This window comes from Tabrizicola sp. (assembly GCF_041919135.1).
Classification (GTDB): Bacteria; Pseudomonadota; Alphaproteobacteria; order Rhodobacterales; family Rhodobacteraceae; genus Tabrizicola.
Genome location: NZ_JAYRUJ010000002.1, coordinates 1 through 109,595, shown reverse-complemented (window position 1 = coordinate 109,595; position 109,595 = coordinate 1). Strand labels below are relative to the sequence as shown.

Genomic DNA, 109,595 nt, shown 5'->3' with positions numbered 1-109,595 from the left:
CGGCCTTGGGTCAGCCCGCGCGGCAATTTCCATGGCACCCTCGTCCTGAAACCGTCCGGGCCGCCCGAGCAGGTGGCGCTGCGCTCCTTCGCCGCCGCGCTGGCGCTGCGGGATGCGCTGGTCCGGCTGACCGGCCTGCCCGGCAGTTTCGCGCTGAAATGGCCGAACGACGTGCTGTGCAATGGCGGCAAGCTGGCCGGGATCCTGCTGGAGAGCCAGGGGCTCGGCGGTCCCGACCCGGTCCTCTGCATCGGCATCGGCGTCAACCTGATCGCCGCCCCCGATGCGGCCCAGGTCGAACCCGGAGCCGTCCCGCCCGTCTCGCTGTTGCAGGAAACCGGCCTGCGCATCACGCCCGAGGCCTTTCTCGCCGCCCTCGCCCCCGCCTATGCAAGCCGGGAGGCCACCTTCACGACCGAGGGGTTTGCCCCCCTGCGCAGCGAATGGCTCGCCCATGCCGCCCGCCTGGGCGAAGCGATCCGCGCCCGCACCGGCTCCGTGACCCGCGAAGGCGTGTTCGAGACCATCGACGCCAATGGCAACCTGATCCTGCGCATGTCGCAAGGCCCGGTTGCCATTCCCGCCGCCGAGGTGTTCTTTTGACCCGACCCGCGCCGGTGTCTAAAATTTTTCCAGAAAAATTTTAGACACCTTTGTCCCGAGAAAGACCCCGCCCATGCTTCTCGCCATCGACTGCGGCAATACCAACACCGTCTTCTCGATCTGGGACGGCAGCCGTTTCCTTGCCACCTGGCGCATCGCCACCGACCACCGGCGCACGGCGGATGAATATTTCGTCTGGCTCTCCAGCCTGATGGCGATCCGCAAGGTCGAGGCCGAGATCACCGAGGCGATCATCTCCTCGACCGTGCCGCGGGTGGTGTTCAACCTGCGCGTCCTCTGCGACCGCTATTTCAACTGCCGCCCGCTGGTGGTGGGCAAGCCCGACTGCCGCCTGCCGGTGGCGCCGAGGGTGGACCAGGGCACGACGGTCGGTCCCGACCGGCTGGTCAACACGGTCGCCGGCTTCGCGCGGCATGGCGGCGACCTGATCGTCGTCGACTTCGGCACCGCCACCACCTTCGACGTGGTGGACAGCGACGGCGCCTATGTCGGCGGGGTGATCGCGCCGGGGGTGAACCTCAGCCTCGAGGCGCTGCACATGGCCGCCGCCGCCCTGCCGCATATCGACGTGGCCAGGCCCGCGCGCGCCATCGGCACGAATACGGTGGCCTGCATGCAGTCCGGTGTGTATTGGGGCTATGTCGGCCTGGTCGAGGGCATCGTGCGCGAAATCCGGCGGGAGCGCGAGCGGCCGACGAAAGTTATCGCGACCGGAGGGCTTGCCAGCCTTTTCGCCCAAGGAACCGAGCTATTTCATCAGATCGAGGACGACCTGACCATGCATGGCCTCGTCCTGATCAACGCCTACAACAAGGAAAACCCATGAGCGCGAACCGACTGATCTACCTTCCCCTCGGTGGCGCCGGCGAGATCGGCATGAACTCCTATGTCTACGGCTACGGGCCGCGGGGGAAGGAACGGCTGATCCTGGTCGATACGGGCGTAGCCTTCCCGGACATGGACAGCTCGCCCGGGGTCGATCTGATCATGGCGGATGTCTCCTGGCTGCATGACAAGCTGGACCGCCTGGAAGCGATCTTCATCACCCATGCGCACGAGGACCATATCGGCGCGCTGCCGCATCTCTGGCCCGAACTGGGCAAGACGGTCTATTGCCGCCGTTTCACCGCCACGATCGGCCGGCTGAAGTTCGAGGAGGCGGGCCTGCCCGTCGACCAGATCGTCACGGTCGAGCCGCGCCCCGCCACGGTCGAGGCCGGCCTCTTCAAGGTGCAGTTCGTCCCGGTCAGCCATTCGATCCCCGAATCCTCGGCGCTGGTGATCGACACGCCGGCGGGCCGCATCTTCCATTCCGCCGATTTCAAGATCGACCACAGCCCGGTGGTGGGCGAGGCCTGGGATGACGCCCGCATCGCCGAGATCGTGGCCGAGCGCCCCGTGAAGGCGATGACCTGCGATTCCACCAACGTCTTCTCCACCCACGCGGGCCGGTCCGAGGCCACCCTGGCCGAACCGTTGACCGAGCTGATCCGCGGCTGCACCGGCATGGTGGTGGCGACGACCTTCGGCTCGAACGTCGCCCGGCTGAAGACCCTGGCCGAGGCCGGACGCGCGGCCGACCGCACGATCTGCGTCCTGGGCCGCTCGATGAAGCGGATGCTTGCGGCATCGGAAGAGGCGGCGGTGCTGTCGGGCTTTCCCCGGACCGTCACGCCCGAGGAGGCGCTGGAAGTGCCGCGCCGCAACCTGATGCTGCTGGTCACCGGCAGCCAGGGCGAGCGCCGCGCCGCCAGTGCGCAGCTGTCGCGCGGCAAGTATCTCGGGCTGGAGATGAAGGAGGGGGACACGTTCCTGTTCTCCTCGAAGACCATCCCCGGCAACGAGCGCGACGTGCTGCGGGTCTGGAACGCGTTCTCCGAGATGGGCGTGCAGGTGATCGACGACCAGGGCGGCAAGTATCACGTCTCGGGCCATGCCAACCGCCCTGACCTGGAGCATGTGCACCGGCTGATCCTGCCCGACATGCTGATCCCGATGCATGGCGAGCATCGGCATCTGGCCGAACATGTCCGCATCGCCACCGAATCCGGGATCGCGGCGGCGGTGGCGCCGAACGGGACGATGCTGGACCTGACCGGCGACGTCCCCGAGGTGGCCGAATACATCGAGACCGGCCGGATCTACCTGGACGGCACCGCGATGGTCGGGGCCCTGGACGGGGTGGTCCGCGACCGGATCCGCATGGCGCTGAACGGGCATGTGCTGGTCACGCTGATCCTGGACGAGGGCGACGAGCCGATGGGCGAGCCCTGGGTCGAGATCATGGGCCTTCCCCCGGTCGGGCGGGGCGAGCGGCCGCTGGCCGAGACGCTGGAGGCCGACCTCGCGCAGGTGATCGACCGGCTGGGCCGCAAGATCCTTGGCGACGACGACAAGCTCGAGGAGGAACTTCGCCGCGTCGTGCGCCAGATCTCGGTCGAGGAGATCGGCAAGAAGCCCGAGGTCACGGTGGTGATCAGCCGGCTGGTGGCGGAATAGCGCGAAAGAATAGGCCCCGCAGCGCGGGGCCTTCTCGTCTCAGCCTTCCGTGCCGGCCGGGATGGTCTCCTCGATCTCATCCTTCTGAGCGGGCTTCAGGGCGAAGCTGCGCAGGATGAAATCGGGCACATGGTCGCCCATGCCGATCACCGCCGGGCCAAGGTCGCGGTCGCGGCGCTGGTCGCGGCGGTCGTCCCGACGCTCCTCGCGCGGCTCGCGGCGCTCCTGACGCTCTTCCCGGGATTCGGGCCGGGGCTCGGACCGAGTCTCGCGACGTTCGCCCCGCTCCTCGCGCGGCTCGCGGCGCTCGTCGCGGCGGCGCGGCTCGCGGCGTTCCTCGCGCGGGGTCTCCTCCACGGCCGCCGGGGCTTTCGGGGCGGCGACCAGCGGCTCCATCGGGGCCACTTCGTCATGGGCCTTGACCGGACGCTCGCGCTCACGCTCGCGGCCGCGGGGGCTGCGTTCGCGGGTCTTGCGCTCGTCCCGCGGGCGGTCGGGCTTGCCCTCGCGAGTGTCGGGCTCAAAGCCCTCGGGCAGGGGACCGCGCGGGATTTCCGACTTGATCAGGCTCTCGATCGCCTTCAGGTATTTCTCGTCCGAGGGCACCGAGATGGTGAAGGCCTTGCCCAGACGCCCCGCGCGGCCGGTGCGGCCGATGCGGTGGACGTAATCCTCGGGGTGGCTCGGCACGTCGAAGTTGAAGACGTGGCTGACGGCCGGAATGTCGAGACCCCGCGCCGCCACATCCGAGGCGACCAGCAGGTGCAGCGTCCCGTCGCGGAAGGCGTCCAGCGTCTTCATCCGCTGCGATTGTTCCAGGTCGCCATGGATCGGCGCGGCATTGAAGCCATGCGATTTCAGCGACTTGGCCACCACGTCCACATCCATCTTCCGGTTGCAGAAGATGATCGCATTGGTGCAGGCCTCGCCCTCGGCGCGGATCAGCGCCCGCAGGCAGGCGCGCTTGTCGCCAAAGCTGCGGTCCTTGCGCAGCGGCTTCACCTCGATCAGGCTTTGCGTGATCGTGGTCGAGGTCGTCGCCTGCCGCGCAACCTCGATCCGGGCGGGATTGGTCAGGAAGGTATTGGTGATCCGCTCGATCTCGGGCGCCATGGTGGCGCTGTAGAACATGGTCTGGCGGGTGAAGGGGGTCAGCTGGAAGATGCGCTCGATATCCGGGATGAAGCCCATGTCGAGCATCCGGTCGGCCTCGTCCACCACCATGATCTGCACGCCGGTCAGCAGCAGCTTGCCGCGTTCGAAATGGTCCAGCAGGCGGCCGGGCGTGGCGATCAGCACGTCGACGCCGCGGTCGATCAGCTTGTCCTGTTCGCCGAAGGCGACGCCGCCGATCAAAAGGGCCTTGGTCAGCTTGGTATGCTTGGCGTAGATGTCGAAGTTCTCGGCCACCTGGGCGGCCAGTTCCCGCGTCGGCGCCAGCACCAGGCTGCGCGGCATCCGGGCGCGGGCGCGGCCCTGGCCCAGCAGCGTGATCATCGGCAGGGTGAAGCTGGCGGTCTTGCCGGTGCCGGTCTGGGCGATGCCAAGGACATCACGGCCCTTCAGCGCCTCGGGGATGGCCTGGGCCTGGATCGGGGTCGGGGTCTCGTAGCCGGCTTCGGTGATGGCTTGAAGCACGCGCGGGTCCAGCGCGAGGTCGGAGAATTTGGTCATGAGCGTCCTAATGGATGCGGTATCGGACCGCATGGATTATGGGACGCAAGTTTCCGGGCGCCCCGGCGTCTCGGCCCGTTTTGGCCGCAATTGGCCCTTATCGCAAATGCGCGGAAGGGTCAAGGCAGCGGGGAAGGGGTCGGCCTCAGGCCATCATCTCCTTGGTCGCGGTCAGCCTGACGCCGGGATAGTCGCGGACCACCCGGTCGATGTCCCACTGCAGGCGGGTCAGGAACACCAGGTCCCCGTCGCTGTCATGCGCGATATGGCCCTTGTTCACCGCGACCAGCTTCTCGATCTCGGTCTTGTCGCCGGAAATCCAGCGGGCCGAGACGAAGTTCGAGCCCTCGAAGCGGACGGGCAGCGAATATTCCATCTCGATCCGGCTGGCCAGCACGTCGAACTGCAGGGCCCCCACGACGCCGACGATATAGCCCGAGCCGATCATCGGCTTGAACACCTTGGCGGCCCCTTCCTCGGCGAACTGGGTCAGGGCCTTTTCCAGATGCTTGGCCTTCATCGGGTCCAGCGCGCGGATGGTCTGCAGAAGCTCCGGCGCGAAGGAGGGGATGCCGGTGAAACGCAGCGACTCGCCCTCGGTCAGGGCGTCGCCGATGCGCAACTGGCCGTGGTTCGGGATGCCGATGATGTCGCCGGCCCAGGCCTCCTCGGCCAGCTCGCGGTCGGCGGCAAGGAACAGGACCGGGTTGGTGATCGACATCGGCTTCTTCGAGCGGACGTGATGCAGCTTCATCCCGCGCTCGAAATGGCCCGAGGCGAGGCGGACGAAGGCCACCCGGTCGCGGTGTTTCGGGTCCATGTTGGCCTGGACCTTGAAGACGAAGCCGGTGACGGCGGGTTCGGCGGGGTCGACCTGCCGCTCGGCCGCCTTCTGCGGCTCGGGCTCCGGCCCGAATTCGCCGATTCCGTCCATCAACTCCTTCACGCCGAAGGAGTTGATCGCCGAGCCGAACCAGATCGGCGTCATCGAGCCGTTGAGGAAGGCCGCGCGGTCGAAGGCGGGCAGGAGTTCCCGCGCCATCTCCAGCTCTTCGTGGAACTTCTGCAAAAGGTCGGCGGGGATGTGTTCGGCCAGTCTCGGGTCGTCCACGCCGCTGATCTGGATCGATTCCGCGATCCTGTTGCGGTCGGCGCGGTCCATGATCTCCAGCCGGTCGTGCAGAAGGTCATAGGCGCCGACGAAATCCCGGCCCGAGCCGATCGGCCAGCTTGCCGGGGTCACGTCGATCGCCAGGTTCTCCTGGATCTCGTCGATGATCTCGAACGTGTCGCGGGCCTCGCGGTCCATCTTGTTGCAGAAGGTCAGGATCGGCAGGTCGCGCAGCCGGCAGACCTCGAACAGCTTGCGGGTCTGGCTTTCCACCCCCTTGGCCCCGTCGATCACCATGATCGCGGCATCGACGGCGGTCAGCGTGCGGTAGGTGTCCTCGGAAAAGTCGCTGTGGCCGGGCGTGTCCACCAGGTTGAAGCGATACTGCCGGAAATCGAAGGACATGGCGCTGGCCGAGACCGAGATGCCCCGGTCCTGCTCCATCTTCAGGAAGTCCGAGCGCGTGCGCCGCGCCTCGCCCTTGGCGCGGACCTGGCCGGCCATCTGGATCGCGCCGCCGAACAGCAGGAACTTTTCGGTCAGCGTGGTCTTGCCCGCGTCGGGGTGCGCGATGATCGCGAAGGTCCGGCGGCGGGCGATTTCGGGGGGCAGGGGGGCGCGGTTCGACATGGGGCTTCCCATAGCCTGCGCCGGGCCGCGCCGCAAGAAAGCCGGACGGATTTCGAATCCCGCGCCGGCGCGCGAAGACCTTTCCTCTCGTCGTCGGACCTCGCCGCCTCCTCCGACATCGGGGCTCGGGGGCCGGGGTGCTTCCCCTCAAACCGCCAGCAGGAAGATGCGGGCGCTTGCCCTTGGGCTTTCGGCTGCTAGGCTTGGGGAAAATGCGGGAGGATAGCGGATGGATCTGCGGATCAGGGGAAAGCGGGCGCTGGTCTGCGCATCGTCGAAAGGGCTGGGCCGGGGCTGTGCCGAGGCCCTGGCCGAGGCCGGGGTCGATCTGGTGATGAACGCCCGTGGCGCCGAGGCGCTGGAGGCGACGGCGGCCGGGATCCGGGCGAAATCCGGGGTGGACGTGGTCGCGGTCGCGGGCGACATCACCACCGAGGCGGGCCGGGCGGCGGTGCTGGCGCATGGTCCCTTCGACATCCTGGTCACCAATGCGGGCGGGCCGCCCCCCGGCATGTGGTCGGACTGGAGCCGCGAGGATTTCATCAAGGCGCTGGACGCCAACATGCTGACGCCGATCGCGCTGATGCAGGCGGTCCTGCCGGGGATGATGGCGCAAGGCTGGGGGCGGGTGGTGAACATCACCAGCGTTTCGGTCAAGGCGCCGGTCTCGGTGCTGGGCCTGTCGAATTCGGCCCGGACGGGGCTGACCGGCTTTGTCGCCGGAACCGCGCGGCAGGTGGCGGGCAAGGGTGTGACGATCAACAACCTTCTGCCCGGCATCCATGCCACCGACCGGGCCGTCGCGCTGGATCAGGGCGTGATGAAGGCCCGCGGGATCAGCATGGAGGAGGCCTTTGCCGAACGCGCCGCCACGATCCCGGCCGGGCGCTATGGCACGCCGGAGGAGTTCGGGGCGGCCTGCGCCTTCCTTTGCTCGCAGCACGCCGGGTTCATCGTCGGGCAGAACATCCTGCTGGATGGCGGGGCCACGAACACCACCTTCTGACCTTGCGGGCCTGCGACCTTGCCGGGGGGGAGCGGCGCTGCTAGGAAAGCCCGAGGAATTTCCACGGGTTTCATGCCGGACAGCACTCCCCTTCGTCTCGAGGTCACGCATCTGAGCCGCGCTTTCGGCGGGCGGCGGGTGGTGGATGACGTGACGCTGACCGTGGCGGCGGGGCAGGTGACCTGCCTTCTCGGCCCCTCGGGCTGCGGCAAGTCCACCACGCTGCGGATCATCGCGGGGGTGGAGCGGACCGACCAGGGCGAGGTGCGGATCGACGGCCGGCTGGTCGAAGGGCCGGGGGTGCATGTCCCGCCCGAGGCGCGCTCGGTCGGGCTGATGTTCCAGGATTTCGCGCTGTTCCCGCATCTGACGGTGGCTGAGAATGTGGGCTTCGGCCTGCGCGCCGATCGGGCGCGGAAGGCGCAGCGCATCGGGGAACTGCTTGAAAAGGTGGACCTTTCCGGCTTCGGCCAGAAGCACCCGCACGAACTTTCGGGCGGCGAGCAGCAGCGTGTCGCGCTGGCGCGGGCTTTGGCGCCGCGTCCTTGCGTGATGCTGATGGACGAGCCCTTCTCGGGCCTGGACAACCGGCTGCGCGACGGGATCCGCGACCGGACGCTGGAGCTTCTGAAGGAGGAGGGCACGGCGGTCCTTCTGGTCACGCACGAGCCGGACGAGGCGATGCGGATGGCCGACGAGATCGCGCTGATGCGGCAGGGCCGGATCGTGCAGAAGGGCGCGCCCTACAATGTCTACAACGCCCCGGTGGACAAGGCGGCGGCGGCTTTCTTCAGCGATATCAACGTGATCCAGGGCATTTCGCGTGGGGCGCTGACCGAAACGCCCTTTGGCGCCTTCCTGACGCCGGGCCATGCCGACGGGGCCGAGGTCGAGATCGTGATCCGGCCGCAGCACCTGCGCATCGACTTCGATCGCGGCGGGCGGGGGCCCAATCCGACGCCCGAGGACGGCACGCCCGCCCGGGGAACCGTGCTGCGCAGCCGCTATCTGGGCCGCGAGAGCCTGGTCGATTTCTCGATGGATTTCGAGGGGGCGAAGCTGACCGCCTCTGTGCCTGGGGTGTTCCTGCCGAAGCCGGGGACGGTCCTGTGGCTGATGATCCGGCGCGACCGCTGCTTTGTCTTCGGAGCGCATGGCAGGGGCTGAGGCCGCGAAACGCCGGGCTGGTCTCCGTCTGGCAAGCGTCTGGCAAGCGTATGGCACCTGTCGGGCGGCGAATCGGCCCCCGGATGATCAGCCATCGGTCCCGATTCCCGACTGCGGCAGGAGGGTGGCGATCTTGTACAAGAGGCTCCGCGCCGCCCTGGCCCTGGGATTGCCCTCCTCGCCGACATGGCGCAGCCCCTCGACCAGGGCCTCCAGCTCGTCCGGGGTCAGCATGGTCGGGGGCAGCATCAGCGGCGAGCGCAGGATGTAGCCCAGGCCCCGCTCGCCGGTTACCGGCAGGCCGGTGGCGGCCAGCATCTCCATGTCGCGCCAGATCGTGCGGGTCGAGACGCCCAGCCGCTCTGCCAGTTCGGCCGCGGTGTGCAGCCGCCCGTCCCGCAGCACCTGGACGATGTCGTAGAGCCGGGCGTCGCGCTTCATGGTCCTGGCCTTGGCTGGGCAGGATCGCCCGCCTTACTGACAAAATACTGTCAGTAGAGCGGGAGGCGCAAGTCGCTTGGCCCTTGGAAGCGGGGGGCCATCCGCCATATTGGGATGCAGTCAGGATGGATGCCCGCGTGATGCGGGACTTTACAGGAGAACCACCATGCACGCTCCGGGACCAATGCAGCTTCTGCTGATCGCCATCGTCCTTCTGGTGCTGTTTGGCCGCGGCAAGATCGCCTCGATGATGGGCGAGGTCGGCAAGGGCATCACCGCCTTCAAGAAGGGCGTGAAGGAAGGCAGCGACGAGATCGAGAAGGCCGCGGCCGACAGCGCCAAGGACGTCACCCCCGAGAAGGACAAGGCCTGATCCGACCGATCCTTCGGGAGGGAGAAGATGGACTTCAGCTGGTCCGAGATGATGCTGGTCGGGATCGTCGCGTTGATCGTGATCGGTCCCAAGGACCTGCCGGGCATGTTCCGCGAACTGGGCCGGATCACGGCCAAGATACGCTCGATGGGGCGCGAGTTCAGCCGTGCCATGGAGCAGGCGGCGAAGGAAACGGGCGTCAAGGACGTGACCGACGGTCTCAAGGCGGTCTCCAACCCCGCCGGGGCGGGGCTGGATGCGGTGAAATCGGCCGCCGACCGTTTCGAGAAATGGGATCCGCTGAAGAATCCGGCCAAGACGACGCCTGCACCGCAGACGGTTGCGGCGGTGACGGCAGCGGCGCCCGCGGCGGAAATGACGCTGGCGGCAGAACCCGCCGCGCCGGCGCCGGGCCCCGCCACGGCTGAACTGGCCCGGAAGCAGGCGGCGCGCAAGGCGGTGGCCGAGGAAGCGGCGGCGAAGATGCGGGCCATCGGCGCGGGCGCGGCCGTGGCGGAGGCGGGTCCCGCCGAACCTGCGCCGAAGAAGGCGGGCCGGGTCCGCAAGAAGGCCGACAAGACCGCAGGGGACCCGGCATGAGCGCCAAGAACGAGATCGACGACAGCTCGGCCCCGCTGGTCGAGCATCTGGCCGAGTTGCGCAACCGCCTGATCTGGTCGGTCGGCGCCTTCCTGGTCGCGATGGTGCTGTGCTTCATCGTGGCCGAGCCCATCCTCGACTTCATGCTGGCCCCGATCGAGGAAGCCATGCGCGCGCTGGGCAACCCGAACCCGGTGATGCAATACACCGCGCCGCAGGAATACTTCTTCACGCTGATGCATATCGCGATGGTGGGCGGGCTGATGCTCAGCTTTCCGGTCATCGCCTACCAGCTGTGGCGCTTTGTGGCGCCGGGTCTTTACCGCAGCGAGAAGCAGGCCTTCCTGCCGTTCCTGATCGCCTCGCCGCTCTTGTTCGCCATTGGCGGCGCCTTCGCGCATTTCATCGTGACGCCGATGGCGATGCAGTTCTTCCTGGGCTACGCCGACAGCGCCTCGATCCTGACCGCGCTGATTCCCAGCTTTGGCGAAGTGCCCGGCGATGCCGTGGTCGCGGCCCCGGCGGCGGCATCCAAGGGCATCGACATCGTCTTCCAGGGCAAGGTGAACGAGACGCTGGACATCAGCCTCAAGCTGATCCTGGCCTTTGGCCTGTGCTTCCAGTTGCCGGTGCTGCTGACGCTGATGGGCAAGGCCGGGCTGGCGAGTTCGGCGGGCCTGGCGGGGATGCGGCGCTATGCGATCGTCGTCATCCTGTTCGTGGCCGCGCTGGTGACGCCGCCCGACATCATGAGCCAGCTGATCCTCTTTGCCTGCATCTACCCGCTTTACGAGGTGTCGATCTTCCTGATCCGGCGGATCGAGAAGCGCCGCGAGGCCGAGTTGCGCGCCGAAGGCCTTTGGGTCGAGGACACCGACGGAGACACGGAGACCAAGGCGTGATCGACGACCCCCTGGAACGGATCGCGGCGGCGCTGGAGCGTCTGGCCCCCGCGCCGATGCCCGCGCCCGATTTCGCCGCCGAGGCCTTTGTCTGGCATACCGCGCCCGACCGGCTGGACCCGGTGGCCCATGTCAGCCGCGTGGACCTGTCGCTTCTGGTGGGCGTCAACCGCTCGCGCGATACGCTCATGGCGAACACCCGGCATTTCGCGGCCGGGCTGCCGGCGAACAACGCGCTGCTCTGGGGCGCGCGGGGGATGGGGAAATCCAGCCTCGTCAAGGCCGTCCACGCCCAGGTCCGGGCCGAGGGGCATGACCTGAAGATCGTGGAACTGTCGCGCGAGGACCTGCCGTCGGTCCAGCGCCTGCTGGCGCATCTGCGCGCCGCGCCGCATCGCTTTCTGCTGTTCTGCGACGACCTGTCGTTCAGCCATGACGACCAGCATTACAAAAGCCTGAAGGCGGTGCTGGATGGCGGGATCGAGGGGCGGCCGGAGAACGTGCTGTTCTACGCCACCTCGAACCGCCGCCACCTGATGCCGCGCGACATGATCGAGAACGAACGCTCGACCGCGATCAATCCCGGCGAGGCGGTGGAGGAGAAGGTCTCGCTGTCGGACCGTTTCGGCTTGTGGCTGGGCTTCCATCCCTGCACCCAGGACGAATACCTGGAGATGATCCGGGGCTATTGCGCCGCGCATGGGGTCGAGGTGCCCGAGGAACGGCTGCATGCCGAGGCGGTGGAGTGGCAGGCGACGCGGGGCGGGCGGTCGGGCCGGGTGGCCTGGCAGTTCTTCTGCGACCTCGCCGCGCGCGAAGGGGTGCGGATTCGGGCCTGAGCCCGGCGGCCCCTTGCATGGCGGTGCATTGCGCCTTACGCGTGTATTCATGCTAGCTGAAATCGTCGTCATCCTGGCCCTGATCGTCCTGAACGGCGTGTTGGCCATGTCCGAACTCGCCATCGTCAGCGCGCGTCCCGCCCGGCTGAAGCCGCTGGAGGGCAAGAGCCGCGGCGCGCGGCTGGCCCTGCGGCTGGCCGAGGATCCGGGCCGCTTCCTCTCGACCGTGCAGATCGGGATCACGGCGGTGGGCGTGCTGTCGGGTGCGCTGTCCGGGGCGACATTGGGCCAGCGGCTTTCGGCCTGGCTGGTCGGGCAGGGGATGACGGCCGAGATGGCCTCGACCCTGGGCGTCGGCGGCGTGGTCGTCGCGATCACCTATGTCAGCCTGATCGTGGGCGAGCTGGTGCCGAAGCAGATGGCGCTGCGCAATGCCGAGGGGATCGCGACCCGCATGGCCCCGGCGATGACGCTGCTGTCGATCGTCGCGGCGCCGCTGGTCTGGTTCCTGGACCGCTCGGGGCGGGCGCTGCTCTGGCTTCTCGGTCAGCGCGGCGAGAGCGAGAACCGCGTGACCGAGGAGGAGGTCCATGTCCTTCTGGCCGAGGCGCATGAGGGCGGCGTGCTGGAAACCGAGGAACGCGAGATGATCACCGGCGTGATGCGCCTGGGCGACCGCACGGCCCGGGCGCTGATGACGCCGCGCCACGAGGTCGAGATGCTGCCGCTGGAGGCGACCGGGGCCGAGGCCGTGGCCGCGATCCGCAAGGTCGCCCGGCCCCGGATGCCGGTCGCCGATGCCGAGGGCGACGTGGTGGGCATCGTGCTCTTGTCCGATGCCTTCCAGGCCGTCTCGCGCCGCGAGACGCTGGACCTGAAGGCGCTTCTGCGCGAGGTGCCCGTGGTCTCGGACCGGGCCGAGGCGCTGGACGTGCTGGAGATCCTGCAGAAGACCGAGCATCACCTGGCGCTGGTCTATGACGAATACGGCCATTTCGAAGGGATCATCACCAGCGGCGACGTGCTGGAGGCGATCACCGGCGCGGTGGCGGCAAGCGAGCCGGACGAGCCCGCCATGGTCACCCGCGCCGATGGCAGCCAGCTGGTGGCGGGCTGGATGCCGGTGGACGAGTTCTGCGACAAGCTGGGCCTGCCGCGCGAGATGGCGGGGGAATATGACACGGTGGCCGGGCTGATGCTGCACCAGCTGGGCCATATCCCCGAACTGGGCGCCAGTTTCATAGCCGAGGGCTTCTGCTTCGAGGTGATCGACCTCGACGGGCGGCGGATCGACAAGATCCTGGTGGCCAGGGTCGGGGACTGACCTGCCGGTCTTCCTGCGGGATCCTCGTCGTTCGACTTCGTCTCCTCCTCGGCAGGCCGCCGGCGAGGAGTGCACGAAGTGCGTCGACGAGCGGCCTATTGCAGATAGGTCATCGGGTCGAAGCTTTCCTTCGAGGTGTTGCGCACCTCGAAATGCAGGAAGGCCGGGTTGCCCGCCGCGACCGTGCCGATCGACTGGCCCCGGCCGACCTTGTCGCCCTTCTTCACGCTGACCCCGCCGACGCCGACATAGACCGTCAGGAGGTTGTTCGCGTGCCGCAGGATCACGATGCCCTTGCCGGTCGTATCCGAGGAGATCACCGTCACCGTCCCCGCATCCGCCGCCTTCACCGGCGCCCCGGCCGCGGCCGAGATGTCGATGCCCTGGTTCGACTTGCGGTCGTAGCCGCGGATGATCTTGCCCGCGACCGGCATCGCCATCCTCGCGGCCGAGGCGGCGGTCGCCTGTTCGCCGAGGTCGGGAGAGGGCGGGGTGGCCTTGGGCTTGGTGGCCGCGACCTCGGGCTTCTCGTCGGGCAGCGGCTTCGCGGCCGAGGGCGGCTCGGGTGTCGGGCTGCCGGAGCCGGGGGGCGTCGGCACGGGCTCGGGGTCGGGCGCGGGGGCGGTGGCGATCGGGATGATCAGGGTCTGGCCCTCGCGCACGGCCATGTCCGCGCCAAGCTGGTTCCAGTCGGCCAGCGCCTTGGCCGAGACATTGTAGGTCCGCGCGATGGTGAAGGCGGTCTCGCCGCGCGCGACGCGGTGGGTCAGCGGCTGGCCCGAGATCGGCTTCGACGCGGCGGGCGAGGCCGCGACCGGGGTCGGACCCGCCGCATCCAGGGCTGTGGTGGCGATCGACGAGATGTCGATCGGCCCGCCGCCGCCCGAGATGCCGCCGCTGGCGATGGCGGCGGGCTGTGGCGTGGCCGAGACGCGTGAGGGCAGTAGCAGCATCTCGCCCTCGCGCAGGGGATCGGTCGGGCGCAGCGCATTGCTCCGGGCCAGTGCCTCGGCGTTCAGGCCCAGGCGGCCGGCCATGGCCACGACGGTGTCGCCGCGCCGGGCCTTGGCGAGCTGGTAATCGGGATAGGACAGGATGCCATTCGCATCTGCCATGGGTGCCGCCGCCGTGGCCTGGCGCGCGGCATCCGAAGTGTCGCCGCCACCGGCCCGCATGTCCCAGTCCAGGTTGCGGGTATCCATGCAGGCCGTCAGGGCCAGAAGGCTGGCACCAAGGCCGAAGGGCCGCAGTCTGTCCAGGGAAATCCGCATCTGCCGCCTCATCTACTGCTGTCCGGGTTGATCCCGTCTCGGGACAAAGTCTACTCGGACCCCAGGCCTTCCACCAGAGGGACAAAGCGCACTGGGCGAAGTTCCTCGTAATCAAAGCCGCGTGATCCGCGCGTGACCTTGATCAGGCTTTGCACCGCATCCGACTGGCCGACCGGCAGGACCATGATCCCGCCGGGCTTCAACTGTTCCAGAAGCGGGCCGGGCGGGTCTTCGGCGGCGGCGGTCACCAGGATGCGATCGAAGGGCCCCTGGTCGGGCAGGCCGAACGAGCCGTCGGCGGCGATGGCGGTGATGTTGGTGATGTCGAGCTGGCGAAACAACTCGCCCGCCTCGCGCACCAGGCGGCGGTAGCGGTCCACGGTATAGACCCTTCGGGCCAGCTGCGACAGGATCGCGGCCTGATAGCCCGAGCCGGTGCCCACCTCCAGCACGGTATCGCGCGGGCTGACCTGCAACGCCTGCGTCATCAGCCCCACGACCGAAGGCTGGCTGATCGTCTGGCCGCAGGCGATGGGCAGGGGCATGTCCTCATAGGCGCGGTCGGCAAAGATGCCGCGCACGAAAAGCCCGCGGTCGATCTTCTCCATCGCGGTCAGGACGCGGGTGTCGGTCACGCCGCGCGAGCGGAGGGCGAAGAGAAAGCGCATCTTGCGTTCGGCAAGCGGATCGGAGGTCGGTTCGTCCTCCGGCCCCTGGGTCATGCGAGCCTGGCCTCGAGATCGGCGAGAAGGTCATGCGCGGTCAGGTCGGCGCGCATCGGCGAAATCGAGATGAAGCCGTCAAGGTTCACCGCCGCGTCGCTGCCGGGCAGGGTGGGCGTGTGCTGGTGCCCGCCCCTGATCCACAGGAACTTGCGGCCGGTGGGCGACATCTGCCGCTCGACCGTGAACGAGGTGTCGCGGCGGAAGCCTTGCGGTGCGACCATCATGCCCTTGGTCGCGGCGGCGGGCAGCGGCGGGAAGTTGATGTTGTAGAAGGTGCGGTAATCCTCCTCGGCCCAAAGCCCCTTGTCCAGCAGCGCGCGCACGACCGCCGCCCCATGGACGCGGGCGGATTCGAAAGGGTCGGCCAGCCTGGCGTTGCCCGGCCCGAAGAACTGCGACATCGCAATCGCCGGAACACCCTGCAACGCCGCCTCCATCGCGCCGCCGATCGTGCCGGAGTAAAGCACGTTCTCGGCGGCGTTGTTGCCCCGGTTCACGCCCGACAGGACCAGATCCGGCTTGGCACCGTCCAGCACGTCATAGATCGCCGCCAGCACGCAGTCGGCCGGGCTGCCCTCGGCCGCGAAACGGCGCTCGGCCAGTTCGGCGATCATCATCGGATGGGTATAGCTGATGCAATGCCCCACGCCCGATTGCTCGAAGGCCGGGGCGACGGTCCAGACCTCGCCTTCGGGTCCGGCGATGGTCATGGCGATCTCGGTCAGGACCTCAAGTCCCGGCGCGTTGATGCCGTCGTCGTTGGTGATCAGGATGCGCATGGTTCCCCCGGCTGATGCCCCTGATTAGACGAGCCGGGTTTTCCCTTCAAGGCGCGTCACCCGGTGCGGACCCAAAGGAAAAGCTTGCGCGGCGGTGAATTGCACGCTCATATAACAAGAAGCGGGGGGCGCATGACGACGGACAGGCCAGAGGCGATCAGGGTTGACGGGCTGCACAAGAGCTTTGGTGCGCATGAGGTGCTGAAAGGCGTCTCGCTGAGCGCGCGAGAGGGCGACGTGGTGGCGATCATCGGCGGCTCCGGCTCGGGCAAGTCCACCATGCTGCGCTGCATCAATTTCCTCGAGACGCCAAGTTCCGGCCGCATCACCATCGCGGGCGAGGCGGTGGCGATGCGCCCCGACGGCAGCCCCGCCGACCGCCGCCAGATCGAGCGGATCCGCCAGTCGCTGGGGATGGTGTTCCAGAGCTTCAACCTCTGGACCCACCGCACGGTGCTGGAGAACCTGATCGAGGTCCCGGTCCATGTCCTGAAACTGCCGAAGGACCAGGCCATCGTCCGGGCCCGCAAGCTTCTGGCCCGTGTGGGCCTGGCCGAGAAGGAGGGTGCCTATCCCGCCTTCATGTCCGGCGGCCAGCAGCAGCGCGCCGCCATCGCCCGCGCCCTGTGCATGGAGCCGCGCGCGATGCTCTTCGACGAGCCGACCAGCGCGCTTGACCCCGAACTGGTGGGCGAGGTGCTGCAGGTGATCCGCGGCCTTGCCGAGGAAGGGCGCACCATGATCCTCGTGACGCATGAGATGAAATTCGCCCGCGAGGTCTCGGACCACGTCATCTACCTGCACAACGGCCGGATCGAGGAGGAGGGCCCGCCCGACCAGCTGTTCGGCGCGCCGAAATCCGACCGGCTGAAACAGTTCCTGAAATCCGTCGCCTGAACCGGCGGAAGAACCAACAAGGAGAGTGCCATGAAGCTGAAATCCCTTGCCGCCGCGCTGATGCTGCTGGCCGCCCCGGTGGCGGCGCAGGAGGTCAAGATCGGCATCGCCGCCGAACCCTATCCGCCCTTCACCAGCCCCGACGCCGCCGGCAACTGGGTCGGCTGGGAGGTGGACATCATCAACGCCGTCTGCGCCGCCGCCGAGCTGCAATGCGTGATCACGCCGGTCGCCTGGGACGGGATCATCCCGGCGCTGACCGCGGGCCAGATCGACGCGATCATGAACTCGATGTCGATCACCGAGGAGCGGCTGCAGACCATCGACTTCTCGGACAAGTACTACAACACCCCGACCGTGGTCGCGGCGGCCAAGGGTTCGGGCCTGCAGCCCACGCCCGAGGGGCTGGCGGGCAAGGTGATCGGCGTGCAGGTGGCGACGATCCACGAGGCCTATGCGAACAAGCATTTCGCGGAGACGGCGGCCGAGATCAAGGTCTACCAGACCCAGGACGAGGCGAACCAGGACCTCGCGGCCGGCCGGATCGACGCGACCCAGGCGGATTCGATCGCGCTGGACGCCTTCATCGCCTCGGAGGCCGGGGCGGCCTGCTGCGAGATCGTGGGGGCCGTGGCCGATGACCCGGAGGTGCTGGGCCTTGGCGTCGGCGCCGGCCTGCGCAAGGGCGAGGACGAGCTGAAGGCGAAGATCAATGCCGGGATCGCGAAGATCCGCGAGGACGGGACCTACGACGCGATCACCGCCAAGTATTTCGCCTCGTCGATCTACGGCGGATAAGGGTCTTGGGCATCCTGTCGTCCCGGCGCGCGGGTGCCCCCCACCCCCGGCCCCTCCCCACAGGGGGGAGGGGAGCCGCCCGGCCGCCGCGGCCGCTCGATCCGCGACATCCCGTGCCCGGCATCTTCGGTCGGAGCCTCCGGCGGGGATATTTCTTCCAGTATGAAAGGCCGGTCCCCGCATGACGCCGCTTCTGGCCTCGACGCTTGACCTCCTGGCGCTGGAGCCGCCGGGCTGGGGGGCGGTGCTGCTGCTGGGGCTCTGGCGCTCGGTCCTCATCGCGGGGGGGGCCTTTGCGCTGGGCCTGGTGATCGGGTTTTTCGGGGCCTATGGCAAGCTTTACGGCGGGCCGGTGACGCGCGATCTCCTTGCGATCTACACCACCGTCGTGCGCGCGGTGCCCGAGCTGATCCTGATCCTGATCCTGTATTTCGCGGTGACCGACGCGCTGAACCAGCTGCTCCTCGCCATGGGGGGCGAGAAGGTGCAGATCTCGGGTGTCGTGGCGGGAATCCTGGTCCTGGGCGTGGTGCAGGGGGCCTATGCGACCGAGGTGCTGCGCGGCGCGATCCAGTCGGTTCCGGCCGGCCAGATCGAGGCCGCGCGCGCGATGGGGATGCCTGCGGCCCTGCTTGCCCGGCGGGTGACGCTGCCGCTGATGCTGGCGCTGGCCCTGCCGGGGCTGGCGAACCTGTGGCTGATCGCGACCAAGGACACCGCGCTTCTGGCGGTGGTGGGCTTTGCCGAGCTGACCCAGTCGACGCGGCAGGCGGCCTCGACCACCAAGGCCTTCTTCACCTTCTACGCCGCCGCCGGGGTGCTGTATCTCGCGGTCTCGATCCTGTCGACGCTGGTCTTCGCGCTGATCGAGCGGCGGGCGCGGCGCGGGCAACGGCGGGTCGCGGGATGATCCGGTCGCTGATGCTGCCGCGCCGGCTGGTGATGCTGGCCATCCTTGTGCTGATCGTGGCGCTGGTTGCGGTCTATGGCCGCTGGGACTGGCTGGCCAATCCGAAATACCAGGGGCTGATCCTGCGCGGCATCGGCAACACGCTCATCCTGCTGGTCCTGACCATGGGAATCGGCATGGCGCTGGCGATCCCCCTCGGCCTCGCCCAGGCGGTGGGGCCCTGGTATCTGGCGGTGCCGGCGCGGACCTTCTGCGGGCTGATCCGGGGCACGCCGCTGCTCTTGCAGCTGTTCCTGCTGTACTACGGCATCGGCAGCCTGTTCCCCGGCATTCCCGGGATCCGCGACAGCTTTCTCTGGCCGGTCCTGCGCGACGCCTGGTATTACGCGGTCCTCGGCCTGTCGCTCTCGGTCGCGGGCTATGAGGGCGAGGTGATGCGGGGCGCCTTCAAGGCGGTGCCGCATGGCCAGCTGGAGGCGGCGCGGGCGATGGGGATGCCGCGGCTGACGATGTTCCGCCGGATCTGGCTGCCGCAGGCGCTGCACCGGGTGTTGCCGACGCTGGGCGGCGAGACGGTGCTGCAACTGAAGGCGACGCCGCTGGTCGCGCTGATCACCGTGGTCGACATCTATGCCGTCGCCAGCCGGGTGCGGTCCGAGACGCTGATCACCTATGAGCCGCTGATGCTGCTTGCCGTGGTCTACATGGCGATCACCGGGCTGATCGTGCTGCTGTTCCGCTGGTTCGAGGGCCGGGTGCCGCAGCGGGTGGCCTGACGCCGCGCCTGGCGCGGGTCGTGGCCGGGGTTTGCGCCGTGGTCGGCGGATTCAGGCGTCGGCCCTGGCGATCCAGTCGTGGTCGGGATCGTTCTGGAACCGCCATTTCCGCAAGGGACCCGCCATCACGTTCAAATAGTACATCTCATAGCCATAGGGCGCGCCGCAGGGGTGGTGGCCCCTGGGGACCAGCACCACGTCGTGGTCCTTGACCGCCATCGTCTCGTCCAGCGCGCCATCCTCGGTATAGACCCGCTGGATGCCGAAGCCCTGGGCGGGGTTCAGCCGGTGATAATAGGTCTCCTCCAGATAGGTCATGCGGGGGAAGTCGTCCTCGTCATGGCGGTGGCTGGGGTAGGAGGACCAGTGGCCGGCCGGGGTGAAGACCTCGGTCACCAGAAGGCTGTCGGCGACCTCGCGCGCCTCCATCGCGATATTGTTGACGTGGCGGGTGTTGGTGCCCTTGCCGCGCGGGGTCAGCTCGATCCCCTCCGGCCCCAGCCGCCGGGCGGGGTGGTTGCCCTTGCCCGGCGCGGTGCAGACGGCAAGCGTGCAGGGGGTGGTGGCGACGGCCGTCCACGACTGCCCGTTCGGGACGTAAAGGCAATGCGGCGGCGTCTTTTCGAAGACGTCCATCCGTTCGCCCATCTCGCCCCAGTCCTGGCCTGCGGCCGCGACCTTGGCCTTGCCCTCGACCAGCACCAGGATCGCCTCGCGGTCGCCGGTCGCTTCGCTGGCCACGTCGCCGGGCTCCAGCCGGTAGAGGCTGAAGCCGACATAGGTCCAGCCCGCGCTTTCCGGGGTGATCTCGTGGACCTTGTCGCGCGCGGCGGCGGGGTGGCGCAGGAGCCGCATCAGCCGCCTCCGGGGGGCCGCATGAACAGCGCGTTGAAGGCCCAGCCGGTGAGGGCGGTGAAGACCGCGCCCCCGAGGACCGAGCCGGAGGAAAAGAACCAGATCGCCGCCGCGCAGGGCAGGGCGGTGAGCAGAAGGCGGAGGGCGAGGGGCCAGTCGGGATTCAGCATGGGTCCAACCTGCCGCCGGGCTCAGGGCTTGTCGAGACCCGTCTCGCGCGCCAAACGCCGCAGCGTCGCAAGGCCGAGGGTCTGGTAGAGCAGCGGATTGCGGAGGTTCGGGTCCTGTTCGGCCTCGATCACGATCCAGCCGTCGTATCCGGCATCGGCGAGGATCTTCAGGAGCGGGGCGAAGTCGATCCCGCCCTCCTGATCGCCGGGCACGGTGAAGGCCCCGGCAAGGACGCCCTGCAGGAAGCTGAGACCTTCGGCGCGGACCCTGGCGGTGATCGCGGGGCGGATGTTCTTGGCATGGAAATGGCGGACGCGGGCGATGTGCCTGCCCAGCATCTGGACCGGATCGCCGCCGCCAAAGGCGCAGTGGCCGGCGTCGAACAGCAGATGCGTGTGCGGGCCGGTGGCGGCCATCAGGGCGTCGATCTCCTCGGGGCTTTCCACGATCGTGCCCATGTGGTGATGGTAGACCAGCGTCAGGCCCTGCGAGGCGAGATATTCCGCGAACTGCTCCAGCTTTGCGCCGAAGGCCTGCATCCCGGCGGGGGTGAGGCGGGGGCGGTCGTTCACCGGCTTTGTCGCATCGCCGTGGATCGCGTTCGAGGTCTCGCAGACGATCATCACGCGGCAGCCATTGTGGCGCAGCCTGGCGATGTGGCGTTGCGCGGCCGCGATCTCGTCCTGAACCGGGCGGACCAGCAGTTCGGTCGAATACCAGCCGGAGATGAATTTCAGGCCGTATCCGGCCAGCAGCGCCCGCAGCGCCTCGGGGTCGTCGGGCCAGCGGTGGCCGTTCTCGATCCCGTCGAAGCCGATCTGGGCGGCCTCGGTCAGGATGCGGGCGGTCGGGATCTCGGCGCCGATGGTGCGGTCGTCGTCATTGGCCCAGGCGATGGGGTTGGTTCCGAATTGGATCATGGTTTTCTCAGTTCAACAGCCACCGGGCGCGGGTGCCCGCTTCATAGCCCTTGCGGGCCTCGTTCACTTCGCTCCGGTCCGAGACTTCCGGCACCGCCACGTCCCACCAATGCCCGCCCGCGCCGGTGCCGGGCGCAGGATCGGTGTCGATGACGATCACGGTCGGGATGGTCGCGGTCCTGGCCTTCTGCATCTCGGCTTCCAGCCCGGCGATGGAGGCCACCTTGACCGCGTTTGCCCCCATGCTGCGGGCATGGGCGACGAAGTCGATGGCCGCCGCGTTCACATGATAGCTGTCGTCCAGCAGGTTATTGAACGGCGCGCCGCCGGTGGCCTGTTGCAGCCGGTTGATGCAGCCGTAGCCGCGGTTGTCGGTCAGGATGACGGTGAAGGGGATCGCCATCATCACCGCCGTCGCCAGTTCCGAGTTCGCCATCATGTAGCTGCCGTCGCCGACCATGCAGATCACGTCACGCTCGGGCAGGGCCATCTTGATGCCCATCGCCCCCGCGACCTCGTACCCCATGCAGGAGAAGCCGTATTCCATGTGATAGCCTCCTTGCGCCGCGCGCCAGAGGACATGCAGCGCGCCGGGCATGGTGCCGGCGGCGCACATGATGAGGGAGTCCTTGCCGGTGTTCCGGTCCACCGCGCCGATCACTTGGGCGTCGGTGGGCAGGTCGTTGCCCCTGGGCGCGGCGAAGAGGGTGTCGGTGGTCTGGAACCACTTGGTCCGCGCGGAGAAGTCGGGGTCGGGGAAGCGGTGAGGCCCAAGCGCGGCGCCGATCTTTTCCAGCGCGACCTTGGCGTCGGCGACGAGGGCTTGGGCGGCCCGCTTGTGGGCGTCGTAGCCGTGGATGTTGATCGAAAGGAGCTTGCGGCCGGGGTTGGAGAAGACGGTCCAGCTTCCGGTGGTGAAGTCCTGGAACCGTGTCCCGACGCCGATCACAAGGTCGGCCTTTGCGGCGAGTTCGTTGCCGCAGCCGGTGCCGGTCACGCCGGGCGAGCCGAAGTGGAGCGGTTCCTCCCAGTCGACCGCGCCTTTCCCGGCCTGGGTCTCGACCAGCGGGATGTTGTGCGCCTTGGCGAAGTCGAGAAGCGTCTGTTCCGCGCCGGAGTAGAGGACGCCGCCGCCCGCGACGATCAGCGGCGCCTTGGCGGCCTTGATCGCGGCGACGGCGGCCTCCAATTCGCGCTGGTCGGGTTCCGGGCGGCGGATGCGCCAGATCCGCGGTTCGAAGAAGTCCACCGGATAGTCATAGGCCTCGGCCTGCGTGTCCTGGCAGAAGGCCAGGCAGACCGGGCCGCAGTTCGCCGGGTCGGTCATCACGCGAAGGGCGCGGGGCAGGGCGGTCAGGATATGCTCCGGCCGGCTGATCCGGTCGAAGTAGCGGACGACCGGGCGGAAGCAGTCATTGGCGGAGACGGTCGCGTCGTCGAAATCCTCGATCTGTTGCAGCACCGGATCGGGCGCGCGATTGGCGAAGACATCGCCGGGGAGGAACAGGACCGGCAGGCGGTTGACATGGGCGAGGGCGGCAGCGGTGACCATGTTGGTGGCGCCGGGGCCGATGGAGGAGGTCACGGCCATCGCCTTCCGCCGGTGCTTCGCCTTGGCATAGGCGATGGCGGCATGGGCCATGGTCTGTTCGTTCTGGCCGCGCCAGGTGGGGATCGCGTCGCGATGGGCGTGCAGCGCCTCGCCCAGCCCGGCCACGTTGCCATGGCCGAAGATCGCCCAGACGCCCTCGATGAAGCGGGAGCCATCCTCGGCCTGTTGCAGCGAGAGCCAGCGGACGAGGGCCTGGGCGGCGGTGAGGCGGATCGTGGTCATTTGGCTTCTCCCTCCCGCACCTTGTCCCAGAGCGCGGCAAGGCGGGCGTAACGGTCGGACATCAGGGTGACGGCCTCGGCGTCGGTCATCTGGCCCTGCATCCAGGCGCGGGCGGCGTCGCCAAAGATGGTGCGGCCGATGGCGAAGCCCTTGACCAGATCGTGTCTGGCGGCCAGCGCCAGCGAGGCGGCAAGGTCTTTTTCGCTGGCGTCGAGGCCGAGGACGACGATCCCGCGCACATGGGGGTCGTTCTTCGTGATCGCGGCGCAGGCGTTTTTCCAGGCGGTGTCGGTGGTGAAGGGTTCCAGCTTCCACCAGTCGGGGTAGATGCCAAGGTCATAGAACCGCTGGATGACTCTCGCGCTGGTCTGGTCGTCTGTGGGCGCGACCTTGGAAGGGATGATCTCCAAGAGCATCTCCAGCCGGTTGCGGCGGCAGGCGTGAAAGAGGCGCAGGACGGTGTCTTCCTGTTGCTGCTTCGTTTCGGCGTCGTCATTAGGGTGATAGAAGCAGAGAACCTTGACCACATGCTCCAGCGGCCATTCCTGCAAGCCGCCGTAATCCGGTCCGATTTCCGGTTCGAGGGTGAGGGGGCGCGAGCCGGGCCATTCGGCGGGACGGCCGATCCAGAGGCCGGTGCCCGCCGCCTGGAACAGGGCGTCGCGGCCAAGACGGCTGTCGCAGAGGATGCCATAGCCGGGCTTGCCATCGGCAACCTTCAGCGCGGCCTGCAGGCACAGCTCCTTGAAGGCCCCGATCCTGGCGGGCGTCGCGCCCGCCATCGCCTCAAGCTGCATCCGGTGGTCGAAGGCGAAGACGCGCATCGTGGACCAGTCCCTGTGGCGGTTGGTCGCCCAGTGGACTTGTTCCAGCGCCTGGTCCTTTCTCAGGGCCGGGGTGACGACGCCGCGCTTGAGGAAGAACTGCAGCTCCTCCCAGGATGGATAGGCCGGGGTGCAGCCGTGGCGGGAGACGGCGAAGGCGCCGCAGGCGTTGGCGTATTTCAGGGCTGTGGGCCAGGGCTCGCCGTCGAGCCAGCCTTTCAGGAGGCCGGACATGAAGCCGTCGCCCGCGCCGAGGACGTTGAAGACCTCGATCGGGAAGCCGGGGCCGGTCTCGCCATCGTCAAGGCTGTCGGGCACAGTCCCGGTGAAGGCGACGGCCCCCATCGGGCCGCGCTTGCAGACGAGGGTGGCCTTGCTGACGGCTCGCACCGCCCGCAGCGCAGCGATCGTGTCGGTGGTGCCGCCCGCGATGTGGAATTCCTCTTCCGTCCCGACGATCAGGTCGAAGAGATGCAGCGTCGATTGCAGCTTGGCGGTGACGGCGGCGCTGGCGATGAAGCGGTTCTCGCCGTCGCCATGGCCGCTGAGGCCCCAGAGGTTCGGGCGGTAGTCGATGTCGAGCGCCGTCTGCAGCCCGTGCTTGCGGGCGAGGGTCAGCGCCTTGAGGACGGCGGCCTCGGTCTTGGTGTTGGACAGATGCGTGCCGGTCGCGACCAGGGCGCGGGCTTCGGCGATGAAGGCTTCGTCGATGTCATCCTCACATAGCGCCATGTCGGCGCAGTTCTCGCGGTAGAAGATCAGCGGGAACTGCTTGTCGTCGCGGATGCCGAGAAGGACCAGCGCAGTCAGCCGCTCCGGGTCGGTCCTGACGCCGCGCACGTCCACGCCTTCCTTCGCCAGTTCCTCGCGGATGAAGCGGCCCATGTGCTCATCCCCGACCCTTGTGATCAGCGCCGAGCGCAGCCCGAGCCGCGCGGTGCCGGCGGCCATGTTGGTGGGCGAGCCGCCGATGTATTTCCGGAACGTCCCCATGTCCTCCAGCCGCCCGCCGACCTGCGCGCCGTAGAGATCGACCGAGGACCGGCCGATGGTGATGACGTCGAGGGGGCGGGTCTGGGACATGGAGGCTCCGCGGAACCGGGGCGAGTCGTCTGCCGGGATATGGAATGTTTATTCCATTTGGCGCAATCAGGGAAGGGTCAAGTTTCGCGCCGCGCCGCCACCGCCACCGCCAGCGAAAGCGCCAGCGCGATCACGGCGGAGAGCGAGCGGAAGGCGCCGAAGTCGATCTCGGTCACGGTGAGGATGGTGTCCCCAAGGCCCGCCAGACGCGTGGCCGGGGGATCGGTCAGAAGGACGACCGGCAGGCCCCGGGTGCGGGCCTCGCGGGCAAGGGCGAGGGTCTCGTCGGACCAGGGAGCGAAGGTGATGGCCAGAAGCGCGTCGCCGGGTTGCAGGATGGCGCGCTGGCCAAGCCCGGCCACCCCGTCATGCAGGATCGCCGGAAGGCCCAGCTTGTCCAGCACATAGGCCAGATAGGAGGCCACGGGGAAGGAGCGGCGGAAGCCCGCAAGATGGATGGTGCGGGCGCGGGACAGGGTCTCAACCGCCTGATCAAGCGCGGTTTCATCCAGATCGCGCGCCAATGCCGCCATCGACTGACGACCGGCCTCGACAAATTCGGCGACCAGCGCGGCCGGTTGCCCGGCCCCCCCGGCCTTCAGCTTTGCCAGCCGCATGGCATAGTCGGGCGGCGCGGTGGAGAGCGCCTCGCGGAACAGGCGCTGCATCTCGGCATAGCCGGAAAAGCCCATGATCTGACAAAAGCGCATCATGGCCGAGGGCGGAACGCCTGCGCCCCTGGCGATCTGCGCCACGGTCGAAAGCGCGATCTGGTCGAGATGGCCCGCCAGATGGTCGGCGCATTGCTGCAGCCGGCGCGGCAGGGTGCCGGACAGCGCCATCAGACGCTGGCGGAAGGCCTCGACCGTGAGGGGGGGATCGGAGGGGATTTCCTGCGGCATGCGGCCTTATAGCATATGGAACGAATGTTCCAACATGGAATCGAAAAGCCCCGCACCTTGCGGCACGGGGCTTTCGGGATCGACGGCCGGGACCTATTGGCTGAGCTTGTTGTACTCGTCCAGGCCGGTGGCGACGATGTCATACCATTCGCCGGATTCCCGCATCTCGGTGATGCCGCGGTTCAGCATGGCGATGTAGACGCGGCCGCGCGGATTGCTTTTCGAGGTCAGGAAATGATAGGTGATGAAGGTCGCCAGCGCGGGGTTCGGGGCCACGCGGTCCGAGGCGCCCAGTTCCTCGAAATTGGCCGTCACCGTCTCGGCCTCGATCGAATAGAGGTCGACCTGGCCATCCAGCAGCATCTGGGCGCAATCCAGCGGGTTCTTGGGATGGGCATAGGTCACCATCGGCTCGACCAGGCCCTGCACCTCGAGGTCGCTGGTCGGCCAGGCCTCGGGCCGGCAGATCCGCGCGCCGGCATAGTCGGCGAAGGTCCGGGCCTCGGCATATTTGCTGTCGACCAGGGTGTTGAAGGTATAGGCGGTCTCGTAGATCGGCAGCGAGAAGTCGAATTCGGTGCACATGCGGATCGCGAACTCGCCCAGGAGGTCAAGCTTGGTGCAGTCCGGCGCCTCCCAGGCGACCGAGACGTCGAAGGCCCCGGTCGGCAAGAGCACGTCGATATGCGACATCCAGTCGTCGACATAGGAGATTTCGTAGCCCCGGTCGTTGCCGCCGCGCTGCATCGCGGTGGCGGCCATGCGCACGAAGATCCCGCCGCCGGTAAGGCTTTCGTCCGCGAAGGGCATCCAGTTGTTCGAGGAGACGAATTTCAGCGGCGGCTCGTAGGTCTTGTTGCGCTTGGGTGCGGCGGCCTGACGCTCGGTCTCGGCCTGGATCACGGCGTTGAGTTCGGAATCGGCGGTGAGGCGGCCGTCCTCGCAAGGCAGGATCAGCTGGAGGCCGGGAGGCAGGCTGTTCGGGTTGGCGGCCAGCGCGTCGCGGTTGGCGTTGAAGATCATCTGGTAGTCGTAGGAGCCATAGGCCGCCTGCGCGATCGACCCCAGCGTGTCCCCATCCTTTACCGTATATGTCGTGCAGGCCTCTTGCGCCGCCGCGACGACCGGCAGGGCGACCAGCAATGCCGCAAGGGCGACGGAGTGGGACTTTCCGGAAGCAAGGTTCATTCGACGGTCCTCTTACGTCTTTTGCGGAAGGAGCGGGTGGACACGAAACCGAAACAATACTCGTTACAGACCCCAGCAAGACCCGCCGACATGGCACGATTATGGCAAATCGGTGGATTCACTGGAGAAATGCGTCAGGCAATCCAGGGATTTCATGCCGCGGCAACGGGGCTGTTTCATGTGCCACCTGTCAGTGCGGGTTCAGCGCGGTCGAGACGATCTCGTACCATTCGCCAGAGTCGTACATCTCGATGATGCCCGCATCGAGGCTGGCCAGCATGTCCACGGCGCGCTGGTTCGACTTGTGGGCGATGATGTGCAGGCTGGTGATCTCGGCCAGATGCGGGTTCTGTTCCACCTCCTTCACGAGTCCCAGCCGGGCGACCACGGAATCGCCCACTTCGGCGTCGATCGAGACCAGGTCCACCTCGCCCCTGGCCAGGGCCTCGAAACAGTCCGAAGCCCGCTCGGGGCGCGAGAGTTCCACCTGGTCCGCGCCCAGTCCGTTCGCCTCCAGCACGCCGGTGGTATAGCCCTCGGGGCGGCAGATCCGCTTGCCCGCAAGGTCGCTGTAGCGGGTGGCGGCGAAGAGGTCGCTGTCGCGGCGGGTGAAGAAGCCGTCGACGATTTCGAGGAAGGGGGCCGAGAAGGCGAAATCCTCGCAGCGCGACAGGTCACCGGCGTTCAGCGTATCGGGATTTTCGCAATCGGGGCGGATCCAGGGATAGCTCAGGTCATAGGCCAGCGAGGGCAGGAGCGCGTCGATATGCGCCTGCGGGTCGTTGATGAAGGTCAGCGAATAGGGGATCGACGGGTCGGCGCGGAAGACCGCCATCTCGACCAGCTGGGTGAACATGCCGCCGCCGGGCAGGTTTTCGTCCACATAGGGGGCGAAGTGGTTCACGGTGACGATCCGCAGCGGCATCCGCGGCGCATCAGGAACGGATTCGGCGGCGGCGGGCGCGGCATCGACCGCGGCGGGCTGGACGGTCGCTTCGGCGGCGGGCCGGGCGGCCGGGGCCTGGTCTGCCCCGGTCGGGTCCCCGGAGGCGGCCGGGCCTTCGGCGCAGGGCAGGCGCAGGGTCATCCCGATCTCGATATGGTCGGCCTTGGCGCCGATCAGGTCGACATTCGCCTCGTAGATCATCCGGTAGAGGTCGGCGTCGCCATAGGCGTCCCGGGCGATATAGCGCAGGTTGTCGCCCGCCTTGACCACATGGCTGCCGCAGGTCTCCTGCGCTGCGGCCAGCCCGCCGGTCAGGGTCAGCGCGGTGCAGCCCAGGGCCAGCATCTTCACGGTGTTCATCGCAGGCTCTTCTCCTGTGGGCGGAAGGGGTCGCAGGGCGGGGTCTGGCCGCGTGCGGGGCAGAGGCAGGGGCCGGGTCGGGCGGTCAGTGCTCCTGCGGATTGCGGGCGGCCTGGCGCAGGATCGCGCGGTCCAGCGCCGCGATCACATTGTCCAGCATGCGCACGGCCGCAGAGGGGGCGCCGGGAGCCTCGATGGTGATCTCCTCGGGGTCGGGGGCGGCCCGGCGCGGCTTTTGCGACATGGCTCCCTCACTCGGCCAAGGCGAGGCGCATCGCGCCGCCGACGACCTGGTTCTGGCGCACCACCGACAGCTGGGCCAGGGTTTCGCCTTTCCCGACCAGGGTCTTCAGCACCATGTCCACCGCATCGGGCTGGTCGAAAAGCGCCTGGGTCTGCTTTTCGCGGAACAGGACGTCGCCGGGCACCAGGTCGGTGGCGGCAGGGTCCGCAACGCTGGTGACCACGGTCTTCCAGCCCTCGTCCTGATGGCTGATTGCCAGGCCGACCCCGTTTGCCAGCGTGACGAGGCGCACGGTCGGAACGGTGAGGAGGCCGGTCCGGGACGCGGCGCCGGGAGCGGCATAATCCACCACCACCCGGGCGCGGCCATCGGGATCGACATGCAGCGCATCCAGCACGGCGGCGGTGAAATCCTTGCCCTCGGCGACCGGAACGCCGTTGACGGCGTAAAGCCGCAGGCCGGGGGCAAGCCAGTCGCCCGCGAGCTGGAGATCGCTGCGGCCGTCGAGCCGCGAGATGACGGTCACCTTTTCGTCGCCGACGATGCGGCTGGTGCTGTCGAAGGGCATCTGCACATCCCAGACCGAGAAGGCGATCTGCGCCTCGGCCGGGGTGCCCGGGGGCGCGGCGAGGCTGGCCTCGGCCGCAAGGGCGACGGCGTCGTCGGCGGAAAGGTCGGCTTCGGCCGGGGCGGGGGCTGCGGGCGCGCTTGCGACGGTCTCGGCGACAGCGGGCGGGGCGGTTTCGGCCGGGGCCGGAACCTCGGCGGGTGCGGCGGCTGCCGGCGCGGGGGCTGCCGCCGCCGGGACGGGCGCCGCACTGGCGGTGGCGGCCGTGGCGACCACGGCCGGGGCCGGCGCATCGCCCTGGCCGAGCAGGACATAGGCCCCGAGGATCACCACCAGCGCCACCGAAACCCCGGCGACGACCTGGGCCGGGTTGCGGCCGGACCTGGCCTGCGGGGGAGGCGACAGGGGCGCGGGGGTCGAGACAGGGCGCGCCGGCGGCGGGGGCGCGACCGAGGCTGCGGCAGGTCCCGGAACGGCAGGCTCGGCCTGGTCCTGGGTGAAGCCGACGACGGTCTGGCGCACGGCCTCGGCCGTTGCGTCGCGCTGCGGTGGGGGGGCGGCGCGGCGGAACATCACCAGCCATTCCTTCGCCGACTGCACCCGCTGCTTGGGCAGGGTATTCAGCGCGCGGTCGATCGCCTCGAGAAAGCCGGGCGGATAGTCCGCAAAGCGCCCGGCGAGGGGGAGATAGGGATCGGGCCGGTCATCCGCGAGCGCGGCAAGCCGGGCCTGACCGTTCATCGGCGCCTCGCCCGAGATCAGGTGGTAAAGCGTGGCCCCCAGGGCATAAAGGTCGCTCCACGGGCCCTGTTCGGAGCCGGCGATGTAGAATTCCTGCGGCGAATAGCCATCCTTCACCACCCGCAGCGCCGACATGGCGCGGCTTTTCTGGCTGGCCTGTTCCCGCGCGGCGCCGAAGTCGATCAGGATCGGCTCGCCCTTCTTGTCGATCAGCACGTTGTCGGGCGAGATGTCGCGGTGCAGCATGTCGTGGTCGTGGATGAAGCCGACGGCTGCCAGCAGCTTTTCGGTGATCGCGACGATCTGTGCCGGGCTGGGGGTCGCGCCCAGGCCGTCGATGATCTGCTGCACATCGAAGCCGTCGATGAAGTCGATCGCCATATAGGCGGTGCCGTTGTCCTCGAACACCTGATGGACGGCGACGATGTTCGGATGCACGATCTTGGCGAGGTTCCGCGCCTCTTTCACGAAAAGCTGCACGACCGAGCGCAGTTCGGCCGTATGCGCGCGCGAGCGGGCGGCGACGAGACTTTGGCTGCGGCGGCAGAAGGCGGCGGGGAAACATTCCTTGATCACCACGTCGCGGTCCAGGCTGTCGCGGGCGAGATAGGTGATCCCGAAGCCGCCGCTGTTCAGGTAACGGGTGATCGTATACTGCCCCTTGAGCAGCTTGGTGCCGGGTTCCAGCTCGTCGACAAGGTCCTCAAGCTCCGGTTCGGGAGCCTCGACAGCCTTTTGCTGCGCCATGTTGTTCCCCTTTCAGCACGACGGTCACACTGGAACGGCCTGGTGGGAGGTCTGGGGGTCCGGCGGACCACCGACAGGCTGGCAGCAATCGTCCACACAGGTGCACCAATACACAACTTTATCCTAGGTTGTGGATGACGGCAAAAATGCGGCAGCGCGGTGGAAACTTGAAGGTTGGCAGGGCGAAGCCGGGATTATCGCCCCGGTCGAGCGGAATTTCAGCCGCACCGCGAAGCGCCATCCGCCCGTTGCGGCGGGACTATCGGGGGAAAGCCACGGTCGGCATTTCCAACCGGGGGACAATGCCGTCAGAGGCGGCGGCGGACCGAGGCCGGACGGCCCTGCAGCGCCAGCCGGGCGTCGTTGCGCTGCCGCTCGGCCACCACCCGGCCCTTCGAGACCACCGCCAGCCGATCCGGCCGCAGGCGCAGCGCCTCGACCGGGTTGCCGGCGTCCAGCACCACGAGGCTGGCCAGGCGGCCGGGTTGCAGCCCGTGGTCCAGCCCCATGATCCGGGCGTTGGTCTCGGTCACCATGGTGAAGCAGCGCGCCATTTCGGCCGGATGGGTCATCTGCGCGACATGCAGGCCCATGAAGGCCACGTCCAGCATGTCGGCCGTGCCCAGCGAATACCAGGGGTCCAGCACGCAGTCCTGGCCCCAGCCGACGGGCACGCCCATCGCCTGCATCTCCTTCACCCGGGTCAGGCCGCGCCGCTTGGGATAGGTGTCGTGGCGGCCCTGCAGGGTGATGTTGATCAAGGGGTTCGGGATCGCGGCCATGCCGCTTTCGGCGATCAGCGGCAGCAGCTTGGACACATAGTAATTGTCCATCGAATGCATCGAGGTCAGGTGGCTGCCCGCCGCCCTTCCGCCGAGGCCATGCCGTGTCACCTCGCGCGCCATGGTCTCGACATGGCGGGACATCGGGTCGTCGGTCTCGTCGCAGTGGACGTCCCACATCAACCCGCGCTCGGCGGCGATCCGGGCGAGGTCGCGGAGGCTTTCGGCCCCTTCCTCCATCGTGCGCTCGAAATGCGGGATGCCGCCGACGACGTCCACGCCCATGTCCAGCGCGCGGACCACGTTCTCGCGCCCCGTCTTGGTGCGGTAGAGGCCGTCCTGCGGGAAGGCGACCAGTTGCAGGTCGAGATAGGGCGCGACGCGGCGCTTCACCTCCAGCATCGCCTCGACCCCGCGCAGGTGGTCGGGCGTGGTGTCGACATGGCTGCGGATCGCCAAGAGCCCCATGCTGACCGCCCAGTCGCAATAGCGCAGCGCGCGGTCCACCATCTCCTCGACCGTCGCGATCTCGCGCAACTCACCCCAGAGGCTGATCCCTTCCAGCAGCGTGCCGCTCGCGTTTACCCGGGGCAGGCCATAGCTCAGCGTCGCGTCCATGTGGAAATGCGGGTCGACGAAGGGCGGGGAGACCAGGTCGCCGGTGGCGTCGATCACGCGGCCGGCCTCGGCCTCCAGCTTGCCCACGGCGGCGATGCGGTCGCCCCTGATGCCGATGTCGGCCTGGGTGCCGTCGGGCAGGGTGCCGCCCTTGACCAGAAGATCGAACATTCAGCGTTCCCCCTTGTTGTAGGGCACCATCAGCGCCGCCGGCACTTCGGCGCGGCGCGACATCAGGATCAGGGCCAGGATGGAGAGGATGAAGGGCAGGGCGAGGAACAGCTGGTAGGGCAGGGCCGCGCCGAGCGGGGTTTGTTGCAGCCGGATCTGCAGCGCGTCGAAGGCGGCGAACAGGATCGCCCCCAGCACCGCTTTCCCCGGCTTCCAGGCGCCGAAGACGACCAGCGCGATGCAGATCCAGCCGCGGCCGTTGACCATCTCGAAGAAGAACGACGAGAAGGCGGAGAGCGTCAGGAAGGCGCCCCCCACCGCCATCAGGCCGGAGCCGACGATCACCGCCCCCATGCGCAGGCCGGTGACCGACAGGCCCTGCGCCTCGACCGCCGCCGGATTCTCGCCCACGGCGCGGACGGCAAGGCCGAGGGGCGTGCGGTAGAGGGTGAAGGCGACGACCCCGGCCACGGCGAAGGCGGCCCAGGTCAGCGCGGTCTGCGAGAGCGCCGCCCCCAGCCAGGGCAGGTCGGAAAGGCCCGGGATATGCAGCGGCTGGAAGGGGGCGATCTTCGGCGGGCTGGTGACCTCGGGGAGCATCAGCCGGTAGGCGAAGGAGGCCGAGGAGGTGGCGAGCAGCGTCACGCCAAGGCCCACGACATGCTGCGAAAGGCCGAAAGGCACGGTAAGGGTGGAGTGCAGCAGCCCGAACAGCATCCCGGCCAGCATCGCGATGGCGACCCCGCCCCAGAGCGGCAGGCTCTGGTAGACCGCCATCCAGCCCGCGAAGGCGCCGATGACCATGATCCCCTCGATGCCGAGGTTCAGCACCCCGGCGCGTTCGCAGATCAGCTCGCCCATCGTCGCCAGGATCAGCGGCGAGGCGATGCGGATCACGGCGGCCCAGAAGCTGGCCGAGATCAGGATGTCGATGATCTCGCTCATCCGCGCACCACCCGGAACCTTGTGAGAAGGATCGCCAGCACCATGCACAGAAGCGCGGTCGCCATCAGCATGTCGGCGATATAGGTGGGGACGCCCGCCGCCCGGCTCATCGCGTCGCTGCCCACGAAGATGCCCGCAACGAAGATCGCCGTGACGACGACGCCGAGCGGGTGCAGGAGTGCCAGCATGGCGACGATGATCCCGGTATAGCCGAAGCCCGGCGAGAGGTCGGAGGAGAGGTGCCCCTTCAGCCCGGCGACCTCGGACCAGCCGGCCAGCGCGGCAAGGCCGCCGGAGAGGAGGGCGGTCTTCACCAGCACCGCGTTGACCGGCATCCCGGCGAAACGGGCGGCCTCGGGGTTCTGGCCGACGGCGCGGATCTCGAAGCCGAGCGTGGTGCGGGTCTGGATCACCCAGACGGTGGCGGCGGCGATGATCGCCAGCGCGAAACCCCAGTGCAGGCGCAGGCCGTCGACGATCCGGGGCAGGCGGGCCTCGGGGATCAGGGGCGTGGATTTCGGCCAGCCCATGCCCATCGGGTCCTTCATCGGCCCCTCAAGAAGATAGCCGACGAGGAGGAGCATGATGAAGTTGAGAAGGAGGGTGGTCACGACCTCGTCGACGCCAAGCCGGGTCTTGAGGAGGACGGGGCCGAGGAGCAGCGCCGCCCCGGCGAGCATCGCGGCCAGGGCGGAGAGGGGCAGGACCAGCAGGCTTCCCAGCGAACCGCTGCCCAGCACGACGGCCACGATCGCCCCGGCGTAAAGCTGCGCCTCGGCCCCGATGTTCCACAGCTTTGCCCGGAAGGCGACGGCCACGGCAAGGCCGGTGAAGATCAGCGGCGTCGCGCGGTTCAGCGTCTCGAGGATCGCCAGTTTCGAGCCCAGCGCGCCCTTGGCGATCTGGCCGAGGACGCCGAGCGGATTGGCCCCGGCGACCAGCGCCAGCGCCATGGCGACCAGCATGGTCGCCGCGAGCGCCAGCGCGGGCAGGCCCAGCCGGCGCGCGGCCGAGGGGTTGGCGATGGCTTCAAGCCGCATTCGCGCCCTCGAACTTCTGGCCGGCCATCCAGAGGCCGAGATCGGCCGCCGACATGCTGCCCCGGGCGAAACCCGGCGAGAGGCGACCCTGAGAGATTACATGAAGAACGTCTGACAATCCCATGATTTCATCCAGATCCTCGGAAATCAGCAGAACCGCCGCACCCCGGTCGCGGGCGGCGATCAGCTGGGATTGGACATAGGCGATGGCGCCCACGTCCAGACCCCGCACCGGCTGGTTCGCCAGGATGATGTCGGGACCCGGGGCCATGGCGCGGCCCAGGATCAGCTTTTGCATGTTGCCGCCGGAGAGGAGCCGGATGCGGGTGTCGGGACCGGGACAGCGCACGTCGTAGCCCGCGATGATCTCTTGCGCGAAGGCGCGGGCGGCGCGCCAGTTCATCCAGCCCCGGCGCGAGAAGCGCGAGCGGTAGGCCTCCAGCACGGCGTTCTCGGTCAGGTCGAAATCACCGATGGAGCCCTGGTGGTGCCGGTCCTCGGGGATGCGGCCGATGCCCTTGGCCAGGGCGGCGCGGGGCGACCAGTCGGTCACCGGGGCGTCGCGCACCGTCAGCGTCCCGGCAGAGGGCAGCGCCAGACCCGCGATCACTTCGGCCAGCGCGGCCTGGCCATTGCCCGAGACGCCGGCCAGCCCGGTGATCTGGCCCGCGCGCAACGCCAGCGTCAGCCGCTTCAGCCCCGGCACCGCGCCGCGGTCGGGAGTCGTCACGCTGTCCAGCTGCATCAGCACCGGACCCGGCGCGCGGGCCCCGGCGCGGGGCAGGGAAAGCTCGCCCCCCACCATCAGCGCGGCGAGGCGGCCCTTGTCGGTGGCATGGGTGTCGACCTCGCCCACCACGCGGCCGTGGCGCAGGACGATGCAGCGGTCGGCGATGGCCATGACCTCGTGCAGCTTGTGGCTGATGAAGATCACCGAGAGACCGAGGGCCGTCGCCTTGCGCAGGGTGGCGAACAGCGCGTCGGATTCCTGCGGGGTCAGGACGGCGGTCGGCTCGTCCAGGATCAGGATGCGGGCGTCGCGGTAGAGCGCCTTCAGGATCTCGACCCGCTGACGCTCGCCGACCGAGAGACGGCCGACCTTGGCGTCGGGATGCACGGCCAGGCCGAAGTCGCGCGACAGGCGCTCGACCTTCCCGCGCGAATCCGGATGGCGGCGGGCCCAGAGACGTTCGGTGCCAAGCCGGATGTTCTCCAGCACCGTCAGGTTGCCCGCCAGCGTGAAATGCTGGTGCACCATGCCGACCCCGGCCGCCAGCGCGGCGCGGGGGTTGCCGGGGGGGAGAGGCCGGCCGAAGACCTCCACGCCCCCCTCGTCGGCCACGTAGTGACCGAAAAGGATGTTCATCAGCGTGGTCTTGCCCGCGCCGTTCTCGCCCAGGAGCGCCACGACCTCGCCGCGCCGCAGGGTCAGCGACACGGCGTCGTTCGCCTTCAGCGCGCCGAAGGCCTTGGAGATGCGGTCGAGGCGGAGGACGACCTCCGCCCCTTCATGCTTGCTCACGACGATTTCGGCTCGTTGTCGTCGATGGCGACCGTGAAGCTGCCGTCCTTGATCGCGGCCTCCTTCTCGGCGACCTTGGCCATGACCTCGGCCGGGACCTTGCCCTCGAAGGTGCCAAGCGGCGCCAGCGAGCAACCGCCTGCGTTCATGTAGGAGTAGACCCCGTAATTGTCGGCCTTGAAGGTGCCGCCCTGGATCGCGGCGACGGCGGCGTTCAGGGTGGGCTCGAAGTGCCAGAGCGCGGAGGTCAGCACCGTCTCGGGATAGTCGGCCTGCGTGTCGATCACGTTGCCGATCGCCAGCACGCCGCGTTCCTTGGCCGCGTCCGAGACGCCGAAGCGTTCCGCATACATCAGGTCCGCGCCGCCGTCGATCATGGCAAAGGCGGTCTCCTTGGCCTTGGGCGGGTCGAACCAGGAGCCGATGAAGCTGACCTGGAACTTCGTGTCCGGCTTCACCTCGCGCACGCCGGCCATGAAGGCGTTCATCAGCCGGTTGACCTCGGGGATCGGGAAGCCGCCGACCATGCCGATGTTGCCCTTGGTCATGCCGCCCGCGACGATGCCGGACAGATAGGCCGCGTCCTGGATGTAGTTGTCGAAGACGCCGAGGTTCGGGTTCGCCGCCGCATCCGGCGGGAAGGACGAGCCGAGGAGGAAGGCCACGTCCGGGTATTCCGCGCAGACCTCGCGCGCTTCCGCCTCGGCCCCGAAGATCTCGCCCACGATCAGCTTGACCCCGGCCTCGCAATATTCGCGCATCACGCGGGGATAGTCGGTGTTGGCCACGTTTTCGGTATAGGTATAGTCCACCGTTCCCGCCGCCTTCAGCGCCTCGGCGGCGATGTGGATGCGGCTGACCCATTGCTGTTCGACCGGCACCGTGTAGATGCCCGCCATCTTCAGCGGTTCCTGCGCGAAGGCGCGCAGCGGCAGGTTCGCCGCGACCGAAGCGGCCACGCCGCCCAGAAGCAGGCCGCGCCGTGAGACCAGGAAGTTTCCGTTCGTCATGCTGTCGCCATCCCTGTTGGTGTTTGTCGGTGATTTTTTACCGGACAGTAAAAACTGCCTGTCGATTCGATACAAGCTTGCTGGCAGCTTAAAGCGGATTGTCCGATTCAAGGGCAAGTCCCGCCGGGCTGCGGCGGCTTGACTAAGGGGCGCGGGGCGTGATCGCGGCGCCGTCCTGCAGGGCCGAGGAGGGGAAGACCACCACCGCCTGGCCCTCGGCCAGACCTGAAAGCACCTCGGCGCTGTCCTCGACCTGGCGGCCGATCTCGACCGGGACCAGCCGGGCCTTGCCTGCGTCCAGGCGGAAGACGGCCCAGCCGGCGCCGTGGCGGAACAGGGCGGATTGCGGCACCTGCAACACGCTGTCCTCTTGCCAGAGGAGCAGGCGGACATAGACCCGGAAGCCGTCGCCGAGGCCCGGCCGGGCGGCGGGCGGGTCGGTCAGGTCGAGATGGACGCGGACGCGCTGTTCCTCGATCCCGAGGGCGCTGATCTTGGTGACGGCCGAAGGCGCGACGCGGCGGACGGTGGCGGCCAGCGTGCCGGACCCGCCCCAGCGGTCGATCTCGGCCGCCATGCCGGGCGCGACCTGCACCGCGTCCGAGGACAGCAGGTCGACCACGATCTCAAGCTCGGTCAGGTCGCCAAGGGTCATCAGGGGCTCGCCGGCCTGGACGGGGCGTTCGGAGGGGTCGGCAAGGGTCAGGACCACCCCGTCATGCGGCGCGGTCAGGCGCAGGCAACATTCGCCGGGGTCGGCCTCGGGGTCGCCCAGCGTGGGGCCGATCAGCTGCGCCTCGGCCCGGACCAGCGAAGCGCGGGCGAGATCCACCTCGGAGCGGGCGGCGGCGAGGCGCTGCGCGGCGGTGATCTGGGCGGTCTCCAGCTCTTCCAGCGAGCGTTGCGGGATGGTGCCGCTGGCCGCCAGCGCCCGGCCGCGGGCAAGCTGGCTTTCGGCCTGCGACAGCGCGGCCGCGGCGACGGTCACCCCGGTCTCGGCCAGGGCAAGCGCGGCGCGGGCCTCGGTCACGGCGGCCTCGGCCTGGGCGCGGCTGCGGGCGTCCATCAGCACGGGTGCCGCAGGGCGGATGACGGCAAGCACCGTCTCGCCCTTCGTCACCGGATCGCCCACCTCGACCGGGCTGCGCTGCATCCTGCCCGAGATCGGGGCCGAGACGGAGAACGGGTCGCGCACCCTGGTCACGCCTTCGGCCAGGACGGTGCCGCGCATCGGGCCGGTGGCGACCTGGCCCAGGTCCACCTCCAGCGGCGCGGGCCACAGCGCCCAGACCACGGCCCCGGCTAGCGCCAGCGCCCCGAGCCCCCAGAGAGATCCTTGCCGCAGGTTCATCCGGTTCTCTCCTTCACTCACGCGATTTCAGGGCCGAGACCAGGTCGATCCGGTCCAGCCGCCGCCGCACCACCTGGACCGAGGCGAAGGCCGCCACCGCCGCCGCGATCCCGGCCAGCGCATAGGTCCGGCGGGTGATGGCGAGGGGCAGCTGGATGATGTCGCTGGAGACCGCGTTGACCAGGCCCTGCGCCAGCCAGGTTCCCGCCAGCCAGCCCAGGGGAATCGCGACGAAGGTCAGCAGCATCATCTCGCCCACCAGCACATAGGCCACCTCGCGGCGGGAAAAGCCCAGGACGCGCAGGGTGGCAAGCTCGTAGCTGCGTTCCGACAGCAGGATCTGCGCGGCATTGTAGATCACCCCCACGGCGATCATCATGCCGATCGCGGTATAGATCGTCACCATGGTCAGCAGGTTCTCGCGCAGGAGGGTCTGGAACTGGCGCTCGACCTCGACCCAGTCGATCAGGCCGGCCACCGCCGGAAGCGCGCCGAGGCGGGCGTCCAGCGCGCCGCGCTGCGCCGCGTCGAGGGACAGGTGCAGCTGGCTGACCTGCGGCACGCTGCGCAGCGCGGCGAACAGGGCGGGGGCGGCGATATGGGCCTCTTGCCCCATGCCTTGCGCGAAGACGGCGGTCACCGGCAGGCGCAGGGTCTCGCGCGGGGGGGCGAGGAGTTCGACCTCAAGCCAGGAGCCGGGGCCGACATCCAGCGCCCGGGCCAGCATCTCGGGCAGGACAAGGCCGTGCGGCGGCAGGGCGACCTCGGCCCCGTGGTCGTCGACGAGCCGGGCGAGGGTGGCACCCTGCCAATGCGCCTGCACCGCGCCAAGGCGTTCGGCGGTGCCGTTCACCAGCCGGGCCGGGATGGCATAGCCGGGTTCCGCCTTCAGCACGCCGGGCAGGGAACGGGCGGCAAGCAGCGCCTCCTCGCCCTCGGGTTCCGAAAGCGCGAGGGTCAAATCCTGCCGGTTCGCCGCGCCGAAGACGCTGGCCCCCAGAAGCTGGGCGCTGTCGAACATGAAATAGCTCATCACCAGCACCGCGACCGAGGCCGAGACCCCGAAAAGCGTGATCGCCGCCCGGCCCGGCCAGCGCAGGATCGAGCGCAGGATCATCACCGAGGTCTGGCGCAGGACCAGCCGGTCGAGCGCCCGGTCCAGCACCCCGCGCGAGAAGCTGGCCGGGGCGGGGGGGCGCATCGCCTCGGCCGCGGGCAGGCGGACCGACTGCCAGACCGCGCGCCCGCCGCCCAGGACCGCCACGCCAAGGCCAAGCACGGCCGAGATCACCAGCGCCGAGGGGTTGGCCGCGCGCAGGACGAAGGGAAAGCGGAAATACTCGGCGTAGAGGTCGATCATCGCATCGGCCATCCAGAACCCCGCCGCCCAGCCGGCCGCGATGCCGATCGCCCCGATCAGCAGCGCAAGCTTCAGGTAATGCCAGGCGATTTCGCGCGTGGAATAGCCCACCGCCTTCAGAAGGCCGATCTGCGGTCGTTCCAGCGCGATGAGCCGGCCGAGGACCATGTTGACCAGGAAGGCCGAGACCAGGAGGAAGACCGGCGGCGCATAGGTGGACATGGCGGAAAGCTGGTGCATCTCGCTGGTCATGAAGGCGTGCGACTGCTGCCGCTCGCGGTCATGCGCGCCGGTGCCGCCATAGGGGGCGAGCAGGCGGTCGAGGGCGATGGCCACGGCGCGCGGATCGGCCTCGCGCATCAGGCGCAGCGAGATCTGGTTGACCGCGCCCGTCATGTCCATCGCGGCGGCCACCGCGCGTTCGGGCATGAAGAGGATGCCGAAGCGGCGGTCGTCGGGCATGACCGAGCCGGGGCCGAGCGCATAGACGAATTCCGGCGACAGGACCCAGCCGGTGACGGTGAGGTGGCGGCGCTGGCCGCCGAGGATCACGCGCAGATGGGTGCCCGGGGTCAGGCCATGCGCCTCGGCGAAGGGTTCGGAGAGGGCGACCTCGTCCAGCCGGTCGGGCAGCGGCATCCGGCCCCGGCGCAGGACGGGCAGGTTCAGGACCGCGCCCTCTGACGCATGGGAGATGACCTGGCCGGTCGCGGGGACCGCCATGCCGGGCACCTGCACGAGCGCAAGCGTGGCGATCCGCCCCTCGACCTGGGCCACGCCGTCGATCAGGGCCACATCGTCCAGCACCCCGCGCGGGGCGCGTTTCAGGGTCGAAAAGACCTCGGCAAAGCGGGAGCGGTCGTAATAGGCGGCCAGCGTGCCGTCGAGCGTGCGCAAGGTGGCCTGCGCGCCGACGAGGACCATGATGCCGCAGCCCAGCACCAGCGCGATGGCCAGCGCCTGCGCCCAGATCCGGCGCAGGTCGCGCAGAAGCTTGCGGTCAAGCGCCCTTACCATGTCAGTTCGGCGGGTTGCAGCCGGTCGGCCACCGGCTCGTCCCGCAGGATGCGGCCGTCGGCCAGCACCACCACCCGGTGCGCGATGCGCTGGATCACCGCGTTATGGGTGATCAGCACCGTCGCCGTGCCAAGGTCGCGGTTGACCGAGTGCAGCGCCTCCAGCACCTGCGCCCCGGTGGCGATGTCCAGCGCGCCGGTGGGCTCGTCGCAGAGAAGGACGTCCGGCCGCTTGGCGATGGCGCGGGCGATGGCCACGCGCTGCTGTTCGCCGCCCGAAAGCTCGGCCGGGAAATGGTTCAGCCGGGGGCCGAGGCCCACCCGCTCCAGCGCCTCCTCGGGGGGCATCGGGCGGGCGGCGATCTCGGTCACGAGGGCCACGTTCTCGCGCGCGGTAAGGCTGGGGACGAGGTTGTAGAACTGGAAGACGAAGCCGACATGGGCGCGGCGATAGGCGGTCAGCTCGGCCTCGGTCGCGTGGGTCAGTTCGGTGTCGCGGAAGAAGACCCGGCCGTCCGTCGGGCGGTCCAGCCCGCCGAGGATGTTCAGAAGCGTCGACTTGCCGGACCCCGACGCGCCGAGGAGGACGACCATCTCGCCCTCGCGCAGGGAAAGGTCGATGCCGCGCAGGGCCCGGACCTCGACCGTGCCGCTGCGATAGACGCGGGTCACGCCTTCGGTGCGGAAGACCGGACGGGCCGGGAGGGACGCTTCGGGCTGCAAGGACATGCGTCCTTCTACACCATCGCGCGGCTTTGCCATTGATCTGTCGCAAGGATATGACCCTTGTGGACCTGCCACAAGGATCACGGGCCGGATGACCGATCCCTTCCACCACCTGACCGCCGCCGAAGCCCTGGCCGCGCTGGATGCCACGCCCGAGGGCCTGACCCAGGCCGAGGCCCGGCGGCGGCTGGAACGCCACGGGCCGAACCGGCTGCCCGAGGTGCGGCGGCGCGGGCCGCTGCGCCGGCTGCTGGCGCAGTTCGACAACGTGCTGATCCATGTCCTTCTGGCCGCCGCGATCGTGACCGAGGCCTTGCAGCACTTGGTGGATACCGGGGTGATCCTGGCGGTGGTGCTGGCCAATGCGGTGATCGGCTTCCTGCAGGAGGGCAAGGCCGAGGCCGCGATGGCCGCGATCCGGGTGATGCTGGCCCCCCGCGCCGCCGTCCTGCGCGACGGCCAGCGTGTTTCGGTGCCGGGGGACGAGGTCGTGCCCGGCGATGTCGTCCTGATCGAGGCGGGCGACCGTGTTCCGGCCGACCTGCGCCTCTTGCAGGCGCATGGGCTGGCCGCCGACGAATCGATGCTGACCGGCGAATCCGTCCCGGCCGGGAAATCCACCCGCCCCGCCCCGCGCGCGGCGGCGCTGGGCGACCGGCAGTCGATGCTGTGGTCGGGCACGCTGGTCACGCAAGGCACCGCGCGGGGCGTGGTCACCGCGACCGGGACGGCGACCGAGATCGGCCGGATCGGCGGGCTTCTGGCGCAGGTCGAGGATCTGACCACGCCGCTGGTCGCGCAGATGGACCGCTTCTCGCGCGCCCTGTCGGTGGCGATCCTGGGGGCCTCGGCGCTGCTGCTGGGCTGGGCCGGGATCTATGGCGAGCATGATTTCGCCGCGCTTTTCATGCTGGTGGTCGGCGTCGCCGTGGCCGCGATCCCCGAAGGCTTGCCGGCGGTGATGACGATCACGCTGGCGATCGGGGTGCAGGCGATGGCGCGTCGGCGGGCCATCGTGCGCCGCCTTCCGGCGATCGAGGCCATCGGCTCGGTCGGCGTGATCTGCACCGACAAGACCGGGACGCTGACCCGCAACGAGATGGTGGTGGCCGAGGTGGAGACGCCCGAGGGCCGCTTCCACGTCGGCGGCGCGGGCTATGCGCCCGAGGGGCGGATCACCCCTGCGGGGGACCTTGCGCGTCTGGCCCGGGCGGCGGCGCTTTGCAATGACGCCAGCCTTGTCCGGCAGGGCGATGGCTGGAGGGCCGAGGGCGATCCGATGGAGGCGGCGCTGCTGGCCTTTGCGGGCAAGGCGGGGGGGAGCGGCACCGCGCGGCGGCTGGACGCGATCCCCTTCGACAGCCGCCACCGCTATATGGCCGTGCTGGTCGAGACGGGGGAGGGGCCGCTCGCGCTGGTCAAGGGCGCGCCCGAGCGGGTCTTGCGGATGTGCGCGGGGCTGGACCGCGAAGCATGGCACGCCCGGGCCGAGGCCTTGGCCGGGCAGGGGCTGCGGGTGCTGGCGCTGGCCGAGCGGCCGCAGACCGGCGCGCGGCTTTCGGCCGGCGAGCTTGACTCCGGCCTGCATTTCCTGGGGCTTCTCGGGCTGATCGACCCGCCCCGGCCCGAGGCCGTTGCCGCCGTGGCCGAATGCCGGGCGGCGGGGATCGAGGTCAAGATGATCACCGGCGACCACGCCGGGACCGCGCGCGCCATCGCCCGCACTATCGGGCTGGCGCAGGCCGAAAGGGTGCTGACCGGGGCCGAACTTGACCGGCTGGACGATGCCGGGCTGGCCGAGGCGGTGGCAACGGTCGATGTCTTCGCCCGCACCAGCCCCGAGCACAAGCTGCGTCTGGTCGAGGCGCTGCAGGCGGGGGGCCATTCGGTCGCGATGACCGGCGACGGGGTGAACGACGCGCCGGCGCTGAAGCGGGCGGATGTGGGCATCGCGATGGGGCAGAAGGGCTCGCAGGCGGCGAAGGAGGCGGCGGACCTGGTGCTGGCCGACGACAACTTCGCCACCATCGCGGCCGCCGTGCGCGAGGGGCGGACGGTGCAGGACAACCTGCGCAAGGTGATCAGCTTCGAGCTTCCGACCAACGCGGGCGAGGCCGCGACCGTGGTGCTGGCGCTGCTGCTGGGACTGGCGCTGCCGATCACCGCGATCCAGATCCTCTGGGTCAACCTGATCACCGGCATCACCCTTGGCCTGGCGCTGGCCTTCGAGCCGACCGAGCCCGGCACCATGGCCCGCCCGCCGCGCCCGCGCGAGGCGCCGCTTCTGTCGGGGGCGCTGGTCTGGCATGTCGTCCTTGTCTCTGCCCTGTTCGCGGCCGCCGTCTTCGGCGTCTTCGCGCTGGCGATCGGGCGCGGCTATCCGACGCCCATGGCGCAGACCCTGGCGATGAACACCCTGGTCGTGCTGGAGATCTTCCACCTGTTCTTCATCCGCAACCTGCATGGCACCTCGCTCCGGCCCGGCATGGTCCGGGGAACGCCGGTGGTCTGGGCGGTGGTCCTGGCCGTGGCCGTCGCCCAGCTTGCCGTGACCTATCTGCCGGCCCTGCAGCCGCTTCTTGGCACCCGGCCCATCCCGCTGGCCGATGGCGCGATGGTGGTGGCGCTGGGAGCAGCCCTGCTTCTGGTGCTGGAGGGGGAAAAGCAGCTGCGCCTGCGCCTTGGCCGGAAGACGCGCTGACAGGATCGGCCGGGACCTGCGCCCCGCACTGGACGCCGGGGCGGCCAGCGGCCATATCTGTCGCATGTCGCTGCCCAACGGATTCCTCGACGAACTGCGCACCCGGGTGACGCTTTCGGCCATCGTCGGCCGCAAGGTGACCTGGGACCTGCGCAAGTCGAACCAGGCCAAGGGCGACTTCTGGGCCCCGTGCCCCTTCCACCAGGAGAAATCCGCCAGCTTCCACGTCGATGACCGCAAGGGCTATTACTACTGCTTCGGCTGCCATGCGAAGGGCGATGCCGTCACCTTCGTGAAGGAGTCCGAGAACATGGGCTTCATGGAGGCGGTGGAGGTCCTGGCGCGCGAGGCGGGGATGCAGATGCCCTCGCGCGATCCGAAGGCGGCCGAGCGCGCCGACCGCCGGACGCAGCTGCAGGCGGTGATGGACGAGGCGGTGAAGTTCTACCGCCTGCAACTCAAGACCGGGGCAGGGGCCGCCGCCCGCAGCTACCTGGCCGAGAAGCGCCGCCTGAACGAGGCCGCCTGGGACCGCTGGGACATCGGCTGGTCGCCCGAGAATGCGCAGGCCGTGGTCGAGGCGCTGAAGGCCAAGGGCATCCCGCCCGAGCTGATGGTCGCCTCCGGCGTGGTGGCGAAACATGACTCGGGCCGGCTTTATGACCGCTTCCACGCCCGGATCATCTTTCCGATCCGCGATGCGCGCGGCCGGGTGATCAGCCTTGGCGGACGTTCGCTGGACCCCAATGCCCGGGCGAAATACCTGAACGGCCCGGAGACCGAGCTTTTCGACAAGGGCCGCAACCTTTTCAACCACTCGCCCGCGCGCGAGGCGGCGGGGAAGGGCAAGCCCCTGATCGTGGCCGAAGGCTACATGGACGTGATCGCGCTGTCCGAGGCCGGGTTCACCGCCGCCGTGGCCCCCCTGGGCACGGCGGTGACCGAGGATCAGCTGCGCATGATCTGGCGTATCGCGGACGAGCCCATCCTGGCGCTGGACGGTGACAAGGCGGGACTTCAGGCCGCGCAACGGGTGATCGACCTTGCCCTGCCGCTGCTGGAGGCCGGGAAGGCGCTGCGCTTCGCCATCCTGCCCGGCGGCATGGACCCGGACGACCTGATCAAGGCGCAGGGCGCGCCGGCGATGCAGGCGGTGCTGGACGGGGCGAGGCCGATGGTGCAGCTCCTCTGGCAGCGCGAGACGGAAGGCCGCAATTTCGACAGCCCCGAGCGCCGGGCGGCGCTGGACAAGGTGCTGCGCACCCATCTGGCGCGGATCGCCGACCCTTCGATCCGCAACCATTACGCCGACGAGATGAAGCGGCTGCGGCGCGAGCTGTTCGGCAGCTTCGACGCCCGCCCCTTCCAGCCCGGCCCCTTCCGCCCGCGCGGCAAGAACGCCCCGCCGGGCGGCGCGCTGGCGACCACGCGCTCGTCGCTTCTGGTCCAGGCCGAGGGCCCGGTAGACGAGATCCTGCGCGAGGCGGTGATCCTGGCCACGGTGATCCTGCATCCCGCGCTGATCCACCGCTTCGAATCGGCGCTGGAGCGGCTGGACCTGACCGGCGAGGGGCATGAGACCCTGCGCCACCTGATCCTGAGCCATGCCGACGACGCCGATCCGCAGGCCAGGATCCGCGCGGCCGCGCCCGACGCCCTTGACGCGCTTCTCCGGCGACCCCATGTGGCCATAGCGCCCCCGGTCCGCAACGCTTCCGACGACGAGCTCGCCGCGCTCTGCCTTGCCGAGGAACTGGCCAAACTGGAAGCCCGACGCGGAGTGCGGCGCGAGATTGAAGACGCGATGGAGGATTTCGACGGCCTGCCCGACGAGGGGCTGACCTGGCGCCTGTCCAAGGCCGCCGAGGCCCGCCATCGCTCGGAACATGGCGCCGCCCGCGACAGTTCGGACCTGGGCGAGGACCGGGCCGCACTGTCAAGACATCTGCAATCGCTGATCGATAGCCAGGTCTGGGTCAAGAAAAACCGCTGATTCGGCCTTTCCCCCGATTTGATTCGCGGTATTGATTCGTCCCAGCCCCGACCGATTCGCGCCCCCGATAGGAGACCACATGGCCCTCAAGGACACCGACGACGCCAAGCCGGAAGCGGAAGAACCCGATGTCTCGCTCGACATGAGCCAGGCCGCGGTCAAGAAGATGATCGCCGATGCGCGCGAGCGGGGCTACATCACCTATGACCAGCTGAACGCCGTTCTCCCGCCCGAGCAGGTGTCCTCCGAACAGATCGAGGACGTCATGTCCATGCTGTCGGAAATGGGCATCAACGTCATCGAGGACGAAGAGGTCGAGGAAGGCGAGGCCCCCGCGGGCGAGTTGGTCGAGACCTCCTCCAGCCGCGAGATCGCCATCGCCGGCACCACCAGCGAGACGCTGGACCGCACCGACGATCCGGTGCGCATGTATCTGCGCGAGATGGGCAGCGTCGAGCTTCTCAGCCGCGAGGGCGAGATCGCCATCGCCAAGCGGATCGAGGCCGGCCGCAACACGATGATCGCGGGGCTTTGCGAATCGCCCCTGACCTTCCAGGCCATCATAATCTGGCGCGACGAACTTCTGAACGAGGAGATCCTTCTTCGCGACGTGATCGACCTCGAAGCCACCTTCGGCCGCAGCCTCGATGGCGAAGAGGACATGGACGGCCCGGCGCTGGACGATGTCGAGGTCGAGAACGCCCCGCGCCGCTCGGCCAGCGCCGAGCCCGAGCTTGACGCCGACGGCAACCCGATCCTGCGCGAGGCCGACGACGATGAGGACGACGAGGGCTCCAACCTCTCGCTCGCCGCGATGGAGGCCGCGCTGAAGCCGCGCGTGCTGGAGACGCTGGACCTGATCGCCCGCGACTATGACAATCTGGCCGACATGCAGCAAAGCCGGATGAACGCGACGCTGTCGTCGTCGCAGCGGTTTTCCACCGCCGACGAGGCCGCCTATCAGAAGCTGCGCTCGGAAATCGTGCTGCTGGTCAACGAGCTGCACCTGAACAACAGCCGGATCGAGGCGCTGATCGACCAGCTTTACGGCATCAACAAGCGGATCATGTCGATCAACTCGGGCATGGTGAAGCTGGCCGATGCGGCGCGGATCAACCGGCAGGAATTCATCCAGGAATACCAGGGCTACGAGCTTGACCCGACCTGGCTGGACCGCATGTCGCAAAAGGCCGGACGCGGCTGGCAGGCGCTGATCGAGCGTTCGCGCGAGAAGGTCGAGGATCTGCGCAATGAAATGGCGCAGGTCGGCCAGTATATCGGCGTCGACATCAGCGAATTCCGCCGGATCGTGAACCAGGTCCAGAAGGGCGAGAAAGAGGCGCGTCAGGCCAAGAAGGAAATGGTCGAGGCCAACCTGCGTCTGGTGATCTCGATTGCCAAGAAATACACCAACCGGGGCCTGCAATTCCTTGATCTCATTCAGGAAGGCAATATCGGGTTGATGAAGGCGGTCGACAAGTTCGAATACCGCCGGGGCTACAAGTTCTCCACCTACGCGACCTGGTGGATTCGGCAGGCCATTACCCGCTCCATCGCCGACCAGGCCCGCACGATCCGCATCCCGGTCCACATGATCGAGACGATCAACAAGCTGGTCCGCACCGGCCGCCAGATGCTGCACGAGATCGGCCGCGAACCGACGCCCGAGGAACTGGCCGAGAAACTCCAGATGCCGCTGGAGAAGGTTCGCAAGGTGATGAAGATCGCCAAGGAACCGATCTCGCTGGAGACGCCCATCGGCGACGAGGAGGATTCGCAACTCGGGGATTTCATCGAGGACAAGAACGCGATCCTGCCTCTGGATTCCGCGATTCAGGAGAACCTGAAGGAAACCACCACGCGGGTTCTGGCCTCGCTGACCCCGCGTGAAGAGCGGGTTTTGCGGATGCGCTTCGGGATCGGCATGAACACCGATCATACGCTGGAAGAGGTTGGCCAGCAATTCAGCGTCACCCGCGAACGCATCCGCCAGATCGAGGCGAAGGCGCTGCGAAAGCTGAAACATCCGAGCCGGAGCAGGAAGTTGCGGAGTTTCCTGGATCAGTAGATCAGGGCGGGACCGACATGGCCTCTGGCTTTTCTGTCGAACCCAACGTCGCTCTGCGAAGACTGGGTAGCTTAGTACTGGTTTTCGCGCTGATAGGAGGCTTGCCGATTTTTGCGCGCATCATCGGCGCGCAGTTTCTGCCTTCGACAGCGTGGGTTTCTCATTCGGTATGGCTGGCGTGGGGCAGTGGAATCTTCTGTGCCGTCTTTTTCACGGTGATGTTCATGAGGAACAAGCCCCTTGTTGAGCCGGACATGAGACCGTTTATGTACATTCTGCTCATTATTTTCTCGCCAATCTTCTTTGGCAGCCTAGGGAAAGATGCCATCGTGGCCGGGGCGCCAATGCTCTACACGATGGTCGCAGGCAAGCCGACCGAACTGCAATATGTGGTCGAAAGGGCAACAGGCTTCAGCGATCGAAAATGCCGCAACGACATCGAACTCATGGACATGCCAAGTATGTATGATCGGCTGTGCGGCTTCCCCAAAGATTTTCGCGATAGTCTTCGGCCTGGGCAGACATTGATTGTCTCGGGACATGGCTCCTCGCTTGGAACCTTTGTCACTTCCGCCCATGTGGCAGGTCAATAGTTACTATTTGGCGGGCCGAAGCCCCTAAACCTCCACCCACTCCACCACCGTCCCCGCCCCCGGCACCTTCTCTCCTCCGGCCCGCAGGCCCTCCAGATGGAACGGGATCACCTCCGCCAGCGCGGCCTTGACCTTTGCGACAGTTGCGCCAGCCGCCACGCAGCCCGGCAGGTCTGGGACGTAACCGGAGTAGCCTTTCCCCGCCTTCTCGATCACCACGGCGTAACGCATCTCAATACCCCTTCAACTTCGTTTGCTTCAAGATAGAGTTGAACGTGCCGGGTGCCAAGTCGTCGCTGTCCTTGCCTGCCACTGTCACCCGCCCCGGCTTGAACGGATGCTCAAACTGTCGATGGCTGCCCCGAGTCGCGACAAGCACCCAGCCGTCATCCGCCAGCATCCGCAGAACGATCCTTATCTTTACGGCCGGCATGGCTGATCCCCGAGGGATTGTCGCGCCGACCTTCCCGTAACGGAGTTAATTCCATCCTAACGCTCTCGGACTCACCTTCCCTTGACTTACTGTACGCAATCACGTACATACCCGCCATGCGACACCTCTCCTCCACAGACCTCCGCGCCAATCTCTCCTCGGTCATGGACCAGGTGAACGACGACCATGAGCCGGTCATCGTCACCCGCGCCAAGGGCAAGCCCGTGGTCATGGTCAGCCTCGAAGACTGGGCCAGCATGGACGAGACGACTTACCTTCTGGCCAGCCCGGCAAACCGGGCCGAACTGCTCAAGGCGATTGCCGAGACGGACCCCGCGAAGATGATCGTCAAGACCATGGCCGAACTCGAGGCAATGGCCGAAGAGTGAACCTGCTATTCAGGCTGACGGGTTGGGAGCATTTCCTGTACTGGCAAGAAGCCGACAAGGTGACGTTTCGCAAGATCAACGCGCTGATCAAGGAGTGCCTGCGCCATCCATTCGAAGGCACGGGCAAGCCGGAACCCCTGAAGGGCGACCTCGCGGGTTACTGGTCCCGCCGCATCGACCGAGAGCATCGGCTGGTCTATCTCGTGACTCCGACCGCGATCGAAATCGTAGCCTGCCGCTACCACTACTGACCCCCCGACTCACCCCCATCCGTGCTATCCTCCCGCCCGCTTGCACCGCCGGGGAGGGCTCTGCCATGACCGTGATGAATGTTGTGCACATGCGAGTGAAGCCGGGTATGGAAGACGAATACATCCGCCTGCACCAGGATCTCGACGTGACGTCCTGGCAGGGGGGCCGCAACTTCTGGCTGGTGAAATCCGGCGAACGCAGCTTCATCGTGGTCGGCGAATGGGATGATATGGCGTCGATGGTCGCTGCCCGGCCCGCGATGATCGCCAGCCTCGACAGGCTGCGGCCCATCCTTGAAGACCTCGGCGGCGGGCGCGGGGTGACCGAGCCCTGGTCGGGCGAAGTCGCGCTGCATCTCGGCCGGTAGCTGCAGACCCGTTGCCTGCATCCACGCGGCCCCGGCAGGCGACCGGGGCCTCGAGTCATGTCCGCAAGCCATGCCGTGAGTCCCGCCCGCCACAGTGCCGGCCCCATATACTGCGGCGCAAATATATGCCTTCCCCAGATCCACGACCTCCTCCTATAGTCGGTAGAAGGAACCGGGGGACACACCCGGCCTTGAGGCAGGACCAACCATAAGCAAGGAGGGGCCGATGCGCTGCCCATTCTGCGGCAACATCGACACGCAGGTGAAGGATTCCAGACCGGCCGAGGATCACGTCTCGATCCGCCGCCGCCGGTTCTGTCCGGCCTGCGGCGGCCGCTTCACCACCTATGAACGCGTCCAGCTGCGCGATCTCGTCGTGATCAAGTCCTCGGGCAAGCGCGAGGATTTCGACCGCGCCAAGCTGGAACGCTCGATCCGCATCGCGATGCAGAAGCGCCCGATCGACCCGGAACGGATCGACCAGATGATCAGCGGCATCGTGCGGCGGCTGGAGAGCCTGGGTGACACCGACATCCAGTCCAAGCAGATCGGCGAGATCGTGATGGAAAGCCTCGCGCGGATCGATACGGTCGCCTATGTGCGATTTGCCAGCGTCTACAAGAACTTCCAGGCGGCGGACGATTTCGACCGCTTCGTGAGCGAGCTTCGCCCCGGCGCGCCGGGCGAGGAGTGAGCGACCAGGACCACATGGCCCATGCCCTGCGCCTTGCCGCGCGGGGCCTTGGCAATGTCTGGCCGAACCCGGCGGTCGGCTGCGTGATCGTCAGGCAGGGCCTGGTTGTCGGGCGCGGCTGGACCCAGCCCGGCGGCCGGCCCCATGCCGAGGTCCGCGCGCTGCAGCAGGCGGGCGACGCGGCCCGGGGCGCCACCGCCTATGTCACACTGGAGCCCTGCGCCCATCACGGCCACACGCCGCCCTGCGCCGAGGCGCTGATCGCCGCCGGCGTGGCGCGGGTGGTGACCGCGCTGACCGATCCGGATCCCCGCGTCTCGGGCAAGGGCCACGCGATGCTGCGCGCTGCCGGGATCGCGGTGACCGAGGGCGTCCTGGCCGATCGGGCCCGGCATGCGAACGCGGGTTTCCTGAAACGGGTCACGCGGGGGCTGCCCTTCGTGACGCTGAAGCTGGCGGCAAGCCTGGACGGGCGGACGGCGACGGCGACGGGCGAGTCGCGCTGGATCACCGGCGGCGAGGCGCGGCGCAAGGTCCATGCGCTGCGCCTGGCGCATGACGCGGTGATGGTCGGTTCGGGCACCGCCCTGGCCGACGACCCCGACCTGACCGTGCGCAACCTGGGGGCGGTGCGGCAGCCGGTGCGCATCGTGCTGGACCGGGCGCTGCGCCATTCCCCCGACAGCCGCCTTGGCCGGACCGCAGGCGACAATCCGGTCTGGATGCTGCATGGCGCCTCGGCCCCGGGAGCGGCGCGAGCGGCCTGGGGGGCCATGGGCGCAACCCTGATCGAGATCCCGGAAGCCGCGGGCCGGCTTGACCTGACCGCCGCCCTGTCGGCGCTTGCTGCGCGGGGATTGACCCGGATCTTCAGCGAAGGCGGCGGCACGCTGGCGGGCGCGCTGGTCCGGGCCGGGCTGGTGGACGAGTTGGCCCTGTTCTCCGGCGGCGCGCTGATCGGGGCCGAGGGGCATCCGGCGCTGGGGGCGCTGGGCCTGACGGCGCTGGCGGATGCCCCGCGCCCGCATCTGCGCGAGGTTCAGGCGCTGGGGCCGGACGCCTTTACGCTCTGGTCCTTCTGATCACAGTCCCAGCCGGTCGCGCATCGAATACCAGGTCATCGCCGTGACCAGGAGCGGCCAGCGCAGGGCCGCGCCGCCGGGAAAGCGGGGCTGCGGCAGGCTTGCCATCAGGTCGAACCGTTCCTGCTGTCCCGCCGCCGCCTCGGCCATCAGCTTGCCCGCCAGCGTCGCCATCGCCACGCCATGCCCGGAATAGCCCGAGGCCGACAGCACGTTCTGCCCCGGCCGGGTGAAGCAGGGCATCCGGTTCAGCGTGATCGCCAGCGTCCCGCCCCAGGCATGGGTGATCCGGGTCTTCGCCAGCTGCGGATAGACCTCCAGCATCGGTTTCGAGACTGTCCTGATGATGTCGGGAAAGCGGTAGCCATAGCTTTCCCCGCCGCCGAACAGCAGCCGGTTGTCCTCGCTCAGCCGCCAGTAGTTCACCACGAAGCGGGTGTCGGCGACGGCGACGGGCTCTGACAAGAGGTCCCGCGCGCGGTCGCCCAAAGGCTCGGTCGCCAGCATGAAGTTGTTGATCGGCATGACCTTTGCCGCAACCTTCGGGGAAAGCTGGCCAAGATAGCCGTTCCCCGCCAGAACCACGGTCGCGCAATCGGCATGGCCCGAGGGGGTGCGGACCACCGGCCTCGGCCCCGGCTCGACCCGGTGGACCTCGGACAGTTCGTGGATGCGGACGCCCGCCCTGGCCGCCGCCTGCGCCAGGCCGATGGCGTAGTTGAGCGGGTGCAGATGACCCGCATCCCGGTCGATCTCGCCGCCGACATAGGCTTGCGAGCCGATCAGGCGGCGGATCCCGGTGCGGTCCAGCGGCTCCAGATGGGCATAGCCATAGTCGCGGTGCAGCTTCTCGGCATAGGCATGGGTCTCGCGGACCTCGGCCTCGGACCGGCAGGCATGGGCAATGCCGGGGTGGAAGGTGACGGGCATCGCATGATCGCGGACCAGGTCCTTGACCAGCGCCTTCGCCTCCTCGGCCAGGGACCAGAGGCGGTGGGCGTTCTCTTTCCCGGCCGTCTTTTCGATCCAGACCTGATCCTGCCGCTGGCCGGAGCCGACCTGCCCGCCGTTGCGGCCCGAGGCGCCGAAGCCCACCCGGTGCGCCTCCAGCAGCACGACGTCATAGCCCTTCTGCGCCAGATGCAGCGCCGCGGAAAGGCCGGTATAGCCGCCGCCCACCACGCAGACATCGGCGCGGGTCGCGCCCTTCAGGACCGGGAAACGGTCGAGGGGTGCGGCCGTCGCAGCATAATAGCTGGCGGGATATTCGCCCCGCCGGTCGTTCGCATGCAGGAGGTTCATCAGACGTTCAGGAGCAGATGCTCCCTCTCCCACGGGCTGATGACTTGCAGGAACTCCTTGTATTCGTTGCGCTTCACCGAATCGTAGACCTTGACGAACTCGGGCCCCATGACCTCTTTCAGCGCCGCATCATCGTCCAGCATGTCCAGCGCATCGCCTAGGTTCACCGGGATGTCCTCGCTGTCGATATAGGCCGAGCCGGCGAACTCCGGCCGGGCCGGGACCTTGTTCATCAGCCCGAGATAGCCGCAGGCCAGGGTCGAGGCGATGCCGAGGTAGGGGTTGCAGTCCATGCCGGGAAGGCGGTTTTCCACCCGCCGCCCGTTCGGGCTGGAGATCGGAATCCGCAGGCCCGTGGTCCGGTTGTCGCGGCCCCATTCCAGATTGATCGGGGCGGCGAAGTCCGGGACGTAGCGGCGATAGCTGTTCACATAGGGCGCGAACAGGGCGACGGCCGCGCCGAGATGTTTCTGGAGGCCGCCGATGAAATGCATGAAAGCCTCGGTCTCCACCCCCTTCGGACCGGCGAAGATGTTCTTGCCGGTCTTCGTGTCGACGACCGAGGTGTGGATATGCATCGCCGAGCCCGGTTCGCCGGCGATGGGCTTGGCCATGAAGGTGGCGAAACAGTCGTGGCGCAGCGCCGCCTCGCGGATCAGGCGCTTGAAGAAGAAGACGTCGTCGGCCAGCCGCACCGGGTCGCCGTGGGCGAGGTTCAGTTCGACCTGACCCGCGCCGCCTTCCTGCAGGATGCCGTCGATCTCCAGCCCCTGCGCCTCGGCGAAGTCGTAGATGTCGTCGATGACCTTGCCGTATTCATCGACGGCGGACAGCGAATAGGCCTGCTTGCCCGCCGCCCGCCGGCCGGTGCGGCCCATCGGCGGGATCACCGGCAGGTTCGGGTCGATGTTGCGGGCGGTCAGGAAGAATTCCATCTCGGGCGCGACGACCGGACGCCAGCCCTGCGCGGCGTAGAGGTCGATGATCCGGCGCAGCACGTTGCGCGGGCTGAAGGGCACGAGGTTGCCCTGCTGGTCCTTGGCGTCGTGGATCACCTGAAGGGTGATGTCGGCGGTCCAGGGCGCGGCGGTCGCGGTGGACCAGTCCGGCTCCAGGATCATGTCGGGTTCGGTGAAGGCGTCGAAAGGGTTGTCGGCCCATTCGCCGGTGATCGTCTGCAGGAAGATCGAATTCGGCAGGAAATAGTTGGTCTGCTTGGCGAATTTCGCGGCAGGCATCGCCTTGCCGCGCGCCACGCCGGCGATGTCGCCGATGATGCATTCCACTTCGTCTACCCGGCGGTTGCCGATGTAGTCGCGCGCTGCCTCGGGCAGCTGGTCGGTCCATTTGGACATGGGTCACACTTGGGTTGGGGGGTGGCCCCCGCGACTGACGATCAGGCGCGGAGCTTCTCGGCCCCAGTTTTCTTGGCTTGGTGAGACAGGAAGAAATTCGCGATCCGGTCAGCCATCCGGGGGCTGTCGAGCGGCCCCTGGAAACGGTCGCGGGCGGCGGCCATCAACTCGTCCGGGACGAGACCGGGGCCGCGGGTGCGCATCAGCCCGTCCACGAAGGAGTTGGGAAATTCGGGATGGGCCTGCACGGTGAAGATGCGGTCATCGTAGAGGAGCGCCGCATTCTCGCAGAAGTCGCTGGAGCCGACAATCTCGGCCATCGCCGGCTTCAGGGTCACCTGGTCGCGGTGCCAGGCGTTCAGGGTGAACTTCTCGCCGCCGAAGTCATAGTCGGTGGGCCCGACCGACCAGCCGCCCGCATAGCGTTCGACCTTGCCGCCCATGGCCTGGGCGATGATCTGGTGGCCGAAGCAGATGCCGACCACCGGGACATGCTGGGCATAGGCCTTGCGGACGAAATCCTCCAGCGGCTTGATGAAGGGATGGTCCTCATAGGCCCCGTGGCGCGAGCCGGTGATCAGCCAGCCGTCGCAGTCCTGCACGCCGGCGGGGAACTCCATCGCTTCGACATGGAAGCGGCGGAAGGCCAGGCCCCGGCCCTGAAGCAGGCGCTCGAAGAAATCCGGGTAATCGCCGTGTTCGCCGCGCAATGCGTCGGGCGAGGCTCCGGTCTGTAGAATGCCGATCTGCATCTGTTGGCCCTTTGCTTTTCCCCAACGTGGGAGCGGAATGGCGCTTCGGTCAAGGGGGTGCTCGTCGTTCGACTGCGTCTCCTCCTCGCGGGGGGAACCGGCGAGGAGGAGCCGAAGGCGAACGAGGAGCGGTCAGACGGTGTCGAGATAAAGCTCCACCCGTTCTTCGGGCGAAAGCTCGGCGATGTAGTGCAACTCCTGCCGCTTGGTCTGCACCATGTTGCGGATCAGTTCCTTGGGCAGGAAACGGTAGAGGATGTCCGAATGCTCGAAGGCGTCGATCGCGGCCTCCCAGCTGGCCGGGATCTGCTGCAGGTCCATCGCATAGGCATTGCCCGTGACGGCGGGCGGCGGCTCCATCTCGTCCTCGATTCCGGTCAGGGCGGCCCCGAGGATCGCGGCGAGCATCAGATAGGGGTTCACGTCGCCCCCGGCCACGCGATGCTCGATCCGGCGGGCGGCGGGGTTGCCCGCCGGAATGCGGATCGCGGCGGTGCGGTTCTCGTATCCCCAGCTGATCGCGGTCGGCGCGTGCTTGTCGGGCACGAGGCGCTCGTAGCTGTTGAAATGCGGCGCGAAGAGAAGCGTGGAATCATGCATGGCGTTCAGGCATCCCGCAACGGCATGACGCAACTGCGCGGTGCCCTTCGGACCGCCGCTGTCGAAGATGTTGTCGCCCTTGGCGTCGAGGACCGAGAAATGCGTGTGCAGGCCCGAACCGGAATATTCCAGATAGGGCTTGGCCATGAAGCTGGCGGCAAACCCATGGCGGCGCGCCAGCCCCTTGACCAGCATCTTGAACAGCCAGGCATCGTCGGCGGCGCGCAGGGCGTCGTCGCAATGCATCAGGTTCACCTCGAACTGGCCCAGCCCGGTCTCGGAGGTGGTGGTGTCGGCCGGGATGTCCATCGCCTCGCAGGCGTCGTAGAGGTCGGTGAAGAAGGTGTCGAAGGCGTCAAGTGCCCGGATCGACAGGGTTTCGGCCGCCTTGCGGCGTTTGCCGGAGCGCGGGCTGGCGGGGACCTGCATGGTCTTGCCGCTGTCGTCGATCAGGAAGAATTCCAGCTCCATCGCGCAGACCGGGGTCAGGCCGCGCGCCTTGTACCGCTCCACCACCGCGCGCAGCGCGTGGCGGGGGTCGCCCTCATAGGGCTGCCCGTTCTCGCGGAACATCCAGATCGGCAAGAGCGCGGTCGGCGCCTCCAGCCAGGGCATCGGCATGAAGCCGCGCTCGGTGGGTTTCAGCACGCCATCCGCGTCGCCCTGTTCGAAGACCAGCGGGCTGTCGTCGATATCCTCGCCCCAGATATCGAGGTTCAGGACCGAGAAGGGGAACCGCGTTCCGTCCTTCACGACCTTTTCCGCAAAGCGGGCGGGCACGCGCTTGCCGCGGGCCTGCCCGTTCAGATCCGCGGCGGCCACGCGAATGGTCCGCACGTCGGGGTGCTTTCTCAGCCAATCCTTCATCATCATGTCTCAGGTAAGGGCACGATCCCCGCGCCCGGGGCATTGGATGCCCACCTGATGCGCAGGTTCGGACCATGCCCTTGGTCCTTCCCCTGGTTTCGATCGCCTCCCCCACGGGCCTTCTTGTCGGCGTTTCCACGGGGTCCGGGCGGGTGCCCGGATAATTTGATCAAAAATAGCCTACTACCGGATCACCTGCGGACGCAAGCGGATTCTGCTTTTCAGGTTCGACGGCAGATGCCGGTTGAGCCGCCGGTTGATCCGCCCGAACAGCCAGATCAGCGCCAGGGTGATCAGCACGAAATAGAAACCGACGATCGGATAGGGGATGAAGGGGTTGAAGGTCTTGTCGGCGAAGTAGTTGGCGTAATAGAGCGCGTCGCCACGCTGCTGGAAGGCGGGGAAGCCGCTGAAGAACACCAGCGTCGTGGCATGGAACAGGAAGATCGCCTCATTGGTATAGGCCGGCCAGCCCAGCCGCAGCATGGTGGGCCATTCGATGCGGCGGAACTTGTGCCAGCCCGAGATGCCATAGGCATCCGCCGCCTCCAGGTCGCCCCTGGGGATGGATTTCAACGCGCCGTGGAAGATCTCGGCCGAATAGGCGGCGGTGTTCAGGATCAGCACGAACAGCGCCCCGGCCCACGCCTTCGTCGTCCAGGCGGTCTGGACCGTCAGGCCGAAGACCTCGATCCCGGCCTTGGGCAAGAGGACCAGCGCCTCGTAGGCCAGGAAGAACTGGATGAAGAGGGGCGAGCCGCGGAAGACGAAGATGAACCATTCCGCAGGCTTGCGCAGCCAGGGATTGCGGCCGGCCTTGGCCAGCGCCAGCGCATTGGCCAGGAAGAAGCCCGTGAAGAGCGCCAGCACGCCGAAATAGACGTTCCAGATCAGGCCCGAGCCGATCAGCGTGAACTGCTGGCAGAGGTCATAATCCTGCCGTGGCAACAGCCGTTCGCCCTGGCCCAGCGAGCGCAGCGCATAGGCCTGGAAGGTTTCCCAACAGGTCATGCCGCGGCCCCCTTGCGCATCTCCTCGCCCGCCCGGGTGGCCTGGCCGTGCGACAGCCGCCGCGTCAGCCTTGCCAGCCCGATCTCCGAGATGCGGGTGGCCAGCAGGTAGAACACCAGCAGCGCGAGGAAATAGAACAGCCGCCAGTCGCCATGCGGGAAGGGGTTGTTGCCGCTGGTCTTGGCGCTGCCCAGCTCGCGCGCCCAGTAGACCGCATCCTTGATCCCGAGGAGGAACAGCAGGGGCGTCGCCTTGATCAGGATCAGCCAGAGGTTCGACAGGCCGGGCAGGGCATAGATCCACATCTGCGGCACCAGGATCCGGCGGAACACCTGGCGGTGCGACATGCCATAGGACTCGGCGGTCTCGAGCTGCGCGCGCGGCACGGCCTGCATCGCGCCGTACAGCACATTGGCCGCGAAGGCGCCGAAGACGATTGCGAAGGTGAAGACCGCCAGTCCGAAGGCATAGGCCCGCACGACCCAGGGCGCGGCATCCCCGGCCGGAACCTTGGCGTCCGCACAGACGCGGAATTCGCCGTTGTTCCAGACCGGCTGCGACAGGTCCTCGCAGACCATAAGGTGCCTGAACCACTCGATTCCCTGGTCAAGCGCGATGATGAAGAACAGGAAGAACACGATGTCCGGGATGCCCCGCACCGCCGCGATATAGGCCCGCCCGACCAGCGAGACCGGCATGACATGCGACCGCGCGGCCGAGGCGCCGAGAAAGCCGAAGGCCAGCGCGCAGGGCGCGGTGACAAGCAGCAGCAGGATCACCGTCCCGAAGGACCAGTAGAAGCTGAAATGCGTGGCGGTCGTGAGATAGCAGCCAAACCATCTCAGGCCGGAAAGCGAAGCGGGGTCGGTGCAGAACTCGAACATCGGCATGAGGGGGCGGCCCGAAGACCGCCCCTTTCCGTTCAGAACTTGTCGGAATCTTCGCCGAAGTACTTCACGATCATCGCGTTGAGCGAGCCATCGGCCTTCATAGCCTTGATCGCCTCGTCGAATTTCGCGCGCAGCTCGGTGTCGGACTTGCGCATCCCGATGCCGATGCCGCCACCCAGCGGCACGTCGTTGTCAAGCATGACCAGCGCGCCGCCCGAATCGCCGGCGATCGGCACCAGATAGTCCTTGTCGGCGAACACCGCATCGGCCTCGCCGTTCTTCACCGCGGCGACGGTCTCGTCCGGCGTGGCGAATTCCAGGAGCGTGTTGCCCGCCTGCTCGGCGATGTAGCCGGCCTGGATGGTGCCGGTCTGCGCCGCGATCACCGCGCCGTCGCCGATGTTGGCGTCGGCCGTCAGGGCCAGGTAGGCCGATTTCGACGGCGGGGTGTAGTTTTCCGAGAAGTCGATCACCTGCTTGCGCTCGTCGGTGATCGACATGCCCGCCATGATCGCGTCGTAGTTGCCCGACTGCAGGTTCGGGATGATCGAATCCCAGTCATTCTGCACGAATTCGCAGGTCAGCCCGGCGCGCTTGCACAGTTCCGCCCCCAGTTCGATCTCGAAGCCGACCAGCTCGCCGGTGGCCTGGTCGATATAGTTGTAGGGCTCATAGGCGCCTTCGGTGCCGATCTTGATCGCGTCCTGGGCGCCGACGGAGCCGGCGACAAGGGCGAAGGCGGTGGCCAGCAGCAGTTTCTTCATTCAAGGTCTCCCTCTGGATTGCAGTATGTTGATCTTACGCCACTGTCCGGTTCAGGTGCAGCGGGATTTCGTGGGTCGCGGGTCAGGCGGCCGTGGCCGACAGGAAGCCGCGCAGCCGTTCGCTTTGCGGATTGCCGAACAGGGTGGCGGGCGGGCCTTCCTCCTCGATCCGGCCCTTGTGCAGGAAGATCACCCGGTCCGAGCAATCGGCGGCCAGCTTCATGTCATGCGTCACCAGAAGCATCGTCCGGCCCTCGTCGGCCAGGGCCTTGATCACGCGGACCACCTCCTGCTCCAGCTCGGGGTCCAGCGCCGAGGTCGGCTCGTCGAACAGAAGCGCGCGCGGCTCCATGCACAGCGCCCGCGCGATGGCCGCGCGCTGCTGCTGGCCGCCGGAAAGCTGCGCCGGCCAGGCATCGGCCTTGTCGGCGATGCCCACCTTGGCCAGATAGTGCCGCGCCTTCTCCTCGACCTCCTTCGGGTCGCGGCGCAGGACGGTGACCGGCGCCTCCATCACGTTCTGCAGGATGGTGAGGTGCGACCAGAGGTTGAACTGCTGGAACACCATCGACAGGTTGGTGCGGATCCGCGTCACCTGCGCCCGGTCGGCCGGGTGACGGTTCAGCCCCTCGCCGCGCCAGCGCACCGCCTCGCCCTCGAAGCGGATCTCGCCCTGCTGGCTGTCCTCCAGAAGGTTGCAGCAGCGCAGAAGCGTGGATTTGCCCGAGCCGGAGGAACCGATCAGCGAGATCACATGGCCGCGCGGCGCGACCAGATCGACGCCTTTCAGCACCTCGAGCGGGCCATAGCTCTTGTGCAGGTCGTGGATTTCGATGACCGGGGGGTCGGAGGGGATTTCTGGCATCTGGCTTGTGGTCTGGGGCATCTGGTCCGGCAGTAGGGCAGGGAATCCGCGCCATTGCAACGAAGATTCGGGCGCTTTACCAAGCGGGCGGTGGCAATCTGATCAGTTGCCCGGCAGAACTGCCGGCGGGGCCGGCGGATTTGGCACCGCGAGGTAGTCCGCCAGCGGGATGCGCACCAGGCCACGCAGCCCCAGGCATTGCCGGTCCCCGGGCGACAGCGCGGCGATGGCCTCGGTCACGGCCGCGAAACCCGCCGCCGCATCCGCCCCCTGCGCCGCGATCAGCGGCAGGCCGGGGGTCGGATCGGTCATCCCCACCACCTTGAGCCGCGCCGCGGCCGCCTCTGCCGCCTGCAAAAGCCGCCAGGTCACCGCATCCAGCGCGGCGATCTCGGCCCGGCCTTCCGCCACCGCCTGCGCGGAAAGGCGGTGCCCGCCGCTGCGCAGGACCGGCACCAGCCGCAGGCCCAGCTTCGCCGCATGGTTCTGCGGCGCGGCCCAGCCCGACTGCGACAGGTCCTCGTTGAAGGCAAGCCGCGCGCCGTCGAAGGCCTCCACCCGGTCGCGGGGATCATCCGCGCGCGCGACCAGGACCGAGCGGTAATGGCCGGGCGCGCAGCCCTCGATGCCATAGTCCGGCGTGCCGACATAGGCCACGCGGTCGTGCAACCGGGCGCGGAACGGATAGCCGCAGGTCTGCGACAGCACCAGTTCCGGCGATTGCCAGGCGGGCCAATAGGCCGCCTCGCCACGGGTCAGGGCCTCGGGGGCGGCAAGGCCCCTGGCGCGCAACCGATCGCGGATGCCGGCCCAAAGCCGGTCGTTCGCGGCCATGGCGGGGCCGAAGTCATACATGCCAAGGCTGGCGATCACTCCTCGGCCTCGCGGCGCTCTGCCCGCTGCCGCGCCTGGGCGGATTCGACATCCGTCAGCCCCAGCAGGCTGGCGACCATCCGCATCAGCCGGTCCTCCTCGGCATCGCGGAGGCCGTCGGCCAGCGCCACCGACCAGAGCGCCGCCATCAGGTCGGCCCGGTCCTCCAGCGCCACCGCCGCCTTCAGAGCCCGGGTGAAGCGCACCGTGTCGGGCGCCTGCCGCTCCAGATCCTCGGCCTCGGTCCGCAGGCGCGCGGCCTCGAAGGGGCCAAGCCCGTGATACTGCGCCAGCGTGCGGTCGATCCGCTCCACCTCCTCGGCGGCGTAAAGCCCGTCGGTCCGGGCGATGCGCACCAGAAGCGCCGCCAGCGCGAGGCGGGCGTCGGGTTCGGGAAGGCGGGCGGGTTCGGGGGCGAGCAGCCGGCGGAGAATGTCGATCATTCGGGGTATCTAGGTCCTGGGCGCAGGCTTGGAAAGGCTGGCGAAACGGCGGGAGAGCGCCGCAAGCTCCTCCTCCAGTCCGAAGGGCGGATTGACGATGAAGAGGCCCGACCCCTCCATCCGGTGCCCCTCGCGCACCGGGGGGAAGCGGACCTCGTGGCGCAGGCCTTCGGGAAAGGCCGTCTCCAGCGCCTTCAGCATCGGCCCATGCGGCCCGCCCTTCAGGATCGGATACCACAGGATCAGGATGCCGACGTTCCACTTGCGATGGATGTTCGCCATATGGCGCGGGATCGCGTCATAATCGGCCTTCACCTCCCATGAGGGGTCGATCAGCATCAGCCCCCGGCGCGGCGTGGGGGGCGTCAGGGCAAGCGCCAGCTCGAACCCGTCGCGCTTGTGGACATGCGCGCCCCAGTCCCTTGCGGCGTCGCGCAGGTGGCCGAACTCTTGCGGGTGCAGCTCGGCCAGATGGATCGAATCCGTCTCGCGCAGCCCCAGCGCGGCGATCAGGGGCGAGCCGGGATAGGCCCGCGCCCCATGTGCGGCGCGCGCTTCGTCCAGGCGCTGGCGATAGGGGTGGTCGGGGGGAAACAGCGCCTCGGCCAGCGCGATCCCCGCCGCCGCCTCGCCGGTCTTGACCGCCTCGTCGGCCCCGAGGTCATAGACCCCGCGCCCGGCATGGGTCTCGATATAGGTCAGCGGCTTCGCCTTGCGGGTCAGGTAGTCCAGCACCCAGGCCAGCACGGCGTGTTTCTGCACGTCCGCCAGGTTCCCGGCGTGGTAGAGATGTTGATACGACAGCATGGCCCTGCCTATCGCGCCCGCCCCGGCTTGAAAAGTCCGCAACCGGGTTGTGCCTGTAGCGTTGTCCGCGTAACTACCCAGTCGAACCGGAACGCGACAGGCGGAGACAGCATGGAAATCTTCACCTACGAGGGCTTCATCGCCCTGCTGCAGGTCATCGGCATCGACCTGGTGCTTGCGGGTGACAATGCCATCGTGATCGGCCTTGCCGCGGCCGGGCTGCCTGCGCACCAGCGCGGCCGGGCCATCCTTGTCGGGATCGCCGCCGCCACGATCATGCGGATCGGCTTCGCGCTGATCACGACGCAGCTTCTGGCGATCGTCGGCCTTCTCCTCGCGGGGGGCATCCTGCTCCTCTGGGTCTGCTGGAAGATGTGGCAGGAACTGCGCGCCGGGGCGCACGAGCATGACATCGAGGCGGTCGAGGCGCTGGCGAACGAGGACCTGGACAGGGACGGCGCCGTGGCCGACGACGCGCCGCGCAAGACCTTTGCCCAGGCCGCCTGGCAGATCGTCATCGCGGACGTCTCGATGTCGCTGGACAACGTGCTGGCCGTGGCCGGGGCGGCCAAGGATCATCCGACGGTGCTGATCATCGGCCTGGCCCTGTCGATCGCGATGATGGGCTTCGCGGCAAGCTTCATCGCGAAGCTTCTGAACAAGCACCGCTGGATTGCCTTCGTCGGCCTGGCCATCATCGTCTATGTCGCGCTGAAGATGATGTGGGAAGGTTGGCACGAGGTGGAGCCGGTTCTGCTGGGGATGCTGGGCTGACCACAGGCCGGCCGGCTGCTCCCTGCAAATTCAAGGGTTTGCAGGCCGGCGTTCAGAGATCGTCAAGCAAAGGGCCGGGGCCGCAGGGCGCCCGGCCCTTTGCTTGGGGCGGGCAGGGGCCGCCCGTTATCCGACGCGGAAAGCCTGGCATTGCCGGTCTGTCCCGGTGGCCAGGCTAGAACAGCTTGTAGGGACAGAGCGGGTCGAACCGCAAAATCCAGCACCAGGGGAATGGTTTCCGCGACTTCGGCGTAGGAGATTTCCTTGACTGAGACGGTCTCGGCCCCGGCCGGGTGACACAGGAAGAAGAACAGGCTTGCGCGCGCGATCATGCCCGGAGCCTGACACCGGGCACCTGCCCGGGCAAGGGGCGGCAAACCGAAACGAAAACGGGCGGCGCGAGGGCACGCGCCGCCCGTGATCCTGCTTGCGTCGGATCAGAACGCGCCGGTCAGGGCGGCGTTCACCGCGCCGTGGCGCGGGTTGAAGATCGAATCGGCGACGCTGTTCAGCGGCGCCTCGGTGCCCTTGCCACCCAGCGGCAGCGTCAGGCCGATGCGGACGGTGTCGAGGTCGGCCGAGCCCGGCCCCATCTCCAGATCGGTGCGCGCCAGTTCCAGCGACACGACCGAGGCCATGCCCGTCATCTGCGACAGGTCGTAGCCGACGCCGAGGCCCATGGTGGTCACGTCAAGGTCCATCTCGTCCTGCGAGGTGCGGCTGACGCCGCCGAACAGCGAGAACTGGTCGTTGATGTCCCAGGCGGCGGCCAAGCCGATCATGTCGATATCGGCATCCATCGGACCCGAGCTCAGGTTGGCGCGCAGGAAGGCACCGCCGATGTCCAGATTCGGCATCGCGGCATATTTCACGGTCAGGCCGAGGTTGTCGATGTCGACACCCATGTCCGGGCTGGTCGAGGTGCGGCCGAGCGACAGGCCCAGGTCCCAGTCTCCGGTGGCATAGCCGACTTCCGCGCCGATGGATTTCAGCGCAATGTCGATCGGCGACCCGCTGATGCTGCCGTTCAGCTGCTCGGCATAGGCGCCGAAGGACAGGCCGTTCGACAGCCTGTAGCCAAGGTTCAGCTGCACGAAGTTCGCATTCATGTCGATCGGCGTGTCGTCGATGCCGAGATCGAGGTAGCCGGCCGAGACGCCAAAGGTCATGCCGTTGGCGAAGGCAAAGTCGACGCGGCCGTCAAGGCTGGCGGTCGAAAGATCCTGGTCGATCTCGTCGACGGAGTGCTGGCCGAAGCCAAGGGTAACACCACCCGACATGTCCTGCGCAACGGCGAGGCTGGGTGCAGAAATCGTAACAAGCAACAGTGCAAGACTGCTCTTCATGGCACAGTTCCCTGGGCAAAAGTCGGGTGGATCCCGACGGTTAATCTGTATTAACAAAGTATTAAGTCGACAGTCCCATGCGCAAGTTGGGATGTTCTCATATCCGAATGTATCACCGCCGATGTGGCAGATAAGGCATGATTTTCCACCCTGCGGCGAACGATAGAATTGCGATTCTACCCAGGGTAATCAACCCGCGAAGGGCCTAGACCAGACGCGAATTCTCGACCGCGGCGCGCACGAAATCGGCGAACAGCGGATGCGGGGCGAAGGGCTTCGACTTCAGCTCGGGGTGGAACTGGACGCCGATGAACCAGGGATGGTCCTTGACCTCGACGATCTCGGGCAGGCGGCCGTCGGGGGACATGCCCGAGAATACCAGCCCGCATTTCTCCAGCTGGTCGCGGTACTGGATGTCGACCTCGTAGCGGTGCCGGTGGCGTTCCTCGATCACCGTGGTGCCGTAGATCCGGGCCACCGCCGAGCCGTCCTTGAGGTTCGCGGTATAGGCGCCAAGCCGCATCGTGCCGCCCTTGGCATCGTCGGCCTTGCGGCGCACGGTGTGGTTGCCCTGGATCCATTCCTTCAGGTGGTAGACCACGGGGGTAAAGCGTTTCGCGCCCTTCTCATGGTCGAATTCCTCGGACCCGGCATCCTTGACGCCGGCCAGGTTGCGGGCGGCCTCGATCACCGCCATCTGCATCCCGAGGCAGATGCCCAGGTAGGGGATCTTCTTTTCCCGCGCGAAGGTCGCGGCGCGGATCTTGCCCTCGGTCCCGCGTTCGCCAAAGCCGCCGGGGACGAGGATGGCGTGGAAGTTCTCCAGCCAGGGGGCGGGGTCCTCGCGCTCGAAGATCTCGGCGTCGATCCATTCGGCGCGGACCTTGGTGCGGTTCGCCATCCCGCCATGGGTCAGGGCCTCGGCGATGGATTTGTAGGCGTCTTCCAGCTGGGTGTACTTGCCGACGATGGCGACGCGGACCTCGCCCTCGGGGTGGGAGAGGCGGTCCATCACGTCTTCCCACCGCGCAAGGTTGGGCTTCGGCGCGGGGGTGATCCCGAAAGCGTCGAGCACCGCCTGGTCGAGGCCCGCCTGGTGATAGGCGAGGGGGGCCTGGTAGATCGTCTTCAGGTCATAGGCGGGGATCACCGCCTCTTTCCGGACGTTGCAGAACAGGGCGATCTTTTCCCGCTCGCGGTCTGGGATGGGGTGTTCGCTGCGGCAGACCAGCACGTCAGGTGCGAGTCCGATGGACTGGAGTTCCTTGACCGAATGCTGGGTGGGCTTGGTCTTCAGCTCGCCACTGGCCGCGAGGTAGGGGAGCAGCGTCAGGTGCATCAGGATCGACTGGCCGCGCGGACGTTCGTGGATGAACTGGCGGATGGCCTCGAAGAACGGCAGGCCCTCGATGTCGCCGACGGTGCCGCCGATCTCGCACAGCATGAAGTCGACCTCATCGTCCCCGATGCGGAGGAAGTCCTTGATCTCGTTGGTGACGTGGGGGATGACCTGGATCGTCTTGCCAAGGTAGTCGCCCCGGCGTTCCTTCTCCAGCACGTTGGAATAGATCCGGCCCGAGGAGATGCTGTCGGTCTGCCGCGCATGGACGCCGGTGAAGCGTTCGTAATGGCCGAGGTCGAGGTCGGTCTCGGCACCGTCGTCGGTCACGAAGACCTCGCCATGTTCGAAGGGCGACATCGTGCCGGGGTCGACGTTCAGGTAGGGGTCGAGCTTGCGGAGGCGGACAGTGTAGCCGCGGGCCTGGAGAAGCGCGCCGAGGGCGGCCGAGGCGAGACCCTTGCCAAGGGAGGAAACCACGCCGCCGGTGATGAAGATGTATCGCGCCATGGCCTTGGCCCCCGTGTTTCATACGCGATTCGGATCGGTGGAATCGCAGCACCACGGGAGTCGTCCTATAGCGACTTCCCGCAAGATAGGCAACGTCCGCCGCTAGATCATGCGGGCGATGCCTGGTTCAATCCAAGTAGTTGTGGCGGATCTACGCCCGCTCAGGGATTGGGCGTCGGAGTGGTTGCGGGGGCAGTCGCGGGGGCCGGCGCATCCGCGCGGGGCGGGGTGGCGGGCGCGTCGCTGGTCGAGGGGGGCAGCAGGTCGCCGCCGAGGGCCGGGGTCGCGGGCGCCTCGGCCGGCGCGGGGGCCGCGTCGGTCGCGACGCTGTCGACCACCGAGCCGCCCTGGCCGCCACGGGTGGCAAGCACGGTCAGCGCGATCGAGGTCACGATGAAGGCGGAGGCGAAGATCCAGGTCAGCTTGGTCAGCGCGGTGGCCGCGCCGCGCGCCGAGACGGTGCCGCCCCCGCCGCCGATGCCAAGCCCGCCGCCTTCGGAGCGTTGCAGGAGCACGACGCCGATCAGGAGGAGCGCGAGGATCAGGTGGATGGTGAGGACGACGTTTTCCATGGGGCTTCCCGCAAGGTGACGCGCCTATCTAGGCGGAAGGGCCGGGGGGCGCAAGGGTCTGTTCCCGGACCGGGGAGCCGCCACGGGGGGCATCGAGCCCCCCGCGGCGGCGCTGCCGCGGAAGCCTGCCGGAGGGTGGGGGCCTGGGGACAGGCTGGACGCCTCCGGCGGGAGTATTTGGGAAAAAGAGCAAGATCGGGGTCGGGCCGGATTCCGGATGCAGGTTGTCGGGAGGATCGCCGCGGAGGGCGTCGAGCCTGCGGCGGCGGTGCCGGGGAACCGGCGAAGGGCGGGCCGGGGCCGGAGGAGCTGCCTCCGGCGGGAAGATCTGGCAGGAGAACGGCCTAGGGCCGGTCCAGGTGGACGGCGGAAAGCTTGTTGCCGTCCGGGTCGCGGACATAGGCGGCGAAGAAGCCGGGGCCGTAGGGACGCAGGCCCGGCGCGCCCTCGTCGCTGCCGCCATGGGCGAGGGCGGCGGCGTGGAACGCCTCGACCGCCGCCCGGCTGGGGGCGAGGAGGGCGGGCATGGTGCCGTTGCCCGGGGTCGCGGGCCTGCCGTCGAAGGGCAGCGTGATCCAGAGCCGCGTCGTGACGTCGCCCGGCAGGCCGTAGCCGACTTCGGTCTGTTCCGTGGCGCGCCGGACCAGGCCCAGGGGCGCGAGGGCGGCGTCGTAGAAGCGGGTGGCGCGGGGCAGGTCGCCGGTGCCGAGCGTGAGGTAGAGGAAGGTCTCAGCCATCGACCTCGTCCGTGGTCTGCTGTCCGGAAAGCCGCTGGCGCAGGATCGACCAGGACATGCCGATGCCGAGGATCAGCGACAGGACCAGGATCGCGAGCCAGGTGTTGAGCGCCGAATCGTCCAGCCCCAGCAGGCCCCAGTCGGTCAGCACCCAGAGCCCGGCGGCGAAGATCGCGGCGATGACCAGCGCGCCGATCAGGCCGATCGAGCGCATCGTCGCCACGACATAGACCATGGCCGCGACCGCCAGGATCAGGCCGAGAAAGACGATCAGCGGCATCTGCCGGTCCCACTCGGCCCGGGCCCAGGTAACGTAGTTCCAGGAGGTCGGGTTGAAGATCGCCGAGATCAGGAGGAAAGCGCCCAGCCAGCGCAAGAGAATGCCCATGGTCATGTCCTGAAGGAGTTGCGGTCCGGGCCATGCTAGCCAAGGCAAGGGCCGGGGGCCAGCCGGCTGATGCGGACGCAGGGAATGGGGGCGGCAGGGGATTGGGGTCGGGGAGTTGCCGGGAAAGGTCGCCCGGCGGGATCCGCGCGGCCCGGTGCGCCGGGTTTTGCAGGAACGTAAGGAGGTCACGGAGCGGCGGTGATCGCGTGTCCGACCGGCCGGGGGCGCGATTGGCGCAAGGGCCGGCTTGTATGGAAACGCGCCGGGCAAGGGTCGCGGCGCATGGGACGGGAACGTCGGACCTCCGCGCGGGCTCCGCCCCGCGAGGAAACCGGGCCGGGTCGCAGGGCTGCGAGCCGACCCGGCGGGGCGCGGCCACCGGCCTTTGGCCGCGAGGGCGTGGCGCATCAGGCGCGGGTGGACAGGACCACGACCTCGCCGTCCTCCTTGGTGAAGCTTCCGGTCTGCGGCGGCAGCAGGGCCAGCACGGTCTCGGAGGGACGGCAGAGGCGGGTGCCGAGGGGTGTCGCGACGATGGGGCGGTTCAGGAGCACCGGATGCGCCGCGATCGCGTCGAGAAGCTGCTCGTCGGTCAAGGCGGGATCGCCGAGACCGAGTTCGGCAAAGGGCGTGCCCTTTTCGCGCAGAAGGGTGCGCAGGGGCTGGCCCGTCGCCGTCGCCAGCGCCCGGATCGTCTCGCGGTCGGGCGGGGTCGTCAGGTATTCGACGACAAGGGGCTCGATCCCGGCCGCCCGGATCAGGGCGAGCGTGTTGCGCGAGGTGCCGCAGGCGGGGTTGTGGTAGATGATGGTGTCCATGCCCCTTGTTACCGCAGATCCGCAACGGCGCCATGGTGCAATTGCAGGGTTTCCCCTGCGGGCGGCTGCCGTTATACCCCGCGTGGTTTGACAGACTCGGGGATTGAACATGGCCAACGTCGTCGTCGTGGGTGCCCAATGGGGCGATGAGGGCAAGGGCAAGCTGGTCGACTGGCTGTCCGAGCGCGCCGATGTCATCGCGCGCTTTCAGGGCGGGCACAATGCCGGCCATACGCTGGTGATCGGCGAGAAGGTCTACAAGCTTTCGCTGCTGCCCTCGGGCATCGTGCGCGGCGGCAAGCTGTCGGTGATCGGCAATGGCGTCGTGGTCGATCCCTGGCACCTGGTGGCCGAGATCGAGAAGCTGCGCGGCCAGGGCGTCGAAGTCAGCCCCGAGAACCTGATGCTGGCCGAGAACGCCAGCCTGATCCTGCCGATCCATGGCGAGCTGGACCGTGGCCGCGAGGCGCAGACCACGGTGGCCAAGATCGGCACCACCGGCCGCGGCATCGGCCCGGCCTATGAGGACAAGGTCGGCCGCCGGGCGATCCGGGTGGCGGACCTGTTCGATTCGGCGACGCTGGACACGCGGATCGGCCGCCTTCTGACCCATCACAACGCGCTGCGGGCGGGGCTTGGCCTCGACCCGGTCGATCCGGCGGCGCTGAAGGCGCAGCTTCTGGAGATCGCGCCGCAGTTGAAACCCTATGCCGGGCCGGTCTGGAAGGTGCTGACCGAGGCGCGGCGCGCGGGCAAGCGCATCCTGTTCGAGGGGGCGCAAGGCTCGCTGTTGGACATCGATTACGGGACCTACCCCTATGTCACCTCGTCGAACACCATCGCGGGGCAGGCGGCGACCGGGACCGGGGTGGGGCCGACCGCGATCGACTTCGTGCTGGGGATCGTGAAGGCCTATACGACGCGCGTCGGCGAGGGGCCGTTCCCGGCGGAACTGCACGATGCGGACGGGCAGCGGCTGGGCGAGCGGGGGCATGAATTCGGCACCGTGACCGGGCGCAAGCGCCGCTGCGGCTGGTTCGATGCGGTGCTGGTGCGGCAGACCTGCGCCACCTCGGGCGTCTCGGGCATCGCGCTGACCAAGCTTGACGTGCTGGACGGGTTCGGGACGCTGAAGATCTGCGTCGGCTACGACCTCGACGGCCAGCGGCTGGACTATCTGCCCACCGCCGCCGACGAACAGGCGCGCTGCAAGCCGATCTACGAGGAACTGGAAGGCTGGTCCGAGACCACGGCCGGCGCGCGCTCCTGGGCCGAACTGCCGGGGGCGGCGATCAAATATGTCCGCCGGATCGAGGAACTGATCCAGTGCCCCGTCGCCCTTCTGTCGACCTCGCCGGAGCGCGACGACACGATCCTGGTGACCGACCCCTTCGCCGATTGACGGGGATGCTCATCGTGTCGCTTCGCTCGCTCTTCGCGGCGCTCGGGAACGGGGGCCCGAGATGGCGCTGAGCTACAAGGCGCGCAGGCGCTGGGCGCTGGTGATCCTGCTGATCGGCCTGCCCGCCTATGTCGTGGCGGCGGTGACGCTGGTGGGGCTGATCGAGCGGCCCTCGGTCCCGGTGGAACTGGCGATCTATGTCGGCCTGGGCTTCCTCTGGGCCTTGCCCTTCCGCTTCATCTTCCGTGGCATCGGCCAGCCGGATCCCGACGCCCCGCCGCAGCGGGAGGATTGAGGCCGGCCGAGCCTCAGGCCATGCGGCGGGCCTCGGCCAGATAGGGCGAGTGCTCGGCCAGGACGTAATGGCCGCGGCCGACCTTCTCGATCCGGCCGGTGCGCAGGAGCGTGCCGAAGCTGCGCAACCCTTCTTCGCGGCTGATCTTGGTGTCGCCGGCGCTGGCCAGCAGGCGGCGCATCAGCTGCGGCCGGGTGAACTGGCTGCGGTTCTCGACGCAGGTGGCATAGGCGGCGGCGGCCTCCAGCATGTCGACCATCGACTTGACGCCCACCTGTTCGGCAAAGCGCAACAGGCCGGCGGCGTCCGCATCGCTCAGGTCGTCGGCAAGATCGTCGTCCTCCTCCGCATCGGCCGGGCCCGAACGCTGTTCCAGCACCAGTTTCTTCGCCGGCAGCGTGGTCACCGCCGCAGCGCCCGCGCCGATCGCGCCGGTCAGGCGGCCGCTGCGCAGGCCGACCTTGGGTTGGGCGGCGGGGGCGGCAGCGGCGGGCGCCGCAGGGGTAGGGGCGGGCGGCTGGACCCGGTCGATCCGCTGCTCGGACACCAGGACCAGCGGCGGCGGGCTGATCATGCCCGGCCGGATCGTGCCGGGGCGCGGGTCCTGCGCGCGGACCGAGACCGTCTTGCGGCGCGGCTTGACCTGCGGCTCGGGCTTCGGCGGCGCGTCCGGCTCGGTCTGGGCCAGGTCGTCGCGATAGGGGTTCTGCCGGGCCTCGGCCGAGGGCTTCGGATCGGCCCCGGCGGCGCGGTCGGCCTCGGTCGCGGCGACGGCGGCCTTGAGATGGGCGATGGATTCCAGCCGGCGGCGATTCTCGGAATCCGACATGACGTCGTCGGCCTGGCGCAGGAGGCGGGCGAAATCGGCGTCGCCGCGATCCCGCGGACGGGTCGCGTTCGGGTCACGGGCCGGGGCGTCCTCGGTCGGGTGGAGGCGGACGACGCGTGAATTCACGCGCTTGCCCCGGCTTTTCGGCGCGGGGTCGGAGGCCTCTGCGGCTTCGGTCGGGGCGGCGTCCACCGGGGCAGGTTCCACCGGGGCGGGGGACAGGTCGGCGGAGGAACCCTCGGATGGGCCGGCCTCGGGCAGGGGGTCCTGAAGCAGCGCCTCGGCCAGCGACAGCGGGGCGTCCGGCATGGTTTCGGGCAGGATGTCGGCGGCCTCGGCGGGAAGCGGCGCGGGCTCCTCGCCGTGCTCATGCTGAACCTCGACCGGGCTCTCCGCCGTCTCGGCGATCTCCTCGGCGGCCGGGGTGGCGTCGATCACGGGGTCAGGCCCGGCCGTCAGGTCGGCGGGAAGGATCGTGGTTCCGGCGGCACTCGGGGCGGCCTCGGGCACGGGTTCGGCGAGGAAGGCGACCGCCGGGGCCTCGGTCGCGTCCGCGGGCTGGAGGCCGTCGTCAAGGGGGGTAACGGCCGGGGCTTCCGCCGCGGGCAGTCCGGGCGACACGGGCGCCACAGGGGCCTCGGCCACCGGCGCGAAGGCTTCGGGGGGCGGGACCGAGGGATTCACCGACTGACGGATACGCGCGAGCTTGCTGGCGACGCCCGAGGGGATCAGCTCCTGCAGGCCGGGAGCGACCTCGGGGTTGGCGCGCGCCCGCCCGACCGGTTCGCCCGGATCGCCGGCCGGCCGCGGCCGGGTGGTGACGCGGCGGATCGGGGCGGCCCCTTCCGACGGGTGGAGGGCCACGGCATTGTCGCGAATCCGGCCATCGGCAAGGCGGCCAACCTCACGCTCGGCGATTCGGTGCAGCATGGCCGCATCGGGTTGCGGCGGCTCGGCCCCGAAATAGCGGTCCTCGGCCGCCAGGTCGCGGAAATATTCGGCGATGGCCTTCATGGTGTTGAACGGGTCGTCGAACCCCTCCAGCGTGCAGCTGAAGGTGCCGTAGGACACCGTCAGGATCTTGCTTTCACTGGCCATGACCGGACCGCCTTTCACATTCTACCGCAGCCTATTTTGCAGATCGGCTGTCCTAATCCATGGACAGACATGGGTAATTTGATGGATTGATTGTGGCCGGGGTCAGAGAATCCTGCCTTATTTGGAGACAGTCTTACATGAAGCCGCCGATTGTCCAGACTTCAGCGGGGGTGACGCTCGCTGGTGGCGGGCCTTTCGGGGCGCGGGACCTGGCGCTGTGCCTGGCGCGCGCGCCGGTGGCGGTGGCGGCGGACCGCGGGGCCGACCGGCTCTTGCGCCTGGGGACCATGCCCGAGGCGGTGATCGGCGATTTCGATTCGCTCTCGGCGGCGGCGCGGGCGGCGATTCCTCCGGCGCGGCAGCATCACCTGGCCGAACAGGCCACCACCGATTTCGACAAGGCGCTGCGCTCGGTCGAGGCGCCCTTCGTGCTGGCGCTGGGCTTTGCCGGGGCGCGGCTGGACCACGGGCTTGCGGCGATGAACACGCTGGTCACCCGGGCCGAGCGGGCCTGCATCCTGATCGGGCCGAAGGACCTGGCCTTCGCCGCCCCGGCCCGGCTGGAGCTGGACCTTGCCCCCGGAGAGCCGCTGTCGCTGTTTCCGATGGCGCGGGTGACGGGGCGCAGCCGGGGGCTGGAATGGCCGATCGAGGGGCTGGAACTGGCGCCGCGCGGGATGATCGGCACCTCGAACCGGGTGGTGGCGCGGCGCGTGGCGCTGGAGTTCGACGCGCCGGGGATGCTGGTGATCCTGCCGCGCCGGCGGCTGGACGCGGCGATCAGGGCGCTTCGGTCAGCGCCGCCGTAGCCGCCGAGGCCTTGTCGCGCGCCGACAGCCGCTCGCGGTGGATGATGTAGAGGCCCGAGGCGACGATGATCGCGATTCCGGTCCAGGTCACCGCATTGGGGAAGTCGTCGAAGATCAGGTAGCCCAGGATCACCGCCACCACGATCTCCGAATAATGCAGCGGCGCCAGCGTGGCCGAGGGCGCGTATTTCAGCGCATAGGTCATGCTCATATGGCTGACCGCCGCCCAGAAGCCGACCCCGAAGAGCCAGAGCCAGTTCCAGCCCTCGGGCCAGAGCGGATCCAGCGGGCCGATGCCCGAGCCGTCGAAGGCGACCATCACCGGCAGGCAGAGCAGAAGCCCGGTCCAGGAGGTGTGGAACTGCATCGCCACCGGATGCATCCAGGCCGAGACCGCCCGCGTCACCAGCATGTAGAAGGCAAAGCAGAAGGCGGTGCCCAAGGGCCAGAGCGCCACCAGGCCGAAGACCTGGATCGAGGGCTGGATCACCAGAAGCGCGCCGCCGAAGCCGACCGCGCAGGCCAGGATCCGGCGCGGGCCGACATGGTCGCCGAAGATCAGGCTGCCCAGGATCAGAAGGATGAAGGGCTCGACGAAGGCGATGGCGAGCGCATCGGCGATCGGCATGACCTGGATGCCGGAGACGAAGGAAAAGGTCGAGACGATCAGGAAGAAGGCGCGCAGCAGGCTGAAGGCGAAGGCGCGCGGCGTGAGCCGCAGGCTGAGGCCCATGGCCAGGACCACGGGCAGCATCAGCGCGCCTTGCACGAGAAAGCGCGCGGTGGTGATCTGTCCGACCGGCATCCCGTTCTCGGCCGCCAGTTTCGACGCCACGTCCAGCAGCGGCGCGATCACGCAGAAGAGGAGCATCAGGACGATGCCCTGGAGTGTGGTATCCCTGGCCATGCCCTTGACTAGCCTGCGAAACCGGGTGCTGCCTGCCTGAAAGCGACATCACGGGCGCGGCGGCGGTTTTCCTGCGGGGCGCGGTCCGCGCAGGTCTTCCGTTTCGCTTGCGCGCAGGAAGGACGCGCGCAAGCCCGGCGTCGGGGGCGCTTCGCCCCCCGAACCCCCCGAGAGTATTTTCAGAAAAGAGCAAGTGAATTTGCCCTTTTTCCAGATACTCCCGCCCGAGCCACCTGCGGGTTCAGCAGTTCGGGACGTTGACCGCGAGGCCCCCGAGCGAGGTTTCCTTGTATTTCTCGTGCATGTCGCGGCCGGTCTGGCGCATGGTCTCGATGCAGACGTCGAGGCTGACGAGATGCTGGCCGTCGCCGCGCAGGGAGAGGCTGGCGGCCGAGACCGCCTTGATCGAGCCGAGGCCGTTCCTTTCGATGCAGGGCACCTGCACCAGGCCCTTGACCGGGTCGCAGGTCATGCCGAGGTGATGCTCCAGCGCGATCTCGGCGGCGTTTTCCACCTGCTCCGGCGTGCCGTCCAGCACGGCGCAAAGGCCGGCGGCGGCCATGGCGGCGGCGCTGCCGACCTCGGCCTGGCAGCCGCTTTCCGCGCCCGAGATCGAGGCATTGTGCTTGCACAACCCGCCGATCGCCGAGGCGGTCAGCAGGAAGTCGCCGACCTGCGCCACACTCGCCCCCGGCACATGGTCAAGCCAGTAGCGGATCACCGAAGGCACCACGCCCGCAGCACCGTTGGTGGGCGCGGTGACGACCTGGCCGCCGGCGGCGTTCTCCTCGTTCACCGCCATGGCGTAAAGGCTCATCCAGTCGTTGATCGTATGCGGCGGGGTCAGGTTCAGCCCGCGCTCGGCCATCAGCGCATCGTGGATGCCCTTGGCGCGGCGGCGCACCTTCAACCCGCCGGGCAGGATGCCCTCGCCCTTCATGCCGCGGTCGATGCAGTCGTTCATCACCTGCCAGATGCGGTCGATCCCGGCGTCAAGCTCGGCGGCGGAGCGGAACTTCAACTCGTTCGCGCGCTTCATCCGGGCGATGCTCAGGCCCGATTTCTTCGCCATCTCCAGCATTTCGGCGGCGGTCTCGAACGGGTAGGGCACGTCCGCCCGGACCTTGGCCTTGGTGCCCCCGGCCTCGGCCTGCTCGGCCGCGGTCAGGACGAAGCCGCCGCCGATGGAATAATAGGTCTCCTCCAGGATCACGTCGCCCTGGGCATCGGTCGCCTTCAGGATCATCCCGTTGGCATGGCCGGGCAGCGCGGGGCCGAAATCGAAGTGCAGGTCCTTCACCGGGTCGAAGGCAAGCGGCGGCAGGCCCGGCACCTCGATCACCCTGGTGTCGCGGATGCGGGCAAAGGCGGCGTCGGCCTTTTCGGCGTCGTAGGTATCGGGCAGAAAGCCCGCCAGCCCCAGGATCGTCGCCCGGTCGGTGGCATGGCCGACCCCGGTGAAGGCCAGCGAGCCGTGCAGCGAGGCGCGCAGCCCGTGGAAATGGAAGGGCGAGGCGCGCAGCGTGTCGAGGAAGCGCGCGGCGGCGACCATCGGGCCCATGGTATGGCTAGAGGACGGGCCGATGCCGACCTTGAACATGTCGAAGACGGAGAGGAACATCAGGAACCTGGCTTGGTGAAGGGGTGGGGGCCGAGACGGTCCGAGGCCGCGACACGCTGCGCGGCGGGGCGCGCCTCATGCGCGGCAAGGACCGCTTTCAGATATGGGAAGTCGTCCAGCGCGACGCCATGGGGCGCGGGCGACAGCAGGATCAGCCAGCGCACCAGCACGCCGATGTAATAGCCCAGCACGCCGGGGTGGTCCGGCGAAAGCCAGCGCGGGGCCTGGGTGGCGATCATCGTCTCGATCAGGCCGAGGCGGGCGGTGATCTGCTCTTGCGCGACCGCTTGCGCGGCGGCGGAATTCGCCTCTCCGGCCGGGCGGTGCGGGTAGAACATCGCCAGCGCCGCCTGGTGCAGCGCGTTCGAGGTGAAGAAGAGCCAGGACAGGAACGCCCCCCGGTCCGGGTCCTTCGGGCCGGGGCCGAGGCGGCCGGTCTGGTCCACCAGCCACAGCAGGATCGCGCCGGTCTCGAAGATCGGGCCGCTGTCGGTTTCCAGCGCCGGGATCAGGCCGACCGGGTTCACCTGGCGGTATTCCGGCGTGGCCAGCGCGCCGCCGTCGATGTCGGCCAGCGCCAGCGTATGCGGCAGTTCCAGCTCCTCCAGCGCGAAGCGGATGATGGTCGAGGCGAAGTCGGGCGCGTGATGCAGGGTCAGGGTCACAACACGCTTCCTTCCGGCGGGTCCGGCTGTTCGGGCCGGGTGAAGGGATGCGGGCCCAGCCCCTCGGCCCGGGCGACGACGGGGGTCTCGACCCGCGCCTCCTGCGCGCGGGCCAGCGCCTGCAGGGTCGGGAAGGCGGAGGCGTCGAACCAGCGCGGCCCCTGCGGCGGGTAAAGCGCGGCCCAGCGGGCGAGGACCAGGGTATAGACCCCCAGCGGCGTCGCGGCGGCAAAGAGTTGCGGATGCTGCAGCGCCGCCGTCTCGAGCAGCGCGAAATGGCGCAGCATCCGGGCCGCGATGATCTCGTGATGGCCGCGATGCGCCTCGGCCGGGGCGTATTGGTGCGGGTAGAAGATCTGGCGCAGGTCGGCATGGGCCGTGTTCGACAGGAAGAACAGCCATTTCAGGAACAGGGGCCGGTCGGGATGGCCGGGGGCCGGGGCCAGCCGGTGGGTATCGGCCAGCCACAGCAGGATCGCGCCGGTCTCGGAAATCGGGCCCTGCGGTGTCTCCAGCACCGGGATCAGGCCGGTGGGGTTCAGCGCGCGATAGCTGGCGCTGTCCTGCTGCCGCGTCGCGCGGTCCACCAGCGCCGTCGCATAGGGGATGCCGGCCCCGTCCAGCACGAGGCGGACGATCAGCGAGGCATTGTCCGGGGCGTAATGCAGCAGATACATCGGGGTCCTTGGCTTCGTCAGGCGGCAAGAATGCGGCAAGCCATGCCAGAACCTCGGGTCAAAAGCGACTCACTTTGGCGGATATGGTGCAATTGCGCGGATTAACCTTTTCGCAACCCTGATGCGCAAAACTTCCCCGGACACGAGATCGGGAGGCGGGCATGGTTCGGATCATGGCGGCACTGGCGCTGGCGATGCTGTTCGCGGCGCAGGGGGCCTTTGCGGAAGACGGCGGGGACCCCCTGGCCGAGGCGATGGAGCGCAACCCCGAGCGTCTTGCCGCCCGGCTGGTGGATCTGGTGGCGGGCTTCGGCGGGCCTTTGGGCCTGACCGCCGCGGGGATCGAGGAGCATATCGCGCTGGAGCGCGCCGCAGCCCGCGCTTCGGCGCTGCGGCGGCTTTGGGCGATGGACCTTGATGGCGACGGCACGGTCCTGCGCGCCGAACTGGCGGTATCGCAGCGCGCCGCCAGCGCACGGGCGCGCGGCCGGATGGAGCGGCAGTTCGCGGCGGCCGACCTGAACCGCGACGGCGGCCTTGACCCGGCCGAGATGGCGGCCGACGGCCAGGCGGCCGCGCTGGCGGCGCTGGACGAGGGCGAGGCGGCACTCCTGCGCGCAAGCCTGCGGCTGGACGGCGACGGCGACGGCGCGCTGACGGCCGACGAGCTGCGCGCCGCCCTGGCGCGGCTCGACCAGGAGGCGTGAGGGGCGCGGCAGAACCCTCTCGCCCTTGCCGGACCTTTGCGTTATGCCGGGACAAACCAACGGAGTCCCGCCATGACCGCCGAGCTTTCGCCGATCGACCGTGCCAAATACGCCGCCGCGCGCCGGTCGGTGGATTTTGTCGAGGACGGGATGAAGCTTGGCCTCGGTACCGGCTCGACCGCCGCCTGGATGGTGCGCTGCCTGGCCGAGCGGGTGAAGGCCGAGGGGCTGAAGCTGACCTGCGTCGCGACCTCCTCGCGGACGGCCGACCTTGCGCGCGAACTCGGGCTGACCGTGGTGGGTCTGGACGAGGTTCGCTGGCTGGACCTGACCATCGACGGCGCGGACGAGTTCGACCCGAACCTGAACCTGATCAAGGGCGGCGGCGCGGCGCTTCTGCAGGAAAAGATCGTCGCCACCGCCTCGGACCGGATGATCGTCATCGCCGATGCCGCGAAGGAGGTCGCCCAGCTTGGCGCCTTCCCGCTGCCGGTCGAGGTGGTTTCCTTCGGCTGGCAGACGACGAAGGCGCTGATCGAGGAGACGCTCTACAGCCTCGACGTCCTCAACCGCGACGTCGCGCTGCGGCTGGACGAGGGCAAGCCCCTGCGCACCGACGAAGGGCATTACATCCTCGACCTGGACCTCAAGCGGATCGGCAACCCGCGCCAGCTGGCGCTGGTCCTGAACCAGATCCCCGGCGTGGTCGAGAACGGGCTGTTCATCGACATCTGCGACATCGTGGTGATCGGCAACGGCGACGGCAAGGTCACGGTGCGCGACATCAACTCCGGCCGGATCGAGGATGGCCAGGTCGACCTCGGCGAGGGGGCCAACATCTTCGCCGACCTTGGCGACTAGGGCCGGCCCCTGGCCATCGAAAGGCGGAAACCATGGCTTTCGACTACGATCTCTTCGTCATCGGCGGCGGTTCGGGCGGGGTGCGGGCGGCGCGCATCGCCTCGGGCGAACATGGCGCGAAAGTGGGCCTGGCCGAGGAAAGCCGGATGGGCGGCACCTGCGTGATCCGGGGCTGCGTGCCGAAGAAGCTGATGGTCTTCGCCAGCGCCTTCCCCGAGACCTTCGAGGAGGCGCGCAGCTACGGCTGGGACCTGGGCGACGCGCTCTTCGACTGGTCCGCCTTCCGCACCCGGCTCGAGGCCGAGCTTGACCGCCTGGAGGGGGCCTATCGCAACACGCTGACGAACGCCGGCGTCACCATCCACGACACCCGCGCCACGCTGGTCGATCCGCACCGCGTCCGCCTCGCCTCGGGCGAGGAGTTCACCGCACGTCACATCCTGGTCGCCACCGGCGGCTGGCCCTTCGTCCCCGAGATTCCGGGCAAGGAGCTGGCCATCACCTCGAACGAGATGTTCCATCTCGACGAACTGCCGCAGCGCGCGCTGGTGGTGGGCGGCGGCTTCATCGCCAGCGAATTCGCCTGCATCCTGCATGGCCTCGGCGTCGAGGTCTGCCAATATTACCGCGGCGCGCAGATCCTGCGCGGCTTCGACGACGAGGCGCGCGGCCATGTCGCCACCGCGATGCAGGCGCGCGGCATCCAGGTCCATTGCGGCACCGATGTCATGCGGCTGGAAAAGACCCACACCGGCATCCGCGCCATCGCCACCGACGGGACCGAGCGCGAGTTCGACCTGGTACTCTACGCCACCGGCCGCCGCCCGAATACCCGCGACCTCGGGCTCGAGGCGCTGGGCCTGACGCTCGGCCGCCATGGCGAGATCCCGGTGGACCGCTTCAGCCAGACCGCCGTGCCCTCGGTCCATGCCGTGGGCGACGTGACCGGCCGGATCAACCTGACCCCGGTGGCGATCCGCGAGGGCCACGCCTTCGCCGACACGATCTTCGGCGGCCGCGCCACCGCCTTCGACCACGAGCTTGTCGCCTCGGCCGTCTTCACCCAGCCCGAACTGGGCTCGGTCGGCCTGACCGAGGAAGCCGCGCGCGAGCAGGAGCCGATCGAGGTCTATTCCACCGCCTTCCGCCCGATGAAGACCGCCTTCGCCGGCAAGCCCGACCGGGTGATGATGAAACTCATCGTCTCGCAGGCCAGCCGCAAGGTGCTGGGCTGCCACATCGTCGCGCCGGAAGCGGGCGAGATGATCCAGCTTGCCGCCATCGCGATCCGCATGGGGGCGACCAAGGAAGACTTCGACCGGACCTGCGCCGTGCACCCGACCATGTCGGAAGAGCTGGTCACGATGCGAAAACCCACGAGAACCGCCTGATTGCGGCATCACGGCGGCTTGATTTCCGCCCCGGGATGCACAGCTAAGGCAGTGATGCGAAAAGAGAGGTTCTGATCCATGGCAGGAAGTGGCGGCCCCTGGGGCGGCGGTGGCGGTCCCGGCAATGACGACCGGGGCGGCAGGGGCAATGGCGACGGCGACGACGACCGTCGCGGCGGACGCCCCGGACCCGGCCAGGGCGGGCCGCAGATCCCCGAGATCGACCAGCTGGTCAAGCGCGGGCAAGAGCATCTGCGCGTGCTGATGGGGGGCCGTCCCGGCCGGCCCGGCAGCGGCGGTCCCGGCGGCGGCCCGGTCCTCACCCGGCAGGGCCTTGCGCTTGGCGGGCTTGCGGCCGTGGCGCTCTGGGCCTTCATGTCCTTCTACACCGTCCGGCCCGAGGAACGCTCGGTCGAGCTGTTCCTGGGCGAAAGCTCGGGCGTCGGCAATCCGGGCCTCAACTTCGCGCCCTGGCCGGTGGTGACCTATGAGAAGGTCCAGGTGACCGGCGAGCGCATCACCGACATCGGGACCGGGGACGCGGCGAACGACTCGGGCCTGATGCTCACGCGGGACCAGAACATCGTCGACATCGGCTTCCAGGTGGTCTGGAACATCGCCGATCCCGAGCAATACCTGTTCAACCTGGCCGACCCCGAGGACACGATCCGCGCGGTCAGCGAAAGCGCGATGCGCGACATCGTGGCGCGCTCCGAACTGTCGCCGATCCTGAACCGCGACCGCGGCGTGATCGCCTCCGATGTGCAGGCCCAGGTGCAGGCAACTCTAGACAGCTACAACGCCGGGATCAGCGTGATCCGGGTGAACCTGCAGCGCGCCCAGCCCCCGCGCGAAGTGATCGACGCCTTCCGCGAGGTGCAGGCCGCGCAGCAGCAGCGCGACACGCTGGAGAAGGAGGCCGACGCCTATGCCAACCGCGTGACCGCCGGTGCGCGCGGCGCCGCTGCGCAGCTTCTGGAGGAATCCGAGGCCTATCGCGCCCAGGCCGTGAACTCGGCCCAGGGCGAGGCCGCGCGCTTCGTCTCGGTCTACGACGAATATGTCAACGCCCCCGAGGTGACCCGGCGGCGGCTTTACCTCGAAACGATGGAGCGGGTCCTGGGCGGCATGAACAAGGTGATCCTCGACGGCGTCTCGGGCGGCGAGGCGGGGCAGGGCGTGGTGCCCTTCCTGCCGCTGAATGAACTGGGCCGGATGACCCCGGCGCAGGGCGCGGGCGGCAATACCGCGGGGGGGAGCAACTGATGCGTGCGATGTATGTGATCCCCGCCCTTGTCGTCCTGGGCGCGCTGGCCCTGTCGTCGATCTTCATCGTCGACGAACGCAAGAAGGCGCTGGTCCTGCAGTTCGGCCAAGTGACCCAGGTCAAGGAGGAGCCGGGCCTCGGCTTCAAGATCCCCTTCGTGCAGGAGGTGGTCTATTACGAGGACCGGATCCTCGGCCTGCAGACCAACCCCCTGGAAGTCACCATGCTGGACGACCGCCGCCTGGTGGTGGACGCCTTCTCGCGCTGGCGCATCGTCAACCTGGTCGAGTTCCGCGAGGCCGTCGGCACCGGCGGCGAGACCCAGGCTCTGCGCCGTCTGGAAGGCATCGTGAATCCCGCGATCCAGGAGGTCCTGGGTTCGGTCCCGTCGAACCGCGTCACCTCCGAGGACCGCACCGGGCTGATGAACCAGATCCGCGACATCGCCCGTCGCCAGGCGGCCGCGCTGGGGATCGAGGTGATCGACGTGCGCCTGACCCGCACCGACCTGCCGGAACAGAACCTCGAGGCGACCTTCGCCCGGATGCGGGCCGAGCGCGAGCGCGAAGCGGCGGACGAGATCGCCCGCGGCGGCGAGGCGGCGCAGCGCGTGCGCGCGGCCGCCGACCGGACCGTGGTGGAACTCACCTCGGACGCCCGCCGCCAGGCCGAGGTCGTGCGCGGCGAGGCCGATGCCGAACGCAACCGGATCCTGGCCGAAGCCTATGGCCGCGATACCGAGTTCTTCGCCTTCATCCGCTCGCTTTCGGCCTATGAGGCCTCGCTGAAGGGGGCGAATTCCTCGATCGTGATGCAGCCCGACAGCGAGTTCTTCGACTATCTGCGCAGCGATCAGGCCCCGGGCGCCGCGGCCCCGGCGGCGCCCGCTCCGGCTGCCCCCAGCCCATGAGCTTCGCGCTTCTGGCGCTGGGCCTTGTCCTCGTGGTCGAGGGGCTGGTGCTTGCACTGGCCCCCGGCCGGATCGAGGATGCGCTGCGCCTGATGGCCAGCCTCGGCCTCGACCAGCGCCGGATGATCGGCCTTGCCGCGCTGGCGCTCGGGGTGGTGCTGGTCTGGCTGGCGCGGGGCGGATGACAAATGCCTTCACATGGCGTTGAAGCGGTGTGACGGGGTTTGCATTGCGCATTCCGTTCACTCACTGTTTCTCTGCCCCCAAGGCGTGAGGCACGCGGCGACGCGGCGCTCCGCCATCGATGAACAGGAGTTTGCACCGTGCCTGACCTTACCCCTTCCATCCGTGCCGCCCTGCGGTCCAGCACGCTTCTGGCGCTGGTCCTCGGCCTGGGGCTCAGCCTGACGCCGGTCCAGCGCGCCGAAGCCTTCGGCGCGCCGGAAAGCTTTGCCGAACTGGCCGAGCAGATCAGCCCCTCGGTCGTCAACATCACCACTTCCGCCATGATCTCCGCCCCGACCGACGGCATGCCGATGGTGCCCGAGGGCAGCCCCTTCCAGGACTTCTTCGACGATTTCGGCGGTCCCGGCCATGGCGGCCCGCAGCGCTCCGAGGCGCTGGGCTCGGGCTTCGTCGTCAGCGAGGACGGTTTCATCGTCACCAACAACCACGTCATCGAAGGCGCGGACGAGATCCTGATCGAGTTCTACTCGGGCGAGAAACTGCCCGCCAAGCTGATCGGCACCGATCCCAAGACCGACATCGCCGTCCTGAAGGTCGAGGCGGGCAAGCCCTTGCCCTTCGTCAGCTTCGGCGATTCCGACCTGATGCGCGTGGGCGACTGGGTCATGGCCATGGGCAACCCGCTGGGCCAGGGCTTCTCGGTCAGCGCGGGCATCGTCTCGGCCCGGGGGCGTCAGCTGTCGGGCTCCTATGACGACTTCATCCAGACCGATGCCGCGATCAACCGGGGCAACTCGGGCGGGCCCCTGTTCAACATGGACGGGCAGGTGGTCGGGGTGAACACCTCGATCCTGTCGCCGAACGGCGGCTCGATCGGGATCGGCTTCTCGATGTCCTCGAATGTCGTCTCCAAGGTCGTCGACCAGCTCAAGCAGTATGGCGAGACCCGACGCGGCTGGCTGGGCGTGCGCATCCAGGACATGACCCCCGAGATCGCCGAATCCATGGGCCTGGCCGAGGCTTCGGGCGCCCTGGTGACCGACGTGCCGGAGGGCCCCGCGAAGGAGGCCGGGATCGCCTCGGGCGACGTCATCACCAGCTTCGGCGGCCAGCCGGTCCGGGATGCCGGTGACCTGACCCGCCGCGTGGCCGATGCGCCGATCGGCGAGGCGGTGCCGGTGATCGTCCAGCGCGAGGGCCGGACCGAGACCCTGGCCGTGACCCTCGGCCGGCGCGAAGAGGCCGAAGCCGCGACCATGCCCGCCTCCTCCGCCGCGCCGGACGAGCCGCGCCAGCTGGAATCGCTGGGCCTGACGCTGGCGCCGCTGGACGACGACATGCGCTCGCGGCTGGGGATGGATGCCTCGACCGAGGGCCTGATGATCATGGCCGTCGATCCGGCCTCCGAGGCCTATACCAAGGGCCTGCGCGAGGGCGACCTGATCACCGAGGCCGGCCAATCCCGCGTCCTGCGGCTGCAGGACCTGCAGGACCGGATCAAGGAGGCCAAGGACGGCGGGCGCAAGTCGCTTCTCCTCCTGGTGCGGCGCGGCGGCGATCCGCGTTTCGTGGCGCTGTCGATCGAATAGGTTCAGGCCCTTGAATGGCGGCGGGAACCCTCTCGCCGCCAGCTTTCCCGAAGGACGAAGCTTGCCGGAATCCCTCCGCCAGGATCCTGGCGCGACTCACGGCCGATCGCTTCCCCCGGCCCAAACCCCCGGTCCGGAAGCCGCGACGGATCCTCGATCGCGCGCGGCCCGGGATCGGGCGGGAAGGGGTTCGGGCATGAGAACACGAGCGGAACATCCGCCCGACCTCACCCTCTGGCAAAGCGGCGGGCTTTGGCCTATGTCGTGACAGGAAATTCCCGGGAGAGGCGGAAATGGCGAAGATCACCTATGTGGAACATGGCGGCAAGGAGCATGTCGTCGACGTGGCCAATGGCCTGACGGTCATGGAAGGCGCGCGCGACAACGGTATTCCGGGCATCGAGGCCGATTGCGGCGGTGCCTGCGCCTGTTCGACCTGCCATGTCTATGTCGATGCCGCCTGGGTGGACCGCCTGCCGCCCCGCGACAGCATGGAGCAGGACATGCTCGACTTCGCCTGGAACCCCGACCCGGTCCGCTCGCGCCTGACCTGCCAGATCAAGGTCACCGACAAGCTGGACGGGCTGCGGGTGCAGATGCCGGAAAAGCAGATCTGACCGACCGCTCGTCGATGACTTCGTCACTCCTCGCGCGGATCCCCGCGACGAGGAGACGAAGTCGAACGAGGAGCAGCCCTCAACCCAGCCGCTCGGCCTTGCGGCGCACCAGCACCGTGCGCAGATCGTGCATGGCCAGCAGCAGCGCGTCGGTCACCGTCTCGAGCTGGCCATCCGTCGCGCGCGACTGCGCCCAGTGCGTCGTCAGGTTGAGATGGTCCAGCGTGCGCCGGATGTCGTCCAGCTCGCGCGCGGCCACCAGCGCCCGCCGTTCCTCCAGCCAGTCGCGGATCGCCCGCAGGTCCGCCTCGGTCAGCGCCACCTCGCCATGTGGCCGGATGTTGCCGCTGCGCAGGTTGACCACCGCCAGCTCGTCCATCTCGATCCGGCGCTGGCGGCTCTCCGTGCTGACCCGGAACACCGAGGCGCCGTTCTCGCGCAGCCGGAAATAGTATTCGGGAAGGTCGGCGGACATCGGGCACTCCGGACTGGCACTCACGCGCCATTCCTTGCCAAAGCCCGCCGCCCCGTCAACCCGTCAGACGAGGCTGGCGCAGAAGCTCTGGATCCGGGCGCAGGCCTCGCGCAAGACCTCGTCGCTGGTCGCATAGCTGACCCGGAAATTGGGCGACAGGCCGAAGGCCGCGCCGAAGACCACGGCGACCCCGGTCTCCTCCAGAAGCGCGGTGGCAAAGACCTCGTCATTGCTGATCACCGTCCCCGAGGGCGTCGCCTTGCCGATGACACCTGCGATGTCGGGATAGACGTAGAACGCGCCTTCCGGCTTCGGGCAGCGAATGCCCTTGGCCTGGTTCAGCATCGACACCACCAGGTCGCGCCGGCCCTGGAACACGCGGCGCCAGTCGGCCAGGAACTCCTGCGGGCCCGACAGCGCCTCCAGCGCGGCATACTGGCTGACCGAGCAGGGGTTCGAGGTCGATTGCGACTGGATCGTCCCCATCGCCTTGATCAGCGAGACCGGCCCGGCCGCATATCCGATCCGCCAGCCGGTCATCGCATAGGCCTTGGACACGCCGTTGCAGGTCAGCGTCCGGTCGTAAAGGCCGGGCTCGACCTCGGCCGGGGTGCAGAATTTGAAATCGTCGAAGACCAGGTGTTCGTACATGTCGTCCGACATCACCCAGACCTGGGGATGGCGCATCAGCACCTCGGTCAGCCCCTTCAGCTCGTCCCGGGTATAGCCCGCGCCGGTCGGGTTCGAGGGGCTGTTGAAGATAAACCACTTGGTCTTCGGCGTGATGGCTGCCTCCAGCTGCGCGGGCGTCAGCTTGAACGCGGTCTCGATCCCCGCGACCACCGGCACCGGCGTGCCGCCGGCCAGCAGCACCATGTCGGGATAGCTCACCCAATAGGGCGCGGGGATGATCACCTCGTCGCCGGGGTTCAGCGTCGCCATCAGCGCGTTGTACAGGATCTGCTTGCCCCCGGTCCCGACCGAGACCTGCTGCGGCGTATAGGTCAAGCCGTTCTCGCGCAGGAACTTGGCGCAGATCGCAGCCTTCAGCTCCGGAATGCCGTCCACCGCCGTGTAACGGGTCTTGCCCGCGTCGATCGCCCGCTTGGCCGCCTCGCGGATGTTCTCCGGCGTGTCGAAATCCGGCTCGCCCGCGCCCAGGCCGATCACGTCCTTGCCCTCGGCCTTCAGGGCCTGCGCCTTGGTCGTGACGGCAATGGTGGGCGAGGGTTTGACGCGCGCCAGCGTGTCGGACAGGAAGGCCATCGGTCATAACTCCGTCAGGCGGTTTGCGATTGTCGGCTGCAGGTCTTAGGGTGGCCCCCCTACCGACACAAGCGATATCGCAAGAAGGAGAGGCGTGATGGCGGAAACAAGCTCCGAGACCCGGACCGGCAACTGGTATGCGGCGGATGTGGCGACCTTCGGCGACCGGCTGGCCGGCGCGCGCGAGGCGGCCGGACTGACCCAGGAGGAACTGGCGCAGCGCCTCGGCGTGCGGCTGGCGACCCTGCAGAACTGGGAGGAAGACCTGGCCGAGCCGCGCGGCAACCGGCTGCAGATGCTGGCGGGGATGCTGAATGTCTCGCTCGCCTGGCTCCTGACCGCCGAGGGCGACGGGCTGGCCGACCCCAATGAGTCCGCGCCGCCGCTGACCGGCGAGGCCGAGGCCGCGCTGGCCGAGTTGCAGCGCCTGCGCGCCGGAGCGGTTGCCTTGGCCGACAAACTGGCGCAAGTGGAGCGCAGGATGCGGCAGGCGATGCGGTCGGTGGCCTGATCGGGCGGGGGAAGCGATGGAAACGGCGGAAGCGCGGCTCAAGCGGATGCGGATGCGGTCCTGGCGGCGGGGAACCAAGGAGATGGACCTTGTCCTCGGCCCCTTTGCCGACGCCCGTCTGGCGGATCTGACCGAGGCCGAGCTTCTGGCCTATGACGCGCTTCTGGCCGAGAACGACCAGGACCTGATGGCCTGGATCCTCGGCCAGGCCAGCGCACCCGACGCGTTGGCCCCCCTCTTGTCCCGCATCGCCGCCTTCGCCGAAACCCGGCTGGCGCGCGAGAAATAGGTCAAGGTTCGCCGCAAGTTTACTGAATGTTTGCTGTTTGTGCCGATTCTGCCAGGAGTTGCCCTGCTGGAGATATCGGTGATGACGCATCATGCCCCCGTGCTGGACGGATCGCAAAAGGCCTTCCTGTCCTGCTATCTGGACAGCCTGGCCTTGGTCGAACGTCTGCACCGGCTGCTGCTCGACGTGATCAAGGATGAATTCGAACGGCTGAACCTGCTGGAGATCAACTCGGTCCAGGCGCTCTTGCTGTTCAACATCGGCGAGAATGAGGTGACGGCGGGTGAATTGAAGTCGCGCGGCTACTACCAGGGCTCGAATGTCAGCTACAACCTGAAGAAGCTGGTCGAACTGGGCTACATGCACCACCAGCGGTCCGAGGTCGACCGCCGCTCGGTCCGGGTGCGGCTGACCGGGAAGGGGCGTGAGGTGCGCGGCATGATCGCAGAGCTTTTCGCCCGCCATGCCGAGGGGATCGAACGTCGCGGCCTCGTGGATGCCTCCGGCATGGACGAGATCAACACCGCGCTGAAACGGATGGAGCGGTTCTGGACCGAACAGATCCGCTATATCTACTGACCCCGGCATGCGCCGCGGCAGGTCGGGTGGCGGCGGGCTCTCGCTCGATCACCTGCCGGGATCGGCCGGGGTTCGCAGGGCCGCCGCCGGTCGGGGTCGCACGGCGGAGGCAGGCGGGGCGCGACGGGAAGTCCTTCCCCGATCATCCGCCGGGCAGGCCGTCCTCAGTTGACCTTGCGCTGCGGCAGGAAGGGCAGGGGGGCGACGGGCAGGCCCTCCTCGATCATCGCCTTGGCATCGTCCAGCCTGGCCTCGCCATGGATCGACCGTTCCGGAGCCTCGCCCGCATGGATGCGCCGGGCCTCGGCGGCGAAGTTCACGCCGACATATTCCGAATTCTCCTCGATCTGCTTGCGCAAGGCCGCGATCGCCGCCTCGACCTCCGAGGCCGGATCGCGCAGCGAAGGAGCGGTTTCCTGCTTGCGGGCGGGGCGGACGGCGGGGGCCATCAGCTCCTTCTCGACCTTCGTGTCGCCGCAGACCGGGCAGGCCAGCTGCCCCGCGCCCTGCAGGCTGGCGAAGGCTTCGGCGCCCTGGAACCAGCTTTCGAAGCCATGGCCCGCCGCGCATTTCAGGCTGTAGCGGATCATCCCCCCGGTCCCTGCAATGGATCACTGGCCATAGCTATGGATTTGCCGCCCAAGGTCAATGGCCCGGCGCAGTCATTCCCCCGCGATCGGGGCGGGGCGGCCTTCCCGCGGCGGCACGAAGCGCAGGAGGATCCGCGCAAGCTCGGGCTCATGCACCAGGTCGGCGGCCACCTCGGGCGGGAACCATTGCCGGCGACGTTCCTTGACCTCGGGGAACTTCTCGGCCAGCCGCACCACCCGCAGCCCGTAGACCGCCACCGCGCAGGGCACCTGCGCCTCGGCCGACAGGACCTTGTGATAGCCGTAGCGGCCAAGGCTGACCGGGTTCATCACCCCCTCGACCCCGGCCTCCTCCCAGGCCTCCTGCGCCGCGGCCGCCTCGGGCGCAAGGCCCGGCATCGGCCAGCCCTTGGGGATGACCCAGCGCCCGGTGTCGCGGCTGGTGATCAGCAGCACCTCGACCCCGGCCGGGCCCTGCCGCCAGCACAATGCGCCATATTGTATTTTTGCTCCCACTCCCCCCTCGGAAAAGGGGGCGATCTGGTCTTGCCTGCCCATTTCTGTCACCCTGGCCGCCCGCTTCTCGCGGGTCTCGCCGCTGCTCTGCCACCTCAAACTTCAGTATGGCATGAAGTTTCCCAAAATCACAGGACAATTCCCGAAAGATTGACCCGTTGCAGGTCCGGATTACCTGCTCTGGCGGCCAATCAGGCGCAAAGGTCAGGCCATGCGACATTTCCCGACGCTTTTCCCGGCGGTGCTGGCCGCCAACCCCCTCGAATTGGCGCGGGACGCTTCGGCGAGCGGGCGCCGATCCGGGCCCTCCCTCCCGACGACGTCAAGCAGGAGCTTGCCGATGCGGCCACGGACAAGGAATACTGCGCCATGACCTTCGACGTCACGCCGCCGATGAGCAAGATCACCCCTGCCAGGGGCGAGGCCGCGCATCCCCCCTGCACGCGCGAGGCGACCGGCTGCCGGACCTTCGACAAGGTGCCGATCGCGCCCGATGGCCGCATGCCCGGCACCTGCGGCGCCCCGGCCCAGCCGGCCAGCGCCCGGATCGAGGCGATGCTGCAATGATCCAGGGACCGCCGCCCGAGGCGCCGCTCTTCATCGGGTCCGAGGTCTATCGCGGCTCCTCCTACGGCCCCGCCCACCCCCTGCGCGTCCCCCGCGTCTCGACGGTGATGGACCTCGCGCGCGCCCTGGGCTGGCTTCCGGCCGGCCGTTTCCGCGCCTCGCCCCGCGCGAAACCGGCGGCGCTCGCGCTCTGGCATGATCCCGCCTATGTCGCGGCGCTGCAACAGGCCGAGGCCCTGGGCGAGGCCACGCCCGGGATGCGCGCCCGCCACAACCTCGGCACGCTGTCGAATCCGGTCTTTCCCCAGGTCTACCGCCGTCCGGCGACCGGGGCAGGGGGCGCCATGCTGGCGGCCGCGCTTCTGGCGGCGCGGCCCGGCGCGATCCATGTCCCCGGCGGCGGCACGCATCACGGCCTGCCGGACCGGGCGAACGGCTTTTGCTACCTCAACGACGTGGTGCTGGCGATCAAGGTCCTGCAACGGGCCGGCCTCACGCGGATCGCCTATGTCGACCTCGACGCGCATCATCCGGACGGGGTGGATCTGGCGTTCACCGGCGATCCGGGCGTGCGCATGATCTCGGTCCATGAGGAGGGGCGCTGGCCCTTCACCGGCCTTCTTGCCGACACCGCCGGGGGCAGCGCCTTCAACCTGCCGGTCCCCCGCGGCTACAACGACAGCGAGGCGCGGATGGTCCTGCACGAGCTGATCCTGCCCCGCGTCTCCGAATTCCGCCCCGAGGCGCTGGTCCTGCAATGCGGTGCCGACAGCCTGGAGGAGGACCCGCTCTCGCGTCTGGCCCTGTCGAACCGCGCCTATCTCGAATCCGTCCAGGCGCTGGTCCCGCTTGCCCCCCGGGTCCTGGTCCTGGGCGGGGGCGGCTACAATCCCTGGTCGGTCGGCCGCCTCTGGACCGCGATCTGGGGGCATCTGGCGGGCCGAGAGCTGCCCGACCGCCTGCCCGCCGCCGCCGCCGCCGTGCTGGCCGCGCTCTCCTGGGGCGGCGGCGGCAGGCCCGCGCCGGCGCCCGCGCTCCTCACCACCCTTCTCGACGCGCCGCGCGAAGGCCCGGTCCGGCCCGAGATCCGCGACCGTCTTGCCGGGCTGGCCCGCCGATGATCCGCGCCTTCCTCGGCATCGCCTTGCCGCCCGAGATCCGCGGCGCCTTGCAGGTCCAGCAGTTCCTCCTGCCCCTGCCGCGCAAGGTAGAGCCGGAGACCCTGCACCTCACCCTCGTCTTTCTGGGCAACTGCCCCGAACCCGCGCTCGAGGCCGCGGATGAGGGGTTCCGGACCCTCCGCTCCCCCGGCCTGGTGCTTTCGCTGCAGGGCCTCGGCCTCTTCGGCAAGGACAAGCCCCGCGTCGCCTGGGCCGGGGTCGCCCCCTCGCCCCCGCTCCTCGCCCTGCAAGCGAAAGCCGAGACCATCGCCCGCCGCGCCGGCTGCGCGCTGGATGCGCGCAAGTATCACCCCCACGTCACCCTCGGCCGCTTTCCGCCGCCCGCGCCGCCCGATGCGATGCGCCTGGAACGCGCCATCGCCATGGGCGCGGGCTTTGCCGCCGGGCCCTGGCAGGTCGCGGAACTGACGCTCTGGCAAAGCCATCCCGGCGGCAAGACCCCGCGCCATGACGTGCTGGCCACCTATCCGCTCGCTTGACAGGCCGCGGCCCCTCATGCAGCACGTCAGCCAAAGGAGACCGCCCATGAAGATCGCCCACCGCGAGATCGGCCCGAACCATCCGCCCCTCGTCATCGCCGAGATCGGCATCAACCACGGCGGCGACCTTTCGGTGGCAAAGGAAATGGTGCGCCTCGCCGCCGGGGCGGGGTGCGAGATGATCAAGCACCAGACCCACATCATCGAGGATGAGATGACCGAGGAGGCGAAGTCGATCTTCCCGCCGAACGCCGATGTCTCGATCTGGCATGTCATGGAACGCTGCGCGCTGACCCGCGAGGAGGAGGCCGAACTCAAGCGTTACACCGAATCCCTCGGGATGATCTGGATCTCCACCCCCTTCAGCCGCGCCGCCGCCGATTTCCTTCAGGAACTGGACGTCCCCGCCTACAAGATCGGCTCGGGCGAGGCGGACAACCTGCCGCTGATCCGCCACATCGCGCGCAAGGGGAAGCCGGTGATCCTGTCGACGGGCATGCAGACCATCGACACGATCCGCGCCTCGGTCGCGATCCTCGACCAGGCCGGCATCGATTATGCGCTGCTGGAATGCACCAACCTCTACCCCTCGCCGCCCGAGATCGTCTCGCTCAAGGGCGTGACCGAGCTGCGGAACGCCTTCCCCAGGGCCGTCGTCGGCTTCTCCGACCATTCCATCGGCCCCGAGATGGCGCTGGCCTCCGTCGCCCTCGGCGCCTCGATCCTCGAACGCCACTACACCGACAGCCGCTACCGCAAGGGCCCCGACATCATCAACTCGATGGACCCTGCCGAGTTGCGCCACCTGATCGACCGCAGCCGCGAGATCTGGATCGCCGCCATGAACCCGAAACAGCGCACCGCCCCCGAGGAAGACGTCTACCGCTTCGCCCGCGGCTCCGTCGTGGCCGACCGCGACCTGCCCGCGGGCCATGTGATCCAGGAGGCCGACATCTGGGCGCGGCGGCCAGGATCGGGAGAGATCGCGGCCTATGACTTCGACAAGGTGGTCGGCAAGCGCCTGAACCGGGCGGTGACGCGGAACACGCAGTTGAAATGGGGGGATCTGGGGTGAGCCTGACCAGAGCGGATATCGGCGTCTGGCTGATCAACCTGCCGCGCGCAACCAAGCGCCGCGCCCGGATGGAGGCGCAACTTGCCCGCATGGACCTGCCCTACACCCTGTTCGACGGGGTGGACGGCAAGGCGCGCAAGGACGAGTTGGTCAAGCTGATGGACCTGCCCGCCTTCGAGCGCAACCTGGGCCGTAAGGTGCTATGGGGTGGCATCGGCTGCTACAATTCGCATCTCGGAGTCTGGCGGGAATTCCTGGCCACGGGCAAGCCGGTCGCGCTGGTGCTGGAGGACGACGTGGTGTTCCACGACGACTTCCTGCCCGCCGTGGACCTGGCGCTGGCGAACCACCATGCCTGGGATATGCTGAAGCTCAACCGCATCCGGGCCAAGCTGCCGATCTGCCAGGGGCGGCTCGGCCCCTACCGGGTGAACGCATATCTGGGGCCGGCCACCGGCACCGGCGGCTATCTGATCCACCGCGAGACAGTAGAGCGGCTGCTGCCCGGCATGATTCCGATCACCCGCGCTACCGACCACGAGATCAACCGCTTCTTCCGGCACGATTTCCGCCTGTTCGGTCTGGAGCCCTTCCCAAGCCATGTGGACGACGGCGGGCAAAGCCTGATCACCGGCACCGGCTTCGGCGACGTGGCGAAGTTTCCATGGTGGCAGCGCCTGCCGCACTACCGACTGAAGGCCGCGAACTATTTCCGCCGCGGCTGGTGGCTCTTGAAGCGGGGCTACCTGATCCCCCGTTGCGGTCGCGACCTTGCCCGTCAGCCCGACCAGGCCGCGCGCAGCCAGCGCGCCGGGCGGGTGGCCTGAGCCAGGTTGCCGCCGCCCCAGTAGCCGCGCACCGCGTCTTCCATCTTCGGCTCGCCGTGGAAGCAGACCACCTTGGCCCCCTCCGGCTTGCGGGGCGGCAGGAAAAGGTTCAGCGGCCTCGGCGGCCGGCAGTCGCGCTTGAAGCTGGCGATCCAAGCGTCCGGGAAAGGCTGGAAATCGCCCTTCGCCTCGGCCGAGGTTGAGGTGTAGATCTGCTCGCGCCCGAAGGACCGGCCCAGGGCCGCCAGCGGGTCGCGGGCCATGTCCTCGTAGATATAGCTATGCCGCTGCGGCTCGAACTTCTCCACCGACCCGTGGCCAAGCTCGTTCGACCCCGGCCCGCGCGACCAGTCATGGCGCATGGCGACCTTGCCGGGGGCATAGTCGCGCAGGTCGTCCGGGTTGCCCACCACCACCAGGTCGATGTCCATCAGGATCATCGGTCCGTCCAGGTCGGGCACCAGCGCCGGGTTGTAAAGGCTAACCTTGCGGAACGGCGATTTCCAGCCGCGCCGCGCCATCTCGGCGAACATCACTTTGTGGAAGGGTTCGTCCAGAAGCGGCAGGATCTCGATTTCGGGTTGGATGTCCGCGCGGTCGTCGGTCATGCAGAACAGGCGGATGTCGGAGGGCGAGTTCCGCTTCAGCCCGGCATAAAGCCGGTTGGGATATTCCGCGCCGTAGCGGCTACCGTATTTGATGCAGATGACATTGGTCACGGCCATGCTGGCCTCCATTGCTGGTCAGGTCCCCGCCTAGCGCAGGGCAGAGCCGCTGTCCACCGCCGAGCCGGGGCTGGCAGGCACGGCGTGCGACGGCTATCATGCGCCAGACAGACATACAGGCGGGGCGGGGCATGGCGAAGATCCGGCGCGAGATCGGGCGCCTTCTCGGTGGTCTGGACGATCTCCTGGCGATCCTGCCCGAGCGGCTGGCGCAGCGCCGCCGCGACGCGGCCTTCCCCGCCGAGTTGTTGCAGACCCCCGGGGCCTTGCCCGCCGGGGCAAAAGTGGCGATTTTCGTGCTGTTCCAGGCCCGGGGTATTGCGCCCTCGACCTTGCTGACTTGCGAGCATCTCGCGAGCCAGGGCTATGCCCTGCTTGTGATGTCGAATGCGCCGCTTTCTCCCGTCGACCGGCAGGCGCTTGCGGCGCGATCCTGGCGGGTGGTGGAACGCCCCAACCAGGGTCACGACTTCGGGGCATGGCGCGATGGCATCCGCCTTCTACGCCATTTCGGCCTTATCCCGGAATGGCTGGTACTCTTGAACGACAGCGTCTGGTTTCCCCTCGTGGAGGATGACAGCCTGCTGGCGCGGATGGAGACCGAGGACGGGTTCACCGGCGCCCTGTGGATGGAACGCCCCGGCCGCGTGCATCGCGCACATTTTCAAAGCTGGCTCACCATGTTCGGGCCCCGTGCGCTGGCCCATCCAGCCTTCCGCGCGTTCTGGGACGGCTATCTCGCCTCGTCCCGCCGGGCCTCGGTGCTCTTGCGCGGGGAGAAGGGCCTGTCGCGGGCTATGGTCCACGCCGGGCTCGCCTCCCCGCCTTTGGCGTCGCCCGCGCTCCTGCTTCGCCATGCCGAGGCGGCCGATGCTTCCGAACTAGCCCGTATCCTGGCTTATGCCGCCCTGACCGGCCCCGTCCGCGCCACCCGAGACCGGCTCTTGGTCGACCCGCAGGCACAGGGCTTCCACGCCGCCGCATTGGCGCTTATATCATCGACGCTGATGTCCGGACCCGTCCTTGAAACCCATCCCTACCTCGTCGCACAGGCCGCAGGCCTGCATATCCTGAAGAAGCGGAACGAGGCGACCTCGGTCGAGGCGCGGCGGCAATTCCTGCGCGCCGTGGATGCAGGCGATTTGCCCGCGCCGCCCCCGATGGTTCTCGCAGAAATCCGGGCGCGCGACCCATGACCCGCCACCTCCTCTTCCTCACCGGCACCCGCGCCGACTTCGGCAAGCTGGAACCGCTCGCCGCCGCCGCCCGGGATGCCGGCCACCGGGTCACCTTCTTCGTCACCGGCATGCACATGATGGACCGCTACGGCCTCACCCGGAACGAGGTCCGCCGCATGCCCGGCGTCGCGGTCGAGGAATTCGTCAACCAGCAGGAGGGCGACCCCCAGGACCTGATCCTCGCCCGCACCGTCACCGGCTTCTCCGCCTTCGTCCACCGCGCCCGGCCCGACCTCGTCATCCTGCACGGCGACCGGATCGAGGCCATGGCCGGCGCCCTCGTCGCCGCCACCAACTACATCCGTTCCGCCCATGTCGAGGGTGGCGAGGTCTCGGGCACCATCGACGAGGTATTCCGCCACTGCAACACCAAGCTCTGCACCCACCATTTCGTCTCCTCCGAGTCCGCCGCCCGCCGCGTCCGCGCCCTGGGTGAGCCCGAGGAGACGATCCACGCCATCGGCTCGCCCGAGCTGGACTTCCACGCCCGCCCCTCCGGCGTGACGATCGACGAGGTGCGCGCCCGCTACGCCATCCCCTTCGCGGAATTCGGCATCGCCACCTTCCACCCCGTGACCTCGGAACAGGACACGATCGGCCGGCAGGCGGCCGACCTCTTCGGCGCGCTTGCCGACAGCGGCCGCAGCTTCGTCACCATCGCGCCCAACAACGACCCGGGCTCGCAAGCGATCTTCGAAGTCCTTGAAAAGCTGCCGAAAGACCGCTTCCGACTGCTGCCTTCCATGCGCTTCGCCCATTTCTCCGAGCTGATGAAGAACGCCGCCTGCATGGTCGGCAACTCCTCCGCCGGCGTGCGCGAGGCGCCCTTCCTCGGCCTGCCCTCGCTCGACATCGGCACCCGCCAGTCCAACCGCTCCGACGCGCCCTCGGTCACCGCCTGCGAGGCCGAGGACCGCGCCGTGATCCTCGAATTCCTCAAGACCCACTGGGGCCGGCAGGCCATCCCGCATGCAGGCTTCGGCCAGGGCACCGCCGCGCAGCATTTCGTGGACACCCTCGCCCGGCCCGAGTTCTGGAGCCTCAGCCTGCAAAAGGCCTTCCGTGACTAGGCCCGGCCTTGCGCTTTCTGCATATCTCGCGGCCTCCCGCGCGATCCCGCTTCTCGCGCCCGGCCTGCTCCGGCGCCGCCTCGCAAGCGGCAAGGAGCTTCCCGACCGCTGGCGGGAAAAGCTCGGCCAGCCGAGTGCCCAGCGCCCCGACGGCCCCCTGGTCTGGCTCCACGCCGTCGGCCTTGGCGAGACGCTGGCGCTCCGTGGCCTGATCGGCGCAATGGCCGCCAAGACCCCCAAGGCGGAATTCCTCGTCACCTCCACCACCCGCGCCTCGGCCGAGGTGCTGGCCGCCAACCTGCCGCCCCGTACCCGGCACCAGTTCCTCCCGCTGGACGCGCCGCGCTATCTGGACAGCTTCCTCGATCACTGGCGCCCGGCGCTTTCCGTCTGGGCCGAGCAGGACCTCTGGCCCGGCGCCGTGGCCGCCACCGCGGCGCGCGGCATCCCGCTGGCCCTGGTCAACGCGCGGATGAATGCCGAGGCCTTCGCCCGCCGTGCCCGCTGGAAATCGCTCTACGCCGATCTTTTCGCCCGTTTCCGCCTGATCACCGCGCAGGACCCGACCAGCGCCCGCCACCTGCACGCCCTTGGCGCGGCGCAGGTCGCCATCACCGGCTCGCTCAAGGCCGCCGCCCCGCCGCTGTCGGCCGATCCCGCAATGCTGGCACGGGTGCGCGCGGCGCTGGCCGGCCGCCGCCCCGTCCTCCTCGCCTCCTCCCACCCCGAGGACGAGTTCGCCCTTTTTGCCGCTCTGCGCGCCCAGCCCCGCCCCTTGGTCCTGATCGCCCCGCGCGACCCGCATCGGGGGCCCGGGATCGCCGCCCGCGCCGCCGAACACGGCCTTGCCGCCACGCTGCGCAGCGCAGGGCAGGGGCCCGACGCCGACCTCTGGATCGTGGACACCTTCGGCGAGATGGGCCTCTGGTATCGCCTCTGCCCGGTCACGCTGATCGGCGGCAGCTTCGGCCCGACCGAGGGCCACAACCCGTGGGAGCCCGCCGCGCTTGGCTCCGCCATCCTGCACGGCCCGCGCATCGCCAATTTCGCCGCCGATTTCGCCGCGCTGCATCAGGCGGGCGCGGCCCGGCCGGTCCAGCCCGAGGGCCTCGCCGCCGCGCTGGCCGAAGACCACAGCGCCATGGCCGCCCGCGCCAGGGCGCTCTCCGACACCGCGCAAGGCGCACTCGGTCCCCTCGCCGCCGACCTCCTGAAACTGGCGGGCCTTGCATGAGGCTCTGGTTCTTCCTCCGCTTCTGGTCGCTGCTCTGGCATCTCGGATTGCCGGTGGTGCTGCTCTACCTCTGGAAGCGTGGCCGCAAGGATCCGCTCTATGCCCGCCACCTTGCCGAGCGTTTCGGCCGCTACCGCCAGCACCTGCACGGCGCGGTCTGGGTCCATGCCGTTTCCCTGGGCGAGATGCGCTCTGCCGTCCCGCTGATCCGCGCGCTACTCGACCGGGGCGAATGCGTCGTCACCACCCATTTCACCCCCGCCGGCCGGCGCGAGGCCGAACGCGCCTTCGCCGCCGAGATCGCCGCCGGCCGCCTCGCCGCCGTCTGGATCCCGTTCGAGACCGCCTGGGCCTATGCCGGATTCTTCCGCGCCTTCCGGCCCCGCGCCGGGCTGGTGATGGAGATAGAGATCTGGCCGCGCATGATCTTCGCCGCCCGTGGGGCGGGTGTGCCCCTGTTCATGTGCAACGCGCAATATCCATCTAAATCAATGGCTCGCGATGCAAAGCTAAAGTTGCGTCACAAGTTGATGCAGGGCTATGCCGGGGGTTTCGTCAAGTCCGGGCTGCAAGCGGAACGCTTCGCCAGCGTGGGCGTCCGCAACATCACCGTCACCGGAGAGCTGCGCTTCGACCAGCCCGTCCCCCCCGCGCAGGTCGCCGCCGCCGAAGCCCTGCGCCCGGCGCTGGCAGGCCCCCGCCCGGTGATCACCTTCGCCTCCGCGGTCGAGGGGGAGGACGACCTCTACCTCGACGCCATCGCCCAGGCGCTTGCCCACCCCTCGCGCCCCTTCGTGGTCTACGTTCCGCGCAAGCCCGAACGCTTTGACGAGGTGGCCGGGATGCTCGCCGCGCGCGGCCTCGACTTCCTGCGCCGCAGCCGGTCGCTTGACGCCACGCTGACCGCCAAGGGCCTTCCTTCCTCCCCGCGGGGAGGGGGTGGGGGGCACCCGGCGGGAAGCCCGGACCTCCTCCTCGGCGACAGCCTCGGCGAGATGTATTTCTACATCGCGCTGGCCGATCGCGTGGTCACCGGCGGCGGCTTCACCCCGCATGGCGCGCACAACATCATCGAGCCCCTGGCGCTGAAGCGCCCGGTCATCGTCGGCCCCGAAATCCACACCATCGAATACCCGGCGGTCGAGGCGATTGCGGCCGGTGTCTGCCTGCGCGTCGAGACGCCAAAGGCCCTGGCCTCTGCCCTGACCGACTGGCAAGGCCCGGGTCCGCAGACCATTCAGGCCTTCTTCGCCGCCCATTCCGGGGCGACGCGGAAAACCCTCGCGGCGCTCGACGCACAGGTTAAGATCGCGTAAACGCGATCCGCGAAGCTATTGATTGTGAAGGTTTATCAAGATCTGTCCACCGTGGACAGACCCACCTCACCACCCGCTGAACCCGCCGTCGACGTTGATCATCTGCCCCGTCATATACCCCGCCTGGGCCGAGGCGAGGAACAGCATCGCATCGGCGATCTCGTCCGGCTTGGCCATCCGGTCCAGCATGATCAACTCCCCCACCCGGCGCTGGAATTCCTCGGAATGCCCGTTGAAGACGGCCCCCGGCGCGATCGTGTTCACCGTCGCCCCCCGCGGCGCCCAGTAGCCTGCCAGCCAGACCGTCAGCCCATGGACCCCCGCCTTCGTCACCCCGTAGGCCGAGAAATTCTTGAACGGCATCCCCTCGTAGATCCGGTGATGCGCCCCGTTCAGGGCATACATCGAGGCGACGTTGATCAGCGTGCAGGGCCATCTGCCCACGATGTCCCGGTCCATCTGCCGCGCCACCATGAACGGGCCGGTCAGGTTGGTCCGCAGCGTCTTCTCCCAGTCCGAGACCTTCAGGTCGGCGAAATCCGGGAACGGCTGCCCCGCCCCCATCAGCAGCTCCCCCGTGATCGCCGCGTTGTTCAGCACCACGTTCGGCTCCCACCCATCCTTCAGGATGCGGGCGAAGATTTCCGTCACCTCGTCCTCGTTGGCGACGTCCAGCGGGTAGAAGCGGAACGCCTCCTCCCCCCCATGCGCCGCGACCAGCGCCTCGGCCCGCTTCCCCGGCAGGTCCGAGGCGATCACCCGCGCCCCCTCGGCCAGCATCCGGCGGACGTAGGTGGAGCCCAACACGCCCCCCGACCCGGTGATGAAGACGGTGCGGCCTTTCAGTTGCTCAGCCATGCTTGGCCTCCTGCATCAGGAATTCGACAAGTCGGAAATCGAAGGGCGTGTCGATGTCGACGCAGCGTTCCGGCGGCATCAGGTAGGGGATCACCCGCCCCTCCCACAGCCCTTTCGAGCGTTTCAGATAGGCGGGGTCCACGACATAGGTCGAGGCCGCATGTTCATAGACCACCGGCGCCTGCTGCCGCGCCACCACGCCCCCCGGCAGCGGTTTCGAGACATGCAGCGCGCCGGTCGCATCCGGCTCTACCAGGTTGAAATAGGGGTTCTTCCGCGCCTCGCAACAGCTCATCACCATGTCGGGACGCTCGGCCCGGAACAGCTCCAGCGCGGCGGTGATGTCCGAGGGCAGACGCAGCGGCGAGGTGCAGTCGAGGTCGAGGAATGCCTCGACCGGCCCGACCAGCGCCTCCGATGCCGCCAGCGCATGCTGCCAGACGCCCCATTTCCCGGCGGTGTCGGTGGCCAGATGCGCGGGCCGAAGGCCGATCTTCAGGCAGCCCTTGGCGACGGCATGGTCATAGATTTCCTCGTCATCCGTGCTGACGACGACCGCATCCACCAGCGGATGCTCGAGAAGCTGGTCCAGCGACCAGTCGATCAGGGGCTTGCCCTGGATCATGCGGAAGTTCTTGCGCGGCACGCCCTTGGAGCCCTTCCGCGCGCCGATGTGACCCAGGATCATGGGATCTCCTTGACAATCTCGCCGACGAAACCGCGCATCGCCCAGGCCCGCGCCACCAGCCGGGCCGAGGGCAGGCAGAGGTCCAGCCGCGGCAGAAGCGGGTTGCCCGACAGCGCGCCCCCGAAGGCCAGCGCCAAAAAGTCGCGCATCGCGTCGAGGAACATCGTGTTCCGCTCCAGTTGCAGCGGCAGGTCCTGCGGACCGGAAGACCCGGTCACCCGGTAGCTTTGCGCGGCGAAGTCGAAGTCGTGCATCCGCTCCGTCCCCCGCAGCAGCGTGCGGCGGTGCAGTTTCGGCGTCAGGTAGTCCATCGAGACATCGCCGACAACCGCCTGACCCCGCAGGGAAATCCGGCTGGCCACGTCAACCCCCGGATAGGCGGGATGGCCAAGGCTTTCCACCCGCGTCACCTCCAGCCCCGGAAACAGGCAGGCGGCCAGGTCCAGCTCATGGCAGAGGTCCAGCAGCACCCCGCCGCCCTCGGCCCGCGCGGCGTAGCTTTGCGAAAAGCGCCAGTTCGCCCGCCATTGCGTCACGTCATGGCCGATGCTCAGCGCGAACTGGAAGACGTCGGACAGGTCCGCCGCCGCCAGGGCGCGCACTGCCGGGTGATAGCGCATCATGTAGCCCAGCATCGAGCGGTCCGCGACCGGGGCGGCGGCCTCGGCGATCGCCTCCACCTCATCGGGCCGGAAGGCGAGCGGTTTCTCGACATAGATCGGCAGGCCGCGGGCCGAGGCGGCCTGGACCAGCGGCAGGCGGATATCGGTCGCGGTGGCGATCACCACCGCCTCGGCCCCGTCCAGCACGGCAAGTGCGCCGCCAAGCCCCGCCTCGCGCCAGGAGACCAGCCGCGACGACGCGCCGAGCGACTGGAGATTGTCGTGATGCCTGCGGCCGATGGAGCCGGAGCCGATGACCAGAACGCGCATGCTGCCCCCTTTGGGCCAGCCCTAGCGCGAAACCGGCGCCGGGACCAGAGGCGGCCGGCGCTGCGGCCATTCCGTCGCGCGGTGCCAGGCCTGGCCGATGGCCAGAACGCCCATGTCGTCGCCCGAGCGGCCGATGACCTGCATCCCCATCGGCAGGCCTTGCGGCCCGAAGCCCACGGGCACCGAGAGGGCAGGCAGGCCGATCAGGCTGGCGGGGACCACCACCTCCATCCAGCGGTGATAGGTGTCCATCTTGCGCCCCGCGATCTCCTCGGGCCAGCGCCATTCGGCCGGGAAGGGCCAGACCTGCGCGCTTGGCAGGACCACGGCGTCATAGCGGTCGAACAGCCGCGCGGCATGGGCGTGCCAGCGGCTGCGGATCACGCTGGCCTCGTAGACCGCCTGGGCGGACAGTCCCATGCCCTGCTCGATCTCCCAGATCGTCTCGGGCTTCGTCAGCGCCCGCTTTGCCGGATCTTCGGCCAGCGCCCGCTTGCCGCCCGCGTTCAGCATGGCGCGCAGCGTGACCCAGGCGGACCACAGCTTCTCGGCCGGGAAGGGCGGGGGCAGGGGCTCGACCACCGCGCCCATGTCTTCCATCTGGCGCAGGGCCGCCTCGCAAAGCTCCAGGATCCCCGGCTCCATCGGATAGGCCCCGCCCCAGTCCGCCAGCCAGCCGATCCGGCAGCCCGTGAGGTCGCGGTCCAGCGCAAGCTCCGGCACCGCGCGCGGGAAGGGGGCCTCGGGGTTCTCGCCCGCCAGCACCAGCAGCAGCCGCGCCAGATCCTCGACCGTGCGGGCCATCGGGCCTTCGGTGGACAGGGTGGACAGATAGGTGTCGCCCTCGGCATCCTGCGGCACCAGGCCCCAGGTCGGGCGGAAGCCATAGACGTTGCAGAAGGCGGCCGGGTTGCGCAAGCTGCCCATCATGTCCGACCCGTCCGCGACCCAGGCCATCCGCGCCGCCAGCGCCGCCGAGGCCCCACCAGAAGACCCCCCGGCGCTGCGCGTCAGGTCATAGGGGTTGCGCGTCACCCCGAAGACCGGGTTGAAGCTGTGCGAGCCCTGGCCCCATTCCGGCACATTGGTCTTGGCCGCGATCACCGCGCCAAAGGCCCGCAGCCGCGCCGCCACCAGATCGTCCTTTACCGGCACATGGTCCTTCCAGACCGGCGAGCCCCAGGTCGTCCGCAACCCTTTCGTTGCCACCAGATCCTTGACCGGAAAGGGAATCCCGTGCAGCCAGCCCTGCGGCGCGACATCGTCCAGCGCCCGCGCCTCGGCCATCAGCGCATCCGGGTCGCGCAGCGAGACGATGGCGTTGACCGCCCCGTTCAGCGCCTGGACCTGGGCCAGCCAGGCCGCCATCACCTCGGAGGGTGCGACCTCGCGCGCATGGATCGCCTGCGACAGCCGGGTTGCAGGCCAGTCGAGCATGGCTTCCTCGTGGCAAGAATACTCAAGGGGCGTCCGGGGGCCACGAAGACCCCCGGACATATTCCGGGCTTACTTCTGCAGCTCGGTCCAGATCGCGGTCATGTAGTCCAGCCCCTTGCCGGTGCAGGTCGGCAGGAACACTCCGGCCGCCTTGTGCTCTTCGGGGACCACCACCTCGGGCGCGGTCTTCATGTCTTCCGGCATGAATTCCTCGGAGCCGGCGATGCCGTTGGCATAGCGCGCAAAGGCCGAGATCATCGCTGCATTCTCGGGCAGCATGATGAAGTCCATGAACTTGTAGGCTTCCTCGACGTTCTTGGCGTCCTGCAGCAGCATGACCGAGTCCATGAAGATCGGATAGCCTTCCTTGGGATAGCCGTATTGCACGTCGCCGTTGGTGTTCAGGCGCACCCGCATCGTCGAACCGTTCCAGTTCACGCTGGCCGCCCAGTCGCCGTTCGACAGGCGTTCGGTCGCGCCATAGTCCATGCTGATCCAGTCGGGCTTGGCCGCCAGCAGGACGTCACGCACCTTCTTCATGACCTCGGGGTCTTCCGAGCAGGGTTCGCCGCCGACATACATCGTGGCCAGGGACAGGATGTCGACCATCTCGGGAACGACGTTGATCTTGCCGACCAGTTCCGGCGGGACGTCAAGGAAGACGGCCGAGGTATTGATGTCGCCGCCATAGACCTTGGTGTTGACCGCGATCCCGGTCGAGCCCCACTGCCACGGAATCGAGAGCTTCCGGCCCGGATCCCAGGCCACGTCCATCCATTCCGGCGCGATGTTCTTGTGGTTCGGCAGCTTGGACAGGTCCAGCTCCTGCACCAGGCCCTTCTCGGCCCAGATCGGGACGAAGCTGGCCGAAGGCACCACGAGATCGAAGCCCGAGCCGCCGGCCTCGACCTTGGCCAGCGCCACGTCGTTGCTGTCAAAGTCGGTGACGGTGACCTTGATCCCGGTCTCGGCCTCGAATTTCTTCAGGAGTTCGGGGCTGGTGTAGTTGCCCCAGTTGTACAGTTGCAGCTCGCCCTCGGCTGCGGCGAGCGTGGCCGAGGCGAGAAGGATCGCGGTTGCGGACAGAAGATGTTTCATCTTGGTCTCCCCAGTTGGTTTCAGTCTTTCTTGCGCGTCAGCAGGAAGAAGACGGTCAGAAGCACGACCGTCACTGCCAGAAGCATGGTCGAGATCGCGTTGACCTCGGGCGTGAAGGCGCGGCGAAGCTGGCCGAGCATGTAGGTGGGCAGGGTGTCCTGCCCGCCGGACTTCACGAACTCGGTGATCACCACGTCGTCGAGGCTGATCACGAAGGCCAGCATCGCCCCCGCCATGATGCCGGGGGCGAGCAGGGGCAGGGTGACCCGGCGGAAGGTCTGGAAGGGGCTGGCGTAAAGGTCGGCCGCGGCGGTTTCCAGCGACAGGTCCATGCTCTCCAGCCGGGCGCGGATCGGCAGGTAGGCGAAGGGGATGCAGAAGGCGGTATGCGCGGCGATCAGATAGCCCAGCCCCTGATAGCCGGTCGCGACCTTCAGGATGCCGAAGAAGATCAGCAGCGCCACGGCCGTCACGATCTCGGGCACCATCAGCGGCTGGTTGAGCATCACATAGATGAAGGTCTGCCCCTTGAACGCCCGCCGCCGCGTCGTCCCCAGCGCGGCCAGCGTGGCAAGCGTCGTCGACAGCACCGCGGCCGAGGCCCCGATGATCAGAGAGCGCATCGTCGCCGCCTTCACGTCGGCATTGTTCCAGGCATCGCCATACCAGCGCAGCGAGATCCCGCCCCAGGTCGCAACCGAGTTCGAGCCGTTGAACGAGAAGATCACCAGCGTGACGATGGGCAGGTACAAAAGCACGAAGGCCGCGATCGCGACGGTCGCAAAGCCCGGCAGGCGGGAGATCTGGAAGCCGCGCTCAGCCATTGCCCGTCCCCCGGTCCCGGTTCGCGGCCTGGACATAGACCAGCAGCGCCGCCATCACGATGATCAGCAGCGTGACCGACAGCGCCGCGCCCAAGGGCCAGTTCTTGCCCTGCAGGAACTGCAGCTCGATGAAGTTGCCCAGCATCATCTTCTTGCCGCCGCCCAGGATGCGCGGGGTGACATAGGCCCCGAGCGAGGGCACGAAGACCAGGATCGATCCGGCGACGATCCCCGGCTTGACGATCGGCAGGATCACCCGGCGCAGCGTGCGCCAGCGGCTGGCGTAAAGGTCGTAGGAGGCCTCGAGTAGCCGCATGTCGAAACGCTCGATCGTGGCGTAGAGCGGCAGCACCATCAGCGGCAGGTAGACATAGGTCATGCCGATCAGGACGGCGCCCTCGGTATAGTTGATCTGCAGCGGCGCATCGATCACCCCGGCCCAGAGCAGCAGCGTGTTCAGGATGCCCTCGTTGCGGATCACCTCGTTGATCGCGAAGGTGCGGATCAGAAGGTTGGTCCAGAAGGGAATCGTGATCAGGAACAGCCACATCGCCCGTTGCTGCGCCGGCCTCGTGGCGATGAACCAGGCGGTGGGGAAGCCGACGGCGAAGGTCAGGGCCGTGGTGGCCAGCGACAGCCAGACCGAGCGCCAGAAGATTATCAGATGCGCGTCGGCCAGCGCATAGCGTTCCTCGAAGATGTCATAGGTCAGGAAGATGCCCTTCCAGCCCTCGATGCTGAAGGCGCGGATCACGCCGCCGGTGTCGTTCGCGGTCAGGAAGGAATACCAGACGACGATCAGCAGCGGCCCCGAGGCCGCCAGCGCCAGCACCACCAGCGCCGGGGCGGACAAAAGCCAGCCGTTGCGGGCCGAAGTCCTGACGGCGTTTTCCTCGGCCGGGCTCATCAGTCCTCCACCCGCTGCACGGCGCCATCGGCAAAGCGGATGCCGACCGCCTGGCCCTCGCTCAGCCCCGCCTCGCCCGAGGCCGGGCTTTGCAGCCGGGCGACGATCTCCGTCCCGTCGGCAAGCGACAGGTGGCAATGGGTGTCGGTGCCGAAATAGACCAGCGTCTTCACCCTGGCCTGCAACCCGCCATCGGTCGGCGCGCCCAGACGCAACTGCTCCGGCCGCACGATCACCGTGGCCTGCCCGCCCGCGCGCAGGCCCGGGGCGTCGATGCGCTCGCCGGTCGGCAGGCGCAGCGCCGCGTCCTCGGCGGTGCCGGTCAGGAAATTCGTCTCGCCGATGAAGCTGGCGACGAAGCGGTTCTTCGGGTGGATGTAGATGTCCTTCGCCGTGCCGACCTGCTGGATCTTGCCCGCGCTCATCACCGCGATGCGGTCGGACATGGTCAGGGCTTCTTCCTGGTCGTGGGTGACGAAGATGAAGGTGATCCCGGTCTCGGTCTGCAAACGCTTCAGCTCGATCTGCATCTCCTTGCGCAGCTTCAGGTCCAGCGCCGACAGCGGCTCGTCCAGGAGCAGCACCTTCGGCTGCGGCGCCAGCGCCCTGGCCAGCGCCACCCGCTGCTGCTGCCCGCCCGACAGCTGGCTGGTCTTGCGCCCCGCCATCGCCTCGAGCTTGACCAGCGCCAGCATCTGCGCCGTCCGCGCCTTCACCTCCGACCCCGGCTTGCCCAGCATCTCAAGTCCGAAGGCGATGTTCTGCGCCACGGTCAGGTGCGGAAACAGCGCGTAGGACTGGAATACCGTGTTCACCGGCCGCCGGTTCGGCGGCAGGGTGGTGATGTCGGTCCCGTCCAGCAGGATCGTGCCCTCGGTCGGCATCTCGAACCCGGCGATCAGCCGCAAGAGCGTGGTCTTGCCGCAACCCGAAGGGCCGAGGAGCGTGAAGAACTCCCCCCGCCGGATATCCACCGAGACATCGTCCAGCGCCCGCACGGTGGCGGCGCCCTGCCCGAAAGCCTTCACGACATTGCGTGCCGAGATCGTCACGTCACCGGCCACGGCCGCACCCCTGATTCATCCTCATTTGATCATATTGAGACGGGCAATCGCGGAGTGACAAGCGATTCCTTCCCCTCATGCCGCCATCGGCGCCCGTTTTCCCGCCCAGGGTGCGGCGCGCTCAACCTCTGCGCACAAGGCGATCAGGGTTTCATCCTGGCCGAAGGCAGCGGCGAGGTGGATGCCGATCGGCAGGCCCGAGGACGACCAGCCCAGCGGCAGGCTTGCGGCGGGCTGGCCGCTGGCATTGAAGGCCGCGCAGAACGGCGAATAGGCAAAGATCCCCTGCGGCCCGGTGCGATAGGCGACATAGTCCTCGGTCGTCGGCGTGAAGCGGCCGACCCTTGCCGGGGGCTCCGCCAGCGTGGCGGTCAGCAGCACATCCGGCCCCTGGTCGAAGAACCCCGCCATCTGCCGGCCGAAAGCGTGGATTTCGCCCACGGCCTGCAGATAGCGCGTCGGATGCAGGGTCTGCGAATGCGCCCAGGCGCCCCGGCTGACCCCCTCCACCTCATCGGCGGTCGGCGGGCGGTCGCCGAGCTTGGACCGGATCGACAGCGCGGTGCCGACGCCGACGATATCGGTCCAGGCCCGCATCATCATCGGCACATCAGCAGCAGGCCGCGCCGGTTCGACCCTGTGCCCCAGCGCCTCCAGCAGCTTGCCCGCCGCGCGCACCGCCTCGGCCACCTCCGGGTGGATCGGCTCTCCCGTCAGCGTGGTGTCGCAGATCGCCACCCGCAACCGGCGCGGCGGACGGCTGATCGCCGCGGCATGGCCCCGCTCCAGGGGCGGCGCGACATAGGGCGCGCCCAGGTCCGGCCCCTCGCAGGCGTCCAGCATCACCGCCGTGTCGCGCACCGACCGCGTGAGGAACCCGTCGATCGCCATCCCCGCCCAGCCCTCGCCCGCATAGGGGCCATCCGGCAACCGCGCCCGCGTCGGCTTGAACCCGAACAGCCCGCAGGACGAGGCCGGGATCCTGACCGATCCGCCGCCGTCCGAGCCATGCGCCATGGCCACGATCCCCGCCGCGACCGCCGCACCGGCGCCGCCCGAGGACCCGCCCGAGGTATGGTCAAGGTTCCACGGGTTCCGCGTCGGCCCGCCATAGACCGTCGCTTCCGTCACCGTGCCCACCCCGCCCTCGGGGCTGGTGGTGCGGCCGAAGGTCACCACGCCCGTCGCCTTGATCCGCGCGAAGATCGCCGAATCCTGCCCGTAGGTCGTGTTGGCGAACAGGCGCGAGCCGTTGTGCGAGGGGAAATCCTTCGCCTCGGCGCCAAGGTCCTTGATCAGGAACGGCACGCCCCGGAACGGCCCGACCGGCAGCCCTTCGGCGATCGAGCGGCGCGCCACCTCCTCCTGCACCAGGACGACGGCATTGATCGCCGGATTCCGCGCCTCGACCGCCGCCAGCGCGGCGTCCAGCAGTTCCGAGGGGCTCACCTCTCCCTTCGCCACCAATCCCGCCAGTTCCGTCGCATCCGCCGCGCCCAGGTCGCCGATCATCGCATCCCCCATATTGCTGTCCGAACCCTGCCGCCCCGCGCGGCCAAGGTCAAACGCTTACCGCCATCCAAAGGTCGTTCCGGCCGTCTCCTTGCCCTTCTCGCAAATACTCTCGGGGGTTCGGCGGGCGAAGCGCCCCCGGGCGAGGTCAGGGCTCCAGCGCCACCTCCTGCCGCAGCCGCCCGTCGCGGCCGAAGACCAGCAGGCGGTCATCCGCCGTCACCACCGCGATCCAGCCTTCGCCGAAGGTCACCGCCTGCGCCCTGGCCCCGTCGGGCAGGGCAAAGCCCTCGGGCAGGCCGGGGGCGGGTGTTCCCAGCGCCTGCGGCATCCGGGTGACAAGCAGGGCCACCACGGTTATGACACCGCCGATCATCGTCAGCGTCAGCACGATGACCAGCCATTTCAGAAGCCGCAGGCTGGGCGGCAGGGCCGGATCGGGGGCTTCAGGCGTGGCGGGATCGGACATGGAGATGCCTTTCGACGAGGACGGAGACCAGGATGGGCCGGGCGACGAGGCCACCGTCCTGACCGTGACCATCGGCCCGGATGCCCCTGGCCGTCTTGATAAGGCGCTTGCCGCCGCCGTGCCAGAGGGGGCGTCCCTTTCCCGTTCGCGCCTGGCCCGGATGATCGCCGAGGGCGCGGTCAGCCGCGAGGGCGTGGCGGTGACCGACCAGAAGGCGAAGGTGGCCGAGGGCGAGGTCTACAGCCTTCGCCTTGATCCCGCCGCCACGATCGAGACCCTGCCCGAGGCGATCCCGCTGACCGTGGTCTGGGAGGATGCCGAGCTGATCGTGATCGACAAGCCGGTGGGCATGGTCGTCCATCCGGCGCCGGGCACGCCCTCGGGGACGCTGGTGAACGCGCTCCTGCATCATTGCGGCGACACGCTTTCCGGCATCGGCGGGGCGCGGCGGCCGGGGATCGTGCACCGCATCGACAAGGACACCTCGGGCCTGCTGGTCGTGGCCAAGACCGACCGGGCCCATCACGGCCTTGCCCGGCAGTTCGAGGAGCATTCCGTCACCCGCCGCTATCTTGCGTTGGTGCATGGGGTGCCGATGGCCTCGGATCCCCGGTTGCGCGGGTTGCGCGGGGTGACGGCCGAAGCGGCGGGGGTGCTGCGCATCGCGACCAACCTGGCCCGGCACCGCACCGACCGGCAGCGGCAGGCCGTGGTCTGGGAGGAGGGCCGCCACGCCGTCACCCGCTTCCGGGTGGCCGAGGCCTTCGGAACCCAGGCCGCGCTGGTGGAATGCTGGCTGGAAACCGGGCGGACGCATCAGATCCGGGTCCACCTCGCCTATGCCGGGCACGGGCTGGTGGGGGACCAGACCTATGGCGGCAAGAAGCGGCTTGGGTCGGTGCTGGGGCAGGGGGCGGTGCTGGGCAACGCCTTTCCCCGGCAGGCGCTGCATGCGGCGGCGCTGGGGTTCGACCATCCGGTGACGGGGGAGCGGCTGGAGTTCTCCTCTCCGCTGCCGGCCGACATGGCGGGGCTGATCGAGGCGCTGCGGGCGGGCTAGGCTGTGAACTCATAAACGGGATTTCCGCGGGTTCTGAAGCGTGATTCACTCGCCTCGATGGAGGTGGTGATGGCGCGTTTTGATCTTTCGGACTTCGAATGGGATCTGATCCGAGCGCTGCT

At 68.5% G+C, this 109,595-nt stretch carries 112 protein-coding genes (1 of these 112 running past the window's edge); 48 read left to right on the top strand and 64 right to left on the bottom strand.

Annotation, left to right across the window (positions count from 1 at the left end):
- The 3 genes from ACE3UA_RS02430 to ACE3UA_RS02420 form a co-directional block, all read left to right on the top strand.
- Positions 1–603, top strand: partial view of a biotin--[acetyl-CoA-carboxylase] ligase gene (locus ACE3UA_RS02430; RefSeq protein ID WP_374642155.1) — the 3' portion only. Its footprint begins 153 nt before the window's first position; the window shows 603 of its 756 coding nt (coding positions 154–756); its start codon lies off the left edge, out of view; the stop codon is at positions 601–603.
- A 73-nt stretch (positions 604–676) separates the two neighbouring features.
- Positions 677–1,450, top strand: coding sequence for a type III pantothenate kinase (locus ACE3UA_RS02425; protein ID WP_197642183.1), 774 nt, complete (start codon positions 677–679; stop codon positions 1,448–1,450).
- Positions 1,447–3,123 carry a ribonuclease J gene (locus tag ACE3UA_RS02420; RefSeq protein ID WP_374642153.1) on the top strand — a complete coding sequence of 559 codons (1,677 nt, stop codon included), beginning with the start codon at positions 1,447–1,449 and terminating at the stop codon, positions 3,121–3,123. The genes ACE3UA_RS02425 and ACE3UA_RS02420 overlap by 4 nt, the downstream gene beginning before the upstream one ends.
- 39 nt (positions 3,124–3,162) lie before the next feature.
- Here ACE3UA_RS02420 and ACE3UA_RS02415 read toward each other — a convergent pair whose 3' ends face one another.
- On the bottom strand, positions 3,163–4,797 hold the full coding sequence (locus ACE3UA_RS02415; RefSeq protein ID WP_374642151.1) for a DEAD/DEAH box helicase: 1,635 nt from the start codon (positions 4,795–4,797) through the stop codon (positions 3,163–3,165).
- Between the two features lie 145 nt (positions 4,798–4,942).
- Positions 4,943–6,538, bottom strand: a complete 1,596-nt coding sequence (locus ACE3UA_RS02410; protein WP_374642149.1) for a peptide chain release factor 3 — start codon at positions 6,536–6,538, stop codon at positions 4,943–4,945.
- Between the two features lie 229 nt (positions 6,539–6,767).
- On the opposite strand from ACE3UA_RS02410, the gene ACE3UA_RS02405 reads away from it, so the two are divergent.
- Both ACE3UA_RS02405 and ACE3UA_RS02400 read left to right on the top strand, forming a co-directional pair.
- Positions 6,768–7,544, top strand: coding sequence for an SDR family oxidoreductase (locus ACE3UA_RS02405; RefSeq protein ID WP_374642147.1), 777 nt, complete (start codon positions 6,768–6,770; stop codon positions 7,542–7,544).
- 72 nt (positions 7,545–7,616) lie between these two features.
- Complete coding sequence (locus ACE3UA_RS02400) at positions 7,617–8,711, top strand: ABC transporter ATP-binding protein (RefSeq protein WP_374642145.1); 1,095 nt, start codon at positions 7,617–7,619, stop codon at positions 8,709–8,711.
- A gap of 87 nt (positions 8,712–8,798) precedes the next feature.
- Here the strand turns inward: ACE3UA_RS02400 and ACE3UA_RS02395 are convergent, their stop codons facing one another.
- Positions 8,799–9,152: a helix-turn-helix transcriptional regulator gene (locus ACE3UA_RS02395; protein WP_374642143.1), complete on the bottom strand. Its 354-nt coding sequence runs from the start codon at positions 9,150–9,152 to the stop codon at positions 8,799–8,801.
- A 166-nt stretch (positions 9,153–9,318) separates the two neighbouring features.
- On the opposite strand from ACE3UA_RS02395, the gene ACE3UA_RS02390 reads away from it, so the two are divergent.
- The 5 genes from ACE3UA_RS02390 to ACE3UA_RS02370 are packed head-to-tail and all read left to right on the top strand — an operon-like array spanning position 9,319 to position 13,190.
- Complete coding sequence (locus ACE3UA_RS02390; RefSeq protein WP_374642141.1) at positions 9,319–9,525, top strand: twin-arginine translocase TatA/TatE family subunit; 207 nt, start codon at positions 9,319–9,321, stop codon at positions 9,523–9,525.
- A gap of 27 nt (positions 9,526–9,552) precedes the next feature.
- Complete coding sequence (locus tag ACE3UA_RS02385) at positions 9,553–10,125, top strand: twin-arginine translocase TatA/TatE family subunit (protein WP_374642139.1); 573 nt, start codon at positions 9,553–9,555, stop codon at positions 10,123–10,125.
- On the top strand, positions 10,122–11,027 hold the full coding sequence (tatC, locus tag ACE3UA_RS02380; RefSeq protein WP_374642137.1) for a twin-arginine translocase subunit TatC: 906 nt from the start codon (positions 10,122–10,124) through the stop codon (positions 11,025–11,027). The genes ACE3UA_RS02385 and tatC overlap by 4 nt, the downstream gene beginning before the upstream one ends.
- Positions 11,024–11,866: an ATP-binding protein gene (locus tag ACE3UA_RS02375; protein WP_374642135.1), complete on the top strand. Its 843-nt coding sequence runs from the start codon at positions 11,024–11,026 to the stop codon at positions 11,864–11,866. Before tatC ends, ACE3UA_RS02375 begins: the two co-directional genes overlap by 4 nt.
- Before the next feature lie 49 nt (positions 11,867–11,915).
- Positions 11,916–13,190: a hemolysin family protein gene (locus ACE3UA_RS02370; protein ID WP_374642133.1), complete on the top strand. Its 1,275-nt coding sequence runs from the start codon at positions 11,916–11,918 to the stop codon at positions 13,188–13,190.
- Between the two features lie 95 nt (positions 13,191–13,285).
- On the opposite strand, the gene ACE3UA_RS02365 is transcribed toward ACE3UA_RS02370, so the two are convergent.
- The 3 genes from ACE3UA_RS02365 to surE are packed head-to-tail and all read right to left on the bottom strand — an operon-like array spanning position 13,286 to position 15,965.
- On the bottom strand, positions 13,286–14,461 hold the full coding sequence (locus ACE3UA_RS02365; RefSeq protein ID WP_374642131.1) for a peptidoglycan DD-metalloendopeptidase family protein: 1,176 nt from the start codon (positions 14,459–14,461) through the stop codon (positions 13,286–13,288).
- A gap of 50 nt (positions 14,462–14,511) precedes the next feature.
- Positions 14,512–15,183: a protein-L-isoaspartate(D-aspartate) O-methyltransferase gene (locus ACE3UA_RS02360; protein WP_374642129.1), complete on the bottom strand. Its 672-nt coding sequence runs from the start codon at positions 15,181–15,183 to the stop codon at positions 14,512–14,514.
- Positions 15,180–15,965, bottom strand: a complete 786-nt coding sequence (gene surE, locus ACE3UA_RS02355) for a 5'/3'-nucleotidase SurE (RefSeq protein ID WP_374642127.1) — start codon at positions 15,963–15,965, stop codon at positions 15,180–15,182. Before surE ends, ACE3UA_RS02360 begins: the two co-directional genes overlap by 4 nt.
- 132 nt (positions 15,966–16,097) lie before the next feature.
- Here surE and ACE3UA_RS02350 point away from each other — a divergent pair, with 132 nt between their 5' ends.
- The 4 genes from ACE3UA_RS02350 to ACE3UA_RS02335 all read left to right on the top strand — a co-directional run bounded on the left by ACE3UA_RS02350 (position 16,098) and on the right by ACE3UA_RS02335 (position 19,346).
- Entirely contained in the window at positions 16,098–16,862 is a 765-nt protein-coding gene (locus ACE3UA_RS02350) for an ABC transporter ATP-binding protein (RefSeq protein ID WP_374642125.1), read from the top strand.
- A gap of 30 nt (positions 16,863–16,892) precedes the next feature.
- Positions 16,893–17,660 carry a transporter substrate-binding domain-containing protein gene (locus ACE3UA_RS02345; protein WP_374642123.1) on the top strand — a complete coding sequence of 256 codons (768 nt, stop codon included), beginning with the start codon at positions 16,893–16,895 and terminating at the stop codon, positions 17,658–17,660.
- Between the two features lie 181 nt (positions 17,661–17,841).
- Complete coding sequence (locus tag ACE3UA_RS02340; RefSeq protein ID WP_374642121.1) at positions 17,842–18,570, top strand: ABC transporter permease; 729 nt, start codon at positions 17,842–17,844, stop codon at positions 18,568–18,570.
- A complete protein-coding gene (locus ACE3UA_RS02335; protein ID WP_374642119.1) occupies positions 18,567–19,346 on the top strand; it encodes an ABC transporter permease in 780 nt (259 codons plus the stop codon). Before ACE3UA_RS02340 ends, ACE3UA_RS02335 begins: the two co-directional genes overlap by 4 nt.
- Positions 19,347–19,397: 51 nt before the next feature.
- Here ACE3UA_RS02335 and iolB read toward each other — a convergent pair whose 3' ends face one another.
- From iolB to ACE3UA_RS02245, 18 genes are all read right to left on the bottom strand, one after another.
- On the bottom strand, positions 19,398–20,201 hold the full coding sequence (gene iolB, locus ACE3UA_RS02330; protein ID WP_374642117.1) for a 5-deoxy-glucuronate isomerase: 804 nt from the start codon (positions 20,199–20,201) through the stop codon (positions 19,398–19,400).
- On the bottom strand, positions 20,201–20,371 hold the full coding sequence (locus ACE3UA_RS02325; RefSeq protein ID WP_374642115.1) for a hypothetical protein: 171 nt from the start codon (positions 20,369–20,371) through the stop codon (positions 20,201–20,203). Before ACE3UA_RS02325 ends, iolB begins: the two co-directional genes overlap by 1 nt.
- 21 nt (positions 20,372–20,392) lie before the next feature.
- Positions 20,393–21,292 (bottom strand): myo-inosose-2 dehydratase, encoded by a 900-nt coding sequence (iolE, locus tag ACE3UA_RS02320; protein ID WP_374642113.1) that lies wholly within the window; start codon positions 21,290–21,292, stop codon positions 20,393–20,395.
- A gap of 7 nt (positions 21,293–21,299) precedes the next feature.
- Positions 21,300–23,126, bottom strand: a complete 1,827-nt coding sequence (gene iolD, locus ACE3UA_RS02315; RefSeq protein WP_374642111.1) for a 3D-(3,5/4)-trihydroxycyclohexane-1,2-dione acylhydrolase (decyclizing) — start codon at positions 23,124–23,126, stop codon at positions 21,300–21,302.
- Complete coding sequence (iolC, locus tag ACE3UA_RS02310; RefSeq protein WP_374642109.1) at positions 23,123–25,033, bottom strand: 5-dehydro-2-deoxygluconokinase; 1,911 nt, start codon at positions 25,031–25,033, stop codon at positions 23,123–23,125. The genes iolD and iolC overlap by 4 nt, the downstream gene beginning before the upstream one ends.
- A gap of 77 nt (positions 25,034–25,110) precedes the next feature.
- The gene (locus tag ACE3UA_RS02305) at positions 25,111–25,935 is read right to left on the bottom strand and encodes a MurR/RpiR family transcriptional regulator (RefSeq protein ID WP_374642107.1); all 825 of its coding nucleotides are present in this window, start codon (positions 25,933–25,935) and stop codon (positions 25,111–25,113) included.
- Positions 25,936–26,028: 93 nt separating this feature from the next.
- A complete protein-coding gene (locus ACE3UA_RS02300; RefSeq protein ID WP_374642105.1) occupies positions 26,029–27,123 on the bottom strand; it encodes a LysM peptidoglycan-binding domain-containing protein in 1,095 nt (364 codons plus the stop codon).
- Between the two features lie 190 nt (positions 27,124–27,313).
- Positions 27,314–28,429: a hypothetical protein gene (locus ACE3UA_RS02295; RefSeq protein ID WP_374642103.1), complete on the bottom strand. Its 1,116-nt coding sequence runs from the start codon at positions 28,427–28,429 to the stop codon at positions 27,314–27,316.
- A gap of 85 nt (positions 28,430–28,514) precedes the next feature.
- On the bottom strand, positions 28,515–28,673 hold the full coding sequence (locus ACE3UA_RS02290; protein ID WP_374642101.1) for a hypothetical protein: 159 nt from the start codon (positions 28,671–28,673) through the stop codon (positions 28,515–28,517).
- Between the two features lie 7 nt (positions 28,674–28,680).
- Positions 28,681–30,729 (bottom strand): serine/threonine-protein kinase, encoded by a 2,049-nt coding sequence (locus ACE3UA_RS02285; protein WP_374642099.1) that lies wholly within the window; start codon positions 30,727–30,729, stop codon positions 28,681–28,683.
- A gap of 308 nt (positions 30,730–31,037) precedes the next feature.
- A complete protein-coding gene (locus ACE3UA_RS02280; protein ID WP_374642097.1) occupies positions 31,038–32,300 on the bottom strand; it encodes an amidohydrolase family protein in 1,263 nt (420 codons plus the stop codon).
- On the bottom strand, positions 32,301–33,245 hold the full coding sequence (locus ACE3UA_RS02275; RefSeq protein ID WP_374642095.1) for an ABC transporter permease: 945 nt from the start codon (positions 33,243–33,245) through the stop codon (positions 32,301–32,303).
- A complete protein-coding gene (locus ACE3UA_RS02270) occupies positions 33,242–34,285 on the bottom strand; it encodes an ABC transporter permease (RefSeq protein ID WP_374642093.1) in 1,044 nt (347 codons plus the stop codon). Before ACE3UA_RS02270 ends, ACE3UA_RS02275 begins: the two co-directional genes overlap by 4 nt.
- The gene (locus ACE3UA_RS02265) at positions 34,275–35,807 is read right to left on the bottom strand and encodes an ABC transporter ATP-binding protein (RefSeq protein ID WP_374642091.1); all 1,533 of its coding nucleotides are present in this window, start codon (positions 35,805–35,807) and stop codon (positions 34,275–34,277) included. The genes ACE3UA_RS02270 and ACE3UA_RS02265 overlap by 11 nt, the downstream gene beginning before the upstream one ends.
- Complete coding sequence (locus ACE3UA_RS02260) at positions 35,804–36,817, bottom strand: BMP family protein (protein ID WP_374642089.1); 1,014 nt, start codon at positions 36,815–36,817, stop codon at positions 35,804–35,806. The genes ACE3UA_RS02265 and ACE3UA_RS02260 overlap by 4 nt, the downstream gene beginning before the upstream one ends.
- Positions 36,818–36,959: 142 nt before the next feature.
- A complete protein-coding gene (locus ACE3UA_RS02255) occupies positions 36,960–38,168 on the bottom strand; it encodes an efflux RND transporter periplasmic adaptor subunit (RefSeq protein ID WP_374642087.1) in 1,209 nt (402 codons plus the stop codon).
- A gap of 13 nt (positions 38,169–38,181) precedes the next feature.
- Positions 38,182–40,545: an FtsX-like permease family protein gene (locus tag ACE3UA_RS02250; protein WP_374642085.1), complete on the bottom strand. Its 2,364-nt coding sequence runs from the start codon at positions 40,543–40,545 to the stop codon at positions 38,182–38,184.
- A complete protein-coding gene (locus ACE3UA_RS02245) occupies positions 40,539–41,273 on the bottom strand; it encodes an ABC transporter ATP-binding protein (RefSeq protein WP_374642083.1) in 735 nt (244 codons plus the stop codon). The genes ACE3UA_RS02250 and ACE3UA_RS02245 overlap by 7 nt, the downstream gene beginning before the upstream one ends.
- Positions 41,274–41,361: 88 nt before the next feature.
- Here ACE3UA_RS02245 and ACE3UA_RS02240 point away from each other — a divergent pair, with 88 nt between their 5' ends.
- From ACE3UA_RS02240 to ACE3UA_RS02225, 4 genes are all read left to right on the top strand, one after another.
- Complete coding sequence (locus ACE3UA_RS02240) at positions 41,362–43,971, top strand: HAD-IC family P-type ATPase (RefSeq protein WP_374642081.1); 2,610 nt, start codon at positions 41,362–41,364, stop codon at positions 43,969–43,971.
- Positions 43,972–44,035: 64 nt separating this feature from the next.
- Positions 44,036–45,964, top strand: coding sequence for a DNA primase (gene dnaG / locus ACE3UA_RS02235; protein WP_374642079.1), 1,929 nt, complete (start codon positions 44,036–44,038; stop codon positions 45,962–45,964).
- Positions 45,965–46,043: 79 nt separating this feature from the next.
- Positions 46,044–48,032: an RNA polymerase sigma factor RpoD gene (gene rpoD / locus ACE3UA_RS02230; RefSeq protein WP_374642077.1), complete on the top strand. Its 1,989-nt coding sequence runs from the start codon at positions 46,044–46,046 to the stop codon at positions 48,030–48,032.
- 17 nt (positions 48,033–48,049) lie between these two features.
- Entirely contained in the window at positions 48,050–48,625 is a 576-nt protein-coding gene (locus ACE3UA_RS02225) for a hypothetical protein (protein ID WP_374642075.1), read from the top strand.
- A gap of 24 nt (positions 48,626–48,649) precedes the next feature.
- On the opposite strand, the gene ACE3UA_RS02220 is transcribed toward ACE3UA_RS02225, so the two are convergent.
- Positions 48,650–48,856, bottom strand: a complete 207-nt coding sequence (locus ACE3UA_RS02220; protein ID WP_374642073.1) for a type II toxin-antitoxin system HicB family antitoxin — start codon at positions 48,854–48,856, stop codon at positions 48,650–48,652.
- A 1-nt stretch (position 48,857) separates the two neighbouring features.
- A complete protein-coding gene (locus ACE3UA_RS02215) occupies positions 48,858–49,025 on the bottom strand; it encodes a type II toxin-antitoxin system HicA family toxin (protein ID WP_374642071.1) in 168 nt (55 codons plus the stop codon).
- A gap of 149 nt (positions 49,026–49,174) precedes the next feature.
- Between ACE3UA_RS02215 and ACE3UA_RS02210 the strand changes: the two genes are divergently transcribed.
- The 5 genes from ACE3UA_RS02210 to ribD all read left to right on the top strand — a co-directional run bounded on the left by ACE3UA_RS02210 (position 49,175) and on the right by ribD (position 51,842).
- Positions 49,175–49,447 carry a type II toxin-antitoxin system Phd/YefM family antitoxin gene (locus ACE3UA_RS02210; protein ID WP_374642069.1) on the top strand — a complete coding sequence of 91 codons (273 nt, stop codon included), beginning with the start codon at positions 49,175–49,177 and terminating at the stop codon, positions 49,445–49,447.
- The gene (locus ACE3UA_RS02205; protein ID WP_374642067.1) at positions 49,444–49,698 is read left to right on the top strand and encodes a Txe/YoeB family addiction module toxin; all 255 of its coding nucleotides are present in this window, start codon (positions 49,444–49,446) and stop codon (positions 49,696–49,698) included. Before ACE3UA_RS02210 ends, ACE3UA_RS02205 begins: the two co-directional genes overlap by 4 nt.
- A gap of 65 nt (positions 49,699–49,763) precedes the next feature.
- The gene (locus ACE3UA_RS02200; RefSeq protein WP_374642065.1) at positions 49,764–50,066 is read left to right on the top strand and encodes a putative quinol monooxygenase; all 303 of its coding nucleotides are present in this window, start codon (positions 49,764–49,766) and stop codon (positions 50,064–50,066) included.
- 226 nt (positions 50,067–50,292) lie between these two features.
- A complete protein-coding gene (gene nrdR, locus ACE3UA_RS02195) occupies positions 50,293–50,760 on the top strand; it encodes a transcriptional regulator NrdR (RefSeq protein ID WP_197642140.1) in 468 nt (155 codons plus the stop codon).
- Positions 50,761–50,774: 14 nt separating this feature from the next.
- A complete protein-coding gene (ribD, locus tag ACE3UA_RS02190) occupies positions 50,775–51,842 on the top strand; it encodes a bifunctional diaminohydroxyphosphoribosylaminopyrimidine deaminase/5-amino-6-(5-phosphoribosylamino)uracil reductase RibD (protein ID WP_374642391.1) in 1,068 nt (355 codons plus the stop codon).
- Here ribD and ACE3UA_RS02185 read toward each other — a convergent pair whose 3' ends face one another.
- The 11 genes from ACE3UA_RS02185 to rlmJ all read right to left on the bottom strand — a co-directional run bounded on the left by ACE3UA_RS02185 (position 51,843) and on the right by rlmJ (position 62,371).
- Entirely contained in the window at positions 51,843–53,144 is a 1,302-nt protein-coding gene (locus ACE3UA_RS02185) for an NAD(P)/FAD-dependent oxidoreductase (protein WP_374642063.1), read from the bottom strand.
- The gene (locus tag ACE3UA_RS02180) at positions 53,144–54,499 is read right to left on the bottom strand and encodes a glutamine synthetase family protein (RefSeq protein ID WP_374642061.1); all 1,356 of its coding nucleotides are present in this window, start codon (positions 54,497–54,499) and stop codon (positions 53,144–53,146) included. The genes ACE3UA_RS02185 and ACE3UA_RS02180 overlap by 1 nt, the downstream gene beginning before the upstream one ends.
- Positions 54,500–54,540: 41 nt before the next feature.
- Positions 54,541–55,251 (bottom strand): type 1 glutamine amidotransferase, encoded by a 711-nt coding sequence (locus tag ACE3UA_RS02175; protein WP_374642059.1) that lies wholly within the window; start codon positions 55,249–55,251, stop codon positions 54,541–54,543.
- A 132-nt stretch (positions 55,252–55,383) separates the two neighbouring features.
- Positions 55,384–56,718, bottom strand: coding sequence for a glutamine synthetase family protein (locus ACE3UA_RS02170; protein WP_374642057.1), 1,335 nt, complete (start codon positions 56,716–56,718; stop codon positions 55,384–55,386).
- Between the two features lie 183 nt (positions 56,719–56,901).
- Positions 56,902–57,729, bottom strand: a complete 828-nt coding sequence (locus ACE3UA_RS02165; protein WP_374642055.1) for an ABC transporter permease — start codon at positions 57,727–57,729, stop codon at positions 56,902–56,904.
- Positions 57,726–58,613: an ABC transporter permease gene (locus tag ACE3UA_RS02160; protein WP_374642389.1), complete on the bottom strand. Its 888-nt coding sequence runs from the start codon at positions 58,611–58,613 to the stop codon at positions 57,726–57,728. The genes ACE3UA_RS02165 and ACE3UA_RS02160 overlap by 4 nt, the downstream gene beginning before the upstream one ends.
- Before the next feature lie 38 nt (positions 58,614–58,651).
- Positions 58,652–59,383 (bottom strand): transporter substrate-binding domain-containing protein, encoded by a 732-nt coding sequence (locus ACE3UA_RS02155; protein WP_374642053.1) that lies wholly within the window; start codon positions 59,381–59,383, stop codon positions 58,652–58,654.
- An 82-nt stretch (positions 59,384–59,465) separates the two neighbouring features.
- A complete protein-coding gene (locus tag ACE3UA_RS02150; RefSeq protein ID WP_374642051.1) occupies positions 59,466–60,269 on the bottom strand; it encodes an ABC transporter ATP-binding protein in 804 nt (267 codons plus the stop codon).
- An 81-nt stretch (positions 60,270–60,350) separates the two neighbouring features.
- The gene (locus ACE3UA_RS02145; RefSeq protein ID WP_374642049.1) at positions 60,351–61,121 is read right to left on the bottom strand and encodes a phosphate/phosphite/phosphonate ABC transporter substrate-binding protein; all 771 of its coding nucleotides are present in this window, start codon (positions 61,119–61,121) and stop codon (positions 60,351–60,353) included.
- Positions 61,118–61,564: a TerB family tellurite resistance protein gene (locus tag ACE3UA_RS02140; protein ID WP_374642047.1), complete on the bottom strand. Its 447-nt coding sequence runs from the start codon at positions 61,562–61,564 to the stop codon at positions 61,118–61,120. Before ACE3UA_RS02140 ends, ACE3UA_RS02145 begins: the two co-directional genes overlap by 4 nt.
- Positions 61,565–61,573: 9 nt before the next feature.
- Positions 61,574–62,371, bottom strand: a complete 798-nt coding sequence (gene rlmJ, locus ACE3UA_RS02135; protein ID WP_374642045.1) for a 23S rRNA (adenine(2030)-N(6))-methyltransferase RlmJ — start codon at positions 62,369–62,371, stop codon at positions 61,574–61,576.
- A 111-nt stretch (positions 62,372–62,482) separates the two neighbouring features.
- On the opposite strand from rlmJ, the gene ACE3UA_RS02130 reads away from it, so the two are divergent.
- Positions 62,483–63,145 (top strand): TerC family protein, encoded by a 663-nt coding sequence (locus tag ACE3UA_RS02130; RefSeq protein WP_374642043.1) that lies wholly within the window; start codon positions 62,483–62,485, stop codon positions 63,143–63,145.
- A 62-nt stretch (positions 63,146–63,207) separates the two neighbouring features.
- On the opposite strand, the gene ACE3UA_RS02125 is transcribed toward ACE3UA_RS02130, so the two are convergent.
- The 7 genes from ACE3UA_RS02125 to arsC form a co-directional block, all read right to left on the bottom strand.
- Positions 63,208–63,477 carry a hypothetical protein gene (locus ACE3UA_RS02125; protein ID WP_374642041.1) on the bottom strand — a complete coding sequence of 90 codons (270 nt, stop codon included), beginning with the start codon at positions 63,475–63,477 and terminating at the stop codon, positions 63,208–63,210.
- A gap of 105 nt (positions 63,478–63,582) precedes the next feature.
- Positions 63,583–64,491 carry a porin gene (locus ACE3UA_RS02120; protein WP_374642039.1) on the bottom strand — a complete coding sequence of 303 codons (909 nt, stop codon included), beginning with the start codon at positions 64,489–64,491 and terminating at the stop codon, positions 63,583–63,585.
- Positions 64,492–64,696: 205 nt separating this feature from the next.
- Entirely contained in the window at positions 64,697–66,340 is a 1,644-nt protein-coding gene (locus tag ACE3UA_RS02115) for a CTP synthase (RefSeq protein ID WP_374642037.1), read from the bottom strand.
- Positions 66,341–66,501: 161 nt separating this feature from the next.
- On the bottom strand, positions 66,502–66,912 hold the full coding sequence (secG, locus tag ACE3UA_RS02110; RefSeq protein WP_374642035.1) for a preprotein translocase subunit SecG: 411 nt from the start codon (positions 66,910–66,912) through the stop codon (positions 66,502–66,504).
- A gap of 344 nt (positions 66,913–67,256) precedes the next feature.
- Complete coding sequence (locus ACE3UA_RS02105; protein WP_374642033.1) at positions 67,257–67,649, bottom strand: VOC family protein; 393 nt, start codon at positions 67,647–67,649, stop codon at positions 67,257–67,259.
- On the bottom strand, positions 67,642–68,037 hold the full coding sequence (locus tag ACE3UA_RS02100; RefSeq protein ID WP_374642031.1) for a DUF6524 family protein: 396 nt from the start codon (positions 68,035–68,037) through the stop codon (positions 67,642–67,644). Before ACE3UA_RS02100 ends, ACE3UA_RS02105 begins: the two co-directional genes overlap by 8 nt.
- Positions 68,038–68,444: 407 nt before the next feature.
- On the bottom strand, positions 68,445–68,855 hold the full coding sequence (gene arsC, locus ACE3UA_RS02095) for an arsenate reductase (glutaredoxin) (protein ID WP_374642029.1): 411 nt from the start codon (positions 68,853–68,855) through the stop codon (positions 68,445–68,447).
- Between the two features lie 109 nt (positions 68,856–68,964).
- Between arsC and ACE3UA_RS02090 the strand changes: the two genes are divergently transcribed.
- On the top strand, positions 68,965–70,257 hold the full coding sequence (locus ACE3UA_RS02090; RefSeq protein ID WP_374642027.1) for an adenylosuccinate synthase: 1,293 nt from the start codon (positions 68,965–68,967) through the stop codon (positions 70,255–70,257).
- Between the two features lie 61 nt (positions 70,258–70,318).
- Positions 70,319–70,552: a DUF2842 domain-containing protein gene (locus ACE3UA_RS02085; RefSeq protein ID WP_374642025.1), complete on the top strand. Its 234-nt coding sequence runs from the start codon at positions 70,319–70,321 to the stop codon at positions 70,550–70,552.
- A 13-nt stretch (positions 70,553–70,565) separates the two neighbouring features.
- Here the strand turns inward: ACE3UA_RS02085 and ACE3UA_RS02080 are convergent, their stop codons facing one another.
- Positions 70,566–72,479, bottom strand: a complete 1,914-nt coding sequence (locus ACE3UA_RS02080; RefSeq protein WP_374642023.1) for a hypothetical protein — start codon at positions 72,477–72,479, stop codon at positions 70,566–70,568.
- 137 nt (positions 72,480–72,616) lie between these two features.
- On the opposite strand from ACE3UA_RS02080, the gene ACE3UA_RS02075 reads away from it, so the two are divergent.
- A complete protein-coding gene (locus tag ACE3UA_RS02075) occupies positions 72,617–73,288 on the top strand; it encodes a thiamine diphosphokinase (RefSeq protein ID WP_374642021.1) in 672 nt (223 codons plus the stop codon).
- Here ACE3UA_RS02075 and ACE3UA_RS02070 read toward each other — a convergent pair.
- The 4 genes from ACE3UA_RS02070 to ACE3UA_RS02055 all read right to left on the bottom strand — a co-directional run bounded on the left by ACE3UA_RS02070 (position 73,260) and on the right by ACE3UA_RS02055 (position 77,158).
- Entirely contained in the window at positions 73,260–74,195 is a 936-nt protein-coding gene (locus tag ACE3UA_RS02070) for a DMT family transporter (protein WP_374642019.1), read from the bottom strand. The genes ACE3UA_RS02075 and ACE3UA_RS02070 overlap by 29 nt on opposite strands.
- Positions 74,196–74,436: 241 nt before the next feature.
- On the bottom strand, positions 74,437–75,816 hold the full coding sequence (locus tag ACE3UA_RS02065) for an L-serine ammonia-lyase (protein WP_374642017.1): 1,380 nt from the start codon (positions 75,814–75,816) through the stop codon (positions 74,437–74,439).
- Positions 75,816–76,481, bottom strand: coding sequence for a glutathione S-transferase family protein (locus ACE3UA_RS02060; RefSeq protein ID WP_374642015.1), 666 nt, complete (start codon positions 76,479–76,481; stop codon positions 75,816–75,818). The genes ACE3UA_RS02065 and ACE3UA_RS02060 overlap by 1 nt, the downstream gene beginning before the upstream one ends.
- Positions 76,478–77,158 carry a glutathione S-transferase family protein gene (locus tag ACE3UA_RS02055; RefSeq protein ID WP_374642013.1) on the bottom strand — a complete coding sequence of 227 codons (681 nt, stop codon included), beginning with the start codon at positions 77,156–77,158 and terminating at the stop codon, positions 76,478–76,480. The genes ACE3UA_RS02060 and ACE3UA_RS02055 overlap by 4 nt, the downstream gene beginning before the upstream one ends.
- 161 nt (positions 77,159–77,319) lie before the next feature.
- Here ACE3UA_RS02055 and ACE3UA_RS02050 point away from each other — a divergent pair, with 161 nt between their 5' ends.
- From ACE3UA_RS02050 to ACE3UA_RS02015, 8 genes are all read left to right on the top strand, one after another.
- Positions 77,320–77,865, top strand: a complete 546-nt coding sequence (locus ACE3UA_RS02050; RefSeq protein WP_374642011.1) for a hypothetical protein — start codon at positions 77,320–77,322, stop codon at positions 77,863–77,865.
- Between the two features lie 72 nt (positions 77,866–77,937).
- Complete coding sequence (gene rpiA, locus ACE3UA_RS02045; RefSeq protein ID WP_374642009.1) at positions 77,938–78,726, top strand: ribose-5-phosphate isomerase RpiA; 789 nt, start codon at positions 77,938–77,940, stop codon at positions 78,724–78,726.
- 32 nt (positions 78,727–78,758) lie between these two features.
- Positions 78,759–80,117, top strand: coding sequence for a glutathione-disulfide reductase (gene gor / locus ACE3UA_RS02040; RefSeq protein WP_374642007.1), 1,359 nt, complete (start codon positions 78,759–78,761; stop codon positions 80,115–80,117).
- A gap of 78 nt (positions 80,118–80,195) precedes the next feature.
- Positions 80,196–81,383, top strand: a complete 1,188-nt coding sequence (hflK, locus tag ACE3UA_RS02035) for an FtsH protease activity modulator HflK (RefSeq protein WP_374642006.1) — start codon at positions 80,196–80,198, stop codon at positions 81,381–81,383.
- A complete protein-coding gene (gene hflC, locus ACE3UA_RS02030; RefSeq protein WP_374642003.1) occupies positions 81,383–82,294 on the top strand; it encodes a protease modulator HflC in 912 nt (303 codons plus the stop codon). Before hflK ends, hflC begins: the two co-directional genes overlap by 1 nt.
- Positions 82,291–82,479 carry a DUF2065 family protein gene (locus tag ACE3UA_RS02025; RefSeq protein ID WP_374642001.1) on the top strand — a complete coding sequence of 63 codons (189 nt, stop codon included), beginning with the start codon at positions 82,291–82,293 and terminating at the stop codon, positions 82,477–82,479. Before hflC ends, ACE3UA_RS02025 begins: the two co-directional genes overlap by 4 nt.
- A gap of 138 nt (positions 82,480–82,617) precedes the next feature.
- On the top strand, positions 82,618–84,069 hold the full coding sequence (locus tag ACE3UA_RS02020) for a DegQ family serine endoprotease (RefSeq protein ID WP_374641999.1): 1,452 nt from the start codon (positions 82,618–82,620) through the stop codon (positions 84,067–84,069).
- Between the two features lie 293 nt (positions 84,070–84,362).
- Entirely contained in the window at positions 84,363–84,686 is a 324-nt protein-coding gene (locus ACE3UA_RS02015) for a 2Fe-2S iron-sulfur cluster-binding protein (RefSeq protein WP_197642110.1), read from the top strand.
- A 79-nt stretch (positions 84,687–84,765) separates the two neighbouring features.
- Here ACE3UA_RS02015 and ACE3UA_RS02010 read toward each other — a convergent pair whose 3' ends face one another.
- Both ACE3UA_RS02010 and ACE3UA_RS02005 read right to left on the bottom strand, forming a co-directional pair.
- On the bottom strand, positions 84,766–85,161 hold the full coding sequence (locus ACE3UA_RS02010) for a hypothetical protein (RefSeq protein WP_374641997.1): 396 nt from the start codon (positions 85,159–85,161) through the stop codon (positions 84,766–84,768).
- Between the two features lie 63 nt (positions 85,162–85,224).
- On the bottom strand, positions 85,225–86,427 hold the full coding sequence (locus ACE3UA_RS02005) for a pyridoxal phosphate-dependent aminotransferase (RefSeq protein WP_374641995.1): 1,203 nt from the start codon (positions 86,425–86,427) through the stop codon (positions 85,225–85,227).
- 97 nt (positions 86,428–86,524) lie between these two features.
- On the opposite strand from ACE3UA_RS02005, the gene ACE3UA_RS02000 reads away from it, so the two are divergent.
- The 3 genes from ACE3UA_RS02000 to ACE3UA_RS01990 all read left to right on the top strand — a co-directional run bounded on the left by ACE3UA_RS02000 (position 86,525) and on the right by ACE3UA_RS01990 (position 87,806).
- On the top strand, positions 86,525–86,938 hold the full coding sequence (locus ACE3UA_RS02000; protein ID WP_374641993.1) for a multiprotein-bridging factor 1 family protein: 414 nt from the start codon (positions 86,525–86,527) through the stop codon (positions 86,936–86,938).
- Positions 86,939–86,954: 16 nt separating this feature from the next.
- A complete protein-coding gene (locus tag ACE3UA_RS01995; protein ID WP_374641991.1) occupies positions 86,955–87,227 on the top strand; it encodes a succinate dehydrogenase assembly factor 2 in 273 nt (90 codons plus the stop codon).
- An 81-nt stretch (positions 87,228–87,308) separates the two neighbouring features.
- The gene (locus tag ACE3UA_RS01990; protein ID WP_197642105.1) at positions 87,309–87,806 is read left to right on the top strand and encodes a MarR family winged helix-turn-helix transcriptional regulator; all 498 of its coding nucleotides are present in this window, start codon (positions 87,309–87,311) and stop codon (positions 87,804–87,806) included.
- A gap of 164 nt (positions 87,807–87,970) precedes the next feature.
- Here the strand turns inward: ACE3UA_RS01990 and ACE3UA_RS01985 are convergent, their stop codons facing one another.
- Positions 87,971–88,396, bottom strand: coding sequence for a DUF1178 family protein (locus tag ACE3UA_RS01985; protein WP_287869001.1), 426 nt, complete (start codon positions 88,394–88,396; stop codon positions 87,971–87,973).
- Between the two features lie 72 nt (positions 88,397–88,468).
- Positions 88,469–88,954, bottom strand: coding sequence for an NUDIX hydrolase (locus tag ACE3UA_RS01980; protein ID WP_374641988.1), 486 nt, complete (start codon positions 88,952–88,954; stop codon positions 88,469–88,471).
- 327 nt (positions 88,955–89,281) lie between these two features.
- On the opposite strand from ACE3UA_RS01980, the gene ACE3UA_RS01975 reads away from it, so the two are divergent.
- Genes ACE3UA_RS01975 through ACE3UA_RS01955 form a run of 5 tightly spaced genes read left to right on the top strand, consistent with a single transcriptional unit; the run spans position 89,282 to position 93,041 of the window.
- Positions 89,282–89,479, top strand: a complete 198-nt coding sequence (locus ACE3UA_RS01975) for a hypothetical protein (protein WP_374641986.1) — start codon at positions 89,282–89,284, stop codon at positions 89,477–89,479.
- Positions 89,476–90,600: an acetoin utilization protein AcuC gene (locus ACE3UA_RS01970; RefSeq protein ID WP_374641984.1), complete on the top strand. Its 1,125-nt coding sequence runs from the start codon at positions 89,476–89,478 to the stop codon at positions 90,598–90,600. The genes ACE3UA_RS01975 and ACE3UA_RS01970 overlap by 4 nt, the downstream gene beginning before the upstream one ends.
- Positions 90,597–91,139 carry an RNA 2',3'-cyclic phosphodiesterase gene (thpR, locus tag ACE3UA_RS01965; protein ID WP_374641982.1) on the top strand — a complete coding sequence of 181 codons (543 nt, stop codon included), beginning with the start codon at positions 90,597–90,599 and terminating at the stop codon, positions 91,137–91,139. The genes ACE3UA_RS01970 and thpR overlap by 4 nt, the downstream gene beginning before the upstream one ends.
- Before the next feature lie 46 nt (positions 91,140–91,185).
- Positions 91,186–92,214: an N-acetylneuraminate synthase family protein gene (locus ACE3UA_RS01960; RefSeq protein WP_374641979.1), complete on the top strand. Its 1,029-nt coding sequence runs from the start codon at positions 91,186–91,188 to the stop codon at positions 92,212–92,214.
- Positions 92,211–93,041 carry a glycosyltransferase family 25 protein gene (locus ACE3UA_RS01955; RefSeq protein WP_374641977.1) on the top strand — a complete coding sequence of 277 codons (831 nt, stop codon included), beginning with the start codon at positions 92,211–92,213 and terminating at the stop codon, positions 93,039–93,041. Before ACE3UA_RS01960 ends, ACE3UA_RS01955 begins: the two co-directional genes overlap by 4 nt.
- Here ACE3UA_RS01955 and ACE3UA_RS01950 read toward each other — a convergent pair.
- Entirely contained in the window at positions 92,993–93,766 is a 774-nt protein-coding gene (locus tag ACE3UA_RS01950; protein ID WP_374641975.1) for a glycosyl transferase, read from the bottom strand. The genes ACE3UA_RS01955 and ACE3UA_RS01950 overlap by 49 nt on opposite strands.
- 131 nt (positions 93,767–93,897) lie before the next feature.
- On the opposite strand from ACE3UA_RS01950, the gene ACE3UA_RS01945 reads away from it, so the two are divergent.
- From ACE3UA_RS01945 to ACE3UA_RS01930, 4 genes are read left to right on the top strand one after another with little or no spacing between them, the layout of a single operon-like run.
- Entirely contained in the window at positions 93,898–94,962 is a 1,065-nt protein-coding gene (locus ACE3UA_RS01945; protein ID WP_374641973.1) for a rhamnan synthesis F family protein, read from the top strand.
- Entirely contained in the window at positions 94,959–96,074 is a 1,116-nt protein-coding gene (neuC, locus tag ACE3UA_RS01940; protein ID WP_374641971.1) for a UDP-N-acetylglucosamine 2-epimerase, read from the top strand. Before ACE3UA_RS01945 ends, neuC begins: the two co-directional genes overlap by 4 nt.
- On the top strand, positions 96,067–97,308 hold the full coding sequence (locus ACE3UA_RS01935) for a 3-deoxy-D-manno-octulosonic acid transferase (RefSeq protein WP_374641969.1): 1,242 nt from the start codon (positions 96,067–96,069) through the stop codon (positions 97,306–97,308). Before neuC ends, ACE3UA_RS01935 begins: the two co-directional genes overlap by 8 nt.
- Complete coding sequence (locus ACE3UA_RS01930) at positions 97,305–98,624, top strand: 3-deoxy-D-manno-octulosonic acid transferase (RefSeq protein ID WP_374641967.1); 1,320 nt, start codon at positions 97,305–97,307, stop codon at positions 98,622–98,624. Before ACE3UA_RS01935 ends, ACE3UA_RS01930 begins: the two co-directional genes overlap by 4 nt.
- Before the next feature lie 66 nt (positions 98,625–98,690).
- On the opposite strand, the gene ACE3UA_RS01925 is transcribed toward ACE3UA_RS01930, so the two are convergent.
- From ACE3UA_RS01925 to ACE3UA_RS01880, 10 genes are all read right to left on the bottom strand, one after another.
- A complete protein-coding gene (locus tag ACE3UA_RS01925) occupies positions 98,691–99,482 on the bottom strand; it encodes an SDR family NAD(P)-dependent oxidoreductase (RefSeq protein ID WP_374641965.1) in 792 nt (263 codons plus the stop codon).
- Complete coding sequence (locus ACE3UA_RS01920) at positions 99,475–100,170, bottom strand: acylneuraminate cytidylyltransferase family protein (protein ID WP_374641963.1); 696 nt, start codon at positions 100,168–100,170, stop codon at positions 99,475–99,477. The genes ACE3UA_RS01925 and ACE3UA_RS01920 overlap by 8 nt, the downstream gene beginning before the upstream one ends.
- Positions 100,167–101,102 carry a Gfo/Idh/MocA family protein gene (locus tag ACE3UA_RS01915; RefSeq protein ID WP_374641961.1) on the bottom strand — a complete coding sequence of 312 codons (936 nt, stop codon included), beginning with the start codon at positions 101,100–101,102 and terminating at the stop codon, positions 100,167–100,169. The genes ACE3UA_RS01920 and ACE3UA_RS01915 overlap by 4 nt, the downstream gene beginning before the upstream one ends.
- 21 nt (positions 101,103–101,123) lie before the next feature.
- Positions 101,124–102,539: an amidase gene (locus tag ACE3UA_RS01910; protein WP_374641959.1), complete on the bottom strand. Its 1,416-nt coding sequence runs from the start codon at positions 102,537–102,539 to the stop codon at positions 101,124–101,126.
- Between the two features lie 69 nt (positions 102,540–102,608).
- A complete protein-coding gene (locus ACE3UA_RS01905) occupies positions 102,609–103,637 on the bottom strand; it encodes an extracellular solute-binding protein (RefSeq protein WP_374641957.1) in 1,029 nt (342 codons plus the stop codon).
- A gap of 20 nt (positions 103,638–103,657) precedes the next feature.
- Entirely contained in the window at positions 103,658–104,461 is an 804-nt protein-coding gene (locus ACE3UA_RS01900; RefSeq protein ID WP_374641955.1) for an ABC transporter permease, read from the bottom strand.
- On the bottom strand, positions 104,454–105,368 hold the full coding sequence (locus ACE3UA_RS01895) for an ABC transporter permease (RefSeq protein ID WP_374641953.1): 915 nt from the start codon (positions 105,366–105,368) through the stop codon (positions 104,454–104,456). Before ACE3UA_RS01895 ends, ACE3UA_RS01900 begins: the two co-directional genes overlap by 8 nt.
- Positions 105,368–106,432: an ABC transporter ATP-binding protein gene (locus ACE3UA_RS01890; protein WP_374641951.1), complete on the bottom strand. Its 1,065-nt coding sequence runs from the start codon at positions 106,430–106,432 to the stop codon at positions 105,368–105,370. The genes ACE3UA_RS01895 and ACE3UA_RS01890 overlap by 1 nt, the downstream gene beginning before the upstream one ends.
- Before the next feature lie 75 nt (positions 106,433–106,507).
- Positions 106,508–107,944 (bottom strand): amidase, encoded by a 1,437-nt coding sequence (locus ACE3UA_RS01885; protein WP_374641949.1) that lies wholly within the window; start codon positions 107,942–107,944, stop codon positions 106,508–106,510.
- A gap of 148 nt (positions 107,945–108,092) precedes the next feature.
- On the bottom strand, positions 108,093–108,413 hold the full coding sequence (locus ACE3UA_RS01880; RefSeq protein ID WP_374641947.1) for a DUF6476 family protein: 321 nt from the start codon (positions 108,411–108,413) through the stop codon (positions 108,093–108,095).
- Here ACE3UA_RS01880 and ACE3UA_RS01875 point away from each other — a divergent pair.
- Positions 108,412–109,473, top strand: coding sequence for an RluA family pseudouridine synthase (locus ACE3UA_RS01875; protein WP_374641945.1), 1,062 nt, complete (start codon positions 108,412–108,414; stop codon positions 109,471–109,473). The genes ACE3UA_RS01880 and ACE3UA_RS01875 overlap by 2 nt on opposite strands.
- Positions 109,474–109,595 lie beyond the last annotated feature (122 nt).

Coding starts and splice junctions, on each gene's coding strand:
- ACE3UA_RS01950 (WP_374641975.1), bottom strand. CDS start 93,766: ATGGCCGTGACCAATGTCATCTGCATCAAATACGGTAGCCGCTACGGC.
- ACE3UA_RS02290 (WP_374642101.1), bottom strand. CDS start 28,673: ATGTCGCAAAAGCCGCGCCGGGCCGCCCCCGACCCCGAGGAGATCACC.
- ACE3UA_RS01900 (WP_374641955.1), bottom strand. CDS start 104,461: ATGGCTGAGCGCGGCTTCCAGATCTCCCGCCTGCCGGGCTTTGCGACC.
- ACE3UA_RS02280 (WP_374642097.1), bottom strand. CDS start 32,300: ATGTTCGATCTTCTGGTCAAGGGCGGCACCCTGCCCGACGGCACCCAG.
- ACE3UA_RS02410 (WP_374642149.1), bottom strand. CDS start 6,538: ATGTCGAACCGCGCCCCCCTGCCCCCCGAAATCGCCCGCCGCCGGACC.
- ACE3UA_RS02370 (WP_374642133.1), top strand. CDS start 11,916: ATGCTAGCTGAAATCGTCGTCATCCTGGCCCTGATCGTCCTGAACGGC.
- ACE3UA_RS02000 (WP_374641993.1), top strand. CDS start 86,525: ATGGCGGAAACAAGCTCCGAGACCCGGACCGGCAACTGGTATGCGGCG.
- ACE3UA_RS02070 (WP_374642019.1), bottom strand. CDS start 74,195: ATGGCCAGGGATACCACACTCCAGGGCATCGTCCTGATGCTCCTCTTC.
- ACE3UA_RS02395 (WP_374642143.1), bottom strand. CDS start 9,152: ATGAAGCGCGACGCCCGGCTCTACGACATCGTCCAGGTGCTGCGGGAC.
- rpiA (WP_374642009.1), top strand. CDS start 77,938: ATGACCGCCGAGCTTTCGCCGATCGACCGTGCCAAATACGCCGCCGCG.
- ACE3UA_RS01960 (WP_374641979.1), top strand. CDS start 91,186: ATGAAGATCGCCCACCGCGAGATCGGCCCGAACCATCCGCCCCTCGTC.
- ACE3UA_RS02010 (WP_374641997.1), bottom strand. CDS start 85,161: ATGTCCGCCGACCTTCCCGAATACTATTTCCGGCTGCGCGAGAACGGC.
- ribD (WP_374642391.1), top strand. CDS start 50,775: ATGGCCCATGCCCTGCGCCTTGCCGCGCGGGGCCTTGGCAATGTCTGG.
- ACE3UA_RS02240 (WP_374642081.1), top strand. CDS start 41,362: ATGACCGATCCCTTCCACCACCTGACCGCCGCCGAAGCCCTGGCCGCG.
- ACE3UA_RS02180 (WP_374642061.1), bottom strand. CDS start 54,499: ATGTCCAAATGGACCGACCAGCTGCCCGAGGCAGCGCGCGACTACATC.
- ACE3UA_RS02300 (WP_374642105.1), bottom strand. CDS start 27,123: ATGAACCTTGCTTCCGGAAAGTCCCACTCCGTCGCCCTTGCGGCATTG.
- rpoD (WP_374642077.1), top strand. CDS start 46,044: ATGGCCCTCAAGGACACCGACGACGCCAAGCCGGAAGCGGAAGAACCC.
- hflC (WP_374642003.1), top strand. CDS start 81,383: ATGCGTGCGATGTATGTGATCCCCGCCCTTGTCGTCCTGGGCGCGCTG.
- ACE3UA_RS02360 (WP_374642129.1), bottom strand. CDS start 15,183: ATGACCCAGGGGCCGGAGGACGAACCGACCTCCGATCCGCTTGCCGAA.
- ACE3UA_RS02250 (WP_374642085.1), bottom strand. CDS start 40,545: ATGGTAAGGGCGCTTGACCGCAAGCTTCTGCGCGACCTGCGCCGGATC.
- ACE3UA_RS02210 (WP_374642069.1), top strand. CDS start 49,175: ATGCGACACCTCTCCTCCACAGACCTCCGCGCCAATCTCTCCTCGGTC.
- ACE3UA_RS02305 (WP_374642107.1), bottom strand. CDS start 25,935: ATGCCGCAGGAAATCCCCTCCGATCCCCCCCTCACGGTCGAGGCCTTC.
- ACE3UA_RS02220 (WP_374642073.1), bottom strand. CDS start 48,856: ATGCGTTACGCCGTGGTGATCGAGAAGGCGGGGAAAGGCTACTCCGGT.
- gor (WP_374642007.1), top strand. CDS start 78,759: ATGGCTTTCGACTACGATCTCTTCGTCATCGGCGGCGGTTCGGGCGGG.
- ACE3UA_RS02015 (WP_197642110.1), top strand. CDS start 84,363: ATGGCGAAGATCACCTATGTGGAACATGGCGGCAAGGAGCATGTCGTC.
- ACE3UA_RS02260 (WP_374642089.1), bottom strand. CDS start 36,817: ATGACGAACGGAAACTTCCTGGTCTCACGGCGCGGCCTGCTTCTGGGC.
- secG (WP_374642035.1), bottom strand. CDS start 66,912: ATGGAAAACGTCGTCCTCACCATCCACCTGATCCTCGCGCTCCTCCTG.
- ACE3UA_RS02150 (WP_374642051.1), bottom strand. CDS start 60,269: ATGCCCCAGACCACAAGCCAGATGCCAGAAATCCCCTCCGACCCCCCG.
- ACE3UA_RS02130 (WP_374642043.1), top strand. CDS start 62,483: ATGGAAATCTTCACCTACGAGGGCTTCATCGCCCTGCTGCAGGTCATC.
- ACE3UA_RS02185 (WP_374642063.1), bottom strand. CDS start 53,144: ATGAACCTCCTGCATGCGAACGACCGGCGGGGCGAATATCCCGCCAGC.
- ACE3UA_RS02350 (WP_374642125.1), top strand. CDS start 16,098: ATGACGACGGACAGGCCAGAGGCGATCAGGGTTGACGGGCTGCACAAG.
- ACE3UA_RS02390 (WP_374642141.1), top strand. CDS start 9,319: ATGCACGCTCCGGGACCAATGCAGCTTCTGCTGATCGCCATCGTCCTT.
- iolD (WP_374642111.1), bottom strand. CDS start 23,126: ATGACCACGATCCGCCTCACCGCCGCCCAGGCCCTCGTCCGCTGGCTC.
- ACE3UA_RS02225 (WP_374642075.1), top strand. CDS start 48,050: ATGGCCTCTGGCTTTTCTGTCGAACCCAACGTCGCTCTGCGAAGACTG.
- ACE3UA_RS02125 (WP_374642041.1), bottom strand. CDS start 63,477: ATGATCGCGCGCGCAAGCCTGTTCTTCTTCCTGTGTCACCCGGCCGGG.
- ACE3UA_RS02285 (WP_374642099.1), bottom strand. CDS start 30,729: ATGGCGCAGCAAAAGGCTGTCGAGGCTCCCGAACCGGAGCTTGAGGAC.
- ACE3UA_RS01995 (WP_374641991.1), top strand. CDS start 86,955: ATGGAAACGGCGGAAGCGCGGCTCAAGCGGATGCGGATGCGGTCCTGG.
- ACE3UA_RS02255 (WP_374642087.1), bottom strand. CDS start 38,168: ATGAACCTGCGGCAAGGATCTCTCTGGGGGCTCGGGGCGCTGGCGCTA.
- ACE3UA_RS02120 (WP_374642039.1), bottom strand. CDS start 64,491: ATGAAGAGCAGTCTTGCACTGTTGCTTGTTACGATTTCTGCACCCAGC.
- ACE3UA_RS02420 (WP_374642153.1), top strand. CDS start 1,447: ATGAGCGCGAACCGACTGATCTACCTTCCCCTCGGTGGCGCCGGCGAG.
- ACE3UA_RS02160 (WP_374642389.1), bottom strand. CDS start 58,613: ATGTTCGAGTTCTGCACCGACCCCGCTTCGCTTTCCGGCCTGAGATGG.
- ACE3UA_RS02165 (WP_374642055.1), bottom strand. CDS start 57,729: ATGACCTGTTGGGAAACCTTCCAGGCCTATGCGCTGCGCTCGCTGGGC.
- ACE3UA_RS01985 (WP_287869001.1), bottom strand. CDS start 88,396: ATGATCCGCTACAGCCTGAAATGCGCGGCGGGCCATGGCTTCGAAAGC.
- ACE3UA_RS01910 (WP_374641959.1), bottom strand. CDS start 102,539: ATGCTCGACTGGCCTGCAACCCGGCTGTCGCAGGCGATCCATGCGCGC.
- tatC (WP_374642137.1), top strand. CDS start 10,122: ATGAGCGCCAAGAACGAGATCGACGACAGCTCGGCCCCGCTGGTCGAG.
- thpR (WP_374641982.1), top strand. CDS start 90,597: ATGATCCGCGCCTTCCTCGGCATCGCCTTGCCGCCCGAGATCCGCGGC.
- ACE3UA_RS02365 (WP_374642131.1), bottom strand. CDS start 14,461: ATGCGGATTTCCCTGGACAGACTGCGGCCCTTCGGCCTTGGTGCCAGC.
- iolC (WP_374642109.1), bottom strand. CDS start 25,033: ATGTCCCAGACCCGCCCCCTCGACGTCATCACCATCGGCCGGTCCTCG.
- ACE3UA_RS02055 (WP_374642013.1), bottom strand. CDS start 77,158: ATGTATCTGCTGCATTACGCCCCGGACAATGCCTCGCTGATCGTCCGC.
- ACE3UA_RS02405 (WP_374642147.1), top strand. CDS start 6,768: ATGGATCTGCGGATCAGGGGAAAGCGGGCGCTGGTCTGCGCATCGTCG.
- dnaG (WP_374642079.1), top strand. CDS start 44,036: ATGTCGCTGCCCAACGGATTCCTCGACGAACTGCGCACCCGGGTGACG.
- ACE3UA_RS02100 (WP_374642031.1), bottom strand. CDS start 68,037: ATGGGCATTCTCTTGCGCTGGCTGGGCGCTTTCCTCCTGATCTCGGCG.
- ACE3UA_RS01920 (WP_374641963.1), bottom strand. CDS start 100,170: ATGATCCTGGGTCACATCGGCGCGCGGAAGGGCTCCAAGGGCGTGCCG.
- ACE3UA_RS01970 (WP_374641984.1), top strand. CDS start 89,476: ATGATCCAGGGACCGCCGCCCGAGGCGCCGCTCTTCATCGGGTCCGAG.
- arsC (WP_374642029.1), bottom strand. CDS start 68,855: ATGGACACCATCATCTACCACAACCCCGCCTGCGGCACCTCGCGCAAC.
- ACE3UA_RS01980 (WP_374641988.1), bottom strand. CDS start 88,954: ATGGGCAGGCAAGACCAGATCGCCCCCTTTTCCGAGGGGGGAGTGGGA.
- ACE3UA_RS02115 (WP_374642037.1), bottom strand. CDS start 66,340: ATGGCGCGATACATCTTCATCACCGGCGGCGTGGTTTCCTCCCTTGGC.
- ACE3UA_RS02425 (WP_197642183.1), top strand. CDS start 677: ATGCTTCTCGCCATCGACTGCGGCAATACCAACACCGTCTTCTCGATC.
- ACE3UA_RS02065 (WP_374642017.1), bottom strand. CDS start 75,816: ATGTTCCTCTCCGTCTTCGACATGTTCAAGGTCGGCATCGGCCCGTCC.
- ACE3UA_RS02025 (WP_374642001.1), top strand. CDS start 82,291: ATGAGCTTCGCGCTTCTGGCGCTGGGCCTTGTCCTCGTGGTCGAGGGG.
- rlmJ (WP_374642045.1), bottom strand. CDS start 62,371: ATGCTGTCGTATCAACATCTCTACCACGCCGGGAACCTGGCGGACGTG.
- ACE3UA_RS02415 (WP_374642151.1), bottom strand. CDS start 4,797: ATGACCAAATTCTCCGACCTCGCGCTGGACCCGCGCGTGCTTCAAGCC.
- ACE3UA_RS02340 (WP_374642121.1), top strand. CDS start 17,842: ATGACGCCGCTTCTGGCCTCGACGCTTGACCTCCTGGCGCTGGAGCCG.
- ACE3UA_RS01905 (WP_374641957.1), bottom strand. CDS start 103,637: ATGAAACATCTTCTGTCCGCAACCGCGATCCTTCTCGCCTCGGCCACG.
- ACE3UA_RS02155 (WP_374642053.1), bottom strand. CDS start 59,383: ATGAAGAAACTGCTGCTGGCCACCGCCTTCGCCCTTGTCGCCGGCTCC.
- iolB (WP_374642117.1), bottom strand. CDS start 20,201: ATGCGGCTCCTGCGCCACCCCGCCGCCGCGCGCGACAAGGTCCACGAG.
- ACE3UA_RS01990 (WP_197642105.1), top strand. CDS start 87,309: ATGACGCATCATGCCCCCGTGCTGGACGGATCGCAAAAGGCCTTCCTG.
- ACE3UA_RS02050 (WP_374642011.1), top strand. CDS start 77,320: ATGGTTCGGATCATGGCGGCACTGGCGCTGGCGATGCTGTTCGCGGCG.
- ACE3UA_RS01945 (WP_374641973.1), top strand. CDS start 93,898: ATGGCGAAGATCCGGCGCGAGATCGGGCGCCTTCTCGGTGGTCTGGAC.
- ACE3UA_RS02270 (WP_374642093.1), bottom strand. CDS start 34,285: ATGCGGCTTGAAGCCATCGCCAACCCCTCGGCCGCGCGCCGGCTGGGC.
- ACE3UA_RS01975 (WP_374641986.1), top strand. CDS start 89,282: ATGACCTTCGACGTCACGCCGCCGATGAGCAAGATCACCCCTGCCAGG.
- ACE3UA_RS02140 (WP_374642047.1), bottom strand. CDS start 61,564: ATGATCGACATTCTCCGCCGGCTGCTCGCCCCCGAACCCGCCCGCCTT.
- ACE3UA_RS02075 (WP_374642021.1), top strand. CDS start 72,617: ATGAAGCCGCCGATTGTCCAGACTTCAGCGGGGGTGACGCTCGCTGGT.
- ACE3UA_RS01930 (WP_374641967.1), top strand. CDS start 97,305: ATGAGGCTCTGGTTCTTCCTCCGCTTCTGGTCGCTGCTCTGGCATCTC.
- ACE3UA_RS02335 (WP_374642119.1), top strand. CDS start 18,567: ATGATCCGGTCGCTGATGCTGCCGCGCCGGCTGGTGATGCTGGCCATC.
- ACE3UA_RS01925 (WP_374641965.1), bottom strand. CDS start 99,482: ATGGCTGAGCAACTGAAAGGCCGCACCGTCTTCATCACCGGGTCGGGG.
- ACE3UA_RS02275 (WP_374642095.1), bottom strand. CDS start 33,245: ATGAGCGAGATCATCGACATCCTGATCTCGGCCAGCTTCTGGGCCGCC.
- ACE3UA_RS01885 (WP_374641949.1), bottom strand. CDS start 107,944: ATGATCGGCGACCTGGGCGCGGCGGATGCGACGGAACTGGCGGGATTG.
- iolE (WP_374642113.1), bottom strand. CDS start 21,292: ATGATCCAATTCGGAACCAACCCCATCGCCTGGGCCAATGACGACGAC.
- ACE3UA_RS01915 (WP_374641961.1), bottom strand. CDS start 101,102: ATGCGCGTTCTGGTCATCGGCTCCGGCTCCATCGGCCGCAGGCATCAC.
- hflK (WP_374642006.1), top strand. CDS start 80,196: ATGGCAGGAAGTGGCGGCCCCTGGGGCGGCGGTGGCGGTCCCGGCAAT.
- ACE3UA_RS02215 (WP_374642071.1), bottom strand. CDS start 49,025: ATGCTGGCGGATGACGGCTGGGTGCTTGTCGCGACTCGGGGCAGCCAT.
- nrdR (WP_197642140.1), top strand. CDS start 50,293: ATGCGCTGCCCATTCTGCGGCAACATCGACACGCAGGTGAAGGATTCC.
- ACE3UA_RS02080 (WP_374642023.1), bottom strand. CDS start 72,479: ATGGCCAGTGAAAGCAAGATCCTGACGGTGTCCTACGGCACCTTCAGC.
- ACE3UA_RS02400 (WP_374642145.1), top strand. CDS start 7,617: ATGCCGGACAGCACTCCCCTTCGTCTCGAGGTCACGCATCTGAGCCGC.
- ACE3UA_RS01880 (WP_374641947.1), bottom strand. CDS start 108,413: ATGTCCGATCCCGCCACGCCTGAAGCCCCCGATCCGGCCCTGCCGCCC.
- ACE3UA_RS02345 (WP_374642123.1), top strand. CDS start 16,893: ATGAAGCTGAAATCCCTTGCCGCCGCGCTGATGCTGCTGGCCGCCCCG.
- ACE3UA_RS02170 (WP_374642057.1), bottom strand. CDS start 56,718: ATGAAGGATTGGCTGAGAAAGCACCCCGACGTGCGGACCATTCGCGTG.
- ACE3UA_RS02295 (WP_374642103.1), bottom strand. CDS start 28,429: ATGAACACCGTGAAGATGCTGGCCCTGGGCTGCACCGCGCTGACCCTG.
- ACE3UA_RS02385 (WP_374642139.1), top strand. CDS start 9,553: ATGGACTTCAGCTGGTCCGAGATGATGCTGGTCGGGATCGTCGCGTTG.
- ACE3UA_RS02085 (WP_374642025.1), top strand. CDS start 70,319: ATGGCGCTGAGCTACAAGGCGCGCAGGCGCTGGGCGCTGGTGATCCTG.
- ACE3UA_RS02090 (WP_374642027.1), top strand. CDS start 68,965: ATGGCCAACGTCGTCGTCGTGGGTGCCCAATGGGGCGATGAGGGCAAG.
- neuC (WP_374641971.1), top strand. CDS start 94,959: ATGACCCGCCACCTCCTCTTCCTCACCGGCACCCGCGCCGACTTCGGC.
- ACE3UA_RS01875 (WP_374641945.1), top strand. CDS start 108,412: ATGGAGATGCCTTTCGACGAGGACGGAGACCAGGATGGGCCGGGCGAC.
- ACE3UA_RS02200 (WP_374642065.1), top strand. CDS start 49,764: ATGACCGTGATGAATGTTGTGCACATGCGAGTGAAGCCGGGTATGGAA.
- ACE3UA_RS02005 (WP_374641995.1), bottom strand. CDS start 86,427: ATGGCCTTCCTGTCCGACACGCTGGCGCGCGTCAAACCCTCGCCCACC.
- ACE3UA_RS01895 (WP_374641953.1), bottom strand. CDS start 105,368: ATGAGCCCGGCCGAGGAAAACGCCGTCAGGACTTCGGCCCGCAACGGC.
- ACE3UA_RS02325 (WP_374642115.1), bottom strand. CDS start 20,371: ATGCTGAATCCCGACTGGCCCCTCGCCCTCCGCCTTCTGCTCACCGCC.
- ACE3UA_RS02175 (WP_374642059.1), bottom strand. CDS start 55,251: ATGCAGATCGGCATTCTACAGACCGGAGCCTCGCCCGACGCATTGCGC.
- ACE3UA_RS02105 (WP_374642033.1), bottom strand. CDS start 67,649: ATGGCTGAGACCTTCCTCTACCTCACGCTCGGCACCGGCGACCTGCCC.
- surE (WP_374642127.1), bottom strand. CDS start 15,965: ATGCGCATCCTGATCACCAACGACGACGGCATCAACGCGCCGGGACTT.
- ACE3UA_RS02245 (WP_374642083.1), bottom strand. CDS start 41,273: ATGTCCTTGCAGCCCGAAGCGTCCCTCCCGGCCCGTCCGGTCTTCCGC.